This is a genomic window from Kouleothrix sp. 19917, assembly GCF_057073505.1.
Genome location: NZ_CP097099.1, coordinates 5,131,521 through 5,246,863 on the forward strand (window position 1 = coordinate 5,131,521; position 115,343 = coordinate 5,246,863).

Sequence of the window (115,343 nt, forward strand, 5' to 3'; positions counted from 1 at the left end):
CAGCGCGCCCAGCAGCAGCGGCCACACGCTTTCGGCCCACGAAATGCCCACCGCCAGCAGCCCAATTGCAATGATTGTTGGCACGCACCAGCTCATAGTGATCAGCACAAAGCCCAGAAAGTTGCGCCGGTACAGGCTCAGCCCTTCGTCCAGAATCGCAAGGATCGGCTGGATCGCTTCGAGCCAGCGCGCCATCACAGGTCGAATTCCAGGCGCACGCCATCAGCGGCGATGGTGATGGGGCGCGGGCGCAGTGCCAGTGTGGCGGGCGGGTCGCCCGGGATCTCGAAGCTGGCGGGGATCTGCGCCAGCGGGATGCTGCCAATCAGCGCGGTGATCTTCGCCACCAGATCTTTCGCGATGCGTGCGGGCAGGGGCGTGCTGCCAACGCTCACCAGGCCGTCGGTCACCTGCACAAACAGCTGGTTCTGCGCATCGACGCGCAGCGCGGCCAGCACATTCACCTCGATTGGGAAACTCACATTCTGCGATTTCAGGTCGAACTGCATGCCGCCGAGCTTCAAGGCCATGGTGCCCTGCAAGCGCGCCACAATCCGCGCGCGGCCACTTTCCAATGCCAGAGAAATGCTTTCGCCACGCGTGGTTACGTCCATCCAGCTTTGCGCCGGGAACACAAATTCTTTGCCCTGGAAATTGCTTTTCGCATACAGCTGCAAGGCGCGCTGCAAGGTCGGCGCGGCGATCTGGAGCGTCAGCGCGGGCGGGGCGGCGGTTTCGGCTGGCTGTGTGGGCGTGGCAGCCTCGGCCGGCGCAGGAACCGCATCGGGCGGTGGCGGCGTAATAATCACCTGCGGCTGGTCGAGCGTGGTGCGCCCGGCGCGCAGCGCCTGCACGAGCGCCTCGGCCAGCGGCGCATCTTCGCCCGACGAAGGCACCAGCAGCTCGGCCAGAAACTGCGGCATGACGTTCAGCAGCCGAAAAGCGTCGAGCGGGCTGATCATGAGCAGCGCGGCTAACAGCGGGTTTTCGCCCACGCGCTTGAGCAGCGCCTCGATTTCTTTGCGGCCAGGAAAGAGCAGGTCAAACATTCACGCCTCCGGGCGGGGCCAAGAACCACAGAACCACAGAACCACAGAACCACAGAACCGTAACCACCAAGACACCAAGACACCAAGGGCCGAAGAACGGAACCACGAAGGCACGAAGACACGAAGGGCGAGAAGAACCACAGAACCACAGAACCACAGAACCAAGAACTACAGAACCGAGAACCACACGAGGGTTTAGGGTCTGGGGTTTTGGGATTGGGCCTGCCAGCAACCTGCAACCTGCAAACGTGCAAACCTGCAACCTGCAACCTGCAAACCTGCAAACCTTCAACTTACAACCCTCTGCGTCCTTTGCGCTCTTTGCGGTGAATATTTCGGTCGCCATTCCGCCCCTAGCGTCGCGGCGCAATTGCGTCGGCCAGGGTGTCGGCGTCGGCAACCACGCGCACCAGCTCGGCTTCGCCGGGATTTTCGGCGCGCAACCGGCCCAGCAGCGCCAGCACGCCCGCCTCGTCGATCTCGCGGGCGCGGGCCAGCTCGCGCACGAAGTCGGCGTCGCTGAGCTGCGGGTTGATGCCGTCGCGGCGCGCGATCCGGCGCTTAAAGGCGTCGCGGTAGTGATTCAGAACAAAGGCGCGCTTGCCGCCACGCAGGAACAGGCCGGCCATGCTTTCTACATACTCGGCGCTGCTGCGGCGCACCACTTCTTCGCGCAGCGGCACCGGCCGGCCAAAGCGCCGCCCGCCCAGCGCGAAGTACATGCCCAGCACCAGCACGGCGTAGGCCGCCGCCCAGCCCCACGGACTGCCAAACACAATCGTGCGCGTGCTGGGCGGCGTGAAAAAGCCGTGGTGAAATTCATCGAACAGGATGCGCCCGCCCGGTGGCACGCGCCGCAGCATATTCAGCACCAGCGCCGCGTTCGATTCGTCGCGCAGGCCGGCATTGCTGAATGGAACGGTGCTGGTGCTCAGGTAGGCGTAGCCGCTGCCGACCTTGATGCCCGCCACCACCAGCGCGCCGGGCGCGCCCAGCAGCGCCACATAGTCGTCGCGCAGCGGCACCAGCACGCGGCTGGCCTGTACCGGGGCACTTTGCAGCGGCGGCTGATCGAGCGCGGGCTGTGCGGGCGCGGCCTCGGCAATGCTCGCGGTGCCAGTGTACACGGCGGTGTCGAACTGCAATTCGTCCAGCAGCGCGTTTTGCGGGCCAAACAGCGCGTTGCGGTCGAGCGCCATCACCAGCGTGCCGCCGCGTTCGAGCCACTCGCGCACGCCCCGCGCCTGCGTGCGACTGATCGCCTCGTTGGGGTTCAGGATCACCAGCGCCGCGTCCTGCTCATCCAGCCCAAAGTCGCGATATTCCAGCCGCCGCGCATCGTAGCCAAGCGCGCGCGCCCAGGTGTACAGCGCCTGCGCGCCTTCGGGCGCACTGGAGTGCGTGGTTGCGTCGGGCAGGGTGCTGGCGGGCGGGCGGCGCGCCGGCCCAAACGCGATGAACAGGATCAGCGCGAGAAACAGCCCAACAATAATAAGAATGTCGCGGCGATTCTTCATACGAGTGTTGAGTGCTGAATGCTAAGTGCTGAGTTCTATGATCAAATTGGATAAGCGCCAGGCATCAGGTTCGCATACCACTACAAATCTCTTGGTGTCTTGGTGTCTTGGTGGTAAATATTTACAGAGACGTACTAGAAATTTTCCGAGCGCAGCTTTTCCACTTGCCGTTCGTAATTTGCGAAAGTCGCGGCGTCGAGCGGCAGGTGCCCGTACCACACCCGGTCGAAGGTTTCCACCACCGCGCCAAGCTGGGCGCGCAGCGCCGGGTTCTCGCGCACACGCTCAAGATACTCGCGGTTGGTCAGCGCGCGGTCGTAGCGCAGGATGTTGCGCTCATCCAGCCGGAGCAGCGCCGACAGGTACAGGTAGCGCACGGCAGTGCGGTAGTCGCCGCCGCGCGCCAGCCCGCCAGCCTGCTCCAGCGCGGTGCTGGCCGTCAAGTGTGCCTCGGGGTCGTCGCTGGCCTCGGCCGCACGCACAACATTGCGGCGCAGCCCGCGCAGCACGTAGATGATCACCAGCAGCAGCAGAATGCCGCCGCCAATCGCAAATACCCACGCCGTCGGCTCGCCCGCCACCGACACCGCGCGCCCAACCGGGCGGAACAGGGCTTCCAGCACGCGACCCACCCAATTCCAAAATGCCTGCCACCAGCCGTTCTCGCTGCTGGCATTTTCAGCAAAGGGCGGTTTGGCAAGAATATCCTGCAAGCGCGCGCGGGCGTCGGGCGGGGCGGCGCTATCGGGCAGGGCCAGGGCATCGAGCACCGCGCCCAGGCGCGCGCCAATCGCGGCCATGTCGGGCGCGGGAACATCCAGCGCCGCGCGCAGCCAGGAGTTGTCGGCCGGCACGTCGGTGCCGTCGGGCAGGCGCACGCGCACCGCTGCTTCCAGCCGCGCCGCCGCATCTTCCAGCCCCAGCCGGTCGCCGCGCTGTGCGGCCGCGTAGGCTTCGCGCAGCCAGCCCGTGTAGGTCGGCAGGTCGGGCGGGGCGCTTTGGGCGCGGGCGGGAGCAGCACACAGCAGCGCCATGCAGCAGCAGGCAAGCAGCCAGAAGGGCGCATGGTTGCGCGCCCCGATCATACCGTCGCCGCCTGCTGCGCCATCAGCTCAAGGTCGTAGCCTTCTTTGCGCATGCGCAGATCGTAGTACAGAAGCGTAAAGATCACGAATTGCAGCGGGATGACAATCACCTGCCCAAGCACGGTGATGCCCGAGACGATCGCCTGATTGCGCATCACCGCCGTCAGGTCGCCCGCGCTGAGCAATTGCAGCGCAAAGCTGATTACAGTCGCAGGAATGCCAGCGATGATATAGGCCAGAATCGACATCAGCACCAGGATCGCCAGCGCGCGCCAGAACGCGCCTTTCGTCAGCTGCCAGCTGCGCGCCAGCCCGGCCAGTGGGCCCTGGCCTTCGAGCACAATTGCCTGGGTGGTGAGCAGCAGGCGCGTGTAGAAGAACATGCCGGCCAGGAATAGCACACCAAACATCCCAAATGCCACGACCGCGATCAGCGCGCCAGCCAGGATGCCCGCATTCTCATTGCCGCTGCGCAGCAGCAGAAAGCCCGCGCCAAACGCGCAGCCGGCCAGCCCACCCAGCACCACCACGCCCACCAGAAAGGTCGCCAGCGCCGCGCCCACCAGCGCAAAGAAGCGCCGCCAGCCAATGCGGTAGGCGTCGATGATTGAAACCGGCCGGCCAGTGTAGGCGCGCGCCACCGCATTCGCCAGCGCGCCCGTCATCAGGCTTTGCACCAGCAGCACCTGCACAATCCCCAGCACAAAAAGCAGGCCAAAGTACGCGATCATCTGGCCGACCGGGAGGTTTTCGAACGGGTTGCTGCCAGATGAGCCGGGGCGACTGACGACGCGCATCCAGTTTGTGAGGAAACTGCTGCCAACGCTGAGCTGCAGCAGTATCTGCAGAATGGCAATCGGCACCTGCAGCAGCGCCGCGATACCAATAAAGGTGAGGAAATAGCGCCGATACAGCCGAAACGCCGCGTCAAACATATCGCCAAGCGACATGGGGCGCAGCTGCGGAAGCGCCGGGGGTGCTTGTTCCATACGAATATCATTCCTGTTCTGCTGCCGGGCAGCAGCGCGATTATAGCAGGTGCGCGGCGCGGCGGGCAAACTGGCGCGCTATTGCTGGCCTGGTGCAATATCAGGAAAGCGATGCAGAAACGAGGAAGGGATTTTCGCATCGCCCCCAAACCTCTACGCTTCGCGTTCATGCGCACACGTTACAGCACCAGCGCGTCGAGCACGCTTTCCCAGCCGATGCCCGCCACACGCGCCGGCCCGGCCGCGCCCAAACGCGCCGCCAGACCATCATCGCCCCACAGCCGGTCGAGCTGCGCGGCAATTGCGTTGGGTTCGGGCGCGCACACGCAGCCATTCACCCCGTCGTCCACAAACTCCAGCACGCCCCCCGCATCGCTGGTGGTCACAACCGGGCGCGCGGCGGCGAGTGCCTGCACGGTGGTAAAGCCATAATCTTCGTCGAATGGCGCATAATATACGGCGCGCGCCCCGGCGTACAGGTCAATCAGCTCGGCGTCGGGCACAAAGCCGCGCCATTCAACCCGCCCGCCCAGGCCAAGCTCGCCAGCCAGCCGTTCGAGCCGTTCGCGCTCGGGGCCTGTGCTTATACAAACGCAGCGCAGCGGCCGATTGGTGCGCGCCAAAGCGCGAAGAAGCAGATCGAGGCGCTTGGCGGCGTCGAGGCGCGCGTCGGAAAGCAGGTAGTCGCCGTAGGGGCCGGCGCGCAGTTGCCCGGCGTAGCGGCTGGGCGGGTACAGTGGCGCGCTGTCGAGGCCATTGAAGCGCCGCAATCGCTCGCCCACATTGCGCGAGATCGTGAAGCGGCGCTCGGCCTCGCCCAGCATCTGCCGGTCGATCCGCAGCAGCTGCTCGCGCGCGGCGCGATCGTCGGGCGTGTTGGCGAAATCGCTCCACGGCGTGCCATACCAGTCGTAGGCCTGGCGGTGCTGGTGCACCAGCCACACGACTTTGCGCGGGTGGCGCACGGCGTAGGAGGGGAATTTCGTGCAGATCACCTGGTCGACCGGCACGGCGTTCACGTGCGTCAGGTCGAGCAGCCGCCACGCCAGCGCCGACTCGGCAATGCGCTCGTGGGGTTGCCACGCAAACGGCAGGCTCACCACGTCGACGCTGTGGCCGACGGCGCGCAGGGCGTCGCGCAGGCCCTCGACCAGCAGCTCGGCGCCACCGCGCACAAAGGGCACCTGCGTGGCGCAGATCAGGATACGTTTGGGCATAGCGGCCTTTCAACCGGGTTACAGGTTAACAGGTTCGAATCGAAGGTTACAGGTTGCCGGTTAGCAGGTTTGAAGGTTGCAGGTTGGAAGCGCCGACTGCCGACTGCCGACTGCCGACTGCCGACTGCCGACTGCCGACTGCCCACCGCTGCTGCGCGGATCGTGCCACAGAATGCGGCGAGGTGCAAATGTGCGTGCACAGAAACAAAAAGACATGGCGCGTTTGCCATGTCTTCTTGCAGATGCCTTGAGCTACTTTGATCTTTCGCGAAGGCTTCACAAAGCCAGGAATATTCTGACTTCTGAATCCTGACGACTGACTTCTCCGCTAGTAGTCTGACGATCTCACATTCCCATTGCCATTTCCATTCCCATTCCCGTTGCCATTATCATTCCCATTCCCGTTGCCATTATCATTCCCATTCCCGTTACCATTGCCGTTCCCGTTGCCGTTCCCATTCCCATTTCCATTTCCATTATCGTTGCCGTTGCCGTTCGTGTTGCCGTTTGTATTACCATTCGTGTTGCCATTCGTATTGCCGTTCGTATTCGTGTTGCTGTTCCCATTGATCGCAATCACAAACGGCAAATACACTTGCGGCTCGATGGCGGCGAACACCTGAACTGCGCCAATGCCAACCATCAGCGCAACCCACACAATGATTGCGGCGCGCACCCATCCGCGCTTCCGAAGCAGCCCCTTTGGGCGATTGTTGCTGGGCATGGTTTTCTCCCTCCTTCATTTTGTCCCCTGAATTGCGAAGATCACCGCATCATCGTCGCGATACACCTCACGCATCTGCGGGTCGTGCGCAGCGCGGCGCAGGAAGTCGCGATGCTGATGATCTGAAAGAATATACGTAGCACCAAAGTCATTCTGAATCGCTTTTGCGAAATTCTCGCCCCGGCCCTGCGTGAGCGCCACCCATTCGTCGTAGAGCGCCGGGTTCGCAGCCTGCATAAAGGTGGGGTCGAGGCCAACGAGGTAGCGGTTGTGCTGGTTGTAGAAAAACAGGCGCGGGAAGTCGTCCCAGTCGGTCTGGAAGACCATGCTGCCCGGCGGGGAGTGCGCGCCCAGCCACTCGGCAGCCGCGCGGTAGGTGCTGACCGGCACCGATTGCGCCATTGCCTGCCGCGCCGCGCCCAGGCTGCCACCCAGCGGCGCAACCAGCGTGCCAGCCACCAGCAGCGTGGCCCAGCGCCCACCCGGCCAGCGCAGCTCGCGCAGCAGCGCGGCGCAGCTCAGCGCGGCGAAGATCAGCGCAAAGGGTGGGAAGTATTCGACAAAGCGCCGGGCGCGGAACAGCATCAGGCCGAACACAATGCTCAGCAGCAGCGCCACGAGCGTGGCCCGGTCGATGCGCTGCCGCTGCCAGCCCAGCGCCAGCGCACCCAGCAGCCACAGCAGCAGCGCGCCGCCCGCATTTTGTGCCATATCCCAGGTGCTGTACGGGTACCACTCGCTGCCCACCGAGGTGTTGGGCTGGCCGAATTTCGGCGCAAGATGCCCCACAATAAAAACAATGTTTTCGGGGAAGTAGGGGTTGATCACGATCCCCAGCGCGATTCCCGCCAGCGGATAGGCCAATGCGCGCCATTCCAGCCGCCGCTCGGTGGTAAATGTTGCAAGCACCACAATGCTTGCTACTAGAATCAAGAGCGGGAAGGCGTTGTACAGCCAGACATACCCGAATCCAAGCGGCAGCAACAAGGCGTAGCGCCGCCGCAGGAGCCAGTGCAGCGCCAGCACCAGCACCAGCAGCGAGGCCGCCTGCGCACGCGGCATGCTCATGCGGTACAGGAATGCATGCGAGATTGCGCAGGTGCCGATCGCCCACAGCGCCGCGCCCGGCACTTTCTGTGCGGCCAGCAGCCACCAGATCGCCAGCCCGGCCAGCGCGGGCATCAGCACGCTCGCCAGCTTCGCGCCCGCAAGCATCTGCTCGGCTGTGCCATCGCCCACAAACAGCGCCAGGTAGGCGTGGAACAGCATGTGGTGGTCGTAGAATGCGCCGGGCTTGAGGATGGTGAGCGGCAGCCAGAGGAATTCCACCCGCAAGCCTTCGCTGCGCATCAGCGCGGCCATGCGCATGTGGTAGTAGCCGTCGTTGTCGGCCAGGTGGGGCGTGCCAGATTGCACAAAGGCGAAGCACGCCAGCAAAACGCTGAAGACTATTGCGGCAACAAGGGCATGGCGCGCAATGCCCCCTTCACTCCACCACGCTGCCGTGCGCACGCGGGACCGCTCCGTGGCGGGGGAGACTTGCATGAATGTGTTTCTCCATTAGGTTTGCAGGTTGGAATGTTCCAGGTTTGAAAGTTCCAGGTTACAGCCGACTGCCGAAAAGTTCACCACAGAGGCACAGAGGCACGGAGGTTTTGATGGTTGCAGGTTGCAGGTTGCACGTTCCAGCTTACTGCCAACTGCCAACTGTTTAGTTCTGCGGCTCTTGGTTCTGCAGTTCTGTGGTTCTTCTCGCCCTTCGAGTCTTCGTGCCTTCGTGGTTACGGTTCTCGGTTCTTGGTTCTTTGGCCCTTCGTGTCTTGGTGGTTACGGTTCTTTGGTTCCGTGGTTCTGCGGTTCTTCTCGCCCTTCGAGTCTTCGTGCCTTCGTGGTTCCTGGTTCTTCTCGCCCTTCGAGTCTTCGTGCCTTCGTGGTTCCGTTCTTCGGTTCTTGGTGTCTTGGTGTCTTGGTGGTTACGGTTCTTGGTGTCTTGGTGGTCTGGGCATATAGCAATACGCCCTTCGTTGGTCCTGCGGCCTCAACATTCAAACCTGCAACCTGCTACCTCGCTCAATCACCCTGCCGCCAGCGGAACAAACACCTGCCCTGCCGGCGTGTAGCGCAGCCCCGTCACCACAATCTCCACTTCCTTGCCGTCGGTGGGTGGGCTGCCGCCAAACAGCCACAGGTTCAGGTGCAGCGGCACCGGGCGCTGCGGGATGTCCTGCGCGAAGGTGCTGAGGCGGAATTCCCAGCGCGCAAACTCGTTCGCGTCGCCGTCGGTGTGGCCATGCAGGCTTTGAAATATGATCGCGTCGTGCGACCACTGGAAGCGCTGGGTGGTATATGTGCCATTCAATGCGAACTCGAAGGTGTGCGAGGTGCGGTCGCGCCCAAGCTCGGCTGGCCAGACGGTATAGTTGCCATTCGGGTTGGCGGGCGTGCCCCAGCGCGCAAACTCAATATCGATCTCGTTGGTCGTATCCGGCCCCACGTCGTCGGGCGGGTAGGTGAACAAACCCAATACCACATTGGGGTCGAGCTTGTCGATTGCGCCGTCGAGCTGGAACTGGTAGGTGCCGAAGCCCAGTCGCTCGGTGGTTTCGAGCTCGGCGCAGGTCCACGCGCCATTCGCGTGCGCGATCTTCAGGTGCAGCGCGCCATTGCCGTCAACCCAGACGTTGCTGGCGTCCCAGGTGTTCGGCCCAGGCCCGCCGCTGCCCACGCGCACCCGCCAGGTGTAGCCCGCGAACTGCAGCATCGCGGCCGGCGCAGAACCACGCGCGGCCGGCGCGCAGCACGCCAGCGCAAGCAGAAGTAGTGCGAAGAGTGGGCGCAGGAATATAGGTTTCAAGGGCAACAGAATATTACGTTCCAGCTTGGGGAGCGACCTGCACATGAGGGTAGGCGCGAATCTTCTCATCGAGCGTAACCAGAGGGCTACTATACACTCGCGCAGTTGCTACTATCATCTGATCAGCAGGATCACGATGAAACGTTCCAGGCAGCTGCGTCGACTCAACTGCTATCCGGGGGGTGAGTTCAAGCAGTCGCACACCCGGATATAAAAGTGCTTGTTCGAGCCATTCGCCAACGGAAACTGGCAAGCTCAAACGGCCATATTCGACCAACTTGGCAACCTCCCAGCACGATATAGCACTGATGCCAAGCCCCGCACTCTCATTATCTTGAATATATACCATATATTCAGACGGGAGTTTAGCGTCGCCGTGGACCCACCAGACCCAGATATGTGTATCGAGCACAATCATGCTGCTGCATCCCAATCAGTATCTGCAATTGGCTCGGTGGGATCGATATATGTAACTGGCAGGCCACGCAAGGGGTAGTTTTGCTTAGCGCGTTCTGGCGGCGATTGAACAATGACGATCACTTCGACTTTTTCGCCAGCCTGAAGCGGCAGATCGCGCAAGGTAAGCGTGCCATTGTGTAGAATAACTGTTTCCTGGCGATAGGCTTGCATATGCTCTGCCTCCACTTTGACAGGTGCAGCGGCGAACCGAACGCTGATATTGCCATCACTGGCATTGTGATTCGCGCCTACTGTTTATAGAAAGTTTATTATCAGCCGGGATACGGTCAGTTCAACGATACCCAGTATATCACAGCAAATTGAGCTAAGGCAGTGCATCCGGATAACAAGCAAGAAGCTCGTGCAAAGTTGAAGAAGTGAGCATCCTAAACATAGAGGATTCCCCCTGCGCAGCCGCGTATCGAAGGGTACGGAGGTTGGCGCGTACCCTTCGATACGGCCCTTTGGGCCTACTCAGGATGCGCTTCTCGTGCATACGCCCATTCGCGGCGCGCAGAAGCGTGTTAGCGCGGCGTCTTTCGCCCTCCGCAGCGCAGAAACGCCCGTCGCAGCCATGTGGCATACCTGTTGCGCACATGCACCATAGCACCCTGAGTGCGGCGCAGCCGTGTATCGAAGGGTGCGGAGATTTGGCGCGCACCCTTCGATACGGCCCTTTGGGCCTACTCAGGATGCGCTTCTCGTGCATACGCTCATTCGCGGTGCGCAGAAGCGTGTTAGCGCGGCAGCTTTAACCCTCCGCAGCGCGAAAATATCCGCCCTCCGCATATCATACCTTGCTGCGCATATGCACCACGGCACCCTGAGTGCGGCGCCAGCGAAGTTTTCGCTGTTGAGCTTCCAGGAAGCTCAGGCCAGTGCTGCGTCAGCCTGATCACCACATCAGCTTCCTGGAAGCTTGCCCTGGCGTAGCAACGAATAGTGTTGGCACATGGCAGGCTGTGCAGCGGCGTATCTAAGGGTGCGGGGGTTAGAGCTTCTCACTGCGTGCGGCCGCCTGCCCACAACTCCTGAGGTCAGGCCCGTTGTCCGTCGTCGGCGGTCGGCCATCGACCGGCTGTTCGCGCTCAGCCCCGCCCAGCCAGAATAGTACTTTTGCACCGCCCAACCATCAACCAACTGGCCCGGCATTCCTATGCCCCAAACCATACCCCTGCGCTATTGTGCGCAGCAGGCCAGTACGATATCTTGTAGTCGGTTGTGTTGCCCCGGTCGAAACAAGCCCGCGCCCGGCCAGCGCTGGCGCGCAGGGCAAAAAAATGGCAGCACAGCAGGTACATGTCCTTTGGGGAAGCCTCCCCAATGCCCGATCAGCTGCGATCCATGCGCTGGGGAAACATCCCCAATGGTCGATCAGCTGCCCGCACGCACTGGGGAAGCACAAAAAATGCCCGCGCAGCTGCGATCCATGCATTGGGGAAACATCCCCAATGGCAGATCAGGCGCTCGCACGCACTGGGGAAGCGAACAACATGCCCGCGCAGCCGGCGAGCAGCCTGTTGTTTGCAGACGGGAGAGCCTATGACGATCAGCGGTCGCGGCAGGCACGCTGGGCGCGCAGCCGTGTATCAGCAAAACCACAGCATCTGCCCAGCCCGAACCGCCGCTCTGGCGGGCCACACCATTCAAGCAAACATCGCACAAGGAGAACAACTATGCCGCGAGGCGCACCCAGCATCGAAAAACAGCTTGCCGAAGCCCACGTCGTAATCACCAATGTGCGCGCAAGCGCCGAGCTTCAGGCCGCCCTGGCGGCTTTTGGCTATACCCCCGAGCGCATCGCCCAGGCCGAGCAGCTTCGCGACGCCGCCCGCACCCACTACCAGCAGAAGATCGCCGCCTATGGCGGGCTGCGCAGCGCCGCCGACGCGCTGAACGACACCGAAAAGCTGGCCCAGGCCGTGTACAAGCGCCACGTCAAGATCGCCCGCGTCGCGCTGGAAGATGATCGCGGCGCGCTGCAAGCGATGCAGGCGCTGGGGCCACGCAAAAACAGCCTCGCGGAGTGGCTGGCGCAGGCGCAGCAGTTCTACAGCGTCGCCCTCAACGATAGCGCTATTCAGATCAAGCTGGCCGAATTCAGCCTGACTCGCTCTGTGCTGCAACAAGGCGCAGATCAGATCGAGGCCGTCGCTACACGCCACGCCTCCAGCCTGCAGCAGCGCAGCACCGCGCAGGATGCAACCAGCGCCCGCAACAGCTCGCTGGCCGAGCTTGGCACATGGATGCGCGATTTCAAGACCGTGGCGCGCGTTGCGCTGCGTGGCCGCCCGCAACTGCTTGAGCAGATCGGCGTGCGGGCGTAGGCTATTTCAGCGAAACTTCGCTAGCAATGCACCACAGCGGCACCGAGCGCACAGCGTTTTTGACGAACGACGAACGACGAACGACGAAGAGCGAAAGAAAATGTACCACAGAGACACAGAGGCACGGAGGTTTTGTGTACAGGTTGCCGGTTTGAAGGTTTGCAGCTTGCAGCCTCAATCCCAAAACCCCAGACCCTAGACCCTCATGCGGTTGCAAGTTTGAAGGTTCGCAGGTTTGAAGGTTACTGCCGACCGCCAACTGCCTGCTGCTTGTATCACCCCGTCACCCTGTCATCTTGCCGCCCCATCAACCGCTCGGCTCGGGTATTTCTCCCGCCTTCTCCGTGTTCGCTGTGTCTCTGTGGTGCATACACACCCACATCCCTAGCCAAGTGCCTGCAGCGCACGCTCGACGCTCTCGGCCGGGCTAACCTTCACCTGCGCGTCGGCAATGCGGCCCTGCTCGTCGATCACAAAATGGCTGCGCGTCACGCCCATATACGTCTTGCCATACATGGATTTTTCGCCCCACACGCCATAGGCCTCGGCAATTGCGTGGTTCTCATCCACCAGCAGCGTAAAGGGCAGGTCGAATTTCGTTCTGAACTTCTGGTGCGACTTCTGGCCGTCGGGGCTGACGCCCAGCACCACCGCGTTCTTTTCCTCGATCAGCGGGTAATTATCGCGGAACCCACAGGCCTGCGTCGTGCAGCCGGGCGTATCGTCCTTCGGGTAGAAATACAGCACCACGCGCTTGCCCCGAAAATCGGCCAGCCGCACCGTCGCCCCGGTGTCGGTCGTCGTCTCGAATTCTGGCGCAAGATCGCCAATTGCCGGGCTTTCCATGGCCACATGCTCCTTCTCACAGGCAGGCGGCAGGCGCCGCCACGCGCCATGATAGCACATTGCCCGCCACAAACACCGCCTGCGAGTAACTCCCACCCGCCACCAAACGATATCTCTAAGGAGAAAATAGTATGTGACTTTCCTGCCACGCCCGCGTCTTCCCCATAGCCACCGCAGCGAGCGCCCTGGTCGCTGGTCTCAGCCGGCACGTGCTGGCCCTGGGTGCCGGCCCAAACCGGGCGTTGCGGGGGCGGGCGCGGAACCATGAAACGCGCAGGCCAGGTTCGCCTGCGCAACCCGCAACATACCTGCATGCAAACAGAAAACAGGGGAGTGCCGTGCCGCACATTTTGCTTGCTGATCCGGATCTGATGAACGCCAAGCTTACGTCCTTCATCCTCGCAGACGCCGGCCACACGGTTGGCATCGTGAGCAGCAGCAAGCGCGTGCTCGAATACATCGAGCGCGAGCACCCTGATCTCGTGATCCTCGACCGGCACCTGGCTGACGCGGATGGATTCGAGCTGTGCCGTCGCATCCGCTCATTCAGCATGGTTTCCATTATCTTTCTGTGCCGCCCCGGCAGCCTGGCCGAGCGCGTGCTGAGCCTGGAAAGCGGCGCCGACGACTATATCACCAAACCCTACGAGCCAAGCGAACTGCTCGCGCGCATTGCAGCCGTGCTGCGCCGCTACCAGGCTGGCATGAAACAGCACATCGCGCTGACCCGTGGCACGATCACACTCAACCCATCCGAGCGCATGCTCGACATGGGCGGCACACAGATCGAATTCACCCCGATCGAAAGCCAGCTGCTGCACGTCCTGATGCTCAACGCCGGGCGCATCGTCACCGATCAGACCCTGATAACAGCAGGATGGGGCACCAGCGCAAAAGGCCGCAACCTGCTCACGGTCTATATCTACCGCCTGCGCAGTAAACTGAAGCCCGAGCAGCCCGCCACGGCCCCAATTATTACCATTCGGGGGCAGGGCTATATGTTTGTGGAAGAAAATAATGTGGAAAATGCGCGTGAGGTTGGCGATGGCTGCCCGGCCTAGCTGCGCTTTTGATCGCCCAGCAACTGGTCGACCGCTGCCGAAAGCGCATCTACCTGGGCGTGAAGCGCGGTGATCTCGCGCCGGCTGGGGATTTCGTCGGCGGAATCGCCCTGTTCGTGCAGCAAGAGGTTGGCTAAGCGGCTTAGCTCAGCCGCGTCGATCTTGCCCGTGTCGTACAAATGATCGAGCCGCTGGCGGATCGCGAAGTCGGCCAGGTTCGTTCCGCCAAAGGTACTCATCAGCGTGCGCCCCACGCCCGCAATTCGGTCGCCGCCCGCCCGGATCAAACCGGTGAGCACCTGAGTTGGCAGGCGGTCGCTGCTGTTGCGCGCCTGAAGCACCACCTGTGTCAAAATCCCCGCAGTGATATCGTCGCCGGTTTCGTTATCGAGCACCTGCACGGGCTCACCGGCCTGAATAAGCGCGGCGATGCCTTCCAGGGTAATATATTGCTTGCGGTTGGTGTGGTAGAGCTTGCGGTTCGCATATTTCTTGATCGTCTGCATGGATCACTCTCGATCTGGTAGGGTTCTTCGCGCAGGTATTATAACACCCCCGCCCTGCCAGCGCGGCGCAACGCACAGCGCGGGCCGGCAATGCCGGCCCGCGCTGTGTTTCAAAGTCGCGCGCCACCTGGCGCACACACGAATTTCTACTCGTTGGCCTTCTGGCGGGCCTGGCCCTTCAGCTCTTCGGCGCGGCCCTCGGCCTCCATCTGCTCGTTGTCGATCAGATCGCCCGCCGCACCCTTGATCTTGCCCTTCAGCTCTTCGCCCGCGCCGCGCGCGCGCTCCGATGCCTTGGCGGCTTCCTGGCGGGCCTGGCCCTTCAGCTCTTCGGCGCGGCCCTCGGCCTCCATCTGCTCGTTGTCGATCAGATCGCCCGCCGCACCCTTGATCTTGCCTTTAATCTCTTCGGCTTTGCCTTTAATGCGCTCATCAGTCATGGTTCGGGCTCCTCTCTCTATCTATTGCTATCGCCGTTGATTGCCGAGCCCCCACGGTGGGCCGAGCGATGTGCTCGGGAATTGCTCGGGTATGGCAAGAAGTAAAGCACGAAGCGTGCCATGCCCAACAATTGACAAATCGCCCACCTCCGCTATTATTGCCCACGACCACCGCCACCAGAGAATGGAGCATGTCAATGACGAACCTGCCAATTGCCGCACAGCTGTACACCGTGCGCGACCAGATGGCGCAAGACTTCACCGGCACGCTGCGCGCCGTCGCCGGCATGGGCTACGATGGGGTCGAGTTCGCCGGGCTGTACGACCAGCCGGCCAGCGAAGTTCGCGCCCTGCTGGATGAGCTGGGCCTGCGCGTCAGCAGCAGCCACGTTGCGCTGAACCTGCTGGAAAACGCGCTCGACGAGACATTGGAAACCTACAAAACCATCGGCTGCTCGATCATCGTCGTGCCGTGGGTCGCCCCCGAGCGCCGCGACTTCGCCGCGCTGGCGGGGGTGCTTGCCCCGATCGCGGATCGCGTGCACGCCGCTGGCATGCGCCTGGCCTACCACAACCACGACTTCGAGCTGGCGGGTGATGCAGGCAACACCGGGCTGGATGCGCTGAAGAACAGCACCAGCGCCGAGCAGCTTTTGTTCGAGCTCGACTGCGGGTGGGTCTACAAAGCCGGCAAAAGTGTCCAGGCGCAGATCGATGCGCTGGCCGGGCGCTTGCCCCTGCTGCATGTAAAGGATGTGGACGCGCAGGGGAACTGGATCGAAGCGGGCAGCGGCGAGGTTGGCTACGCGCCGATTGTCGCAGCCGCGCCCGCCGCTGGCGTCGAGTGGCTCATCACCGAGCTGGATGTCTGCCCGCGCCCGCCGCTCGACAGCCTGCGCATCAGCCTCGACTGGCTGCGCCAGCAGGCGTAGTGCGCTTTCAGCGCAGGGAATAGGGGATGGGGGATAGGGACTGGTAATACAATGTCATGTCCCTGCCTTCCACATCGCGTTCCTATACGCACCAACAACGAAGGCACGAAGCATTTTGCAGCTTCGTGCCTTCGTGTCTTCGTGGTAAAGTTCGCTTCTCAGGCCGCCCGCTCCGGCACTTCGTACCTCTCGCGCAGTTCGCGCACGCGCACAAACTGCATTGCGCCAGCCTGCCGCACCATACCCTTCAGCTCCATCATCGCCAGCAGCGCCGACACCTCGGCCACGGGCAGGCCAGACGCGCGCCGCAGCTCATCGACGTGCTGCGGCTCGAACGAAAGGTGCGTCAGCAGCGCCGCCTCGGCCGGGTCGTCGGGGAAGGCGGCCTGCACCTCTTGCTGCACTTCCAGCGTGTTCAGGTTCAGCGCGTCCAGCACATCCTGCGCCCCTGTCACCATCGCCGCGCCATTGCGAATGAGCGCGTTGGTGCCCTGGCTCATGCGCGAGAAGATTGTGCCCGGCACGGCCAGCACCTCGCGCCCCTGCTCAAGCGCGAACTCAACCGTAATCAGCGCGCCGCTGCCGTGCGGGGCTTCCACCACCAGCGTGCCAAGCGAGAGGCCACTGATCAGGCGGTTGCGCACCGGGAACATTTGCGGGGTGGGCTTTGCGCCCAGCGGGAACTCGCTCACAATCGCACCCGACTCGCAGATCTCGGCAGCCAGCGCGCGGTTGCGCTCGGGGTAGACCAGATCAACACCGCATGCCTGCACCGCAATCGTGCGCCCGCCCTGCTCCAGCGCGGCGCGGTGCGCAATCGAATCGATGCCAATCGCAAGCCCGCTCACGATTGTCACGCCCGCGCCGGCGAGGTCGCCGGCCAGCCGCTGCGCCGCTTCCTTGCCATACGAGGTTGGCGAGCGCGTGCCCACCACGGCTACGCTCCACGCATCCACGGCGGCGAGCTGGCCGCGCACATACAGCAGCGGCGGCGCGCCCGGGATCTGCGCCAGAAGGGCGGGGTAAGCGTCGTGCTCGCGGGTGAGCAGCTGCACGCCCGCGCGCTCGGCACGCTCCATCGCCGCGTCGATGTCGATCGTGCGCTGGCCGGCGATCAGCGCCTGGGCGCTGCGCGCGTCTATCCCGGCCGCCAGCATATCGCCGGGCGTCGCGCGCCATGCGCCCTCAATCGAGCCGCACCGCTCGATCAGGCGGTCGAGCCGCGCCGGGCCGATGCCAGTCACAAGATTGAACGCCAGGTAAAAGCGGGTGTTGTCTGTCATAGTAGTTGTGGGGTAAAGGACGAACGGCCAGTTTTGAGTGCTGAATGCTAAATATTACATAGACGGCAGATGACCCGAATCACCAATTTCAAACTTCAACCTGCAAACGTGCAACATTCAAACCTGAGAAACTCTGCGTCCAGTATAGGCGTTCGCCGTTACCAGCCCGCCGCCCAACAACGCGCCATGGCACGAGTCTTGCGCGCTAGGAGCAGCAGAACCGCTGGCGTGTGCCAGGTGGACAGATCTGGCTGTGCCGCAGAACGAGAGTTTGGTATACTGAAGGAGACGAGATATGGAGCAGCAGAACCAGCCCATCGAGCAGCGCACCGCGCTGTTTGGCACGCTTGCCGGCGCCGAAGCCGCGCTGCACGCGCTCCAGGATGCCGGCACGCCCTACCCCGCCATTCGTATGGCGAGCTATGCCGCCACCGACCTTGCCGGCACCGCACTGGAAGGCCGCGCCAGCGCAGGCGAGCAGTTCTGGGCGCTCACCGTTACGCTCGACGACGCGTGGCGCGACAAAGCAATGGAAACCCTCAAGGCCAGCGAGCCATTCGCCATTGGCGCGCTGCCGCCCGACGACAACCGCGCCAACGACACTGAGCGCGGCGCAATTGCCTGGCGGCACTACGTGTTCGAGACCGGCGATGCCACCGACGCGGTGGGCGAGTATGCCGGCACCACCGGCAACACAGGCGTAATTAGCAGCGGCGTGTTTAGCGATGGCGCGCTCGCCACTGGCAACCCGCCGGTGCGTTCGCAGCCCGCCGCCGATCAGCGCCCGTCGGATGCGGGCGAAGAGCCGCGCAGCGACACCCTCCAGCAGGAAGAAGTCGGGCAGGGCCGCTCGCGCCCGCAGAATGAGCTAAAATAAGCAGCTGCGCTGCTGGCAGCAGATCGTTTTGGCGCCGGGCAGCGTAGTGTTAAAAAGGGAGAAACTCCAATCCGCGATTGTATGCGGTGATTGGGACGCGGAGAAAGCTACATGCACCGGGCGGCAATGCTCGATTCGGTGCATGTTTTGCGTTTTCTGGGAAGAGGAGGTTATGACGACCGATATAATCCGGGCAGCGACTGACACGGACGTTGACACATTGCAGCTTCCATCGCCACGCTACCCCGCAGCAACCTATCGTTTGCAGTTCAACCGCCAGTTTACGTTCGCCCAGGCGCGACACTGGCTGTATTACCTGGATCAGCTTGGCATCAGCGATTGCTACGCATCGCCCTACCTGAAGGCCCGCCCCGAAAGCACACACGGCTACGATATTGCCGACCACAACTCGCTCAACCCGGCGATTGGCAGCGAGGACGACTACCAGGCTTTTGTTGATGCGCTGCACGCGCGCGGCATGGGCCAGGTGCTCGACATTGTGCCGAACCACATGGGCATTGGCGAAAGCACGAATGAGTGGTGGATGGACGTGCTCGAAAACGGGCCAAGCTCGCTGTACGCGCCATTCTTCGACATCGACTGGCACCCGCTCAAGCGCGAGCTGGAAAACAAAGTGCTGCTGCCGATCCTCGGCCAGCAGTACGGCCGCATCCTTGAGAATCGTGAGCTAGTGCTGCGCTACGCCGAGGGCGCGTTTTTCCTCGACTACTGGGAAACCGCCCTGCCGGTCAACCCGCGCACCTACGCCGACATTCTGGCCGCGACCCTGCCGCAACTGATCGACGCGCTGGGCAACGAGCACGACTCGGTGCTGGAATACCAGAGCATCATCACCGGGCTGACCAACCTGCCGCTGCGCACCGAAACCGACCGCAGCAAAGTGGTTGAGCGCCACCGCGAAAAAGAAATCCTCAAGCGCCGCCTCGACACGCTGGTACACACCGAGCCGGCCGCGCGCGAGGCAATTGATGCGGGAGTCGCGCTGTTCAACGGCACGCCCGGCGACCCGCGCAGCTTCGACCTGCTCGACGCACTGATCGACCGGCAGGCCTACCGCCTGAGCTACTGGCGCGTCGCCGCTGAAGAGATTAACTACCGGCGCTTCTTCGACGTGAACGACCTGGCCGCGATTCGTATGGAGCGCCCCGAGGTCTTCGACGCCACGCACGCGCTGATTATGGAGCTGCTGGCCTCGGGCAAGGTGAACGGCCTGCGGATCGACCACCCCGACGGCCTGTGGGACCCGGCCGGCTACTTCCAGAGCCTGCAGGAGCGCTACGCTGAGCTGGCGGCTGGCACGCCCGAAGCAGCAGAAAATCGCCCGCTCTACGTCGTGGCCGAAAAGATCCTGGCGCATGGCGAGCGCCTGCCCGACGACTGGGCCGTGCATGGCACCAGCGGCTACGACTTCCTGAATGCGCTGAATGGCATTTTTGTCGATGCCAGCGCGGAAAAACGCTTCAACACCATCTATGCCGACTTCAGCGGGCAGCGGCTGCGCTTCGACAACCTGACCTACGACACGCGCAAGCAGATCATGCGCAACGCGCTGGCGAGCGAAATGTATGTGCTGGCGCACCAGCTCAATCGTGTCTCGGAGCACAACCGCTACTACCGCGACTTCACGCTCAACAGCCTGCGCGAGGCGCTGCGCGAGGTGATCGCCTGCTTCCCGGTGTATCGCACCTACATTGTGGCGGAAACCGACACCGTCACTGAGCGCGACCGCGCGGTGATCGAGCAGGCCGTGAGCCGCGCGCGCCGCCGCAACCCAACCATCGACCCGTCGATCTTCGACTTCCTGCGCGACATTCTGCTGCTGCACTACCCCGACACCAGCGACCCGGCGGCGCGCGACGAGCAGCGCACCTTTGTGATGAAGTTCCAGCAGCTCAGCGGCCCGGTGATGGCGAAGGGACTGGAAGATACGGCCTTCTATATCTTCAACCGGCTGACCTCGCTGAACGAGGTTGGTGGCGAGCCGCAGCGCTTTGGCAGCAGTGTGGCCGCCTTTCATCGCCACAACCAGGAGCGCCTGCGCGACTGGCCCGGCGCGATGCTGGCGACCTCGACCCACGACACCAAGCGCAGCGAAGACGTGCGCGCGCGCATCAACGTCCTTTCCGAAATGCCCGACGAGTGGCGCAAGGCGCTGACGCGCTGGAGCCGCCTGAACCGGCGCAAGAAGATCGACGTGGATGGCGAGGCCGCGCCCGACCGCAACGAGGAATACCTGCTCTACCAGACGCTGCTGGGCGTGTGGCCCTTCGAGCCGATGGATGCCACGACACACGCGACCTTTATCGAGCGCGTGCAGGGCTATATGATCAAGGCCATCCGCGAGGCCAAGATCAACACGAGCTGGCTGAACCCAAACAATCAGTACGACGAGGCCGTGCGCGCCTTTGTGGCGGCCATTCTCGAAGATTCGCCCAACAATCGCTTTCTGGCCGATTTCCGGGCGCTGGCGGGGCGGGTCGCGCATTTCGGCGCGTGGAATTCGCTGTCGCAAACGCTGCTGAAGCTGGCCGCGCCGGGCGTTCCCGACATCTACCAGGGCACCGAACTGTGGGATTTGAGTCTGGTCGACCCCGACAACCGCCGCCCAGTGAATTTCGACCTGCGGGCGTGGTGGCTGGGCGAAATGGCCGACTTGCAGGGTAGCCGCGTGGAGCTGGCGCGCGCGCTGGTGGAAAACAAGGCCGATGGGCGCATCAAGCTCTACCTGACGCACCGGGCCTTGCAGTTCCGTCGCGCCCACCTGCCACTGTTTCAGGAAGGCAGCTACACCCCGCTGGAAGCGAGCGCGGGCGCAGCCGAGCACATTGTGGCATTTGCGCGCGCCGATGGCGAGGGCGAGGCGCTGACGATTGCGCCGCGTCTGCCCGCCCGCCTGACTGGCGGCGATGGCGCGCCGCTGGGCGTGGCCTGGGGCGATGCCCGGCTGCTGCTGCCCGCCGCATCGCTGGGTGTGCGCTACCGCAACATCTTCACCGATGAGGTGTACACTGTGGGCGAGCACGAGGGCGCGGCTGGCCTGCCGCTGGTGCAGGTGCTGGCGAACTTCCCGGTGGCGCTGCTTGAGCGCATGGATGCGCGGCCCGCGCTGGTGCTGCCACGCGCAGCGCGCAATGGGCGAACCAATAGCTGAGAAGAAAACGGTTGAGCCACAGAGCGAACGGAGTCCGTTGAGGAGAAAACCAAAAACTCTGCGTTCTCCGTGTGCTCTGTGGCCCAATATTCCTGCTCCTTTGGCGCGAAGATGCGAAGGCAGTTGCCGAAATTGTGCTGCTTGCCGTGCTCCTACAGCTTGTCGGAGCACGGCGCACAGCGCGCGGGAATGGCGCACGGGCGCATTCGAAAAATCTCATGGCGGGCAAACGCACTGCGAATTTGGCGCAAACAATCGTTGTTCAACACAGAACCATGACAGCACATTGCGCCAGGAGAATCGAAAAATGTCACTTGTTTGGCTTGGAAAACCGTACCCGCTCGGGGCAACCTGGGATGGGCAGGGCGTCAATTTTGCCCTGTTCTCGCAGCACGCCACCGGCGTTGAACTCTGCCTGTTCGACAGCGCCGACGACGAAAAAGAGCGCGAGCGCATCCTGATGCCCGAGCAGACCGATAATGTCTGGCACGCCTACCTGCCGGAAGCGCGGCCCGGCCAGGTCTATGGCTACCGCGTCTACGGGCCCTACGACCCCGAGGCCGGCCATCGCTTCACGCCCGCCAAGCTGCTCGTCGACCCGTATGCCAAAGCTATCACCGGCGCGCTGCGCTACGACGATGCCGTGTATGGCTACACCGTGGGCAATGCCTACGAAGACCTGACGCCCGACACGCGCAACAGCGCCGCCTGCATGCCGCGCAGCGTGGTGGTCGATGCGTCGTTTGAGTGGGGCGAAGATCGCCTGCTTGGCACGCCGCTGCACGAATCGATTATTTACGAGATGCACGTCAAGGGCTTTACCAAGCTGCATCCCGAGGTTCCCGAAAATCTGCGCGGCAGCTACGCCGGCCTGGCGATGCCGCAGGTGATCGACTACCTCAAAACGCTGGGCGTGACGGCGATCGAGCTGCTGCCGATTCACCACCACGTCGACGAGCGCTTTCTGGTGGACATGGGCAAGGTCAACTACTGGGGCTACAATACCCTCGGCTACTTCGCGCCCGACTCGCGCTACAGCAGCTCGGGCACGGCCGGCGAGCAAGTGCGCGAGTTTAAGTCGATGGTGAAGGCCTACCACGCCGCCGGCATCGAAGTGATTCTCGACGTGGTGTACAACCACACCTGCGAAGCTGGCCGCCTCGGCCCAACGCTCTCGTTCCGCGGGATCGACAATCTGGTGTACTACCGCCAGCCGCCCGGCCACCTGCGCGAATATATCGACTACACCGGCTGCGGCAATAGCCTGAGCATGCTGCACCCGCGCACGCTCCAGCTGATCATGGACAGCCTGCGCTACTGGGTCACCGAGATGCACGTCGACGGCTTCCGCTTCGACCTGGCGGCAACGCTGGCGCGCGGCCTGCATGCCGACTCGCAGCTCACCACCTTCTTCGACATGATTCACCAGGACCCGGTGCTCTCGCAGGTGAAGCTGATTGCCGAGCCGTGGGACATTGGCCCGGGCGGCTACCAGGTTGGCAACTTCCCGGTGCTGTGGGCCGAGTGGAATGGCAAATATCGCGACGCAATCCGCCGCTACTGGAAGGGCGACGAGGTTTCGACACCCGAGCTGGCCTACCGCCTGACGGGTTCGAGCGACCTGTACAAGCATAACGGCCGCCGGCCCTACGCCAGCATCAACTTCATCACCGCGCACGACGGCTTTACTATGCGCGATCTGGTCAGCTACAACCACAAGCACAACGAGGCGAATGGCGAAGACAACCGCGACGGCGAGAACCACAACAACTCGTGGAACCACGGCGCGGAGGGCGCAACCAACGACCCGAAGATCAACGCGCTGCGTGCGCGCCAGCAGCGCAACCTGATGGCGTCGCTGCTGCTTTCGCAGGGCGTGCCCATGCTGCTGGCGGGCGACGAGCGCAGCCGCACGCAGCAGGGCAACAACAACACCTATTGCCAGGATAACGAGCTGAACTGGATCGACTGGCGGCTCGACGACGCCGGGCGCAGCATGCTGGCCTTTACGCAGAAGCTCATTCGTCTGCGCAACGAGCACCCGGCCCTGCACCGCCGCAAGTTCTTCCAGGGGCGCAGCATCCACGGCAGCAGTGTGCACGACATCGAGTGGTTCCGCCCCGACGGCCAGGAAATGACCGACGCCGAGTGGGGCGCGTCGCATGCACGCTGCCTGGGCATGCGCCTGAACGGCCCGGCTATGGCCGAGCGCGACGAGCGCGGCAATGTCGTTAACGACGACGTGCTGCTGTTGCTGGTCAACTCGCACGACAGCACGGTGCCGTTCCGCCTGCCCGGCGGCCCCAAAACGAAATGGGAAGTGCTGCTCGACACCGCCCAGCCCGACGCGAAGGGGCCAGGCGCTGCAACCGGGCGCGCCTACAAGCTTGTCGCCCGCTCGCTGGTGCTGCTGCGGCAAAAGCCGAGCTAAATACGCAATTCACCACCAAGGCACCAAGGCACCAAGAGCCGTTAGAGATGTCGATGATTTTAATTCCTGGTGTCTTCGTGTCTTGGTGGTTCCGTAGCTTTTCTGACTTCTGAATCCTAACTTCTGACTCCTGCATGAACACCCGCCGTTCCTACATCCTCGCCGCCCTGCTGGTGATCGCCGCTGGCGTGCTCTCGCGCGTGGCGCGCACTGGGATCGCCCTGCTCGACAAATATGCGGGCGACGCGCTCTACGCCGTGCTGCTCTACCTGCTGCTGCGGGCAGCCTGGCCGCGCTGGCGGGCGCAGCACAGCGCGCTGATTTCGCTTATACTCATGGCCGGGATCGAAACATTTCAGCTGACCGGCATCCCGGCGGCGATGGCGCGCAGCGGCAAGCTGCTGCTGAAACTCGCCGCAATTGTGCTCGGCACCGGCTTCGCCTGGCGCGACATGCTGGCCTACGCAGTGGGCATTGGCGCGGTCTGGCTGCTTGACGTGGCGCTCGCGCGCCGCCGGGCGGGGTGGAAAGAGGAATAACTGTATGGAAACACAAAAACCGTGGAAACTACAGATCGGCGCGCAGCCAGCCGACGGCGGAATCTACTTCCGCGTCTGGGCGGCAAATGCCCGCCATGTGGAAGTTGTGCTGTATGACGACGAGTATGAAAGCGGCATGGTGCCGCTCGAACCGCAGGGCGAGGGCTATTTCGCCAGCTTTGTGCCGCACATCGCCCCCGACACGCGCTACATGTACCGCATCGACGGCGGCGCGCCCCGCCCCGACCCGGCCTCGCGCTACCAGCCCGACGGCGTCCACGGCGCGTCGCAGGCGGTCGACCCGGGCGCGTTCGCGTGGCACGACGCGGCATGGCGTGGCCGCCCGCTCGACGACATGGTTATTTATGAAGTGCATGTTGGCACCGCCACCGACGCTGGCACCTTTGCGGCGCTGATTGGGCGGCTGCCCGAGCTGCGCGCGCTGGGCGTCATCGCCATCGAAATTATGCCGGTGGCCGATTTCCCTGGTGAGCGCAACTGGGGCTACGACGGCGTGAACCTGTTCGCGCCCGCGCGCGCCTATGGCGGGCCGGAAGGGCTGCGCGCGCTGGTCGATGCTGCGCACGCGCAGGGCCTGGCCGTGCTGATCGACGTGGTGTACAACCACCTCGGGCCGGATGGCAACTACCTGCGCGAGTTCAGCCGCGATTATTTCACCAGCCGCTACAGCACACCGTGGGGCGATGCGCTCAACCTCGACGGGCCGAACAGTGCGCCAGTGCGCGCCTTCTTCATCGCCAACGCCTGCCACTGGGCGCACGAATACCATGCCGACGGCCTGCGCTTCGACGCGACCCACGCGCTGCAAGACAGCAGCACCGTGCACATTCTGGCCGAGCTGACCGAAACCCTGCGCGCCACGCTGCCGCCCGACCGCCACTTCGTGCTGATCGCCGAGGACGACCGCAACGAGCCGCAGCTGCTGCTGCCCCGCGCCGAGGGTGGCGCAAATATCGACGCGGTGTGGGCCGACGATTTCCACCACCAGCTGCGCGTGGCGCTCACCGGCGAGCGCGAAGGCTACTACGCCGACTATAGCGGCAGCACCGAAGATCTGGCGAAAACGCTGCGCCAGGGCTGGTTCTACACCGGCCAGCTTTCGGCCTACGCCGGCCACACGCGCGGCAGCCTGCCCGACCGGCTCGCTCCGGGGCAGTTCGTCCACTGCATCCAGAACCACGACCAGATCGGCAACCGCGCGCTGGGCGACCGGCTGAACCACCTGATCGGGATGGATGCCTACCGCGCTGCGTCGTCGGTGCTGCTGCTTGGGCCGTACACACCGCTGCTGTTTATGGGGCAGGAATGGGCCGCCAGCGCGCCATTTCAGTATTTCACCGACCACCAGGAAGAGCTGGGGCGGCTGGTGACCGAAGGGCGGCGGGCCGAATTTGCGCGTTTCACCGCCTTCGCGGGCGCGGAAGTGCCCGACCCGCAGGCGCGCGAAACGTTTCTGCGCTCGAAGATTGATTGGGACGAGCGGGCCAATGCGCCGCACGCGGGTGTGCTTGCGCTCTACCGCAACGCGCTGGCGCTGCGCCACAGCCGGCCCGCGCTCCGTGCGCGCGACCGCGCCGGCATCGACGCCCAGCCGCTGGGCGCAGACGCGATCGCATTGCGGCGCGATGGCCCTTCCCCCGCCGACGCGCTCGTGCTCATCGTAAACCTGCGCGGCGAAACCCAGGTGAGTTTGGCGACACGATCCGTCACCACCGCGCCGGGCGGGCAGGCATGGGCAGTTCTGCTCGACAGCGAAGACACGCGCTATGGCGGGCGCGGCCCGGCTGCATTCGACCCGGCGGCGGGCACGCTGCGCTTCGCTGGGCCGGGCGCGGTGCTGCTGGCGGCAATGTAACGCGCACAACAGGCAACATGAAACAACCAACGACGAAGGACGAACCAGCGAGTGGTTCGTCCTTCGTCGTTCGCCTACGCAGATTGGGCGGCAACATCAATTATGGCGTCATATCAAGTTGAAGCTTCACAATGCGTTCGACCTGAAGCATATCGGTTGCAGTCAGCTTTCCAATACGATTATTCAGGCGTAGCTTGCTCACGGTTGTCAGTTGATCCGCCATTGCTTTGTGTGGCTTGCCATTAAGCGTGACAACAACCTCACTGGGATACAAACGATCGACACGGCTTGAAAGTGGAACGGCTTGCACCCGATTGAGATATTTGTTTGAAGCATCATTACTGAGAATGAGTGCCGGGCGCTGCTTTTGGATTTCACCGCCGACCGAGGGATCAAAATTGACCCACCATACTTCACCGCGCAGCATCGGCCATGTCTCCCAGCATTGCTTCCGACCATTCCATGGCTTCCTGCTCGCGTTCTTCATCGGAGGCCATTGCGCGATACCCAGCTTCGAGATCAGTTCCGATGACGTGAGGGCGCACCAGATCTTCGATGAAATGGCTAATATGTCGCCGGCCGATGACCTTGTGCAAGCCCTCATATACCGCTTCATCGACCGTGATAGTAAGTTTCTTCTGCATGGCGCACCTCTTTATACGTATAGTACACGTATAATACCAGTGATTTGAGAGAATGCAATATACTACGGCAACGCTCAAATCAAGATATGCAACTACTCAAGCCAGGCCGCACAACCCTACTTCTGCGCTACCGGTGCGTACAGAATGTTCCCCGGCATCACGCGCGCAAGCTGCATCGCATCGCCCAGCAGCCCGTAGGTAGCAATTGTATCCTGGCAGCAGGTGCCGTTGGTGAACAGCTCGGTGTAGCCAGCCAGCGCCAAATTCCCCACACGCGCGCTCAGCGGCGGCGAACCCCACAGCTTCTGGTAGAACCCGCGCTGCAGCATATCGTGGCCGTGCGCGACCGCCTGGCCGGTTGGCGCCCACACCGCAATCGCGCCGCCGCTCGGGTTCAGCAGCCACCGCTCGTCAATTGTGCCGCCGTAGGAAGGTGTTTGGAACGCGCCGGTCAGGCAGGTCATTTCCAGCACAATCGGCTGGCGCGCGCCATTGCCCAGGTCGTCGGGGTCATACTGGCCAAGCAGGTAGGGCGGCGTGGCGTTGTAATCGGTCACGGCCCACTGGAACTGGCTGCCATGCCCCACGTAGTTCGCCAGCCCCGCGCCCGCGCCAAGCAGCGCGCGTGTGCGCTGGTAGGCGATCTCAGCGCTCGGCTCGCGCCAGGGCTGCGCGGGCGCGCTGGGCGACGGATCGTAGTAGATGCGCTCGACACGAATGCCGGCGGGCTGAAGCGCCGCGCTGGCGTCGGCAAAGGCGGCAAAATCGCCCGCGCTGTCGGTGTTATTCTGCGCGTCGCGGAAGTTGTCGGCCACATACACATTGCGCGAGCGCCAGAACAGGTTGAGCGGGCTGGTTTCGTAGGCCACCAGCTTGTTCACCAGCGCGGCCATCGCGTCGGCGCTACGCGCGGGCAGCCGCCCCAGCGCGAGGTCGGGCAGCGCGTCGAGCGTGGGGTCGTCGCCGTCGAGGCGCACAAAACACTGCTCACAGGCAGTTTCGCCAATCCACGGGTCAACATTCGCGGCAAAGGGCGGCACGTCGTTGCGGTTGGTGCGCCCGGTGTAGTTCAGCGGGTCGATTGTGCCGTCGCCCACCAGCGTCACGGCCGCCGGCGGTGTTGCCCAGGTTGCGGCGGCATAGCGCAGGAAGTTGCGAATCGCAAGCGGCGAAACCTGGCCGTAGCTCCAGCGGTCGTAGAGCGCCTGCGTGTCGATCACGCGCACGCTCAGGCCCTGGGCGCGACGGTGATTCACCAGCGGCGCAATGGCAGCGTGCAGGGCGGCCGGGCCGATATAGAGCACACGCGCGGGCGTGGCAATGTCATACGCCGGGCTGCGCGCGATGCTTGGCGTGAAAAGCGTGCCCGCGCCCGCCAGCACATACAAGTGCGCCGCCGGCCCATCCTGAAAGATGTTCGTCGCCTGCCAGCCGCTCAGCTGCGCAGGCACAAGCGGGCTGCTCACATCGTAGAGCGCGCCGCCCGCTGGCGCATTTGCGAGCTGGTAGCGCCATGTGCCGGCCCGCCCGGCAAAGGCCGCGCCGCGCCCACCCAGGTTCAGCGACACCGGCAGTTGCCACGCCACGCCGTCGATCTCATAGCCATCGGGCTGGGCGGGGGTTGGCAGCCTCAGGGTGATGATCTTGCCCGGCGCGGGAAATGTGAGCACATGCGCCCAATCGCCGGTGCCGCTCCACGTCGCAGTGCGCGTTGTGGCGGCCAGCGTCGCCTGGAGCGTATGCGCGCTTTTCAGGTAGCTGCTGCCCGTCACCGTGAGCGTGGCGGTGCTGCTCACGAGTGGCAGCGTCGGCGTGATCTGGGCAGTGGTGACGGCGGCTGGCGAACCCGGGCCGCTGCGCATGTCTGCGCTGAACCAGTGGTCGGCGTCCGGCCCGGCCAGCAGCGAGTCGTAGAGGTGCGGGTCCTGCCATTTTCCGCGCTCAAAGGCAAAGCCGCTCAGCGCCGCTCCGCCCGGCGCAACCGAGCGCGAGGCCATGCGCAGGCCGGGCGTGCTGCCCAGCGTGAGCCAGTAGGCGCTGGTGCGATTCCAGCGGTCGCCGGGCGCAGGGGCGTAGAAACGCAGCTCAAGGCTGTTGCCGCTGCCGCGCTGTTCGAGCGCGACTGGCGCGCCATTGAAGCGCAGTTGCAGCAGGTTTGGGCTGCCCAGCGGCACGCCCGCCGCCGCAAGCGCGCTGGCCGTCAGGCGCTGGATGCCGCCCGCGCTAACCTGGATTTTCCAGCCACTGCCAGCGGCGGGGTTGGGCGCAGGCGCGCTCGCCAGAAACGGCCCGCTCTGCGTTTCCAGCAGCGCGGTGGGATCGTCTGGCAGCGGCGTGGCGTTCGGAACAGTGAGCGCCAGCTCGCGCAGCGCCTGTGGCCCGCTGGCTGCGCTGAAAAACGGGCTGAGCGCCAGCACCGCAATGCGCGCCCCGCGCAATCGGGCCTCGCGCAGCAGCACCACCGGCGAATCGGGCAGGGCGGCGCTGGCGGGCGCGGCGAGGTCGGGGCGCGCTGTGTCGCCGGGCTGCTGCGGCACAATTGGCTCGGCCAGCGCCGGACTGCCGGCCCACGCCTCGCTCACCACCCGCTCGATCTGCGGCAGCAGCGGGGCATCGCCCGCCATACGGAGCGCCACTAGCCGGGCCGGCAGCCGCACCCCACCAATTGTCACCAGCGGCGCGGCGCCGCTCGCCTGCGCGGGCACGTCGCGCCACTCGATATGCAGGCCGCCGCCCTGCTGGGCAAGCTGAAATGCGGGCGCGGCACCCCGTGCACCAGGAGCGATGCCCAGCAGCAGAACGGCACACATCGCAACAACAAAAAATTTCATGCTTGTTTGTGTATAGGCGCCGCAGCCCAACGCGCGGCGAACCGCCTGAGTATAGCATCTGCCGGCGGCGCGTGGCATAACAATCGTGTGACATGCGGATTTACGATTGACGATTTACGATTTTCGATTGGGAGCGGACGACGGCCGTAGTATTCACCGCAAAGAGCGCAAAGGGCGCGGAGGTTTTGCGGTTCTCGGTTCTTCATTCGTTAATCTCAGCCAACTTAAGACTCAGCACTCAAAATTCAACACTCCCACACCGCGAACATATGAGCGAATTTAGTCTTGATCGGGCGCGTGGCGCGTGGTAGAGTCGAGGCACCGCGGGTTACACAAAGAAGGAGAAAGCCATGCAGAATCGTTCAATGCCACCCGGCACGCTTATTCCCGAACTGCTCTACGACGACATGCCCGCCGCGGTGGCGTGGCTGTGCGCCACTTTTGGCTTCACCGAGCGCCTGCGGATTGGCGCGCACCGCACACAGAGATGCTGATCGGCGCGGGGACGGCGTTTGTGGCTGTGCAGCGCCCGGGTGGCGGTCCCGCCGAGCGCGCCGCGCCGGGCTGCTCGCTGATGGTGTGCGTGGACGATGCCGACGGGCACCACGCCCGTGCGGCCGAACGCGGCGCGCGCATCATCGCCCCGCCCGCCAACTACCCCTACGGCGAGCGGCAGTACACCGCCGAAGATCCAGGCAGCTTCCGCTGGACCTTCTCGCAGGCGATTGACGACATCGACCCGGCGACGTGGGGTGGCGTGCTGGTGGGTGGATAGAATAACGTCTAGCCAGATTTCGCACGTCTAAAACGAGGGTAAAAACAGAGAGCAGCAAAGCCCTGGCCGCATATTGCCGCCTGCTCGCTGCTCGTCGCGTGAGGAAAGGGAAAAAGGTGGTGCCGGTGACGGGACTTGAACCTGTGACCTAGCGATTATGAGTCGCTCGCTCTAACCACTGAGCTACACCGGCATTTGGCATAAAGAAGCGCAACTCCGTCAATTGCGCGATTGCTATGCTACCACGATCGGGGCCTGCTGTCAAACGGGCAAAAGTTCTGCTGCGGGACGCAGACGAACACAGATGAGCGCGGAAAGAGGTTACGTATCCGCGTTCATCTGTGTTCGTCTGCGTCCTAACATCCAAATGTGAAACGTTACTGCGCGCACACTTCCAGCAGCTCGATCAGCAGCTGCCCGTGGCGCACCAGGTCGATCAGCGCGATGCACTCGTTGGGGGCGGCTGTGGCGCTGGCCGGGCGGGCGCAGCCAACTGCAGCCACGGGCGCGTTCAGCGCGGCGGCCAGCAGGCTCAGCGGCTGGGCGAATGGCCCCTGCGGCAGCAGCGGCAGCGGCGCGCTGTACAGCTCTTCGGCGGCGGCGTTGAGCTGCTGAATGAACGGGTGCTCGAAGGCGGTATGCACGCCCGCGTAGCCACCCGGCAGCAGTTCAACCGCAATATCTGCCAGGCCCTTGGCGGCGAGGTGATCGCGCAGCAGCTCGGCAATCGCGTCGGGCTGCTGGTTTGGTACGAGCTGGAAGTCGAGCCGCGCCGCCGCCGAGGTGGGAATGAGCGGAATGTCGCTCGCCGGCTCGACCACCAGGCTGGTAATGTTGCAGGTCGGCAGGGTGGCCTCGGTTCGCACCAGCGAGGCATTCTCAAGGTCGAACAGGAAGCGCGGCAGCTGCCAGGCGCGCTTGCGCGTCGCTTCGTCCATGAGCAGCTGGCGCATCGACTGGTTCTCGGTGCGGCTCGGCCCTTCGACATCGTCGTAGAAGCCTTCGATCAGCACTTCTTCCTGGTCGCTTTTGATCTGGCCGAGCGCCCACAGCAGCTGCCACAGCGGGTTGGCAACGCTGGTGGCCAGGCCGGGCGGCAGCGCCTGGTTCGCGCCGCCGACGTGCAGGCGCAGTTGCAGCAAGCCCTTCGCGCCGGTGTAGCAAAACGGGCGGTCTTCGGTGTCGCGCTCGCCGCCCGTGGCGAGGCATGCGTCGGCAGCCAGCGTGCCACCCGCGGCGGCCAGCGCGGCCGTCAGGTTTGGGCTGCCCACCAGCGCCTCGCCCTCGGCTACTATCACGACACCGCAGGGCAGCTCGCCCTCGGTTTCGAGCAGCGCGGCAATCGCGCTCAGGTGCGCGGCCAGCGGGCCTTTGCCCTCGGCCACGCCGCGCCCAAACAGCAGCCCTTCGCGCTCGGCAAGCTGGAATGGCTCGTGGTGCCAGGCCCGCCACGGCCCGGCTGGCGCGGTGTCGTAGTGGTGGTAGAGCAGCAGGGTGAAGGGCGCGCGGCCAGCCCGCCGGCCGATCACAACCGGCGCGCCATCGGTGGGTATAGTCGTTACGTCAAGCCCGTGGGCGCGCATCAGCGCAGCCACCTGTGCGGCTGCCTCGGCGAGCGCATCGGCCTGGCCGGGGCTGGCAGGCACGCCAAGCAGCTGGGAAAGATCGCTCAGCAGGCGCTCGGTCGAGATCAGGGCGGGTTCGGTCACGGGCCGCTCCAGTATGGCGCGAATTACGGGCATTATAGCACAGCCGCGCCGCGCGCCGTTGCCGCATTTGCCTAACGAATCGCGCGCGCCGCCGCGCAGGCGCACGCAGCCTACTACTGGCACCGAGGAAAGTGCGCCGCCGCATCCCAAGCGCGCAAAGCTGCCAGTGCACCGCGCCCGCAAGCGTGTAGCCTCGTGCTGCACACAATGGACAAAATAGTTAATATACGGTAGACTCGGGCGACTTTGAGCCGATCATTGAATAAACGAGACCTGCACACAATCATGGATTCAGCACGAACCCCACGCCGTCGCCCCACCTTCGCCCGCCTGCTCCATCGTCTGGCGCTTGGCATCGCCGCCCTGCTGGTTAGTGGCTGCGCGATTGAAGGCGGCGTACCCAATATTGCAGCCACGCCCAGCCCCGCGCCGATCGGCCTGCCGCCAACCGCCGCCGCCGCGCTCACGCCCACGCCCGCGCCAAGCAGCTTGGCAGTTGGCCTGCTCGATCAGCCGCGCACGTTGCTGCCCTACCAGTCGACGCCAGGAAATGCGCGCGCCGCCGCGCCGATCAGCGAGATTCTTTTTCCTTCGCCGGTGCTGTCGTTCAACTATGGCTACACCGGCACGGGCGTGCTCGAGCGCATCCCATCGCTGGAAAACGGCGACGCAATCATCAATAAATCGGATGTGTATCTCGACGACGCCGGCAACATCACCACCACTGTCACACAGATCATCACGCAGGTCGATCAGCTGGTCGTCACCTTCCACTGGAACCCGCGCCTGAGCTGGTCGGATGGGCAGGCGCTCACCGCCGACGACTCGGTTTTCGCCTACGAGGCTGCCAAAGCCGCGCCGCCCAGCACCGACGTGCGCGACCGGCTGGCGCAAATTGTGAAGTACGAGCGCGTCGACGATCACACCACCCGCGCGACGCTGCGGCCCGATTTCACCAGCCCGACCTACTTTCTGAGCTACTGGACGCCATTGCCGCGCCACCTGCTCGCCAGCACCCCGCCCGACCAGGTCTTTGGCGGCGATTTTGCGCGCAAGCCGGTGGGCTATGGCCCGTATATGATCGAAAGCCGCAACGACCGCGAGATCGTGCTGGCGCGCAACCCGCACTACTTTGGCGACGCACCGGGCGCCGAGCGCGTCACAGTCGCGTTTCTGCCCAACCCCGAGCTGCTGCGCGCCGGCCTGCTGAATGGCAACCTCGACATTGCCAGCGCCGACCGGCCAAACGACGCGCTGCTGGCCGCGCTGGCGAAAGACCCCAGCAGCGACATCGTCACCAGCTATGTGCCAAGCCCGAACTGGGAGCATATCGACTTCAACCTCGATGTGTCGCTGCTGCAAGATGTGCGCGTGCGTCACGCCATCGCGCTTGGCACCAACCGCCAGGCGATGACACAGACGATTTTCGGCGGCAAAGTGCCGGTGCTCGATAGCTGGGTGCTGCCCGGCCAGGCCGAAACCGCGCCGCCCGACCAGATTACGCGCTACGATTTCAACCCCGACGAAGCGCGCAAACAGCTCGACGACGCTGGCTACCTCGCCAACGACACGGGGGTGCGCGCTAACGCCGACGGTATTTCGCTCACGCTCACACTGCTAACAACCGAAAACACGCCGGTGCGCCAGCAGATCACGCAGATGTTCGAGCAGAATATGCGCGACATCGGCATCGAGGTGCAGACACAGGCGCTGCCCGCCGAGGATTTGTTCAACCCCGACGGGCCGCTGTTCCAGCGCCAGTTCGATATGGCCCTGTTCGGCTGGAGCGCCAGCTCCGACCCGGGCGGCCTGCTGCTGTGGAGCTGCGCGGCCATCCCCAGCCCTGATAATAATTTCAGCGGCGATAATTTTGCGGGCTGGTGTGTGCGCGACGGCAACCGCGCCATTCGCGAGGCTGTGACCGCGCTCGATCCCGAGCAGCGTTTCGCCGCCTATGTGCGCCAGCAGCAGCTCTGGACGGATGCCCTGCCGGTGCTGCCCTTGTTCCAGCGCCTGAGCGTGGTGCTGGCAGCACCTGGCCTGCGCGGCCCCGAGCCCGACGCGCTCGCGCCGATCACCTGGAACATCGGCAGCTGGCAGCGCGCCCGCCCGTAACCTGGCGCGGAGAGTGTCTCACGACCGGTGCTCAGCGGTATCCAGGCAGGCCCGCGCGTGGGCTTGCCCGAACCGCAGCATTGAACGAGGACACTATGAACGCAACACTTCACCCGCGCCTGCCCCTCTGGCTCGACAGCCGCTGGGCGCGCTGGCTCTTGCTTCTCGGCTGGATGGCGCTGATCTTCGCGCTGTCCTCACAATCCAAGCTGCCCTCACCCGACGACCCCTGGCTCGATTTTCTGTTCAAGAAAAGCGCGCACTTCTCGGTGTATGGCGTGCTGGCAATTCTGTGGTGGCGCGTGCTGCCGGCGCGGCCCGCCAGCTGGCGCTGGGCCTGGCTGCTCACGGTGCTCTACGCCATCAGCGACGAATTCCACCAGTCGTATGTGGCGCTGCGCCACCCGGCCGCGCGCGACGTGATTATCGATGCGTGTGGCGCAGCGACGGCGCTGGCGCTGGTGTGGTGGTGGCTGCGCAGGAATGACGACCAACTGACGACCGGCGACGGGAAGATTCACCACGGAGACACAGAGGCACGGAGTTAGAAGGTTTCAGGTTAGAAGGTTGCAGGTTAGAAGGTTCTTAACACTCAGCTTTCAGAACTCAGAGCTGCCGACTGCCAAGTGCCAACTTAAAACTCAGCACTCAGCATTCAAAACTGCCCTGTCACCTCGTCGCCCGCTCACGCACCGTCTTGTGGTATCATAGGCGCTTCAACACGTATTGTGCGAATGGGAGCCCTATGTCGCTGTCGGCGTATATCGCGGCCATGCCAAAAGCCGAGCTGCATGTCCATCTTGAAGGGTCGATCCGCCCGGAAACGCTGCTGGCGCTTGCCGAGCGGCACGGCGTGGCCCTGCCCGCGCGCACATTGCCCGAGCTGCAGGAATGGTACACTTTCACCGGCTTCCCGCACTTTGTGCAGATCTACTACACCATCGCCAGCTGCCTGCGCACGCCCGACGACATCGAGCTGATCGCGCGCGAATTTCTGATCGGCCAGGCCGCGCAGAACATTCGCTACAGCGAAGTGACCTACACGCCCTACACGCATTTCGCGCAGAAGGGCATGCCCTTCGCTGAGCAGCTGGCCGCGCTCAACCGGGCGCGCGCCTGGGCTGTGCAGGCGCTGGGCGTGCATATGGGCATTGTGCTCGATATCGACCGCTCGATGCCCGGCGAAGATAGCCCGCAGGTGGCTGAGTGGGCGATCGGCGCGCGGAATGATGGCGTGGTGGCGCTGGGCCTCGGCGGCGACGAGCAGGGCAACCCGCCCGAAAAGCATCGCGCCGCATTCGAGCGCGCCCGCGCCGCCGGGCTGCCCGCCGTGCCGCACGCGGGCGAAACGGAGGGGCCAGCCAGCATCTGGGGGGCACTGCGCGACCTGCATGCCGTTCGCATCGGGCATGGCGTGCGCTGTGTGGAAGACCCGGCCCTGGTACGCGAATTGCACGCCCGCCAGACGCCGCTGGAAGTCTGCCCAAGCAGCAACGTGTGCCTGGGCGTCGCGCCAAGCCTGCCCGGCCACCAGCTCCCCGCCATGCTCGACGCTGGCCTGCTGGTCACGCTCGGCTCCGACGACCCGCCCATGTTCAACACCACGCTTACGCGCGAGTATCAGCTTGTGGCAGAACAATTCGGCCTCGGCGCCGACCAGATCGAGCACATCGCGCTGAACGGCGTGCGCGCCAGCCTCCTGCCTCCCGCCGAGCGCGCCGCGCTGGAAGCCAGCTTCGCCGCCGACTTCGCCCGCCTGCGCGCCGAGCACGGCCTGGCCTGAAGTACGCGATCGCTGCCCGCCCTGCCGCACCTTACCGATTTTTTGCCACACAGAGCACAAGCGCACCGAGTTGTGTTCATACTCCGTGCGCTCTGTGCGCTCCGTGGCTCAATTCCATATATGGGTGTAGAAAAGGAACAAACCAATGGATAGCGCACTCCAAAGCTACCTGAACGCCAACGCCGGCGAGGCGCAGGCGCTGCTCGAACGGCTCTGCCGCCAGCCCAGTATCGCCGCGCAGGGCGTGGGCATCGACGCCATGGCTGGCCTGACCGAGGGCTTGCTGCAAGAAGCCGGCTTCACCACCCGCCGCCTGCTGGCCGAGGGCGCGCCGCCCGCGATTTTCGCCGAGCAGAAGGGCCGCAGCCCCTACACGCTGCTGCTCTACAACCACTACGACGTCCAGCCCGCCGAGCCGCTCGACCTGTGGCACTCGCCGGCCTTCGAGCCGACCGTGCGCGACGGCAAGCTCTTTGCGCGCGGCTCCTCCGACAACAAGGGCGAGATCGCGGCACGCCTGGCCGCCATTCGCGCCTTGCGCGCCACCTATGGCGAATTGCCAATCAGCATCCGCTGGATCATCGAGGGCGAGGAAGAAGTGGGCAGCCCGCACTTCCCGGCGATTGCTGAGCCCTATGCCGACCTGCTCAAGGCCGATGGCTGCCTGTGGGAAGGTTCGAGCTTCACCGTCGATGGCCGGCCCGAGCTGATCCTCGGCACCAAAGGGCTGCTGTATGTCCAGCTCGACATCACCTGCCTGGGCGGCGACGCGCACTCGGGCAACGCGCCTATGCTGCCCAGCGCGGCGTGGCGGCTGGTGCAGGCGCTCGCCACCCTGCGCTCGCCCGAGGGTCGCGTGCAGCTGCCCGGCTTCTACGAGTCGGTGATTGCGCCGACGGCGGCACAGCTTGCCGCGCTGGCCGACCAGCCCGACGACGAAGCCGAACTGCGCGCCGCCTTTGGTGTCGAGCGCTTTGCCGACAGCCTGACCGGCCTGGCACTGCGCGAGCGGCAGGCGTTCAGCCCAACATGCAATATCGCCGGCCTGGTGAGCGGCTACACCGGCGAAGGCTCGAAAACCGTGCTGCCCGCCAAGGCCATGGCCAAGATCGACTTCCGCCTGGTGCCCGGGCAAGACCCCGACGCAATTCTGGCCTCGCTGCGCAGCCACCTCGACGCGCACGGCTACAAGGACATTGCGGTGAGCACCTTTGGCAGCTGCGCCGCCGTCGTCACGCCAATCGACGAGCCGTTTGTGCAGCGCATGGCGACTGTCGCGCAAGGCTACAACGGCAAGCCCGCCGCAATCACGCCAATTATTGGCGGCACGCTGCCGCTGCTTGGCGCGCTGGAGCGCTACGTGGGCCTGCCCGGCCTGTGCGCGCCCGGCAACCCAACCTACTGGGCCAATGGCATGCACGCGCCCGACGAGCACATCCGCCTGAGCGACCTCGACGAGGCGGTGAAGTTCAACTGCCATATGTTCCAGGCGCTGGCCGATTAGAACCACCAAAGCAGCAAAATTCATCCACAGATGACGCAGATGACGCAGATGAGAGACCTCAAATCTGTGTCATCTGCGTCATCTGTGGATATCTCTCGTTCCCGTTCCAACGTTGACATGGCTCAGGAAGCATACGGAATACTGCTACACTTCTGTCCCCGACCACTGCCTTGACGCCCCTGCGCCCCTCGGCTACAATACCCGATTGTAGAGAGGAAAACGAGCTATTTTAACCGGAATGTGCGCTGGAACAGCGTTGTTCTTGCGCGCCGCAAGGAGGCCCCTGTGACTGCACCAACCGACACAAACACAACCATTTCTGAGGCCATGGCGCTGCCTGGGCCAAAGGCACGCGCGCTGGTCGAGCGCGATACGCGGGTGTATGCGCCCTGCGCCGGGCGTGTCTACCCCTTTGTCATCGAGCGCGGCGAGGGCTGCTACGTCTGGGACGTCGATGGCAACCGCTACCTGGATCTGAACGCCGGCATCGCGGTGGTGTCGGCCGGGCACTCGCACCCGCGCGTGGTGCGCGCCGTGCAAGAGCAGGCCAGCAAGTTCATTCACATGGCTGGCACCGACTTCTACAGCGAGCCAATGGTCAAGTTTGGCGAGAAACTGACCAGCCTGATGCCCGCCGAGCACGAGTGGCAGGTCTTCCCCTGCAACTCCGGCACCGAAGCCGTCGAGGCGTCGATCAAGCTGGCGCGCTATGTCACCGGCCGGCAGGGCATTATCGCCTTTCTGGGCGCGTTCCACGGGCGTTCGTATGGCTCGCTCTCGCTTACCGCGTCCAAGCCGGTGCAGCGGCGCGGCTACTACCCGCTGGTGCCGGGCACCTTCCACGCCTTCTACGCCAACCCCTACCGCCCGCCCTTCGATGTTGAGCCCGAGCGCACCACCGAGGTCTGCCTCAACTACATCGAGCAAACGCTTTTCCACACCATTGCGCCGCCGCGCGACGTGGCCGCAATCATTGTCGAGCCCATCCAGGGCGAGGGCGGCTACCTGGTGCCCGCGCCCGGCTTTATGCAGGGCCTGCGCAAGATCTGCGACCAGTATGGCATCCTGCTGATCGCCGACGAAGTGCAGAGCGGCGTGGGCCGCACCGGCACGATGTGGGCCTTCGAGCAGGAAGGCATTGTGCCCGACATTGTCGCCTCGGCCAAGGGCCTGGGCGGTGGCGTGCCGATTGGCGCGATGATTGCGCGGCGCGAGCTGACTGAGCGCTGGGAGCCGGGTTCGCACGGCAACACCTACGGCGGCAACGCGCTGGCCTGCGCCGCCGCCTATGAAGTGCTGTCGCTGGTGGAAGAAGAGCTGGCCGGCAACGCCGCGCGCGTGGGCAGCTACTTCATGCAGGGCCTGAAGGAAATGGCTGGTCGCTACGAGCAGATCGGGCAGGTGCGCGGGCGCGGCCTGATGATCGGCCTGGAGTTTGTGAAGGACCGCGACACCCGCGAGCCGGCGCGCAAGCTGGCCCACGATGTCATGGAAGAAGCCTTCCGGCGCGGCCTGCTGCTGCTGACCTGCGGCGCGTCGACTATTCGCTTCTGCCCGCCGCTGGTGCTCACCGAGGCGCAGGCCGATGAAGGGCTGGCCTTGTTCGAGGAAACGCTGAACGCAGTGCTGCACAAGAGCTAGCGCCGCGAATTACCCGCCAACGCAACGAGGGTCGCCACTGGCGACCCTCGTGCTGTGCATACCAGCGGCAGCGGGAAGGAATGAATGAGTGCAGAGCTGCCGGCCTGGCTCACCCGAAGAATTAGACGCCGATCGGGCCGACGCCACCGTACACAACGCACACGGCGGCCTCTTCGACCAACTCCTCCTCGGTGTAGGTCTCCAGGACTTCTGGGCGAACGTATTGCATTACCTATCACCTCCTCTCATGATAAGAATGTGGTGGTGGAATGGACATTGCCACTGTATCAAATAAAGTGCCACGGCGTTTGACATTTTGTTCACGCAAAGCCGATAGTACTATACAAATACGTCATCTCGCCAATCATTGACACACCTATACGCATCGCCTAGAATACCCTGACGCTTGCGCCAGAAGACCGCGAGAAACCCGATGCCCATTGCTGAAATTGCTGACCTGCGCCTGTATTACGAGCTGCACGGCCCGCCCGACGCGCCGCCGCTGGTGCTGCTCAATGGCGCGCTCGACACCATTGAGTCGGATTGGGCGGGCGTGCTGCCGGCCTTTGCCGAGCGATACCGCGTGCTGGCCTACGACCATCGCGGCCACGGCCGCACCAGCGCGGCAGCAACGTTCACCGGCTACGCGCAGCTCACGGCCGACCTGCTGGCCCTGCTCGGCACGCTGGGCATCGCGCAGGCGCACTTCTGCGGCTTCAGCGACGGCGGCATCACGCTGCTGTATTTCGCGCAGCAGCACCCCGAGCGCGTCCTTTCGCTGATCCTGGCCGGCGCGCAATACACCAACGACGAGCGCACCCTGGCCATGCTGGCGAAAATGAACCCTGAGCGGATTGCCACGCGCCTGCCGGACTGGGCCGCAGAGATGAAAACGCTGCACGACGCCCACCACGCGCCGGGCTACTGGCAAACGCTGATGCGTCAGATGATGCAGTTCTGGCCCAATCAGCCCGACCTGACGCTGGAGCAGCTTGCCAGCATCGCCGCGCCCACGCTGCTTGTTGCCGGCGAGCGCGACCAGTTTGGGCATATCGATCAGCAGGTTGCCATGCGCCGGGCCATGCCGCGCGCCGAGCTGTGCATCCTCCCCGCCGCCAACCACCCGGTGATGAATGAGCAGCCCGATTTATTCCGCATTGCCGCGCTGGGCTTCCTGGCGCGCAACAGTTGAGACTATATGACATTCCCTTCACGCACGACCCTGGGCGGGGAGTGGCAGCTCCTGCCGATTGACGCATTTCGCCAGGGCTTCTACCCGCTCGACAACGACGCCTGGCTCACCCAGGAACTGCCGGCCCACTGGCAGCAGCACCCGCTGCTCGAACGCTACGCCGGCAAACTCGTGTACCGCAAGCGATTCACTCATGAAAGGTCTGAGGTCTCAGATTTAAATGTTGAATCTGCGGAGCATCATGCGCAATTTAACACTCAACACTCAACACTCAACACTCGTTACTGGCTCCGCCTGAACGGCATATTCTACTGGTCGCAGCCCTACTTCAACGGCGTGGACCTGGGCCGCCACGAAGGCTACTTCATCCCGCAGGAATACGACGTGACCGAATGGGTTGCCGCCGAAAACACCCTGGTCTTGGAGGTTGACTGCCCCGACGAGCACAACAAGCTCGGCAAGCGCATGATCACGGGCGTGTTCTCGCACTGGGATTGCATCGACCCAACGACTAACCCGGGCGGTGTGTGGCTGCCAGTCGAGCTGATCAGCACCGGGCCGACGCGCATCCAGCAGGTGCGTTTGCAAACCGACACGTTGGGCGAAACTGCTGCCGGTCTGCGCTTCCGCGCCACGCTCGACGCCGCTGCCGCCGCCGATGTCACCCTGCGCTGGACGATTGCGCCCAAGAACTTCGCGGGCGAGGTGCAGGTGATTGAGCAGCGGCGCGCACTGGCCGCCGGCCCACAAACCATTGCCGGCGCGCTGGAAGTGCGCGACCCGCAAGCCTGGTGGACGCACGACCTCGGCCACCCGAGCTGCTACACCATCACGCTCGAAGTTGTGTATGGCGGCACAGTTTCCGATGCGCACAGCTTCACCTACGGCCTGCGCCGCTTCGAAATGCGCAACTGGATCGCCTACCTCAACGGCAAGCGCGTGTTCATCAAGGGCAACAACTACGCCCCGGGCGACACGCGCATCGCCACCATGACGCCCGAGCGCTACGCCCACGATGTGCAGCTCGCCGTTGAGTGCCACATGAACATGCTGCGCATACACGCCCACGTCGAGCATCCCGCCTTCTACGAAGCCGCCGACCTGGCCGGCGTGCTGCTGTGGCAGGATTTCCCGCTCCAGTGGCTGTACCGGCGCGAAATACTGCCCGAGGCACTGCGACAGGTGCGCGAAATGCTGGCCCTGCTCGGCAACCACCCCGCAGTGGCGATGTGGTGCATGCACAACGAGCCGCTCTACGCGCTCGATACCAAGGACGAGTCGCTCTACGCGATGGTGCGCGCCTATATTTCAGTGTTCATCTGGAACTGGAATCGCGACGTGATGGACGTGCAGCTCAAGGAAGCCGCGCTGAAGGACGACAGCACCCGCCCGGTCGTGCGCGCTTCCGGCGAGTATGCCGTGCCCTTCTTCCGCAAAGGCACCGACGCGCATTTCTATTTTGGCTGGTATGGCGGCGTATACGGGCAGCTGCGCACCTTCGAGCGCGTGCAACGCTTTGCGCCCGCCAACCTGCGTTTCATCACCGAGTTTGGCGCGCAGAGCTTCCCGAACATCGAAAGCTGCGCCAAGTTCCTCGATCCCGAAATCTCCAAGATCGACTGGGAGCAGGTGGCCGCGCGCCACCATATGCAGCCGAATATGTTCGACTACTGGCTGGCCTGGCGCACTGCCGCCTCACTCAGCGACCTGGTGACCATGACGCAGGACTACCAGAGCGCGATCAACCGCTTCTATATCGACCGGCTGCGCTTCCACAAATACCGGCCCACTGGCGGCATCCTGCCTTTTGTGTTCAACGATTCGAACCCAGCTGTGCAGTGGTCGATTATTGACTACTGGCGGGTGCCCAAGCGCTCCTACTACGCCATGCAGGCCGCGTTCAGCCCGCAGTACGCCTTTACGCTGCTCCATCGCGACCGCTACCCGCTTGGCCAGGCCATCGATCTGCCCATCTATATGGTGAACGACGAGCACCGGCCAGTTCCGCTAACGCTGCGCGCAGTGCTGCACGGCCCGCATGGCGAAGTTGCCCGCGCCGAGCGCGCGCTGACGCTGCCGCCCGACAGCATGGCAATTGAAATCGACCGCCTGCGGCTCACGCCCGAGGCGCCCGGTGACTACCGGCTGGAGCTGACGCTGGCAAATACGGCTGGCGTGCTGCTCGAAAACAACTACACCATCACGGTTGGGCTCGCATAAGCCCCTGAAGAGGAAGGACGACCCTATGCTGCACAAAGCCCAGGCGCTTGCCGACGAGCTGGTTCGGCTGCGCCGCGATATTCACCGCCACCCCGAGCTGGCCTTTCAGGAAGTGCGCACCGCCGCGCTGGTGGCTGATACCCTGCGCGAAATTGGTGGCATCGACGTGCGCACCGGCGTTGGCATTACCGGCGTGGTCGGTGACCTGGGCACCGGCGACGGGCCAACCATCGCGATTCGCGCCGATATGGACGCGCTGCCAATTTTGGAGGCGAACCCGAGCGACTACCGCTCGACCGCCGACGGCCAGATGCACGCCTGCGGCCACGACGGCCACACCGCCATGCTGCTGGGCGTGGCGCACCTGCTCAAGCAGGAATTCGCCGCTGGTGGCCTGCGCGGCCGCGTGCGCCTGCTGTTCCAGCCCGCCGAAGAAGACGAAGGCGGCCAGCCAATGAGTGGCGCGCCCATGATGCTGCGCGACGGCGCGCTCGATGGCGTGGACGCGGTGATCGCCCTGCATGTCGACTCAATGCAGCCGTTCGGGAAAGTGACCATGCGCGACGGCTGGGACTCAGCCGCGGCCGACCAGTTCAAGGCTTGGATCACCGGCAGCGGCGGGCATGGCGCCTACCCGCACGAGGCCACCGACCCACTGTGGATGCTTGGCCCGGTGCTTCAGGCACTCCACGGCATTGTGGCGCGTCGCGTCGACCCGCAGCAGCCGGCAGTGCTGACGGTCGGGCAGGTTCACGCCGGCACCGCCTCAAACGTCATTCCGCCCGAGGTCTTCCTGCATGGCACGCTGCGCAGCTACGACGAAGATGTGCGCAACCTGCTGGCTGAGCAGGTCGAGCGTGCGCTGAGCATTGTGCGCCCGCTCGGCGGCGACTACCGGCTGGAAATTTCGCGTGGCTACCCGGCCGGCAAGAATAGCGCAGTAGTCAGCGGCTGGCTGGCGCGCACCGCTACGGACATGCTTGGCGCCGACGCACTCGACCCGACGCCTCCCGGCATGGGCGCGGAAGATTTCGCCTACATGACTGACAAAGTGCCGGGCGCAATGTTCCACCTCGGCGCGGCCGTGGGCGACATGCCCCGCGCGCACCACACGCCCGTCTTCGATATCGACGAGCGCTGCCTGCCCGTGGGCGCAGCCATCCTGGCCGAAACGGCGCGGCGCTTCCTGAATGGCGAGGTTGTGCTGAAGTAGCGCGCCCGTTCTGAGGCTGGGCGTATTGCTATACGCCCGTTCTGAGGCTGGGCGTATTGCTATACGCCCGTTCTGCGATTCTCGGTTCTTCTCGCCCTTCGTGTCTTCGTGCCTTCGTGGTTATGGTTCTCGGTTCTCGGTTCCCTGGCATTGTGGCACGCTATATGCAAGTCTTGGGGTAAGAACCTTTGCCAGCGCGCCGATGGTGCGCATTGATATTTTTGCAACAAGGAGCATACCCTAATGGCCGACCAGAACGTAAGCCGCGAGCAGCTCATCCAGGGGCTTCAGGAAGACCTGGCGCGTGAATACAAAGCGATTATTCAATACGTCGTCTACAGCCAGGTGATCAACGAAGCGCAGTACATGAATATTGCCGCCGAGCTTGAGAAGCACGCCCACGAAGAGCTCGACCACGCGATTCGCATCGCCAAGCAGCTCGACTACTATGGCGTGTACCCGACCACAACGCCCAAAAGCATCGACACCTCGGAAGACTCGAAGGAAATGCTCCAGTTCGATCTTGCTGGCGAAGACGAAACAGTGGCGAACTATCGTGTTCGCATCCGGCAGGCCAACGCACTGGGCGAGTTCGCGCTTGCTGAGGAATTGCAGGAGATTATTCGCCAGGAACAGGAGCATCAGATCGACCTTGCTTCTGCCCTGGGCATTGTCGCTGACCCGAGCCAGCGCGGCGGCAAAACCAAACCGTAGGCTTGCTCATAGCAACAAAAACCGCCGCCGAGATATCTCGGCGGCGGTTCTGTTTTTGCGTTTGTAATCGGCTAGCGCCCGGCAATCAGCGTTGCCTGGCTGAGAATGTTCCACACGACATTTGGGAACAAGCCCAGCAGCAGCACCAGCACCGTCGAAACGATCAGCGTCGCGTTCATCGCGGGCGGGGTCGTCACCGGCTCGGTGGACGTGGGCGGGTTCATCCACATCGCCTTCAGGAAGCCCAGGTAGTAGTACAGGCTCACGACGGTCATCGCGACCGAGATCGAAACGACCAGCAGCGCGCCCGACTGGTAGCCCGCCATAAAGACGAAGAACTTCGCCCAGAAGCCCGACAGCGGCGGCACGCCCGCCAGCGAGAGCACCAGCACCGTCAGCATCAGCGTCAGGCCGATGTTGCGCCGCCACAAACCGTTCAGGTCGCTCATGTCATCGCCGCCCACAGCATCGCGAATAACGGCCAGCGCGCCAAACGCGCCCAGGTTTGTCACGGTATAGGCGATCAGGTAGTAAATCAGCGAAGCGGTGCCGAACGTTCGGTCGCTCACCGACGACGAAGTCCACAGCAGGATCGCCAGCAGCAGGAAGCCCGCGTGGCCAATGCTGGAATAGGCCAGCAGGCGCTTGGCGTTCTTCTGCGGCAGCGCCGACAGGTTGCCAAACACAACCGTCACCAGCGCAATAATCGCCAGCAGGCTCGTCCAGCCGCCAAAGCCGCTTTCAAAGCCCGGCTTGCCAGCCAGCGCCGGGAAGGCCGTTACGAGCACGCGATACAGCAGCAGAAATCCCGCTGTCTTCGAGGCTGTCGAGATAAATGCGGTAATCGGGGTTGGCGCGCCCTGGTACACGTCGGGCGACCAGCTGTGGAATGGCACCACCGCGACTTTGTAGCCAATACCAGCAATGATGAAGATCACCGACAGCGTCAGCAGCGAGCCATTCGGGCTGGTTGCGCCGGCCTTGGCGATCTCGGAGAATAGCGTAGCAATAATTGGCTGGCCGCCGGCCGCGAGGTTCGCGCTGGCCGTGAAGCCATAGGCCAGGCTCATGCCATACAGCAGAATGCCCGATGACAGCGCGCCAAACAGGAAGTACTTAATTCCCGCTTCGGCCGAGGTACGCTCGTTGCGGAAGTAGCCCGCCAGAATATAGAGCGAAATCGACGACAGCTCCAGCGCGATATAGGCCAGAATGAGTTCCGACGAGGCCGCCATAAAGTTCATGCCGGCGGTCGAGAACAGGATGAGCGCATAGAACTCGCCCGGGTTGCCCGATGGCCGGTAGTCGAGCGCCAGCAGCGTCGTCAGAAACGCCGCGCCAATAAAGGTCAGGCGCGCAATCATCGTCAGGTTGTCGGTGGCAAATGCGCCCAGAATGGGCGAGCCGCCCGGCCCGCCGGCCTGCAAGTTGCGGCCCAACGCCATCAGGTACGCTACCAGGCCGTTGGTATCGGCGGTTGGCTCGGGAATAGTGAACAGATACTTGCTCTGCACCAGCCCGACCAGGAACACAAAGCCCAGGCCAATCGCCGTAAGCTGGCCAGCCGCCTTGCCGCGCTCCAGCTGCGACTGCGCATCAGTGCCCCAGCGCTCCAGCACGTCGGTGCCCAGCACCAGCAGGGCCAGCGCGAACAGCATCAGTTCGGGCAGCAGCCGCGGGATATCGGTGATTTGAAACGTCACGTAACACTCCTAGAACTCAGGAGTCAGGTGTCAGAACTCAGCATGAAGCGACGCAGGTGTTGCAATCCACAAAGGGCAAGCCCGGCTTCTGGCCCTGAATTCTGAAACCCGAATTCTACCTATGGTTATCGCCCCAGTGTCAGCGTCCCCGCCTGCTGGATGGCCTGGGCAATTGGCTGCACGCCGCTGCCAATCATTTCGGTCAGGATGCTTGGGTACAGGCCCGTAATCAGGATCACCGCCGCCAGGATCGACGCGCCAGTGTATTCCTGCCAGGTGAGCTTCGGCAGCGAAAAGAAGCTCGGGTCTTTCACTTCGCCAAAAAACACGGTGTACACCGCGCGCAGAATATAGGCCGCCGTGATAGGAATCGAGATCGCCGCCAGAACCGAGATCAGCGGGAAGCGATCCCACATGCCCATAAAGATGTTGAACTCGGCCCAGAAGCCGGCGAAACCCGGCATGCCCATCGACGACAGACCCGCGAGGATGAACACAAACGCCGCAAAGGGCATGATTTTCGCCATGCCACCGAGCTCGGGGAACTGGCGCGTGTGTGTGCGCTCGTAGATCATGCGCCCAACCACCGCAAAGAACAGCGCCGTCATCACGCCGTGTGCAAACATCTGCAGCACCGCGCCAATCAGGCCGATCTCATTGCCAGTTGCCAGACCCATCACCACCAGGCCCATATGGCTCACCGACGAGTAGCCGATCATAAACTTGAAGTCGCGCTGCGTCATGGCAATGGTCGCGCCATACACCGCGTTGATCAGCGTCGCAATCGCAATCGGCAGCAGCCAGTAGTGCGCGCCATCGGGCATCAGCCACATCGCGGCGCGCAAGCAGCCGTATGCGCCAAGCTTCATCAGCACGCCGGCATGCAGCATCGACACAGCGGTGGGCGCGGCCACGTGGCCAGTCGGGCTCCAAGTGTGGAAGGGGAACATGCCAGCCAGCACCGCAAAGCCCAGAAACAGCGGCGGGAAGAAGGCGATCTGGAAGTTGCGCGAGAACAGCGCCGACTGCGCCAGCAAGCGCATGTCGAAGGTTCGCAGGCCGCTACCGAAGTACAGCGCGATCATCCCAATAATGATCATCGCTGAGCCAGCCATCAGGTACAGCGTCAGCTTCATCGCGCCATATTCTTTGCGCGTGCTGCCCCAGATGCCGATCAGCAGATACATCGGCAGCACGGCCAGCTCGTAAAACACAAAGAACAGGAACAGATCGACCGACACGAACACGCCGTACACGCCAGCCGTCAGCAACAGCAGCAAAATCCAGTACTCGCGGGCGCGGTTTTCGATGTTCCAGCTCATCAGCGCGCCTGTGAAGATCACAAAGCCATTTAGAATGAGCATGGGCATGCTGATGCCGTCGACCGCCAGGATGTAGTTGATACCAACCTGCGGCAGCCAGGGTAATTCTTCCACAAACTGAAGCTTCTGCGCGCTGGTGTAGTCGTAGCCGAAGAACAGCAGCAGCGACAGCGCCAGCGAAATAAAAGCGAAGATCGTGCCAACCATCCGGATGGCATACGTCTGCTCGGGCTTCAGGAACATCATGATCACCGCAGGGATGAGCATGCTGAGCCAGATCAGGCTGAGCCAGGGCACACCGGGCAGGATCGCGTTAAGATCATACAGATACATAGGTCATCCCTAATCGATAGTCCCAAACCTCGATTGAGTGCTCGGTTGTGCGCGCCAGAACGCTTTCGCACGCCGGCGCAAACCGCACGCCTTTACGACAGAACCCTGGTAAACACATTCACCAGCGCGGTCGCCGTCTGGTTCGCAAGGTCCATAATTGGCGCCGGGTAGACGCCCAGGATCAGCAGCAGCACCAGCAGCGGCGCGGCCGCCAGGAATTCGCGGCTCGCCACGCGCATGTCGGGCAGCGCCTGACCGCCGTGGCCGGCATCCCAGCGCGGGTTGAGCGGGCCATTGAAGATGCGCGCATACATCTGCAGCAGCGCCAGCGCCGACACCACCAGGCCAATTGTGGCCAGCAGGGTGAAGAACGGCAGCGACGCCCAGGTGCCACGGAAGATAAAGAACTCGCCGACAAAGCCCGCCAGACCCGGTAAGCCCAGGTTGGCGAACATTGCCACACCCATCACGCCCGAGAACATCGGCATGACCTTGCGCAGCCCGCCCCAGTCGCGCAGGTTGTAGGTGCCGGTGCGCTGGTACAGGTAGCCCACCAGCAGGAACAGCGCGCCGGTCGAAAGGCCGTGCGCTACCATCTGCATCACCGCGCCATTGATCGCAATCGAGCGGCTTTGCGCATCAGCGGCGCTGTTCAGGGTCGCGGCGGCGGCAATTGCCAGCGCCACATAGCCCATGTGGTTGATTGAAGTGTAGCCAATCAGGCGCTTGATGTCGCCGCCAGTGTAGGAAAGCGCGCCAAACGCGCCCGCCACAATACCAATCAGCGCCAGCGCGCCAATCACCGGGCCGAAGAACTGCGCGGCATCGGGCACGAGCGGCAGCATAATGCGCAGCATGCCATACGCGCCCATCTTCGACATCACCGCCGAAAGCAGGATCGAGCCAGCCGTTGGCGCTTCGGAGTAAGCGTCGGGCAGCCAGGTGTGGAACGGCCACACCGCCAGCTTGATTGCAAAGGCAATGAAGATCGCCCAGAACGCAATCGAGGTATAGACGAGTGGGAAATTGCCCAGGTAGCTCGTGATGCCGACGCTCTCGACGTAACGGTAGATAATGTCTTGTAGCGTGCCGCTCGCCCCATCGACCGGCAGGCCCTGGCCGAGCCGGCCCAGCGTCACCAGATCGAAGGTTGCAATGCCAGCCGCGCGCGTCGCCACATAGAAGAACTGAAACAGCAGCAGCATGCCGACCGAGCCGCCCATGGTGTAGACGAAGAACTTAAAGGCGGCATAGCGCCGGCGCGCTTCGGGGTCGCGGCCCCAGTTCTGGATGATGAAGAAGGCCGGCACCAGGCTGAATTCCCAGAAGATAAAGAAGAAGAAGAAATTCAGCGCCACGAAGTAGCCGAGCATCGCCGCTTCCAGCAGAAACAGCAGCGCATAGTGCATCTTCACGCGCGCATCGACACTGAACGAAGCCAGCATCGCGATGGGCGTCATTGCAGTGGTAAGCAACACCAGCGGCAGGCTGATGCCATCCACGCCCAGGAAGTAATCAACCTTGATCGCGTCGATCCAGGGAATCTTCTCAACAAACTGGATCACGCCCTGGCCGTCGGCAACCAGGCTGGGGTTAAAGCCCGCCCACAGGAAGATCGCCAGCCCCAGCGACGTGAGCGACCACGCGGTCGCGCCGATTTTGACGATCCGATCGTCCATGCGCAGCGCGCCGCTGAGTGCCACCAGCAGCATGCCGACGAGCGGCGAAAGCACCAGAAAGGTCAGCCAGGGACCGTCACTAAATTGCAGATAGTTCATATGGTACTTTTCCATTGACCTGCCGCTTGCCCGCGCATAGCCGGCGGGAGCAAGCCGCAAAAGCTGATCGAGTACCGCCCCGCCCGAGGCAGAACGCGCGCGCAGCCCAGATTAGCTGCGTACGCCATACAGGTAAATAATGCCCAGGATAACCACGCCACCAAAAATCAGCGAGACATAGTCCTGAATCTTACCCGTCTCGGTGTGGCGGGCGGCATCGCCAACGGTATTCGTGCCGTCGGAAACCGCGTCAACGCCATCATTCAGCAACGTGTCGTCGATAATAAAGTTTAACCGGCCCAAGAACATTGTCAGCAGGCCCGTGCCGTTGATGACACCGTCGAGGATGGTGCGGTCGATCCAGTTCCATGCCACCGCCAGGCCATACGAAAGCCGGCCAAAGGTGCTGGCATAGATCTCGTCGAAGTAGAGCTTGCGGTTCAGCGCCCGGAAGACGCCCGGCATCATCCGCTCAAGCGGATCGGCATCTTCGGCACCAGCATAGGCGTTGCGGTACAGCGCATAGCCCAGGCCAATACCTGCAACCGCCAACAGCGTTGCAATGCCCGCCGTCAGCACATTGAACTCAGCCGCTTCCTGGCCAAAGAAGGTGCTCAGCCAGTGAAAGCCAGGCAAGTTCGCAAAGCCAGCGATTACCGCAAACACCGCCAGAATAATTAGCGGCACAGTCATGTTCCACGGGCTTTCGTGCGGGTCGTGCCCACCGTGGCCGTGGTCGTCGTGGCTGCCATGGCCGTGGTCGGCGCTGGCGTGATCAACCGCTTTCGGTTCGCTCGGTGCAGTCGCGACGCGCGGGTTATGGCCACGGAATTTCCCGAAGAACACTACCATAATCTGGCGCGTCATATAGAAAGCGGTCAGGAATGCCGCGATCGACAGGACGATCCAGACCACGAGATGGCCGTGGCCAAACGCGTCGGCCAGAATTTCGTCCTTGCTCCAGAAGCCGGCAAAGGGCGGAATACCCGCCAGCGCCAGGTAGCCAGCCATATAGGTCAGGAAGGTGATCGGCATGAACTTGCGCAGATTGCCCATGTTACGGATATCCTGCGCCGTATTCGAGTCGTGCCCGACCGTCGCTTCCATGCCGTGGATCACCGAGCCCGAGCCAAGGAACAGCAGCGCCTTGAAGAAGGCGTGTGTCAGCAGGTGGAAGATACCTGCCACCCAGCCGCCAATGCCCAGCGCCGCCACCATAAAGCCTAGCTGCGAAAGGGTCGAGTAGGCCAGAATGCGCTTGATGTCGAACTGTCCCACCGCAATCAGCGCCGCAAATAGCGCGGTGAATGCGCCAATGATCGACACAATCAGCAGCGCCGGGCCGCCGTCAGCCTGGAAGATCGGGTAGGTACGACCCACCAGAAAGACGCCCGCCGCCACCATCGTGGCCGCGTGAATCAGCGCCGACACAGGCGTGGGGCCTTCCATCGCGTCAGGCAGCCAGACATGCAGCGGGAACTGCGCCGACTTGCCAACCGTGCCGCAGAACAGCAGCAGCGCAATGCCGGTCGCAATGCTTATGCCCAGCACATTCGTCTCGCCGCCAATGCGCGCCAGGAACTCGGGGTTGAAAATCTGCCCCTCGCCCGTGCCGAAATCAAGCGAGCCAGCCTGGGTCCACAGGTAGACCATGCCCACCATAAACAGCACATCGCCCACGCGCGTGGTGATGAAGGCCTTCATCGCGGCCTGGCGCGGTGTAATCTGGTTCGGGTTCGCGTAGACCTTGTCGTACCAGAAGCCAATCAGCAGGTACGAGCACAGGCCCATCAGCTCCCACGCCATGAAGAACAGCAGCAGATTGCTCGACAGCAGCATCAGCAGCATCGAGGCGGTGAACAGCGAGATAAACGAGAAAAAGCGCGATTGCCGTGCGTCGTGGGCCATATAGCCCAGCGAGAACAGGTGAATACAGGTCGACGCAATCGTGACCATCATCAGCATCGCCGCCACTGCCGCGTCGATGTAGTAGCCCATGGTAAAGGCTGCATCGCCGCCAGCAGGCGCCCAGCGGAAGGTGCGCACGATATTCGCCTCAGGGAAGGCAAAGCCGTGTTCGCCACCCTCGCCCTCGGCAGCCGGAGCCTCGCCCTCGGCGTGTGCTTCGCCCGCCATTACCGCAGCCGTGCCATCGGGCGCAACATGCACGCCTTGCAGCACCTCCGCACCAACGCCCAGCGCCACAACTGTCGCGGCCACCATCAGGCCAATCGCCAGCCAGCCGCTCAGCGTCTTGCTCGCGCGTACCGGGGTCAGCGTAATAATCGCAAACCCAAGCAGCGGGAAGAGGGGGATCAGCCAGGCAGATTGAAGAAATACACCCATAGATAATGCCTCGCCACAGAATTCAGGAGTCAGGAGCCAGAATTCAGAACAAGCCCAAAGAACCGCAACTGCGCTTCTGACTTCTGAATTCTGATCCCTGAATTCTTACCCTTTCAACGTGTCGACTTCATCGGCGTTCACCGTCAGCCGCGAGCGATAGATCGCGATGATCATCGCCAGGCCCACCGCCGCTTCGGCCGCCGCCACCGTGATGATAAACAGCGCAAACACCTGGCCCGCAACCACATTTGGCTCCAGGTAGCGCCAGAACGCAACCAGGTTCAGGTTCACCGCGTTCAGCATAAGCTCAACACCCAGCAGGATGCCGACAGTGTTTCGCCGCGAGAGCGAGCCAAACAGCCCAATGCAGAACAGAGCGGCTGCCACCGCCAGCACCCAGGGCAACGGCACAGCGTCAACCATATTCATAGAAAACCTCTGATGTGTGAGCAAGCATTGGCGGTGCAGGCACCAGCCAGCGTGTTATTCCTGAACCTCGGGCGTTTGCGTGGTTGCGGCCAGGCGCAACGATTCGCCGCGCTTGCGCCGCACTTCGAGCTCTTCGGCCAGCGTCAGCACCCTGCGGCGCGCCGAGCGCTCCTCAAAGGCGATCACAATCGCGCCGATCAGCGCCACCAGCAGCAGCACCGAGGCTACCTCAAACGGCAGCAGGTACTCGCTCATAAAGGCTTTGCCGATCTCAACCGTCGAGGCAATCGCCGTTGGCGTAGCGCTCGGCTGCACCGCCCATTCATGATTGAACACCGCCGGCACAATCAGCAGACCAAACAGCGCCGCCGCCACGATCAGGGCGATCCACCAGCGCTGGTAGAGCTGGCGCACACCTTCACCGGTGACATGCCGCGTCAACATGATCGCGAACAGCACCAGGATCGAGATCGCGCCGACATACACAAGCACCTGCACGATCGCGATGAACTCGGCTTCCATCAGCAGGTACAGCGCGGCAACGGTGAAAAACGAGGCGATCAGCCACAGCGCAGCGTGAATAATATTCTTGACGGTCACCACCATCACCCCGGCGGCCAGCGTAAATGCTGACAGCACAAAGAAGATGACCATAATCAGAATATTCATTGTTCTATCCTTGCTTCCGACAACTTCATTTCGGCAGTGTATTGTATGGTATTTGGTCGCGCGCTATGGGAGCGACGCCGTGCCAAACACCTGATCCTGAGCCAGTTCAGCCGGCGTTTCGCCCGCTGGTCGGCGGTTCACATTCAACAGCCAGAAGAACGCGCCAACATTGATCGCGCCGGTAATCACCAATGCCACCAACTGCCGCAGCCACGCCTCGGTGCCAAGCCAGCCCAGCGGATTCACGCCACCAATCGTAATCGCCCATGGGCTTTGCGTGCACTCGCCAGTGCACCACAACATCACTGTCAGCCACAGCGCGGCGCTCAGGATGTTGATCAGTGCCAGCGGCAGCAGGAATTTCCAGGCGAAATTCATAAGCTGATCCATGCGCAGGCGCGGGAATGCGCCACGCAGCCAGACCATCACAAAAAACAGGAACCATGCTTTCGCGCCCAGCACAAAGGCCGAAACCAGCCCGCCCAGCGCCGGCACATAGTAGATCAGCTGCGGCACGCCCGGGAAGTTCCAGCCACCCAGGAAGATGATCGAGGCAACCACAGAGAGCGCATAGTTGAACAGGAACTGGCCCATATAGAACACGGCGAACTTCATGCCGCTGTATTCAGTCATATAGCCCGCGACAATCTCGGAATCTGCTTCGGGAATGTCGAACGGTGTGCGCTCGCCCTCGGACAGAATGCAGATGAAGAAGATCGCGAAGCCTACCAGGCCCACTGGCGTGAAAATAAACCAGCCCAGGCCAAGGTCGGGGATGTAGTTGCTCAGAGTTTTGCCAAGCAGCGGGATGCCGCCCTGCAGATCGGTGTAGCTGTTCAGGTTCATGGTGCCAGTGAATAGCACCATTGAGAGGAGCGCAATCACGGCAGGGATTTCGTACGACACCATCTGGGCCACTGCGCGCATCGCGCCCAGCAGCGCAAACTTGTTGTTCGAACCCCAGCCGCCCATCATCAGGCCCACCGCCGAGATCGACGAAATGGCGACCACAAACAGCACGCTGACATTGATATCGACCGGCGTGAGGCCGTAGCCCCACGGGATCACCGCAAACAGAAAGATCACTGGCGCGGTGGCGACAATCGGAGCAATCAGGTGCACCCATTTGTCGGCGGCGCGCGGCGTGATGTTTTCTTTGGTGAACATCTTCACGCCGTCGGCCACTGCCTGCAGCAAACCCGCCGGGCCGACGCGGTTCGGCCCCAGCCGGTCCTGCATGCGCGCCACAATCCGCCGCTCAAACCAGGTCATCATCATAAACGTCACCGGGGCGACGATCAGGATGAGCGTGGTGTTGATGATAAAGGTGATGACGTAAATCAGCCAGCTTGGCAAAATGCCATCAAAAATGGAAAGTAAGATGTCGATCATTCTCAAACCTCGTAATGCGCAGAACGCAGCGAGCGCGATGCCAGGCGCTACACACTACGTTTTAGCCGCGCTTGGCCAGATTGCCGGAGCGGATCGATTTCAAGCGCTCGACTTTATCTTCGGCCATTGCGGTGTTGGCCGGCACGCCACCCAGCAGGTTCTCGGCGGTGAAGGGAATGCCACCCGTGCTTACGGGGCGCGCGGCTACCGCAGTTGCGGGTGCTTCCACCTCGGCACCGGTATCGGTATCTACCGCCACGTCCTCGGCAACGTCGGCCGGGGCCGCGCCGCCAGCCTTGGCAGCATTGGCCGCGCGAATCGCCATCAGGCGCGCCAGTTTGTCTTCCGACATATTCTTGCCAACCGCAGCCATTGGCACGGCGGGCTTGGCAGCGGCGGGCTTGGCAGCACCGGCAGCTGGTTTCGCCGCAGCCGGGGCAGCCTTCTTCGGCGCAGCGGCGGCGCGTGGCGAAATGCCGATCGTGCCCGAGCGGCGCTTCATGTTGCCTTGCAGCTTCTTGTATGCGCCGTCTTTGACCTCGGCCCAGCGCGTCGGCGCCAGCGTCTCGTAGTAGGAAACCGGCCGGTCAAGACCAGCCTTATTCACCGTCATGCTGGAATGGTCGTCGGTCGCCAGCTCGAAATCGTGATCCATCTTGATCGCATCGAACGGGCAGACCTCGGCGCACAGGCCGCAGCTCATGCAGGCGTCGTATTCGATCATAAACTCCGACACCGCTGGCACCGGCTTGCCGGTGGTTGGGTCGGTCGCCTGGGTCATGTGAATGACCTGCGGCGGGCAGATGCGCTCGCACTGGAAGCACGAAGTACACAGCTCGTGGCCAGTGGCATCATCAAATAGCAAAATCGGGAAGTTACGAAACGCTTCGGGCAGCTGGAGGCGCTCTTCAGGGTACTGCACGGTAAACACGCCTGAGGTATCGGCGGGCGTGTCAACCTTTTTCGTAAATGCGCTAAAGAAGTGGCGGATCACCACGTCAAGGCCGGCAAGCATGCCCTGGCCGGCGCGCAGCTTGGGCTGGCCCCGATCGACAACATAGGCCTTGCCGCGTGCAAACTCAACGGTCATCGATCCACCTCGCCTAGCACAATATCAATACTTCCGAGGATCACCACCACGTCGGCGACTTTATGCCCGCGGCACATATCGCCCAGCGGCGTGAGGTTGATGAAGGAAGGCGCGCGCACTTTGTAGCGATACGGGCGTGCCGAGCCGTCGCTCACCAGGTAGAAGCCAAGCTCGCCTTTCGGGCTTTCGACGCGGCCATAGGCGTCGCCCGCCGGTGGCTTCAGCGCTTTCTGCCGGCCAATGCTCGCCATCGCCGAGTTGATATGCCCGCCAGTGGTGTCGGGCAGGCGTTCGATCACCTGCTGCACAATCCGGTAGCTCTGGCGCATCTCTTCGATCCGCACCAGGAAGCGGTCGTAGATATCGCCCACCGAGCCAATCGGCACGTCGAAATCCAGCTCGTTGTAGACGCTGTACGGCTCGGCCTTGCGAATGTCGTAGGCAATGCCGGAAGCGCGCAGCACCGGGCCAGTGACGCTGTACGATGCGGCCAGTTCCTTAGGCAGAATGCCCACGCCTTCCGAGCGCAGCATCAGGATTTCGTTTTCGCGCAGCAGCTTCTCGGTCTCGTCGAAGAAGGTCGGCAGACCCTTCATCAGGTCGTTCAGCAGCGGCATAAACTCGGGCGGCAGGTCGCGCACAATCCCGCCAAAGCGGAAGTAGTTGCACATCATGCGCGCGCCGCTCGCCATCTCGAACAGGTCGAGAATCTTTTCGCGCTCGCGCATACCGAAGGCCAGCGGCGTCTGCCACGCGCCCATGTCGTTGATCATAAACGCCACGGCTGCGGCGTGATTCAGGATCCTCGTCAGCTCGGCCATCAGCACGCGCAGGTAATTGGCGCGCTGCGGCACTTCAATGCCGGCCAGCTTCTCAACCGCCAGCGCCAGACCGAAGTTGTTCGCCATCGAGTTGAAGTAGTCGAGCCGGTCGGTGAAGGGCATCGACTGGATGTAGGTCGATACCTCGGCCAGCTGCTCGTGGTTGCGATGCAGGTAGCCAAACACCGGCTTCAGGTCGACAATCGTCTCGCCGTCGACGGTGACAATCAGCCGGAACACGCCGTGCGTGGAAGGGTGCTGCGGGCCGATATTAATCTGGAGCTCTTGTGTTTTTAGCATAGTTTTGCAGTTCTAGGGTTTTGATTTCTGAGCTGAAGAATTCCATTGAGCCGAAAACTCAGCATTCAAAACTAAACTTCGTCTCCGTCGCCCAGGTATTTGTCGCCCTGCTTCGGGAAGTCCTTGCGCATCGGGAAGCCTTCGAACTCGTCCCACATATACACGCGCGTCAGGTTCGGGTGGCCGGGGAAATCCACGCCATACAGGTCGAACGCTTCGCGCTCCTGTAAATCGGCACCGGGCCAGAAAGGCGTGATTGAGGGCACCATTGCGCGCTCGCGCGGCACTCGCGTTTTGATCACCAGCGGCGCGCCGCCCTCAAGGTGCAGGAAGTGGTACACAAGCTCAATTACGCCGTCACTGAAGTAGTCGACAGCGGTGAGGTTGGACAGGAACTCGTAGCCCAGCGTGTCGCGCACATAGGCCGCCACAGCGGGGATACGCTCGGCAAGCACCACAACGTCCTTGGTCGCCAGCAGGTCGGGCGGGCCTTCTTCGCCTTTTTTGCCCTTGGCGGGCGGCTCGGCGGCGTGACCGTTCGTGGGTTCCGGCTTCACTCGCTCCGGGGCCAGCGCGCCCGGCAGGTCACGCGTAAAACGCTCTTTCAGCTCGGCCGTGCTCATATCAGGCATTGCTCACCTCGGCCTTGCGCTTCAAGTCGTCGGCGGCAATTTCGGGGGCAACACCCACAGCCTTGTTCGGCCCTTCAAGGTCAACGCTGTCGTCCATAATCGGGAACGAGCGCGCCATCTCGGGGTGCTCAATCGTGCCGGTGCGCACTTCGCCCTGCAATGGCGAGCTAAACGGGCTCACCAGTGGCAGACCGCCCACCGGATCGATCAGCTTGCCATCGACTTCCAGGCCCTGCTTGCCAAAGGTCGGCACCGGGAAGTCGCGCGCTTCGCGTTTGCCATACCAGCGCACGCGGTTCAGCTTCTGGTCGTCGATCTGGGTTTGCAGCGTCATAATAGCGTGCAGCAGCGCCTCGGGGCGCGGCGGGCAGCCAGGAATGTACACATCCACCGGCACAAACAGGTCGATGCCGCGCAGCACATTGTAGCCATCGCGGAACGGCCCGCCCGAGGTTGCGCACGCGCCCATCGAGATCACATAGCGCGGCTCGGGCATCTGGTTGTACAGGCGCACCACCTGCGGGGCCATTTTCTTCGTCACCGTGCCAGCGACAATCATCAGATCGGCCTGGCGAGGCGAGGCGCGAAACATCTCAGCGCCAAAGCGCGCCAGATCGTAGCGCGAAAGGCCCGTCGCCATCATCTCAATCGCGCAGCACGCCAGGCCAAATGCCATCGGCCATACCGACGAGCGACGCCCCCAGTTGTAGAAGCGATTAATTGTGGATAAAAACACGCCCTGCTTTTCAAGCTCGAGCTGTGCATCAGTATCGTTCGCCATTGCTTGCACCTTGTACGGTTAGAACGGTTGCAGGTTCGCAGGTTTAAAGGCTGCGCGCCAATAAAGTTACGGCCGTGCAATCGCGGTTAAACCCACTCCAATGCGCCTTTGCGCCAGGCGTACACCAGGCCGCCGATCAGGATAAAAAGAAAAATCGCCATTTCAACCAGGGCAAACAAGCCCAATTGATTGAAGGCGACCGCCCAGGGGTAGAGAAACACAACCTCGATATCGAAGACCACAAAGGCCAGTGCGTACAGGTAGTACTGTACTTTAAACTGCACCCAGATGTCGCCAATCGCTTCCAGGCCACACTCGTACGTATCCAGCTTGATCTCGGTGGGGCGCGAAGGACGCAGGAAATACGCGCCTACCAGGGGAAGAATCGGGAACGAGGCAGCTGCAATGAAGAAGAGGCCGATGAACGCATAGTTTGCAAGCACGGCTGCGCTCCTTTGGTGATGAATAGTGCGCTCCCCACAGAGCGCATTGCCTTTCGTTGGAGGCCAGACCGCTCATTCCAAGCAGCACTGGCAATTGAGCGTCGGGCACCAAAACGTTTGCCCCAGCGGGCAAACGCTTATTTCAGATCGCGAATTATGGAATTGCGGCGTGCGCAGCCATAATAGTTGCGAAATGGTTAGGACCAAACGACTTTGATAAGTATATCACAGATGAATTGGGCGTGCAAACGTGGAGGGGAAGCCAAGCGCATTGCAATCGCGCGCAGCTAGCGAATGATGCGCATCTCAACTCGCCCGACGCGAATGATGTCGCCTTCTTCGACGCTTGCCGCATCGCGCACCTCGATTTCGTTCACGAAGGTGCCGTTGGTGCTGTTCAGATCTTCCAGCACCCAGGTGTTGCCCTGAAGTTCAAGCCGGGCATGTTGCGAGGAAAGAAAGGAGTCGTTCAGGGCGATTTCGCAGTTTTCCATGCTGCGCCCAATGATGTTGCTGGGGCCAAGCGGGAAATGCTTGCCAGCCGGCACGCCAGTGGTGCCCGCGTGCAGTACCATAAGCTGGCCGTAGGGGCTGGCACTTGCCGCGCTGGCTGGCTGCCCACCCGTACGCAGATCGCGCATAACAAAGCGCAAAACCTGCCATAAGAAGAAGTAAAGCAGCAGCACCACCGCCACGCGCAGCAGCAGCACCAGAATATCAATCGAGAAGTTGGTAGCGTCAAACATAGGTTGTTGAAGCCCACGGGGGGCTGCTAGCTTTCTTTAAACGTCAGCTCCAGGCCGCCCAGCGAAATCGTGTCGCCATCGCGCAGGGCTTTTTCCTCAATCTGCTCGCCATTCACAAAGGTGCCATTGGTCGAGCCCATGTCGTTGATCCAGAAGCGCCGCGCCCGGTAGCGCAGCTGCGCATGGTGGCGCGACACCCGTGTATCTTCCAGAATAATGTCGTTGTTCAGGCCGCGCCCAACCGTGAGCTGCGTGCTTTCCAGCGGAATGACATGGCGACCGCTCGGGGTATTCAGCAGCAGGCGCGTGCGCGATTGCGCGGGTTGGGCCTGGGCCGGCTGGAAAACCTGGGTGTGATCGGCAGCGGCCGGCGCGGGCGCAGCACTTGTTTCTGCCACCACCTGAATCGTGTGACGGCCCACTCCTGCGTCGGCGCTTAGTTCCACGCGCGGGTGCTCAAGCATCGCAAAGCCACGCTCCTGCGCCAGTTCGGCCAGGTAGGTCGCCATCTCACGCTCCATCTCGGCGCGAATGGGCTGGAAGGCGGTGAAATCCTGCGGGTTGAGAAAGGCGCGGTAGAAGTTGGGCACAATCACCCGGCGCACGCTGATGGTTTGCTGGGTCTCCATCGCGCGCTCAAGGCGCTTCGCGATTTCCGCCGGTTGAATCGGGCTGCGAAACAAGCGCGCAACCGACCCTTCGACCATGTTTTCCATGAAGGATTCGAAACGAGCCAGCGCGGACATCGCCACTCCTGTTTGCGTTGATTGTGCTATCGCAATGACACCGATATTGTACCATGAACACTCGCTGTGCAAGGCAGGATCATACCCTACTGCGCCGCTTCCGCCCGGCGTGCATGCGCCCGCCCGTAGTCGCAGTGTTCGCGCAGGCTGCATTTCGCGCAGCGCGGGCGCTCCCACACGCAGATACGCTGGCCGTGGTGCAGCATGTTCAGGTGGAAGTTCCACAGCACGTCGGCATCAGGCGGCAGCTGCGCAGCCAGCAATTCGTGCGCCTGCTCGGCATTCACTTTTGGCCCAATCAGGCCAATCCGCCCGCTGACGCGATGCACATGCGTGTCAACTGGCAGCACTGGCCTGTGGAAGCAGAACAGCAGCACCAGCGAGGCCGTTTTCGGCCCAACGCCCGGCAAGCTTTCCAGCCATGCCATACTTTCTTCTACCGGCAGTTCGGCCAGGAAATCAATCGACGGCGTGCCACGCTCGGCAATGATCTGGTTGAGTACCGCCTTGATGCGCGGGGCTTTGGCCTCGGCAAAGTTCGCGGGCGCAATTGCCTGCGCAATGGCGGCGGGCTCGGCGGCGGCAATCGCTTCCCAGCTACCGAAACGCGCCCACATCTGCTCGAATGCCCTGGCCTCGTTCGCCTCGGTGGTGCGGTGCGAGAGCATGGTCGAAATCAGCTCGTGGAGCGGCTCGCGGCGCGGCGTCCATGCCCGAATGCCATAGGTTTCGGCCAGCAGCCGGTAGATCAGCATGGCGCGCCCATCGTCTGCCAGCGACTGTGCTTCTGCCATAATTTCCCGCTCGGTCATATCGCGCTCCTTCCCTTTGCCCTGAGCAGAGCAGGGCAACATGTATGCCATTGCGCCCAACAAAAAAGCGGCGCGCCAGGAGTATTCCAAGCACGCCGCATACATGTTCGCCCAGGCAAGAATTAGCTGCCGCCCAGCAGGTTGCCAATGTCGATACCCGAGCCGCCGCTCGAGCTGGAGGGACGCGGCAGGTATTCGGCAATCGCCTTGGCCAGGTTCATCGTCGGCATGGTTTGCAGCCACACGCGCCCCGGGCCTTGCAGCGTCGCCAGGAACAAACCTTCGCCGCCAAACAGGATGTTGCGGAAGCCGCGCATCATCTCGATATCGAACGTGACCGTCGGCTCGTACATCGCAACGTGCCCGGTATCGACTTTCAGCATCTGGCCCGGCGCGAGGGTATATTCCACAATCTCGCCGTCGAGGCACACAAACGCCACACCCGGGCCGGTCAACTTCTGCATCACAAAGCCTTCGCCGCCGAAGAAGCCAGCGCCGAGTTTTTTGCGAAAGTGAATATCGAGCTGCACGGTTTTTTCGGCGCAGAGGAAGGCCTGCCGTTGCGCAATCATTTGCTGCCCGCCGGCAAGATTGACAGGCACGATCTTGCCTGGGAAATCCGAGGCGAACGACACAATTCCCTTGCCGCCCTGGCTGGTATATTCCACCAGAAACATCGACTCGCCCGAGATTGCGCGCTTGAACATTCCGCCAAGCCCGCCGCCCCGGCCAGTGGTCTGCATGGCGATATTGCCGCTCATCCAGGCCATGCCGCCACTTTCGGAATACACGGTCTCACCCGGATCAAGCTCCATAATCACCGCTTGCAGGGTTGTGCCAATGATCTGGTATTCCATGCCGGTGGTGCCGCGCCCGCGCATCGCGACTGTTGGCTCGGGCAGATCGAGGCGCTGGCCGGGCTGGTTGGTATACTCGCTCGCGCCACTTGAAAAGCTGCTCGCGGCTGCCGGCGCACTGGGGGGCGGGGCAGCGATTGGGGTGCCACACGTTGTGCAGAAACGAGCATTTGGGGCAAGCTCAGCGTCACAGGTTGGACAACGCACGTCGAAACTCCTTTCTGGACGAATACACCGAGGGTTAGCGCAGCAGAAAGCTACGCACAGAAAATTATATGCCTTGTAAAGCTATACGTTGGGGGAGCAGGCCAGGTTGCACAAAACAGAAAGATCCGCAAAAGCGGCGATTGCTGAGTGCCAGGCACCCTGCCGCGCTTTTGCGGATCATTCGGGGGAAACGAGCTAGTTGCCTTTGGTCAGCGTGGCCAGGAACTCAGGGTTGTTGCGCGTCTTCGACATACGCGTCAACACCAGCTCAGTGCCTTCATTCTCGCCAAGCATGCTCACCATGCGCCGCAATGTCCACACCTGGCGCAGGCTATCGCCCAGCAGCAGCTCCTCGCGGCGCGTGCCCGAGCGGGTGATGTCGATGGCGGGGAATACGCGCTTCTCGGCCAGCTTACGGTCGAGGTGCAATTCCATGTTGCCGGTACCCTTGAATTCCTCGTAGATCACATCATCCATGCGGCTGCCGGTATCAACCAGACAGGTCGCGATAATGGTGAGCGATCCGCCGTTCTCGATATTACGCGCTGCGCCAAAGAAGCGCTTGGGCGGGTACAGCGCCACCGGGTCGATACCGCCCGACAGTGTGCGGCCGCTGGGTGGCATATCGAGGTTGTACGCGCGCGCCAGGCGGGTGATTGAGTCCATCAGGATGACGACATCCTGCCCGCCTTCAACCAGGCGCTTCGCCCGGTCGAGCGTCATCTCGGCAACCTTGGTATGGTCTTCCACCGGCTCGTCAAAGGTCGACGAAATAACTTCGCCCTTGACCGAGCGCTTCATGTCGGTGACTTCCTCAGGGCGCTCACCAATCAGCAGCACCATCAGGTGAACATCGGCATGATTCGCGGTGATGCCGTTCGCAATCGACTTCAGCAGCAGCGTCTTGCCGGCCTTGGGCGGCGACACAATCAAGCCGCGCTGGCCGCGACCAATCGGCGCAATCAGATCGACCAAACGTGTCGCTAAGATATTTGGCTCGGTTTCGAGGTGCAGCTGTTCATTCGGGAAAATCGGCGTCAGCTGATCGAACGAGGGGCGTTTGCGCGCCGTCTCAGGGTCCATGTTATTAACAAGCTCAACGCGCAGCAGCGAGAAATAGCGCTCGCTCTCCTTTGGCGGCCGAATCTGGCCCCATACGCGGTCGCCCGTCCGCAGGCCAAAGCGGCGAATCTGTGATTGCGAAACATAGACATCGTCGGGGCCGGGCAGCAGGCGCGGGCCGCGCAAAAAGCCAAACCCATCCGACACAATGTCCAGCACGCCATCGCTCAGGCTGTGGCCGGCTTCTTCGGTTTGGGCCTGCAGCAGTTTGAAAATCAAATCCTGCTTTTTCAGGCCACTTACCCCGCTGATGCCGCTGACGCGCGCCATTTCGCGCAAATCATTTAATGTTTTCGTTTCCAGCTCAGCGACATTCACTACCGGTGTGCGATCGCGTGTTTCGATCAGCTCAGCCGGCGCCTCGTGATTATTCTTCATCCGTATACGTGGCACACGTAACTCCCATCACCGGTGATACAGCCCACCGGTACATAGAACCCGCGCCCTTATCCTGCCGGGAAAAACTGTAGTGAAGGAATGGCAGGGAACTGCCGCGCCGTTGCCTGCATGCCGTTCGAAAAGGCACGCGCTATGACACGACCAGGGTAAACAATTGTAAACAGGGCAACCAGCAATAGTGACAGCAGCTACCGCCGCTTCACTGCACCCATATCGTTGATTAGCGCTTCCATAGCACCTACCGCGCCAACGACATATGAAATTCTGATCTGAGTTCGCAACGCATTCATGAGGATGATTGCAGACGTACAGGACTCACTTGTTGTTATTGAGGTTTGCGCCGGGCTGCATCACAGCATGCAACTGCGCATATGCGGCAGAAATCTGAACACAGCCTGGGGGATACAACCGAAATATGATAGAGCGGGGTAGCGCTATCCAGGTAATAGAGGATGCTTATGCAACGCTTTAACCTGTAGGCACCATTATAGCATAGTTGTCAAGCATACGCCAACAGCCAAAATAAACGACCCTTGCGCTTTTGGGATTTTCCGGTCCGAAGGAACATGATAACACCGCAAAACCCTTTGCATGATTTATGACATTAGCATCTCAGTCGTCGAAAAATTTGTCTTTGGAAAGCCCAGGACATGCGATCGCCCTTGACACCGACCTGGCAAACGCGTATAATCATTAGGGTTTTTTAGGCCATTGCAATGGTTCAGAACAAGTGGTCTAACGCATTTAAGCGACGTAAAAGTTGTATAGTATTATAAAGTGTAAGAGGTTCTCGCACTGCTAGCAGTTTCTTTTAGCCGTTCGCACTGCTGCATATAATGCAATGGCGCTGTGAATAAAAGCACGAACAGCGCGGCTGTAAAGGATTGAAAAGAGAAACTCTGGCGGGGAAATCGTTGACAACCGATTGCCTGCATAGTATAATTTTAGAACAAATTTTCTATAGCGTGAGATGTAGTTGCACGTCCGCTGGTTGCTCTTGAGTCTGTTTCTGTTGATAGGGTGTGGGCAACCACTCCAGATCAACCAGCCTTCGGCGCAAGCACCAGCTGCTTCCTCGCCAGCGGTGCCAGCTGCGCCAACAGTGGAAGTTGAACAACCAAGCGCAACAAGCATACCATCCGCGCCGGTCACCGAGCTGCCAGCAGCGGCGCCGACACAGATCAGCGCCCCTGCGGTGGGCGCAACCGAATCGCCAGTGACTTTATCGCCGACCTCGCCGTCAATTGTTGTGGTGCCGCGCACAGCGGTTCCACTGGACAATTTGCAGCGCTGGCGGGCGCACGAACTAAGTCGCGAGGCATTTGCCGAGCCGCGTACTTACAGAGCAAATCAGCCGACAGCACTGTTCTGGTTCGACCCGGCTAACGAGCAGATCGTGGAAATCGGCACCATTATCGGGGCGTTTCCAGCTCAGGCACAATTTACGTTACGCGATACAAATCAGCCCGCGCTGGAAGTGATCTACCGCATTAATAGCGACTTTGGGCTGACATCAATCTCAGAAGCATTACGCGCACGGATGCGGGCCGCAAACTCGGGCGAATCGGTTGAAGCCTACGTTCTTGTATCTGAGGCGGTAACTATCCAGCAATAAACGCTCAGCAGGAGTTGCTGAATTGCATAACGACAATTTTGCTCCTACAACTTGTGCTCTTTCATCCAACCGCAGCTCAACGGACGAATGAATCTCTATGATTATCGTCCGCGGGGCTCTTTCTCTTTAAAAAGGATTATGAATACTCAATTTCATAAACTATACAATGTATCATCTGTGCATTGCGCCTGTTCGTCATCGCGCATCACTGCAAGGAGGCATTAATGAGCAGCCGGTACCTTGATATGATGCGTAGCCAACGCCGGCGAGGAAATGGTTTTCAGTTCACCTCAAAAACCTTGCTTGCCATCCTCGCAATTATTGCGATGGTTGGCTCAGCTGTGTACTGGTGGGGCGTACAATCAACCCTCATCCCAAATAATAAAATTGTGGCGATTGCATTCACCGCGATTCTCGTCCTAGCGCCGCCAAGTCTGGTGAGTTTCCTTATTCCCTGGAGCCCGGGCGGTATGCTGCTTCAGAAAGTGAATGCAAAAACATGGGGCTATGCGGTGGTCATCGCCTGTTCGATCTATCTGCTTTACTACTCATTTCAGATCCAGTGGAGCTGGTGGGCCGCGCAGCAGGTTGTTGCCGAAAGCGGCTTGATCTATCAGCAGGTCTTTGTGGGGATGATTGGCTTTATCATCATTCCCGCGTTGCTGTGGACGCCAGTTTCTTCTGACGAGCTGGTTGAGCAGGTTCGGCAGGCGCATCTTGTGAAGCGCTACGAGTTGCAAACCCAGGCCGATATCGCTATTCTCCGCGCCACGCTGCTGCGCGCGCAGGAAAAAGCGCTGGTGGGTTTCGCGAACCTGACGGTAGATGAGCGCGAAGAGCTTGCCGCCGTGATGCGCAGCCTGGTAGGTGGCATCGACCGGACGCTGCGCGAAGTTGGCCAGACGGTGAAAACCGTGAGCGGCGTGGCAATGCCATTTGACGGCATGCTCGACGACAATGAAGATATTCGCGATGTGCTCGAATATATTAGCGAAAGCCTGACACGCTCCACGCTCACCACCCGCGCCGATGCAGAGCGCCACGAAATGGCACTTCAGGCACCGCAAGAAGCTGAGTACGAAGAGCGCCGGCCCACCAGCCCACGCATCGACCCACGCGAGGCCCGCTATTACCAGAATGAAGCGCGCCGCCGTGGCCAACGCAACGACGACTACGAGGGGTAGCTATGCGCGGACGGCAATACGCAACCGGTGGCGCGCTTCCTGAGCGCGACCTGCAAGAATTGAGTGATATGCTGGCGATGCGCCTGTATCAGAAAATGGGGCGGCGCGCTTACCGGCTCACGCGGCAGGATGTGGCCGAGCTGATTGAGCCATACACCGCTGATCTCATTATGGAAGATCGCTCGATGGTGCCGTGGATGGTGTGGGATCTCCTGCAAGAAGGCATGGAGATCGAATACCAGATGCGTTAAGCCGAGGCGCAGTTGCAAGAAGGCGGGGCCAGCAGTGGCGCCCGCCTTTTTCTATGGATATATAAAGCTATGAACAAGCGCGTTGGCTTATTTGGCGGCTCGTTCGACCCCATTCACTATGGGCATCTGGCGATTGCGGAAGATGCGCACCTGGCGCTTGGCCTTGAGCGCGTCATTTTCATGCCCGCAGCCCATCAGCCCCTTAAGCAAGGCCAGCATGGCGCTGCGCCGGAAGCGCGCCTGGCGATGGTTCGGCTTGCCTGCGCCGCAAACCCGGCATTCGAAGTGTCGCCGCTGGAGATCGAGCGCGCCGGCCCTTCGTATACGATCACGACGCTGGAAACGCTTGTTGCCGAGCGCGGCGAGCTGGTGCTGCTGCTGGGGGCCGACGCCGCCGCCGACCTGCCACGCTGGCGCGCAGCCGAGCGCATTACGGCGCTGGCGCAGCTTGCGGTGATTGAGCGCCCCGGCCAGCATTTCGACGCGAGCAAACTCCTGGCAGCCCTGCCCCAACTCACGGATCGCCTCGCCGTCCTCGCGGGTCCGCAGATCGACATTTCCAGCACAATGCTGCGCCAGCGCGCCACCACCGGCCGTTCATTGCGCTACCTCACCCCCGACCCGGTGGCAGAATATATTCAAACTCATCAGCCCTATGGCATGCCTACCGAGAAAGCTTAGGGGCAAAGTCTTTGCCGCCCTGCCAGCTTTTCAGGTAGGAATATGGCGCGATTTCGCCCCGGCGCGTGGCCCAGTCGTCGGGCGTGGTGGGGTGGGAAATACCGAAATGCAGATGTGGCTCGGTGGCAGCAGCATCGCCACTTTTGCCACTCAGGCCGAGCAACTGGCCCATTTCGATCCGCACACCCGGCGCGATGCCATCGGCGATTGCCGAAAGATGCGAGCCGTAGTAGCGCACGCCGTCGTCGCCAATGATCGCGACCGACAGGCCGCCGCGCGTTGCACCATCATTCACCTTCGGGTCCCACACATCCTCGCGGCTCACAAAATCAACGACGCCGTTTGTGACCGCCACAAACTCGCTGCCAACCGGGCAGAAAATGTCGGCGGCGGGGTAATCGTGGTGAAAGCGCCCGTAGCTGATTTTGCCTTTGCTGCGCACAGGAAACGTATGCTGAATGGCAGCCGGCGCTGGCGTGGCAGGCATGGGTGTGGAAGAGGGTTTTGCGGTTGGCGTGGCGCTTGGGCTCGGCGTGGCGCTTGGGGTTTGTGATGGGCTCGGGGTGGGCGTAGAGCTTGCTTGCGGCGTTGCAGTAGCGTTAGGCAGTGGCGTATTCGTTAGCAGGGGCGCGGTGGGCGAAACCGGCCGCAGCGTTGGCGCGGGAACGGAGATGGGCGCTTTAGCGGCGGGGCGAGCGCAACCAGCAAGCGCAAACAGCGCCAGGACGAGCAAGCAGCGTGGCAGGCGGGTGTTCATGCCCGCATTCTACCACACGGCGCCGCCAGGCGTGCTTACGCTTCCTGAATCGCATAGCCGCGCTTTTGGAGCGCGTATTCGATGCCGGCCTGCAAGTTCGAGCGCGTGACGATATTGCGCAATTCAACGCCAAGCTGCACAATCGTCTGGGCGATTTCGGCGCCAATGCCCACCAGCACCACCTGCGCACCAAGCAAATTCACCGCTCGCGCCATCTGAATCAGGTAATTCGCCACTCCCGTATCAACCACCGGCACGCCAGTAATGTCAAGAATTAGCACGTCGGCCTGGTTGCCAACGATCTGCTCAAGTGCCGCTTCCATGATTTGCGTAGCGCGCCGCGAATCGACTGCGCCAGTGAGTGGCAGCACCAGCACCCCTTCGAAGACCGGGACGATTGGCGTTGACAGCTCCTGAATGAGCTGGCCCTGGTAGGCCAGCGCTTCTTCGCGCTCAGCAAGCATATTCTGCGCATTCACCATAATTGAGTTGTAGGCCGTAGCAATGGCGAGGACAATCTCGTGAATAGCCGTTTCCACCTCTTTGACGAGTGCAGTATCCCCGCCACCAGCGCTGAACACTCGCTCCATCACCGCCCAGATTTGCTGGCGCGTAATCTGCGCTGCCACAACCACATCTTTCAATTCGACTTTGGCACTTGCGCGCTGCTGGCCAAGCTCGCCAGCAAATGCTTGCAATCCTTCAAAATTTCCTGTTTCCACCGCTTGAGCGAGACTATTGATCAGGCCTGAACCCATCGCAAGAATCGAAGCGCGTGGCACCTGGCTATACGACTCCGACGATTTTGCCGAAATGCCATCAGCGATGTGCTCGGCAATAGACTGCTGTTCGGCTCGCAGTGCGTCGATTAATTGCTGTTTCAGTGGCTGCATATCAACTCATTCCTTCGCACAAACGCAATGAATGTTTTACAACAATTGCCAACATATATGGCCAGCCCTAGCTATAAGTAGCTATGACTGGCCACGATTGCTTGGTGGGTACTACGCCAATCTATTGTGCTACGATTGCGCCTTCATTATATAGGCGCTGCGTGCATAAAATCTTGCAGCATGGTAGCAGTTATTTGCCGAACGTTTGATATGAGCCGCGCTAGTAGGCGCGCGCGAACAGAACCTGCTGCGTGGCGGGCTTGCCGGTGTACACGCAAGTGCCGCCGCTGCCGGGCTGATCGAGCGGGATGCAGCGAATGGTGGCGCGAATTTCGTCCTGGATGCGCTGCTCGTCTTCGGTGGTGCCGGCCCAGTAGGCGCGCGCGAAGCCCTTTTCGATCTGGGCTTTTAGCTCGTCGTAGTTGCTGACGTCGGCGGTGCGCTCTTCGCGGAAGCGCAGCGCGCGATCGTAAAGGGCGGTTTGAATCTCGGCCAGCAGTGCTTCGAGGTGCTCGGTCAGGCCGGCCTGCGGCACAAACGACTTGCCGGCGCGGCCAGGCGCATCGCGCCGCGCAACCGCCACGCTGCCCTTCTCAACGTCTTTCGGGCCAACTTCGACGCGCACCGGCACGCCTTTCATCTCCCACTCGTTGTACTTAAAGCCGGGTGTCAGGTTGTCGCGGTCGTCGATTTTGAAGCGCAGCCGGCCCTTCCACGAGGCCGTGATTGTATCGACAGCGCCCATCACTGCGCTGCGCTCGGCGTCGTTCTTGTAGATCGGCACCAGCACGACCTGAATGGGCGCGAGGCGCGGCGGCACAATCAGCCCTTCGTCGTCGGAATGGCTCATGATCAGCGCGCCGATCAGGCGCGTGCTCACGCCCCAACTGGTCGTCCAGGCCGTCTGCACCGTGTTATTGTGGTCGGTGTAGGTGATGTTGAAGGCGCGCGCGAAGTTCTGGCCGAGGTTGTGCGAAGTGCCGGCCTGCAAGGCACGGCCATCCTGCATCATCGCCTCGATGCAGTACGAGCGCAGCGCGCCGGGGAACTTTTCTTTCTCGGTCTTCAGGCCCTTGATCACCGGCACGGCCATTTCTTTTTCCACGAAATCGGCATAAACGTCGTGCAGGATCATAAGCGTTTCGCGCTCGGCGTCGGCTTCGTCGACGTGGACAGTATGCCCTTCCTGCCAGAGAAACTCGGCGGTGCGCAGGAACGGGCGCGTACGCATTTCGGCGCGCATCACGTTGGCCCACTGGTTGATCAGCAGCGGCAGGTCGCGGTAGCTGCGGATCCATTTCGCATAAAAGTAGCCGATAATCGTTTCGGAGGTTGGGCGCACCACCAGCGGCTCAGCCAGCTTGTCGGTGCCGATCTGCGTGACTTCGAACAGCTCGGGCGCGAAGCCTTCAACATGCTCGGCTTCTTTCATGATGAAGCTTTTGGGAATGAGCAGCGGGAAGTAGGCATTGACGTGGCCGGTCGCTTTGATGCGGTCGTCCAGGCCGCGCTGGATCGCTTCCCAGAGCGCATAGCCGGTTGGCTTGAACACTATGCAGCCGCGCACAACCTCGGCGTAGTCGGCCAGGTCGGCGTTGCGCACAATATCCAGGTACCACTGCGAGTAATCTTGCGCGCGAGGCGTTATTCCTTCTTTGGGCATGGGTTCCTCTCATATATTAAGGGATGCTTTTGTTTGACGTCGTTATGCGCGTTGGGCGTAGGGCTTGGCCGCCGCGACTTCGATCCGCGCCAGTTCGAGCCGGAAGGCCCACTGCGCCGGGTCGGCGTCGAGCTGGTCGAGCCATTGTTCGCGCCCGCCAGCCGCCGCAATTTCTTCAGGGAAGCGGTCAGCAGTTTCGAATTCCAGCCCCTCGGTTTCGCAATAGTTGACCGATAGCTCGCCGCCTTTGAGCAGAAACAAGGGCCATGCCATATCGGTGCCGATGCTTGCCTCGGGGCAGCCGGCCAGAATGGCCTCGGCCGCCCGGCGCGAGATACCGCGCGCCGCTGCCGTAATGTCCCACGTTTCGCCACTGCAGCGCGCAAATACGTTGTTGATAATCAGCTCGGTGTGGCACTGCACGGCCGGGTGCGACGCGAAGGCGCGCGCGCTGCGGCCCAGCACCGTGAAGTCGTGCGCGGCGAGGTCGGACACGACAGCGCGCAGTTCATCGGCGTGATATTCGGCCCAGTGCAGGGCGCGATCAAAATCGCAAAAAAATATGGTGTCGGCGGGCAGCTGCAAGCCCAGGTGAACAACTTCGCGGCGCGCCCCGCCAAGCTCGGCCAGACCATTGAAGCGGGCAGTTTCTTCTTGCTGCACGGTTGCGCCCGCTGCGCGCAGCATGTCGAGCGCGGCGGGCGGGCTGGCGTGTGCCGCCTGAATCGCCAGATCATCGAATATATCGGTCAGCACGGGCAGCATTCGCCCGATCTGGTCGTTCATGCGCCCGTCGGGGTCGTAGTGCGTGGCGGCAAGCGTGCAGGGCAAGCTTGGGCTCCTTTTAGCGCTCGCGCAGCGCGGCGCGCATAAGCTCGACGGTTTCGGCGACGGGGCGCTGTGGCGTGAAAATGGCCGAACCAGCGACAATATTGTTTGCGCCAGCGGCAGCGATTTCGGCCACATTGCGCGCACTTATGCCGCCATCGACCTGAATGTGCATGTCGGGGTAGCCGCGCGCGTCGAGCAGCTGGCGCAGGCGGGCAATCTTGCCGGTGCTGGTGGGAATGTATTCCTGGCCGCCAAAGCCCGGGTTGACGCTCATAATCAGCACGAGGTCGATATACGGCAGAATTTCGTCGAGCGCGCCCAGTGGCGTGGCCGGGTTCAGCGCGACGCCCGCCGTCAGGCCAAGCTGCTTGATCTGCTGCACGGTGCGGTGCAGGTGCGGCGTCGACTCGGCGTGCACGGTGATATTGTTTGCGCCAGCCTTGGCGAAATCGGCTACGTAGCGCTCGGGCTGGGTAATCATCAGGTGGCAGTCGAGCGTGATGCTCACTGCCTTGCGCAACGACGCCACGACCGGCAGGCCAACGCTGATATTTGGCACAAACATGCCGTCCATCACGTCGATCTGCAACCAGTCGGCGCCGGCTGCCACGGCGGCACTTGCGTCGCGGCCCAGGTTGGCGAAATCGGCCGACAAGATCGACGGCGCGAGTAGTACGTCGCGATTGTTGATCGTACCGATTGGCATCACATTCCTCGCTCGCTACACCCTTCTGGCCGCCAATTATAGCATAGCGGGAAGCTGGCGGTAGTACAGCACGGTGGCATCCAGCCCGCCGTCGCCGTTGCGCGCATAGGCCGGGATGACGCCGGCCATGGTGTAGCCGCATTTCTGGTACAGCTGCTCGGAAGGGTCGCCCTGGCGCGTGTCGAGCACCAGCAGCGTGCGGCCGTGCTGCTGCGCCAGCGCGTCGAGCGCGTGCATCAGCGCGAAGGCCAGGCCCTGCCGGCGCGCGGCGGTGTGCACCATCACCTTCTGCACCTCGGCGCGGTGACGGGCGTTGGCCTTGCTTGCCAGCGCAAGCTGCGCGCTGCCCACCAGCCTGCCGGCGTCGTTGCGCGCCACCAGCAGGAATTTCTCGCCCGCGCGCACCTCGGCGGCAACACCCGCCCAGTACGCAGTCGCTTCTTCCGCGCTCAGCGGCGGCAAGAAGCCAATCGACGCGCCGTTGTCGACGCTATCAACCAGCAGTGCGTTCAGCTCCTCGATTCCGGCCAGCGCCTGCTCGGGCGACCATTGTTCGATCTTCACGCGCAACCCCTCCAACTAGGCCAGCTCGGCCAGCGCCGCCCGCGTGGCCTCAAGCGTTTCTTCAATATCGCTCGCGTCGATGCCGTAGTGCGTCACCGCGCGAATCGCGCCGCGCCCGACTTCGCCCACCAGCACGCCGCGCGCGCCCAGCGCCTGCACCAGCGCGGCAGGGCTGCCCGCGCGCAGCTGGAAGATCACAATGTCGCTCTGCACGGTCGCGAGGTCGAGCGCGACCTGCGGGAAGCTGGCCAGACCCTCGGCCAGCATGCGGGCGTTGGCGTGGTCTTCGGCCATGCGCTCGACCATTTCTTCGAGCGCGACAATGCCCGCCGCCGCAAGAATGCCGGCCTGGCGCATGCCGCCGCCGACCAGCTTGCGAATGCGCCGCGCCCGCGCCACAAACGCCGCATCGCCCGCCACAATCGAGCCAACCGGCGCGGCCAGCCCTTTGGAAAGGCAGAACTGCACGCTATCGACGTGTTGCGTGATGCTGGCGGCATCGGTGCGCTGGGCCACCGCCGCATTGAACAGGCGCGCGCCGTCGAGATGCACGGCCAGCCCGCGATCGCGCGCAAAGACCTGCACGTCGCGCATATAGTCGGGCGCGAGCGCCACGCCGCCGCAGCGGTTGTGGGTGTTTTCCAGGCAGACCAGCCGCGTGATCGCCTCGTGCGAATCGCCGGGATCGCGCATGGCGGCGGCCAGTTCGGCAAGCGGCAGCTCGCCATTGGGCAGCGTCGGCACAACATGAAAGGCGACGCCGCCGAGCACAGCAGCGCCGCCGGCCTCGTAGTTGTAAATGTGCGACTGATCGCCCACGATCACTTCTTCGCCGCGTGCGCAGTGGGCCAGCAGCGCGCACAGGTTGCCCATGGTGCCGCTCACCACCAGCAGCGCGGCTTCTTTGCCCACGCGCTCGGCCGCCAGCGCCTCCAGCCGGTTGACCGTCGGGTCTTCGCCATAGACATCATCGCCCACCGGCGCTTCGGCCATTGCGCGGCGCATGGCCGGCGAGGGCAGGGTGACGGTGTCGCTGCGCAAGTCAATCGTTCGCATCGGAGCCTCCTTCGGAGCGTGTTGCAAGGCGCGGCCGGCGTTGCGTATCGTGCATCAGACCGCCACCGGGGTCGCGCCGGCCCATTGTATAATATTTCTAAATTCTCGCGAAAAGGAACACGCCATGCCTGCGACAATTCTCGATGGCCGCGCGCTAGCCAGGACGCTGCGCGAAGAGCTGCGCTCAGGGGTTCAAACGTTTATTGCTTCGCGCGGCACGCCGCCCGCGCTGGCGGTGGTGCAGGTGGCGGGCGACGCCGCTTCCGACAGCTATGTGCGCAGCATTGGCAAGGCCTGCGACGGCATAGGCATTCGCTTTCTTCACCAGCTGCTGCCCGCCGACACCAGCCAGGAAACGCTCGACAATGCGCTGCAAGCGCTCAGCGCCGACACGAGCGTGCATGGCATTCTGCTGCAACTGCCGCTGCCCAAGCGCCTCGACGCGAACCAGGCGGTGGCGCAGATCGACCCGCGCAAGGATGTGGATGGCGTGACGCCAACCAGCGCCGGGCTGCTGGCGCAGGGGCTGCCCAGCCTGCTGCCGAACACGCCAGCGGGCGGCATGGAAATGCTTCATCGCGCCAACCTTCCGCTGGCGGGCAAGCGCGCCGTGGTGGTTGGGCGCAGCAACATTGTGGGCAAGCCCATGGCGCTGCTGCTGCTGCACGAGCACGCCACCGTCACCATCGCGCATTCGCGCACGCCCGACCTGGCGGCAACGCTGCGCGAGGCCGACATTGTGGTGGCGGCGGTTGGTCGCGCAGGGCTGATCACCGGCGAGATGCTGAAGCCGGGCGCGGTGGTGATCGATTTTGGCATCAATGTGCGCGACGATGGCACCATGGTGGGGGATGTCGATTTCGCCAGCGCGGAAGCCGTGGCGGGGGCGATCACGCCAGTGCCGGGCGGCACCGGGCCAGTGACGAATATGATGCTGCTGCGGAATGTGCTTACGGCTGCGGATCGCGGCGCATGACCGCCAGCGCATAGCGTTCGCTGCGGGTCAGGCGGCCCAGCACCGCGCCCATCAGCGCGAAGGGACGAAAATAGCCAGGCATCTGCGCGCCGCTTATTTTGTGAAAGCCAAAACGCTCGTAGAACACGCGCGTTGGCCGGGCGCACATCAGGTGGATGGGGCCGGTTTCACGCGAAAGCAGCGCCCGCACGATTGCGGCGCCAACGCCATTGCCCTGCCACTCAGGCACGACGGCGATCGAGGCCAGCTCGCGCATGCCGCCACGGTGCGGCTTGACCTGGCCGATGCCAATCAGGCCGCCGCTTTCTTCCACCACCACAAAGCGCTGCCAGTCCAGCCCGAGCGGGTTGAGCATGGATGCGCGGATGATCATGCGAATGGCGTCCTGGTCGTCGGCGACGGCCGGGCGCATTGTTACCGCCATAGTTCGTGTTCTTTCGTTATGTACGGGGTTTACGCAGCCACCCGCGTGATATGGCCGTTAGCCTGCGGCAGCAAGGTAGCAACGATTCTTTTTGTATGCACTTTTTCGCGCTGCGCGCGAAAAAGTGCATACAAAATCAAGAACCGCTCTGCTGAATGCTAAAACGCTGACTGCATACGTCCTGTCATATGCGGGCACATTATAAACGCAACGACACGAAGGCCGTCGATCAGCTGATCGTGCAAACCTTCGTGCCGCTGCGGTGTATCTCATTCGTCTATGCCGAATGCAGGCGCAGAGAAGTTTCAGACGATGGGTTTCCGAAGCCTAAACCCCCATCTCCCATTCTCCACCTCCCGCGTCAACGGCGCACTAGTGGCCGAAGCGCTTGGCAACCTCTTCCCAGTTGACCGTGTTCCACCACGCCTCAAGGTACTTGGCGCGCAGGTTCTGGTACTTCAGGTAGTAGGCGTGCTCCCACACATCGACGCCCAGCAGCGGCGTGTGGCCGTCCATCAGCGGGCTGTCCTGGTTGGCGGTGCTGATCACCTGCAGCTTGCCGTCGCTGCCCATCACCAGCCACGACCAGCCGCTGCCGAAGCGCTTCACGCCAGCGTCGTTGACCTTGGCCTTGAAGTCGGCAAAGCTGCCAAACGCCTGGCTGATCGCGTCGCCCAGCGCGCCACTCGGCTCGCCGCCACCGTTCGGCCCCATGATCTCCCAGAACATGGTGTGGTTGACGTGGCCGCCGACGTTGTTGCGCACTGCCGTGCGGATCGACTCGGGCACATCGTTGATGTTCTTCAGCAGGTCTTCGGCGCTGTAGCTCGCCAGGTCGGGCGCGCTCTCAAGCGCAGTGTTGGCGTTGGTGACATACGCAGCGTGGTGCTTGTCGTGGTGAATCTGCATTGTCTGGGTATCGATGTGCGGCTCAAGTGCGCTGTAGTCGTACGGCAATGGCGGTAATGTAAAGGCCATGAAATCCTCCTTATTGTGTTCGACTAGGTGCGGGCGCTCCGCACGTGAATCGCATAAACCGGGCCACGGTTCGTGGCGAAAGAACGCGCCGCCAGCGCAAACCGGCGGCACGCAGATAAATTCGGTGAGTTGCTGCGCTGGGTTATGAATGTGCGGGAGCGTTATTCGGCGGCGATGCGGTAGCGGCAGCAGTTTGCGCCCTGCGCAATCACGTCCTCGCGGGTGACAGGCGCGTGGAGCACGTCTTCATAGAGCTTCAGCTCGTGCGCGCAGGCCTGCGGGTAATCGCGGGCCACGCAATCGACCGGGCAGTTGTGCTCGGTCAGCTCGAAGCTGCCATCGGCAAGCTGGCGGAATTCACACATATAGCCCTGTTCGGTCAGCGCCGCCGCCAGCTCGGCAACCTGCGCCGCCCGTGGCTTGCCAGCCAGGCGCGGGGCCAGTTGCTCGAATAGCTGCAAGCGGCGTGCCGCAAACAGTTGGTCGAGCGCGGGCGCGCCACCCTGCTGTTCGACAAAGGCCAGCGCGTCAAGCAGCAGCCGGTCGTAGCGCTTGGGGAACAGCGTTTCGGCCTCCGTGGTGAGCGCGTACAGGTGGCTGGGCCGGCCGACGCCGCGCCGCACGCCAGCCGTGTGCACCAGGCCGTCGCGATCGAGCAGCGCCAGATGCTGGCGCACGCCAACCGCGCCGATGTTCAGCGCCTCGCTCAGCTCGGCAGCCGTCATCTGGCCGTTGCGGCGCAGCAGCTGCAAAATCTCCGCGCGAGTTTCGCCTTGTTCCCAGTGCTCCAGGGCCATGCGCAATTCCACCGATACTAATGCGACATTCCGTGTGAATGGCATGAGTATAGCACCCGCGTTTTGACTTTGTCAAGCAAATACTATCGAAACTGGCCTTTTGTCCAGCCCCAGCGCGAGATGTCAGTGCCGCGTGGCGCCCATGCCAATGTTGGAACAGGAGCGCGATCAATCCACAGATTACGCAGATTACACAGATAGTACCAAGTTCGGGCCAACACTTGCACTTTGTCATTCTGAGCGAAGCGCGAGCGTAGTGAAGAATCTCCTATTCATAGCCTAAAGAGATGCTTCGCTTCGCTCAGCATGACAATTCAGAAGGCATTATCGGTATTCGGTATGAGAGGTCTATCATCTGCGTAATCTGCGCAATCTGCGGATAAATTTTGCGACTTTGGCATGGCCCTGATTGGCACGGCTTGTCACTTGACAGTGTTTGGCGATAACCGTAGACTTGCGCCTACGCAGAAGCCTTTTCAGCAGCGGATGGGCATGGGCACACTTTTTCTCGTGAGCACGCCAATCGGCAATGCCGAGGATATTACCCTGCGCGCCCTGCGGGTGCTGCGCGAGGCCAGCCTGATCGCCGCCGAAGATGTGCGGCAAATCCAGCGCTTGCTGGCACGCCACCAGATCGACGTTCCCTGCATTTCGTACCACGAGCACAACAAGCTCGCGAAAGTCGACGAACTGCTGACGGCGCTGGCGAATGGCGACGTGGCGCTGGTGGCCGACTCGGGCACGCCGGGCATGTCGGCCCCCGGCTTCGAGCTGGTAAGCGCGTGCATCACCGCCGGCTTCCAGGTTACGCCCATCCCCGGCCCAAGCGCGCCAGTCGCGGCGCTGGTGTCGTCGGGCCTGCCAACCGACCAGTTCAGCTACCTGGGCGCACTGCCGCGCCGGGGCGCTGAGCGCCGCGCCCTGCTGAACAGCCTGGCCGACGCGCCCCAGACACTGGTGTGCTTTGAAGCGCCCCATCGCGTCGTCGATACCCTGGCCGACATGCTGAGCATTTTGGGCGACCGGCGCATGGCCGTGGCGCGCGAGCTGACGCGCCCGCAGGAAGAATTTCGCCGCCAGCGCATCAGCCAGGTGCTGGCCTACTACAGCCGCCACCGGCCGCGCGGCGACTTCACGCTGGTGGTGGAAGGGCGGCGCTGGGCCACGGCCCGCAAGGCGCAGCTTGCTGACGAACCGGGCGAAAGCGAGCTGCGCATCGCGCCCGAAGAACAACTGCCCAGCGAGGCCGAAGTGGCCGCGCGCCTGCGCGAGCTGCGCGACCTGGGCAAGAGCGGCAGCGCGGCGGCGCGGCAGGTTGCGCGCGAGTTGAAGATCAACAAAAGCCTGGTCTACCAGATCTGGGTTGGGCTTGACGAGAACGAGGGCGCGTGAACCTGCACAACAAAGCGATTGTGATCACCGGCGCGTCGAGTGGCTTTGGCGAGCAGATTGCGCGGCGTTGCGCGGCAGGGGGGGCGCGCGTGGTGCTGGCGGCGCGCTCGGCTGAGCGGCTGGCGGCGCTGGCGAACGAGCTGGATGCGAGCGGCGAGCGCGCGCTGGCCGTGCCAACCGATGTGGCACGCGAAGCCGCGCTGGCAGAACTGGCCGCCACCACGCGCGCGCGCTTCGGGCACGCCGATGTGCTGGTGGTCAACGCGGGCTTTGGCGTGCTTGACCGGCTGGCCGACGCGCCGCTGGCCGATTTGCAGGAAATGATCGACGTGAATGTGTACGGCGCGGTACGCAGCATCCAGGCCTTTCTGCCCGACATGCTGGCGCGGCGCGGCGGCCAGATTGTGATTATGGCCTCGCTGGCCGGGCTGGTGGCGACCCAGAACATGGGCTTCTACAACACCAGCAAGCACGCGCTGGTTGGGCTGGCGCGCACGCTCATGGTCGAGCTAGCCGGAACGGGCGTGCGCTGCGCGCTGGTTTGCCCGGGCGTCGCCAGCACCGGCTTCCAGCAGCGCGCCGACGCGGCCAAGTACCCGCGCATCACGCGCCTGACCAGCTGCACCAGCGCGCAGGTGGCCGACGCCACGGTGCGCGCCATTGCGCGGCGCACCCACGGCGAGGTGTACGTGCCCTGGTACGGGCGCGCGCTTTCGATTATTGCGCAGCCCATTCCCGGCCTGACGCGCCTGGTGCTGCGGCTGGTTGGGTAAGAAACGGTAAAAATGGGACCTGCGCCGGGAAGAAAATAGTACTACGGTCATCCACAGGCGTCTAGCCGCACACGGCGCGCTATGCTACTATACGCCCGCAACGCGGTTGCCTGTGGTCATGAAACAACAGCCGGCCTCGCCGGCAAGAAGGAGCCCAGGAATGACCCAGGAACGAATTGCGGAGCGCGTCGCGCTGGTGCCGCCGTCGGGGATCCGGCGGTTTTTCGATATCGCCGCGCAAATGCCCGATGTCATTTCGCTTGGCATTGGCGAGCCCGATTTTGTCACACCCGACCAGATTCGCAACGCCGGCATCCAATCGTTGCAGCAAGGCTACACCGCCTACACCTCGAACTCGGGCCTGCTCGAACTGCGCGTGGCGCTGTCTGAGCATATGAAACAGCTCTACGGCATTGAGTACGACCCCGAAACCGAGCTGCTGATCACCGTAGGCGTGAGCGAGGCGCTGCAAAACGCGATGCTCGCCACCATCAATCCCGGCGACGAGGTGATCATCCCCGAGCCGAGCTTTGTGGCCTACCCGGCCAGCGTGGTCTTTGCCGGTGGCGTGCCAGTGCCGGTGAGCACATCGGTGGAAAACTCGTTTCAGGTGACGGGCGACGCCATCGAGGAAGCGATCACGCCGCGCACGCGCGCCATTCTGATCGGCTACCCGAATAACCCGACCGGCGCGGTGATGCCACGCGAGCGCCTGCTGGAGATCGCCGCGATTGCCGAGAAGTACGACCTGCTGGTGTTCTCCGATGAGATTTACGACCGGCTGGTGTATGGCGTCGAGCATACATGCTTCGCATCGCTGCCGGGCATGCGCAACCGCACCGTGCTGCTGGGCGGCTTTTCGAAGGCCTATGCCATGACGGGCTGGCGGCTGGGCTGGCTGGCCGGGCCAGTGGATGTGACCGCAGCGACGCGCAAAATCCACCAGTACGCGATTATGTCCGCCCCGACGGTGGCGCAATATGCCGGCCTTGAGGCGCTGCGCAGCGGCGAAAAGGATGTGCGCCAGATGGTGGCCGAGTACGACCGTCGGCGGCGCGTGATCGTCGACGGCCTGAACCAGATCGGCCTGCCGACCTTCGAGGCGCAGGGCGCGTTCTATGTCTTCCCGCAGGTGAGCCACCTGGGCCTCTCCAGCGAGCAATTTGCCGAGCAACTGCTCCACGACCAGCAGGTGGCTGTGATCCCGGGCGACGCGTTTGGGCCGAGCGGCGCGGGCTTTGTGCGCGCCTGCTACGCCTCGTCGCTCGACAAGATCGAGGCCGCGCTTGACCGGATCGAGCGCTTTGTGAAGCCATATCTCTAGGCTTCAAAACAGCAACCTAGCTTCAACACACACGAGGAGGATTCGCACCATGGCTATCGACTACGCCAACAAGCTCTCGCTGAACCAGCCCGCCAACGACGCCGAGCCGCTGCGCTGCGCCCTCACCGGCGTGCCCATCAGCGCCGAAACTGCCTACTGGGCGCCGCCACTGGTGACGGCTGGCGAGCTGGTGCGGGCAATTACCAGCGGGCTGCTGCATTCGCCCGGCACGCTCAGCCGCATTTTGTTCGACGAACAGCCCACGGTTCCCTACGACCCGGCCGTTCGTGAGCAACTGGCCGCGCGGCGCAGCGCCGAGCAGCTCAAGCTACTGGTGGGCTTGCTGGTTCTGGTGGCGCTTGTTGTTGTGCCGATAGTTTTACTGGCATTACGGTGATATATGGTTCTTTCGGTGATCATGCCGTGCTACAACGAAGCGGCAACTATTTCGTCGATTTTGCAAAAAGTCCGCGCGATCAAGATGGATATGCAGATCATCGCGGTGGACGACAATTCTTCCGATAATACCTTTGCGATCCTGCAGCGCGAGGCCGCCAGCGACCCGAATATGATCGTCGTGCGCCACCCAACCAATCGCGGCAAGGGCGCGGCGGTGCGCAGTGGGCTGGCACGCGCCACCGGCGAGATCGTGATCATTCAGGATGCCGACCTGGAGTACGACCCTGAGGATTACTACGAGCTGGTGCGGCCGATTGCCGAGGGCCGCGTGAATGTGGTGTTTGGCTCGCGCTTTTCGGGGCGGCATACGGGTATGTACTTCTGGAATGCGCTGGGGAATAAAGGGCTGACTTTCCTGACGAATTTCCTGTTCAACTGCTGGATTTCGGACATGGAAACGTGCTACAAGGTGATGCGCACCGAGATCATGCGCGACCTGGCCCTGAAGAGCAACGACTTTCGGCTGGAGCCGGAGATTGCCGCCAAGGTGCTGAAGCGCGGCCATCGGGTCTACGAGGTGCCGGTGAGCTACCTGGGCCGCACCTACGAAGAAGGCAAGAAGATGAAGCCGAGCCAGGGTTTTTATGCCATTCTCGCGCTGCTGAAGTATCGCTTTCTAGATTAGCGCGCGTTTTCGGCCTGCGCACATTCGTGGCAGCGAAAAGGGTTCGGGGCGTCGAATGCGCCCCGAACCCTTTTCGCTGCCCGCGCTACTCGTGCATGTTGCGGATGTACAGATACAGCGCCGTCAGCTCGTCATCGTCCATCTGGCCGATCATCTTCCAGGGCATCGGCGGCTGGATTGGGTGGCCGCCCGGATCGACGCCGGTGCGCATGGTCTGGATGAACTGCTCGGCGGTCCAGTTCTTCAGGAAGGCGCGGACGCTTGGCGCAGCCGGTCCCAGGCCGCCGGGCGAGCCGTTGAGGTCCGGGCCGTGGCACGATTGGCAGTCCTGGTAGCTCAGAATGTACCCGCCATACTCCACAGTCGGTGCCTTGGCCGGCGCGACCACTGGCTCCACCACCGGCTTCTCGCCCACTGGGGCCAGGCCCGCGCCCACAAACATTGCCAGCACCGGCGAGACGTAGATGGGCTGGGTTTCGTTTGCGACGGTGGGCTGGCTGCGCAGGAACACCACCAGCGACGCAATATCTTCATCACTCAGGTTGCGCAGCACCTCGGTGGGCATCAGCAGCACGCGCCCGTTCTGATGCAGCCCATTGCGGATGGCCTGAACGATCTCCTCGTCGCTCCAATCCTTGAGCGGGCCGCCCGGCGTCAGGTTTGGCGGCGTCAGGCTGCCGATTGGCAAGGGCGAGTCGACGCTCAGGTCGATGCCGCCGCTGAGCGGCAGTTCGCCGCCCGTGGTGTGGCAGGCAACGCAGGTGCTGCGCGCCAGGTGCTCGCCACGCGCAAGCCGTGCCGGCGAGGCGCTGGTGTCGAGCTGAATGGCCGGCGCGCTGCGGGGCCGGTAGAGCGAGTAGTAGCCGTAGGAAATCAGCCCGGTGATGAGAACGAGCAGCAGCGCCGGCAGCGCGGCCACAACCGCGAGCGACCAGCGGGCGAACGGATTGCGCAGCCGCAAGGCACGCCGCGCCAGCCAGACAAACAAGCCAGCGACGGCCAGCAGCCCGAGGCAGATCAGAATATTTATAAACATCGCTCCCTCACATCGATAGGTGTTGCTATCGGTAGCATAGTGGGAGCGGGCTGGATGTGGAATAGCTCGGGCGAACTATTTGCCGACCTATTGCGGCTGGCGTGGCTGCACACCCAGGATGCGGCCCTGTAAAGCGGCCTGCGTGCGTGTTGCCACGCCCAGTTTCTGCAAAATATTGGCGACATGGTTTTTCGCCGTGTGCAGGCTGATCACCAGCGTGTCGGCAACGCGCTGATTGCTCGCACCAGCGACGAGCAGGCGCAGCACATCGACTTCGCGCGGGCTGAGCGTTTCGCCCGTTTCGGGGATGAACAAGCCGCCAGGAGCCACAGCCTGTGCGCTGGGAATGGCAGCGGCGGGCGGGGCGTCGAACTGCCGTTCCAGGGTATCCATGAAGGCTTGCTGCGCGGCTGGATCGAGCGGGCCAAGGCGCGGCGCGGGCTGTGGGCGCGGCACAAGTTCGTCAATCAGCTGCCCTGTGCCCGGCTCGCCAGCAACGCCCACAAGCTGGCCGAGAATCGCCTGAGCGTCATTCACGCGGCCTTCGGCGCGCAGCACCAGCGCCACCGCATACGCTGCGTCGAGCAGCAAGAGCGCCTCGCCCGAATTCACAAGCTGGATCAGCTCCTTGCAGCCGCGCCGCGCATTCGGCAGGTCGCCGCGCCGCACCTCCACCCACGCCAGCGGCGCGCGGCTGCGGCCATACAGCCAGCGTTCCCCAGCGGCGCGCATGCCTTCGGAGCTTTCGCTCAGCAGGTAGCGCGCCTCGTTCAAATCGCCCTGTTCATACGCCACCATGCCAAGCTCGCGCAGCGCCCATGCGACAATCATGGGATCGAGCCCTTCGATACCGAGGTGCAGCGCTTCGCGGGCATAGCGCTCGGCTTCGCTGTGTCGCCCGAGCAGGCGCACAATTTCGCTCAGTGCCGTAAGCGACGAGGTAATGCCGCGATTGAGTTTGAGCTGCCGCCAGCGGGCCAGGCAGGCCAGCACTTCGGTTTCGGCAGCCGCATACTGGCCCAGGAAGGTTTCGGCCACACTCTTCATAAGCGTGGCCCACAGCTCGATAAACACGTCGCCGGAGGCGATTGCAACGCGCTCGGCACGCGCCCATTGCGCGCGCGCGGCAACGATGTTTCCGGCAAAGAAATCGAACCAGGCCAGGTTGTGCAGCAAATCGCCCAGGCCAATCGCGCTTTCGTCGTCCTGCATCAGCGCCATGCCCTGCTGCACGCGCGCGGCACCTTCTTCTTTTCGGCTGGCGCGAAACAGCAGGTAGCCAAGCCAGCCAAGGATGCGGCCACGCGCGCCGGCCGCCGCAGCATCTGTGCTCAGCGCTTCAGCGGCGCGTTCGAGCAGCACAATGCCTTCCTGGCCTACACCCTGCGCGTCAAATAAGGTCATCAGCCCACGGGCCATGGATTGAAGCGTGGCGACGTTGCGGGTAGCGACGGCGTGCGACCACGCGGCGTGCAGATTATCAATATCGGTCTGCACTCGCCGCCAGGGTGCCGTGCTCGTGTCGGCATTCGGCAGAAATGCGCTTTGCAGATAGTTGGCATAAAACGCCATATGCCGCTGTTCGGTCGCGTTTTGGTCGATTGGGTCGCGGGCGAGCTTTTCGGCGGCAAACTGCCGAACCAACTCATGAAGCGTGTAGCGCGTTGCGCCGCCAGATTCTTCGCGCCGCAGCAGCGATTTGTCGAGCAGTTCCGTCAGCGTCACCAGGCTCGTTTGCGCCACGTGCGTAACCGCCTGCCGGTCGCCGCCGCCACGAAACACCGACATCCGGGCGAGAGCGTGCTGCTCTTCGGGCGGCAGAAACGCCCACGATTGCTCGAACACGACGCGCATGGAGCGATGGCGCGGGTCGGCATCGCGGTCGGTGCGGCTCAAGAGATCCAGTCCGCGAGTGAGGTCGGCCGCGATCTCGTTGGGCGAAAGCGCGCGGCACCAGCTGGCCGCCAGCTCGATGCCCAGTGGCGAGCCGCCAAGCTGGCGGCAGATATGCGCCACTGCCTGCAGGTTATTGCCGCTCAGCGCTGGCTCGGCCGCAAGCTGGCGCACGCGCTCTGCGAAAAGATGCACCGCATCGGAGCGGTCGATCGCAGCGCGGCTGTCGTTGCGGGGCAGGCTCAAGCCCTTGAGCTCAAACACCCACTCGCTGGTCAGGCGCAGCCGCTCGCGCGATGTTGCCAGCAGGCGCACACTGGGTGCCTCACGCATAATCGCTGCCAGCAGCGGCGCAGAATCCAGCAGGTGCTCCATGTTATCGAGAATCAGCAGCAGCGCGCGGTCGCGCAGCATGAACAGCAGCCCGGCGTCGGGCGCAAGACGGGGCGGGAGCGTTATTCCGAGGGCTTCGGCAACGGCGGGCGCAAGCTGATCGGCCACGCCAACATGCGCGAGCAGCACCATTGCGACGTCGCGGGCTTCGGCTTTCTGCCACTCAAGCGCCGCTTGCAGTGCCAGCCGCGTTTTGCCAATGCCGCCCGGCCCAACGATCGTCAGCAGCCGACACGCCGGGTCGCGCAAACGTGCCATAACGGCAGCAAGCTCGGCGTCGCGGCCAATAAACGCGGTTGGCGGCGCGGCGATCCGGGGGAGTTGCGGCGCGGGCGCAGCGGCAGGAGCCGCCTCGGGCAGGGGCGCGGGCGCAGTGGCAGGCGCATGCTCGGCAAACGAGCGCGCAAGGCGTAAAAACGCCGCGCGTTGTTCGGAAGGCAGCAGAAGAACGTCGGCAAGGCGCTCGGCCATGGCGCGCGAGGGGCGGCGGCGCTCGGCCTCAAAGGCGCGAATTGTTTCGACAGAGCAGCCAACGCGCTCGGCCAGCGCCTCCTGCGTCAGATCCTGCTCGGCGCGGATGTGCCGCATCCAACTGCGAAAATCATGTGCTGCGTACATGGTATCTCTGTTGGTGCTGTAACGGATGGTGTACCGGTTGATGTACAGATAGCTCAGGTACGAGACACGAGGCGCGAGACAAACACGGGCAATCTCACGGTCAATGTCTGCTGGCTCGTGCCTCGTATCTTCCTGCCTCCCTGCCTGCCGAGCTATTTCTGGATCGGCTTGGCGTTCCCGAACACGGGCTTGGGGCCAGCCACAGGCGCGGCCCAGCGCGCGGCATTTGCCAGCACCAGGCGAATTTCGGGGTTGAAGTAGGTTGGGTAGCTTTCGTGGCCGGGGCGGAAGTAGAAGATCTTGCCGCGCCCACGCGTGTAGCAGCAGCCGCTGCGAAACACCTCGCCGCCCTTGAACCAGCTCATAAACACCAGCGTTTCGGGCGCGGGGATGTCGAAGCGCTCGCCATACATTTCTTCTTCTTCCAGCTCGATCGTCTCGCCCAGGCCAGCCGCGATCGGGTGGCCCGGTTCGAGCACCCAGATGCGCTCGTTGTCGTCGGCCTCGCGCCACTTCAGGTCGCAGGTCGTGCCCATCAGCTTCTTGAAGATTTTCGAGAAGTGGCCGGAGTGCAGCACCACCAGGCCCATGCCATCCAGCACGCGCGCATGCACGCGGTTGACGATCGCATCATCCACCGCGCCGTGCGCCATGTGGCCCCACCAGAACAGCACATCCGTCTCGGCCAGCACTGCCTCGGTCAGGCCGTGCTCGGGCTCGTCGAGCGTGGCGGTGCGCACGGAAAAATCACTGTGCGCGCTCAGGCCCTCGGCAATTGCGCCATGGATACCATCGGCGTAGATCGTGCTGGCGGGGTGCGTCGTGTCCTTTTCGTGGCGAAATTCGTTCCAGACCGTAATGCGGGTGGGCGTCGTCATGCAACGTTCCTTTCATAGCAAGCGGGAATTGCGCTGCGCAAGTATATGCGAGCGCCCCGCCCGCGTCAAAACGGCATGGTATGGCTCTACAGCAAGGAGCGCACCCCGGCGTGGATCGCATTGGAATGCAAAAATACAGTAAAAGCTCACACTTCTCCTACGAGGTGGTATACTCGCAGCCATGACGCTTGAGGAAGAGAACGCCCGCCTGCGGGCCGAGAATACCGAACTCCGCGCCTTGGTTGCCCAGTTGCAGGAGCACCTCGCGGTCGCACTTGCGCGGATTGCGGAGTTGGAGCAGCAGCGGCGTGACCCGCCGCCCTTCCTCAAGCCAAACAAGCCCGCCCATACCGAGCCCAAGCCGCCGCGCAAGAAGCGTGACACCCGCCATAACCAGGCCCGGAGGCGCGAGACGCCCACGCATACGGTTGATCACGCGCTTGAGCGCTGCCCCGACTGTGACTACCACCTGCGCGGCGAGAGCATCGACTATACGCGCCAGGTGATCGAGCTCCCTCCCCCGCTGCCGGTCGAGATTATTGCGCATCGGGTGATCAAACGCTGGTGCCCGGTCTGCCGGCGGTGGCACCATCCGCACCTCGACCTCAGCGGCCAGGTGCTGGGGCGGGGCCGTATCGGGGTGCGCCTGGCCAGCTTGATCAGCTTTCTGCGCACCACGATGCGCCTGCCGCTGGCGGCCATTCGGAGCTATCTGCGCAGTGTTCACCAGCTGACCCTCAGTGTCGGCGGCATCCAGGAAGTCCTCCACGACGTGCGCCAGGCGGTGCAGCCAGCGGTGGAGACGCTCAAACAGCAGGCCCGGCGCAGCCGCATCCTGCACGGCGATGAGACCGGATGGCGCGAAAACGGCCAGAACGGCTATGTCTGGAGCTTCAGCACGCCCGGCGACGATGCGGTGCGCTACTACGAGTACGACCGCTCGCGTGCGCAGGCCGTGGTGAAGCGGATCCTAAACGGCCAGTTTACCGGCCATCTGGTGAGTGACTTCTATGTCGGCTATAACGACTACCCTGGCAAACACCAGCGCTGTTGGGTGCATCTGCTGCGCGATCTGCACGCGCTGAAGGAGGCGCATCCCCAGGACGCCGATGTCCAGGGCTGGGCGCAGGAGGTGCGGGCAGCATACGACGCGGCCAAGGCATGGGTTGGTGCTCCTGCCTTGGCGCCGCCGCAGGAGCGCGAGGCGCAGTATGTGACCCTGACCAGCCAGACGCACACGCTGGGGCTGCGCTATGCCCGCGTGAAGGCGCATCCTTGCCAGGCGGTGGCCAAGCGACTGCTGCGCCATGAGGACGAGCTCTTCCAGTTCGTGCTCGTGCCAGGCTTGAGCGCGGACAATAATCTGGCCGAGCGGGCCATTCGCCCAGTGGTGGTGATCCGCAAGGTCAGCGGCGGCTCACGCAGCGCGGCGGGCACGAAGACCCGTATGGCTCTGGCCAGCCTCTTCCACACCTGGCAGGCGCGCGGGCTCAATCCGTTTGAGCAATGCCTCGCCCTCCTCAGCCTGCCAGCCACCCCAGCCGCCTAAAGTCTTTTACCCCGATCGTGAACAGTTACAAAATACAGTCGATTTGCATGTTCGGGGAAAGTATGCTATACTCCCGGGCGTGGTGATGCGGGAGTGGCTCAGTTGGTAGAGCGGCACCTTGCCAAGGTGCAGGTCGCCGGTTCGAACCCGGTCTCCCGCTCCAAACGAACAAGCGCGTGGCGAAAGCCGCGCGCTTGTTTTTTACTGAAACAGGCGTATGCGATACGCCCCGCCGCCGGCAAACCTGCAAGGCGTATGCGATACGCCCCGCCGCCTGCAAAGCGTATGTGATACGCCCCGCCGCCTGCAAAGCGTATGTGATACGCCCCGCCGCCTGCAAGGCGTATGCGATACGCCCCGCCGGCCGCAAACCTGCCCCGCCGGCAAACCACTTCACGCCGGGTCGCGCACAAGCACCACAAACTCGCGGCCATCGGCTGCCCGCGTGAAACGCTGAGCAGGCTGAAATCCCGCCCGGCCAACCACCGTGAGCGCCCGCCTGTTGAACGCCGCAACTGTGACACGAAACGCGCGCGGGGCAAACAGCCGCCGGCCAAGCGCCAAGCCTGCCAGCAGCACCGGCAAACCCAGCCCCCGCCCGGTCAGGTCGGGGCGCATGCCGCCGCCGGTGTCCAGCGCGCTGGGCGGGTAATCGCCGCCAGGCACCTGCGCATCCGCGCCGAAGCAGCGGAACGCTACCAGATCGCCCTGCGCGCCGAGCCCGGCATAGTAGGCGTTGGCGGGGTCAGCGAAGAACTCAAGCGCTTCCGCCGCATCATCAGCCGCGACATTGTACAGCGTATATGGCGCGGAATACTGCCAGCCAACGAGGGTCTGGGCATCGGCCAGGGTCATGGGGCGGAATGAAATGTCCATAGACTCGACTTCCATGTGACGCACCGACGGCACGCAGACGCGGCATTGTCCGTGCCGGGCCAAGCTCACAGCGCGAGCCGCTCGCCGCTTGCAAACCGCGTGCGAGTGCGTGCGCGCCGCAGCTCCACGCCGCCGCGGCCCAGCACCTGCCACGCCTCACCATCCTGCACCAGCGCCGTGTCCTCGTCGATGCCGAGCACCGTGCGATCTGCCGGCAGGATGCGCAGAACCAAAGCGCGCAAGAAAGTGGGCAGCGCGTCGTAGTGCGGGATAACCATAGAAATCGGCACAAGGCCAAACGCCGAACGTGCCTTCCTGCGCGAGCGAGAAAATGCGAGCTGGGGCGGGCCAAGCAGCGATTCGCCCAGCACCATCGCGCCCGCGCTGCAGCCCGCAAGTACGCCGCCGCGCGCATACACGGCCAGCACCGCCGCCCAGGCGGCAGTTCCCTGCAGCGCGTTGAGCAGAAAGCGCGGCTTGCCGCCCGACATATACACCAGGTCTGCTGCTGCGATCCGCTGCGCCACGGCGGGGTCGCTGGCCTGGGCGGCGGCACCGATCACAACGACATCGACGGTGGCGCCAAGCGCCGCGAAATGCGCGCGGCCCATGCTCGCCCAGCGCTCGACGACATGCGGGCCGTCGGGAATAGCTGCGGTGGGAATGACGACGACATGAGCGCGGCCTTCTGGTTTAGCGCGCTCCAGCAGCAGCGCGTCGATCGGTCGCATGGTTTCCAGAAATTCGCCCGAGCCAACCAGCGCCAGCGTTCCGCTCACAATGTCTCCTTGCCCCATAAAGCCATGAAATATCGATAGCTTCTGTTTCAAATTGCCATGCGCGGGCAGCCTATGATTCAGCGTTCTGTTGCTGCTGCTATGGAAAAACGCGCGCGATCCAGTCGTGCAGCGGCAGCGATGGGTCGTAGAGAATGAGCCCTTCGTCGCTGCCCGGCGGCTCGAAATGATCGATCACATAGTTGAAATTGTCGTCGCGCACGTCGCCGCGCTGCGGGTTCTGCCGATTTTCTTGCCAGCGCCGCCACACGTCTTCGGCTGTCGTTGCAACATACAGCACACAGGCGCGTGCCTGCTGGCGCGCCGCAATGCCGCGCAGCTGGTCGCGCTGCGCGCGCAGCATATTGGTTTCGTCGTACACGAGCGAGTGCCCGCCGCGCAGGCAATCCTCAACCCGCCGATAGGCCTGGGCATAGGTTTCTTCCCATTCGTGGGGAAGGATTTCCTGATTATTCAGGCCAACGCCACGCTCGGTGTTGATCGCATCCAGGCTGAGGTAGGGCCAGCCATGGTGCGCAGCAAGCGCCCGCGCAATGGTGGTTTTTCCGGCAAAGGAAAGGCCGCACATCAGAACAAGCAGTGGTGTGTTGGGCATATGGGCTCCAAGCTCATACCGAGTGCGCTTTCAGCGCAGGGTTTAGGGAATGGGGGATAGGGTTTAGTGATTATAATGCAGAAACTCTTCCAAGATTTCCGCATCGCTTTCTTGATAATACACTAGTTCGGGTAAACAGCTGCAGTTTATCATTCGTCGCTCCGCTAGCGCTTCGTTCAGCATAACAAAGTAAAAGTGTTTACCCGAACTTGGTATGACACAGACATGCAATCGCTCATCTGCGTCATCTGTGGAGAACTTTTGGGCTATTACATAGCCTTGTGGCTCAGGCACGCTACACTCCGTTGGTGAGATGCATATGCGACTGAATCGTAGCGAGCAGGCCGCGCAGGTTGACCGGCTTGGCCAGGTAGTCGTCGGCACCCGCCTGAAGGCAGCGCTCGCGATCGCCAGGCATGGCGAGAGCGGTGAGGGCGATGATGGGAATGGCTTGCAGCGATTCGTGCGCGCGAATACGGCGAATTGCTTCCAGGCCGTCCATGCCGGGCATTTGAATGTCCATCAGGATGAGAGCGGGCGCGGACTCGTTTGCACGGAGGAGCGCCTCGCCGCCGTTGCGCGCTATCACCATCGCGTAGCCTTTGGTGTGCAAGTGGTCCTGCATCATCGTGATAGTCGCCTGGTTATCTTCGACCAGCAGGATACGTGGCGATGGTGTGCGTGCCTGCTCAATTGCGCTGGGTGAGTCTTCGATCAGCAGGGCGCGCTCGATGATGGCGCTGGCTTGTGTGGCCGTGATAGGCTTTGGTTCAGCCTGGTCGGCATGTTGCTCGGGCACCCACGGCAGGGTGACGCTGAAGCGGCTGCCCTGGCCGGGCGCACTCGTCAAGGCCACACCACCACCGTGCGCCTGCGCTAGGCGCAGCACCAGCGCTAAACCCAGCCCGGTGCCTTCATACTGGCGGTTCAGCTGGCTGTCGATCTGCACAAAGGGCTTGAACAAGCGCTCCTGATCTTCCTCTCCAATACCGATGCCAGTATCCCAAACAGTGAAGGTGAGCGACTGCCGCTCAGCGTCGGCCTGCACGTTGAGGCCAACTTTGCCACCTGCGGGGGTGAACTTGATGGCGTTTGAGAGCAGGTTGACCAGGATTTGCTTGAGGCGGCGCTCGTCGGCAGGTATTGTCTCGATTGTGTTGTCGAGCATGAAGGAAAGCGTGACGCGCTTCTGGATGGCAAGCTGCGTAACCATTTGCAGCGCGCTCAGGCAGAGGAGATCGAGCGCGACGGGTTCGATCTGTAATTCGAGCTTATCCGCTTCGATCTTGGAGAGGTCGAGGATGTCGTTGATTAGGGCGAGCAGGTGGCGGCCACTGGTTTCGATCGCATCCAGCGCTTTGCTCTGCTCAGATACGATCGGGCCGTAGATTTCTTCCTGGAGCGCCTGGGAGCGACCCAGGATGGAGTTGAGCGGCGTGCGCAGCTCGTGCGACATGTTGGCAAGGAATTCGTCTTTGAGACGGGCGGCGCGGGCTAGCTCGGCGTTGGCGATGCTCAGGTCGGCGGTGCGTTCTTCAACGCGCCGCGCCAGGGTGGCGCGTTCGGCTTCGAGCGCGGCTTCGACGAGCTGGCGCTCGGCCAGCTCCTGGCGCACCTGTATAAACAGGCGCGCATTGCTGATGGCAAGGGCGGTGCGGTCGGCGAGATCCTGCACAAGGCCAAGGTCGGCAGTGGTGAACGGCGGGCGCGTGGCGACACGCCGGTAGATGAGCAGCACGCCTGCTACCTGATGCTGCATATGCAGCGGCACCGCCAGAATGCTGTGAATCTCAAGCTGGTGCAGCAGTTCGACGAATGCCGGCCGTATGGCGCCTTGAAATTGTTGGGACTGCATACGCGGAAGCAGCAAGGGCTGGCCAGTGCTAACGACGCGCCCAACCAGCGAAGCCTGGTCGATTGCTTGTATGCCGCCGAGAGCCGCCTGGAGCAGATGGGTGTTTGCGGCATTGGTATCACGAAAAACAGAGAATCGTATATGTGCGCCGTCGTCGGCGAGCAAGCCTACTGCGCAGCCATCGCCAAGATCAGTGAGCACCATATGTGCCAGGTGATCGAGCAGCGCCGGTTCGTTGGTGCCCAGCTCGGCAATGGCGCGCGAGGCGTCGGCCAGCATTTGCAAGCGCAGGAGTGCGTTTTCGCGCTCTTGCTCGGCCTGGCGGCGCGTGGTGATGTCGGACATGACAACCACAGCGTGCCAATCGGGGAAATCGACCGGCACTGCGCTGGAGTTTACCCACACCGCTGCGCCATCTTCCATCAGAATACCGATTTCAAGATTTTCGACCGGCTGGTTTGCGTTGAGCGCCCGAGCGCTGGCGAACTCATTTGGGGAGAGCGGGCGGCCCTTGGTGTCGATGTACGCGCGCTGGATATAGGATTGTGCTTCTACCTCGGCGGGGGAGAGTTTGGCGATGCTGTAAAAGGCGGGGTTGGAAAACAAGACTTTGCGCTCGCCATCGAGGATACTGATGCCAACGGGCAGAATATCGAGCAGGGTGCTGAGCTTGCGTTCACGTTCGCGGATTTCGGCCTCGGCGTGGATGCGCTCGGTGATGTCGGTGAGCACAACGACGGCAACCGGCTCGGCGCAGTATATGCTGGTTTTCAGCCGCGCCTCGTAGTGGCGCATCGCGCCCGACTCGGCCGGCACATCGAGTGGCTCGGTGACATATTCGCCGCCAAGTGCGCGCTCGAGGCGCTGGCGCAGCAACTGATCGTAGAGCGGGCCAAGCACATCGGCGACGCGCCGGCCGGCCAGGTCGTCGTTCGGCAGGCGCAGAAACTCTTTGTAGGTTTCGTTTGCGTAGCGGTAGCGATGCTCAGCATCGACCAGTGCCAGACCTATGCCAGCCGTTTCGGTGACGATGCGCAGGTTTTCTTCGCTGGCGCGCAGGGCGGCGTCAGCACGCGTACGCTCGTCCAGCTCGGCCTGCACCTGCTGAAGCAGGCGCATATTGCTGATCGCCAGCCCGGCCCGGTCGGCGAGATCCTGGGCCAATGCAAGGTCTTCTTCGCCGAATGGCGGCTGATGAGGATGATAGCGCATGAGCGAGAGCGCACCAAATGCCTGCCCGTGCGCCTGGAGTGGCACGATAATCGAGCTATGCGGGTGAAGCTTCTCGAAGATTGCCCGTTGGTCTTCCGTGACGGTGGCGCGGATAGCGGCAGGATCGATATGCGGAGTGAGCAGTGGCAGTTTTTGGCGAACAACTGTGGCGATGGCAGCGGGCGCCTGGATGGAAAGGCGGAGCTGGCCGAAGAGCTGCTGAATCATCGCCCGCACCGCCGTGTCGGGGTCGTAATGTGTGCTTGCCTGCAACCACGCGCCATCATCGCTGAGCATAGTGATTCATGGTGCCGGTGTCGAGCTGTTCGGAGGTGACGCAGGCGATCAGCGTGAGAATGCTTTGATATTCCTGGCCAGCTTCGGCAAAGGCGCGTGATGCTTCGGCCAGGATGTGCAGGCGGTCGGCGGCCCGCCGCTGGGCTTGCTCGGCGTGCTTGCGCTCGGTGATGTCGGTGAGCAGGCCGTACCAGATTGTGCTGCCGTCGGCCTCGCGTTGTGGGATGGCGCTGCCCCCGATCCAGAGCTCGCCACGGATTGGGTGACGTACACGAAACTCGATGCTCCACGGCGTCAGTTGTTGCTGCGACGCTTCAATGCTGTCACGCAGGCGAGCAACGTCGTCGGGGTGCCAGAGATTGATGATGCCTGAGGCATCGTTCGCGAGCGCTTCGGGCGAAAGGCCGTAGATCTCGGTGATGCGCGGGCTGGCATACGGGAAGCTGACCGTGCCGTCGGGGCGCTGGCGGTAGGCGCAGACGACTCCGGGAACGGTTTCGACAAGAGTGACAAAGCGGTCGCGTTCGCTTTGCAGGGCATTCTTCGATTGAAGAAGGAGCGCATTGCTGGCGTCGAGTTCGCGCTGCAAGTGCGCACGCTCGATGGCAGCGACAACCGCGCGCCCGAGCTGGTGCTGTAAATGCAGACCTTTCACCAGGTAGTCGTGCGCGCCGAGCTTCATGGCCTGCACAGCGAGCTGCTCGTTACCTGCGCCAGTGAGCAAGAGCATGGCAAAGGCGTTGCGGCCATGCTCGTTGATTAACGTGCTGAGCAGTGCGAGCCCTTCATCATCCGGCAGGTGATAGTCGAGCAGCACCGCATCGGGCAGCAATTCGCGGCAGCGCGCCAGGCCTTCGGCGGCGCTTGCGGCTTCGTAGCAGATGAACGATTGTTCCGGATCCTGCTCAAGAAAGCGGCGAAAGGCATAGCGGTCTTCAGGGCTGTCGTCGATCAGAAGTACCGCCCACGGTTGCGGTGACATAGTCGTACCCCGTTTGCTTTGCTGATGTGCCTGTGCCCGAATAGTGCCTGTGGCTCGGGTTCAGTTGTGGTGGAACAAACAACGTTTGGCACTGTGCAGTTTTGAGCTTTTGAGATTCACAGCCGCGCGCTTGCAAGCGCCCTGAGGCCCGGCATGAGCGCCTGCCAGGGTGTGACGGTTCGGTAGCCGGGCGCGAGACATTGCTGATTGAACGCTGGAGGCGCACACGAATGCCCCGAAAGCCCGCACGAAATAAGGCTGTGATGATATTGTAATGCTTCTGGATCGGATTTTCAATACAGACCGACTTATGGAAGATAAAAGCGTATAAACTATCTATATTTAGTTGTGATGTATGCCATAAGCCGTAGATCGCGCTGATGAACGCGCATTTTTCACGAAAACGTGTTATTTTTCTCTGGATTAATCGCATAATCGCCGTGATTACTATCATCTGTCTTGGAGAAAAGTGCCGATACTGTGACAAAATTTCCCGCGCGCACGTTTTAATCCACAGAAGCACTCTATCATCGCAGCAATCGTGCCGTATAATCCATAGACTCACAGTGTTCGCGCACCGGCGAATGCTGCTGGCCATGAATAAGTAGCCAGCGAGCAAGCCTATGAATAAGCCAAAACCCTCCTTCTCTCAACCGACTCCCCCGCCCATCCGTCGCTTTGTCTTTCATCGGGCCTGGCGGCCTGACGGCTGGCTTCGGCAGTGGTTGCTTCCGGATTCGCGGGCAGGGGATGGAGAAAGTAGTGCTGCCGCGCGCCAGCCGCACCTGCACAGCGTGCGCGAACGAATTCTGATTGGCTTGCTGCGCATTGGCTCCGTGTTCGGCACGCTGACACTGCTGGTTGCGGCCCTGCCCTGGCTGAACGACACACCACAACAGATTTACGTGATCGACTTCTCGGTGCTGGGGCTAGCGTGGCTGGCGGCCTACCTGCCCCGGCTGCCCTACACGGTGCGCGCCTGTGCGTTGCTGCTGGTTGTGTATGCTGTGAGCTGTACCGAGCTGCTGTGGTATGGTTTTAGCCAGGATGCGACGATACTGTTCGGCTTTTTTGCGCTGCTGACGCTGCTGCTGTTTAACCTGCGCACTGGTGGCGCGGCGCTGGCCCTGGCCCTGGCCACCCTCAGCAGCGTTGGGCTGCTGATTGCACGCGGAACGTTTGTGCCGCTGGCCCGCCCGTTGGCTACGCTCTCCGTATCAACCGCGATCACGACAAGCATGATTTTCCTGATGGTGGTTGGCTGTGTGCAGGTTGGCATTGCGGTGCTGTTTGCAAACCTTGCGGCGGCGTGGCAACAGGAGCGGGAGGCGCGCGCGCTGGTGGAAGCCGAGCAGCGCCTGCTGGAACAGCGCGTTGCCGAGCGCACGCGGGAGCTGGCGCTGGCGCACACCCGCGCCGAGGCGGCCCGGCAGGCCGAACGGGCACAAAAAGAATACCTGAGTGCGCTGTATGACCTGACGCTTGATCTGCTGCACCGCCACGATATTGCCGACGTGCTGCGCGTGGTGGTCGAGCGCGGGGCAATAATTCTGGGCGCGCCGTATGCTGAGCTGATGCTCCATGAGGGTGAGGAGCTCGTGGTATGGGCTTTTACGCCGAATCAGCCGTTTCTGCTGGGCGACCGGGTGACGCGCGAGCAGGCGGTGTTGTCGTGGCAGGCGTTCGATACACTGCGGCCAGTGGTGATTGACGATTACAATGCCTGGACCGCGCGGCGGAATCGTTATGCGGGTATTCCGCTCCATGCCACTGCCGATTTCCCAATTGTGGTTGGCGATGGCTGCATTGGCGTGCTGGCCTTTGGGCGGGCGCAGCCAGGGCTGGTGTTTACGCCCGAGGATGTGCAGCGCGGGACGCTGCTGGCACAACTGGCCGGGCTGCTGGTTGAAAACGCGCGCTTGTACGATACGGCAGTGCGCGAGATCGGCGAGCGTGCCAGGGCGGAGCAGGCACTGCGCGAGCAAACCCTTGAGCTGCAAGGCCAGAATGCCGAGCTGGATGCCTTCACGCATACGGTGGCGCACGACCTGAAAACGCCGCTGACCGGCCTGATTGGTCACGCGCAGCTTCTGCTGGAGATTGGGCCGCACCTGGCTGAGGAGGATGTGGCGACCAGCCTGGGGGCGATCGCTCGCAGTGGGCAAAAGATGTCGGCGATTATTAGCGACCTGTTGCTGCTGGCGCATGTGCGAACCGTGAGCACGGTGCCGTTTACCAGGCTGCGCATGGGCGAAATTGTTGCCGAGGCCGCAGCACGGCTGGATGACGCGCTCGACGCTGCCAGCGCCACGCTGAGCTACCCGCCGATCTGGCCGGATGTGTATGGCTATGCGCCGTGGGTGGAAGAAGTGTGGGTGAACTATATCAGCAATGCGGTGAAGTACGGTGGTGATCCGCCGCGCATCGAGCTGGGGGCCGAGCCGGCCGGCGCAGGCTTTGTGCGCTTGTGGGTGCACGATAATGGTACCGGCCTGAGCACCGAACAGCAGGGCAAACTGTTTACACGGTTTACGCGCCTGCAAACAGAGCGCGCTTCTGGCCATGGGCTGGGCCTGTCGATCGTGCAGCGCATTGTGGCGCAGCTTGGCGGCGAAGTTGGGGTTGAAAGCCAGATTGGTGCGGGTTGCCGCTTTTTCTTTACGCTGCCTGCCGGGCCGGCGACGACGGATGACTGACGACCGACGACCGAGAACCGCAGAACCGAGAACCGAGAACCGCAAAACCGCAAAACCTCAGAACCGCAGAACCAGGAACCGCAAAACCTCAGAACCGCAGAACCAGGAACCAGGAACCAGGAACCAGGAACCAGGAACCAGGAACCAGGAACTAGGAACCGAAAAGCAAGAACCAAGCGCCATAGCTATATGCGCGGCGAAGCAGGATCAGCGCCAAGCGCACGCGCGACCGCGCGATACAGGTCGTCGAGGTCGAATGGCTTGACCAGAACAGTGTAGGTTTGTTCGCGCAGGTGCGGGGTGTTAGAAGGGGCGTTTTGGTGGTTGGTTGTGGTATAGATGATGGGAATATTGGCCGCTTCTTGGTCGTTCATGAATACTGATATGGGCGGCGGAGCTGTCATTGGCTGATTGAAACGATGTTCCGCAATGATGAGCCGGGGCCGGTGCCGACGAACGAATGCGCCGAGGTCGGCAAAGGTATGGCATACGAGCACTGTGTATCCTTCAAAAACCAATGCTTCTTCGATCAGCAAAAGACTAGCCGTATCGGAATCAAACACGACGATATCAGGGCGCTTCATAATTTTCACCGGCAAACAAGGCTGGCTACTATAGCAGTTTGCAGTCGGCAGGATGCAGAAGGCAGCTGCATTTTCCGCGCTCCAACGCGTTTCTTGCCGGTGCGTACGTGGTCAATTGTTCTGCAAACCGCTATATTATTTGGTATCGGGCAAGCGAATGCGTCGATTGCATCCGTAAGAAACAGCAGTTGAAGGCAGCCGGGCACATAGGACATAGAACGCTGGGCAGAATTCTTACGTATCGAACGCCTGGGACACAACTGTGCGGAGTTGCTCGAAACGGAAGGGCTTCTGGATAAAGCCGGCCAGTCCTCTGCCAGAAAAACGGCTTGCCGCGGTTTGCTCGCTGTGCCCGCTCATCAAAATCACGGGCAGATCGGTACGGATGCGCCGCAGTTCACGGAAGGTAGCCCGGCCATCCATGTGTGGCATGGTCAGGTCGAGCAAGATCAGGCAGATCTGTGCGGCGTTTGCGCGAAAAAAGTTCACGGCCTCGCGCCCATTGGCGGCTTCCTGCACCATAAAACCCATGCGCTCCAGCATCTGCTGCGCCAGACCGCGCACGCTTTCCTCGTCGTCAATCAGCAGCACCGTACCCTTGCCGCGCCACTCGGCTGCGCTTGGTTCGGGCGCGGCGGTGCCGTTTGGTACGGGGCCAGCGGCAGGAAAGAGCAGCCGAAAGGTTGTGCCGGTGCCAAGCTCGCTCTCGACCTTGATTGCGCCTTTGTGGCTGCGCACAATGCCCAGCAAGGCCGCCAACCCAAGCCCGCGCCCGGTGAATTTGGTGGTAAAGAAGGGCTCGAAGATGCGCGCGCGTGTCGCCGCCGACATGCCTGCGCCATTGTCGGAAACGCACAGACTTACATACAGCCCTTCGGGCAAATCCTCGTCGAGGTAGGTATCGGCCAGGTAAGCGCGATCGCAGTTCACAACACCCATGCTCACCAGGATCACGCCGCTGTGGCTGCCAATCGCCTCGGATGCGTTGATCACCAGATTCATAATCACCTGGCTCATCTGCGCGGCATCGGCAACAATACTCGGCAGGTTGGGCAAAAGCTCGTACTTCAGCACGCAACTCTTGGAAATTGAAATCTCGAGCAGACGGGTGACGTCGCTCACGAGCTGCGATAGATCAAGCGGCTCGATGTGTACATGGCCCTTGCCAGCATAGGCCAGCATCTGGGCGGTGAGCTCAGCGGCGCGGCGCGCGCCCTGGATTGCGTTGTTGAGCAGCGGCTCGGCGGGCGACTGAGGCGGCAATTCGAGCAGCGCCAGGTCGGTGTAGCCCATCACACTGGCCAGCAGGTTGTTGAAATCGTGGGCAATGCCGCCGGCCAGCACGCCCAGGCTTTCGAGCTTTTGCGTTTGCTGGAGCTTGGCGTCGAGCTGGCGCTGCGCCGCTGCAGCCTGCTTCTGCGCTGTAATATCTTGCATGATCTTAATATAGTGCGGCTGGTCGCCAATGCTGAGAAGATCGGCATTGATCAGAAAGCTGCAGTGCTGGCCTAGGCTGGTGAGTAGCCTTGCTTCGATGCTGCGCGCGTGGCCGTGCGCTTGCAATGCCAGCAGGAGCTGCTGATGGAGCTCTGGGCCGGCGGAAATACCAAGTTCGCGCAGGGTCTTGCCATGCGCTTCTGCTGCTGTGCGGCCAAATGTTTGCACGAACGCCCGGTTTACCGCCACAATGCGCCCATCGGCAAGGGTGCACAAGCTTGCGGCCACCGGGGTGAGATCGAACAAGCTGGCAAACTTTTCGTTGCTGTCGTGCAGCGCGGCTTCGGCCTGCTTTTGCGGCGTGGTATCCTCCGTCACCGTCACAACAGCATCGTGCGAGGCCAGCGGCACCGCGCTTACATTGGTCCAGATTACGGTACCATCTTCTTTTTCGATGCCAATCTCTACTGCGTCGATAGGGCGCTGTTCTTTTAGCGCGCGCTGGCTCGGGAATTCGTCGGGCGACATCGGGGTCTTATCGGAGCGGAAATAGCGGCGCTGGGCGTGTTCGCCCTGGAGCAGTTGCTCGCGCGAAAGGCCCACAATGCGGGATAGCGAGGTGTTGAGCTCAACGACCCTGCTCTGTTCGGTGACGAGGGACACGCCCACGGGCAGCAGCGCGAAGAGGTTGCGCCAGTTTTCTTCCTGGGTGCGCAGCGCAGTTTCGGCGCGCTTGCGCTCGGTGATGTCGATAATCGTTGCCAGAACGAATGCCTCGTCGGGCGTGCTGACCGGTACCAGACCAATTTCGACCGGGAACTCGCTGCCGTCTTTGCGGCGCGCGCGCAGATCGCGGCCCACACCCATGTCCCGCATGTGCGCTTGCCTGGCAAAATTGGCGCGGTGGGTGGCGTGATGTTTGGCTTGGAGTTCGGGCACAAGCTGTTCGACGTTGGCACCAAGCAGCTCGCTGGAGGCATAGCCAAAATAGTTCTCGGTTTGCGCATTGAGCAGCACAATCTCGCCAGCCTGGTTGACCATGAGGATGGCGTTGGGCGCTGCTTCAACAGCCAGGCGAAAACGCTCTTCGACCGGGCTGTGGTCGTTGATGGGCAGGCTGGCGACAAAAATGCCTTCGGCGACCGGCTGAACGTGAAACGCATAGCTCTCGTTAGTGCCAGGTGGGAAGGGCAGCGGGGCGGTGAACTCCTGCGGGTGGCGCTGTTCCATGCACTGGCGGTAGCGGGCAAACAGCTCGGATCGCTCGATGCCGGGGTGTGCCTCCTGCAGCGTGCAGCCGATCAGATCGCTGCGCGCGATCTGCGCTGCCTGCGCGGCGGCTTCGTTGACATACAGGTACACCCACTCGAAACTGATCAGCGCGCAGCCTTCAAGCAGATGCTCCCACGCCTCGGTGAGATACAGGGCTGGCCCAGGGTTGGAGCGACTGCCTTGGGAGGGCTGCATTTGCGAAGAGTCAAACGCATCTGACGACATAGGGATACCCTCAAATTTCCACCTTGCTTTTAGGGTATCACACGGGCTTGTGAGTTGAGAACCGTAGGGCTACGGTATTTGAAGGAGCAATAGCGAGAACTGAGAACCGAGAACTGAGAACCGTGAATGTCTAGGTACGCTAGTTCACCAGGCCACGACGCAGCGCATAGTAGACGATATCAGTCTGCGTTTTCAGGTTGAGCTTTTTGAGCATGTTGGAACGGTGCATCTCGACGGTGCGAACGCTGAGCGAAAGCCGTTCGGCAATGTCGGCATTCTTCAAGCCCTGCGCGCCCAGGTGCAAGACCTGGCGCTCACGCTCGGTGAGGCTATCGTAGACATCTGCTTCGGGCATGCCCGAAACGCGGCGTATGTAGTCGTTGAGGATGTGCTCGTTCAGGGGTGGGCTGAGGTAGGTGCCGCCCAGCAGCACCACGCGAATAGCGGCTATCAGATCGGTGGCGGTGGATTGCTTGAGCACATAGGCCGAAGCACCGGCCTGCAATGCCGCGATGACATAGGCCTCGTTGGTGTACATCGACAGCGCAATAACCTTGATGTTGGCGCGCTGGCTTCTGGCGGTGCGCGCAACGTCGATGCCGCTCAGGTTGGGCATGACGACATCTACCACATACACATCGACATCGGGGCGCAGCGCTGCCTCGGCGGCCGCACGCCCTTCACTGGCTTCGCCCACCACCTCGAAATCGGCTTCCTGCTCAAGCAGCAGGCGCAGCCCTTCGCGCACCAGGTGGTGATCTTCGGCAAGAAAAATTCGTGTTTTCATGGTTCTGACCTCATGCTTTCTCGGCACGTGGGATGCTGATGAAAATGCTTGTGCCGTTGCCCGGGGCAGTGTGAATCGTGAGTTTGCCATTCAACAAGTTGACGCGCTCAATCATGCCAAGCAAGCCGCTGGTGCGGCGGGCGCGCACGGCCTCGAAATCAAAGCCTGCGCCCATATCTTCGATCTGCAGGTCGAGGCCAGTGGGCGTGGCACTCAGGCGTATGCTGGCCTGCTGCACCGCCGCATGGCGCGAAATGTTTGTCAGCGCTTCCTGCGCCAGCCGGTAGATCGCCGTCTCGATTGCGGGGGCGAAGCGCTGGTTGTGCACGCCGCTATGGGCAAAATTGATCTGCACGTTAGTTTGGGCGCTGATGTTCTGGGTGAGCCACAGCAGCGCGGGCACCACGCCCATATCGTCGAGCATGGGTGGGCGCAGATCGAGCGACAGGCGGCTGGTGCGCGCGAGCAGATCGTTCACGACCGCCAAGGCCGCCGTTTGTTTGGCGCGCGCTTCTTCGGGCGGCAAGGTCAGCGCGATCTCAAGCAGGAGCTTGAGGCCGGTGAGGTTCTGGCCGATCTCGTCGTGCAGCTCGCGCCCGATTGCGCGGCTTTCGTTTTCGCGGGTTTCGATGAGCTGGCGCGACAAGCTGCGCAACTGCTCGTGCGATTTTTCCAGCTCGCGCTGCATCTGTTTCTGCTCAGTAACGTCGATGGCGATGCCGATCTTCTGCTTGAGTGTGCCGTCGGGGTTGCGCAAGAAGGGGCTTTCGTAGTTGCGCAGCACGCGCCAGCTGCCATCGTGGTGTTTGGCGCGGCTTTCGCTTTCCAGCACATCGAAATCGGCTGCGGCCATGACTGTATGCTGGAAGGCCTGCACACCCGCAAGGTCGTCGGGATGAATGATTTGCGGAAAGATCGTATCGCCCATTGCTTGAATCTGTTTGGCTGTATACCCTAATAATCGCGTCAGACCGCCATTGGCAAAAACATTGCTCTGAGTTTCCAAGTCGTATACGTACATGATGGCCGGGGCAGTTTTAAGCACCGACGTAATAAAGTGCTCACGTTCGCGCAAGAGTCGATCGGCATGTTTCTGCTTGGAAACGTCGATAATTTGACTGAGCAGGTATTGTACATTGCTGATTTCAACGATCTGCGATGAAATCAGTGTATCGATGATCCGACCCGATCTATGACAATTCTGCGTTTCGAAGTTCGAAACGAACCCATCGGCTTGCAGTTGCTTAAGGAAGCGCTGGCGCACTGCTGCGTCGGGCCACACACCTATTTCATGTGGGGTATGCCCAATGATGTCTTCACGCGAGTAGCCGAACAGCTCGAGCAGGGCGCTGTTCGCATTAACATAGCGGTCATCGCTCAGTCGCAATACGCCCATGGGTATGGGGCTTTTTGCAAAGAAGATGGCGAAGCGCTGCTTGCTTTCGCGCAGCGCGGCAGTGCGCTCGGCCACGCGCTGCTCAAGCAGGGCTTCGGCACGTTTTTGCTCGGTGACGTCGAGTGCGCTTGTTATCAGGCAGCGCTGGCCCTGCCACTCAAGCAGCTTGACAGAGCCGAGGATGGAGTGTAGCTCGCCCGAACGTGTGCGCATCTCGGTCGATACCCAGGAGGCAAAATCGTCGCGCTCCAGCTGCTGCAGCACCTGATCACGATGTGTAGACGATAGGGTGAGGTGTAGTTCATGCGCCGTTTTGCCGATCAGCTCGGCCCGCGAATAGCCGACCATATGACAGTATGCGCTGTTAGCATCGAAGAATCTGCCTGTTTCGTAGTTTGTGATGGCTTGCGGTGCTGGGCTGGAATGAAACATGATGCGAAAGCGTTCTTCGCTGGCGCGCAATTGTTCATCGGCGTGCTTGCGTGCGGTAATATCTTCGATGATAAAGCTGAACTGCGGGTTGCCGGCCGCGCCCAGGCCAATATAGGTAACCGTGGCCGCAAGCCACTGCGAACGGCCGGGACGCGGATTGGGGAATTCGGCGCGAACGGGCAGGCCGGTGTGCTGCGCGCGCAGGTAGTGCTCAATGCGCAGGTGCTCTAACTCTGCCGAACCGCTCAGCTCGGCGATTGATCCACCAATAAGATCCTCGGGCTCGCGCCCGACAAACTGCCCCAGGGGCTGGTTGCCCGAAACAACAACGACTTTTCCGTCGCGCAGTTCGGCCACGCCCATCATAAAGGGCACACTGTCGTAGAAACGTTGCAGGAGGGTATCGGTCGTGTGCGCGGCGGGGACTGGCTGGTCGGGCTGGCGCGGCTGTTCGTCCATGGTTCGCCTTACCTTTGCGCTGCGCCTGCGTGGGCGCCTGGGAATTTTGGACGCTTGCTTGGGCGGTTATTGTAGATCGTTTTGGGGCGGGTGCGGCGGGGCCTGGCTGACCCTTTGGGCGCTGCGCCCTCAGCAGGTGCCGCGTGTTTGTGGAGGTCGTCGCGCTACAGCATTCGTCACAATGGATGAGCCGCCAATCTTGTACGCGATAGCTTTCTGATGCCTTAGTGCTGCTGCCGACTGGCTTCTGCTGACTGCCGACTGCGCTAGGGAGTGCCGCACTGGACTCGAGATTGCTATACGCGTATTCGTTCAATATCTGGATTTGCTTTACCAGGCAGCCCTGTACATGAAAGCCGCTGTGCGAGTAAGGAGTGAGATAGTATCGTGATTGATCATGTAAATGCGTTTGTTCTTGTGGTGGGCGATGTTGAGCAGTGTGCCCTGTTTTACCGTGACATACTGGGATTTGATCTGAGACAGCTGGATCGCGACGAAGCCTACCTGCGCATCGGGTCGGGCAGCGGAATTGTCCTGGCTATCAAGTCAGTGGAGCTGGCAGCAAAAGAAATTTCTGAAGAGCGGATACGACCAGCGCAGGCGGGTTTCGAGCGCAACCATTTTGTGGTTTTTGTCGCAGATGTTGAAGCCGAATACCGCGAGCTGCTTGCGAAGGGTGTTCATTTCGTCGACGCACCGAAATCGCTGGAGGGCGGATGGCGAAGTGCACACTTTGAGGATCCGGCTGGCACCCTTTGGGAAATTGCTCAACCCCCCAGTGATTGAAACTGCCTGACCCACGCTGCGGGTTTGGGCATTCGCGGCGCAGAAACCAGCGGGCTGCGTTTCCGCTCCTGCGTGCGGCTCCGAGGCAGAAGCTGGGCAGCGAACGCGGCATGAGCTTCAAGGGTTTCGCCCGCCCGGCGACACGCAGGCCGGCCCGGGCGGGGACATTATACGGCTTGGGATATTTGGCGCATGTGGTGCCAGGTTGCAAGTGCTAAGGGCGCAATACCGAGCCATAAAATAATGGCACACCCAAGACCCACAACGGCGGTACGCAATGCGAGGGTTTCACTGCCCGTTTGCCAGGTGATCGCTGGCGGGAGCAACAGGCTGCTGAGCCCAAGCAGGATCATTGCGCCGCCTACAGCGGCGAATCGCCAGGATTGAAAGACGGGGATAAGAGCAAAGAAGTGCAGACCCACGATGATCGCAACGACCGAGATAATTGCATCGGCGTAGCCGAGCGCGGTGAGAAGCCGGGCCGCCAGGAAAATCGCGACAAACTGCGCCCCGACCGCCACGTTGTACAGGCGGCTCCGAAATGGATTGGAAGTGCGCGGTTGTGCGTTGGTTTCCGGCAGGTGACTGGCAGCACGAACGAAGCGGAATACGATACCGAGCAAGAATGTTGAAATCAGCAGCACTGTAAGAAGGCACAGAATGCGGAGAATCCCGGGGATGGCGAAACTTCCGCTGAGCCCCCACACTGCTGCAAAGAGCGCTGTGATCGTGGTGCTGGATGCGACAGCATGAAGATAGCCTGCATTTATTGGAGTGTAGGTCATGAGAAGCGAGAACCTCTTTCACTGATATAGCATGTCTCCATGGATCTGTCTGCAATAAGCAGGCCAGTGATTAATGGTTCCGCCCAAGCACCGCAGACACGCAGTTCAGGGGCGGGCACTTTTGGCTACGCCTTTCGATAAGATTAGGGGAGTCTCAGGGCAAGCTCCAGTTCGCCGAGATGGTGGTGGGGGGCGTATGCACTAAGCGCAGCACCTATCGGGAGATGGTCTTCTGCCAGTACCATTTCCGCTCGGTTGCGCGAAACCCCAGCGACTCATAGAGCGCGTTCGCTGCCTCGTTCCGCCCGCTTGTGGCCACCAGGGCACGGGTCGCTCCGCGCTGCTGTAAACGCCGCAGGCCCTCGCGCATCATCGCCGTCGCGAGACCCTTGCGCTGGTGGGCGGGATGGCACGCGACCGGCTCGAAGACCCCCGCACGGTTGACCTCGTCGTACCACAGGATGCAAAACGCGGCAAACGTGGCATCTGGCGCACAGACAATCAGATTCAGCTCGCGTCGGTAGGTCGGGGCGCCCATAATTGCACGGTAGGTGGCTGGCGTCAGCTCTGGCCCTGGCCGTGCCAGATTATTCAGCGCCGCCAGGGGCGCACTGTCCTCGGTTCCTTCCACATGGCGGATGGTGTAGCCGGCAGGCAGCACCCCAGCGGGAACGAAGCTGGCCAAAGACTGTTCCCGGTACTGATGAGAGCTGTCTGTGCGGGCCCATCCGCGTGCCGTGAGCACGGCGATCAACGCGGCGTTGTGTTCGAGCGCGGACGTAGTCACATCGAGACGGGCGGTGGCAGCGGGCATGGCCTGGTGCAGCCATGCTTCAGACCAGATGAGCATGGGCTCCAGGAGTTCGGCGTAATCAGGATGTACGCTCAGATCGATGATGCCGGTGCCATTGTGCTCAAGGCCCGGCCAGGCAAAGCCGAGAAGTGTCGCGTTGCTGCCTTGCCAGAGGCCGCAGGATTGTATGGAGGCGGCAGGGTCGGGCTGCTGAAAGCGCCAGTAGTCTAAATCGCCAATGGTGATACGCGGACACGGTCCCTGCAAGGCGAATGTCGATTGCAGAAACGCCCGCATTCGCTGATAATCCGCCTCACCCGCGTAGGGCCGATGGGTCATTGGTGGCTGCATGGCTGCTCACCCTTCCGAGGCTTTTTCGCCAGAAGCGTCTGCCACAAACGCTGAACAGGATCTGCTATACTGAGGGCAGAAAAGGCGACACCCACCCCTGCTCTGGCTGGCAAGGTGGGTGCGCTGATATCCGTGTGATGCTGCGCCTATTGTAGCACTGCCAGCCCGACGCTGGCAATCCCCCAAGATCGGCGCGGCCGGAAAGGCCAATTCCCTCCCCTGTTCCTCGTGCAACGAGCACACGTTTCCGCGCGTCGCTGCTGCCTGGCCCATGGCGTACTTGTCCCCGCTTCCGCGCAAGTGCCTACAACGTTCGGCGTTGTGATGCGCTTTGTTGTTTCTGCGACTATGCTTTTCTGTTCGCCGTAGTGCAGGCCTACTGCTCTCTCTGGAGGCACCAATGGAAGACCTTCCCCACGCACACACCAACGGCGCGCCCATTGATCCTGCCGGGCTGGAGCGCCTGCTGCACCAGAGCTTGCTTGCCCCAACCGCCTGGCTCGACATGGTGAGCGATGCGGTGATTGTGACCGATACGGAGTGGAACATCCGCGCGTGGAATGCGGCGGCCGAGCGGATCTATGGCTGGTCGCGCAGCGATGCGCTGGGGCGGCCCGCCCACGAGGTGCTGGGGGTGCTGCGCTACGAGGGCGGCGTGAGCGATGATGCGGTGCGCGATACCTTGCTGCGCGACGGCGAGTGGCGCGGCGTGGTGGTGCAGCGCGCCCGCGATGGCCGCGAGCTGGTGCTCGAAAGCGCGCTGCGCGTGCTGCGCGACGAGAACGGCGCGATTGCCGCGACGATTGGCATCAACCGCGATGTGACGGCGCAGTGGGCGGCTATGCAGGCGCAAAACCGCATGGAGCAGCAGCTGAGCGTGCTGCTCCATCAGCTGCCGGTGGGGATCAGCATCCTGAACGAGCAGCGCCAGATCGTCTACACGAACCCGGCCATGAGCGAGATCTTGCGCCTGAGCACAGACAAGCTGCAGACCGGCGCGTATCGCGCGCGCACCTACCTGCGCCCCGATGGCAGCACAATGCCGCTGAGCGAGGTAGCCAGCGCGCGGGCAGTGGCCGAGCAGCGCCCGGTGCAGCAGGAGATTGGCGTGATGCTGGAAGACGGCAGCACGCGCTGGGTCGATGTGCATGCCGTGCCGCTGGCTGTGCCGGGCTGGCAGGTGGCGACAATCGTGGCCGATGCCACGGCGCGGGTGCAGGCCGAGCAGGCGCTGCGGGCGAGTGAAGAACGCTGGCACGCAGTTGTGGACAATGGCGCGGATGGCGTGCTGCTGCTCGACCGCACCGGGAAGATCAGCTATATGAGCAGCACCGTGACGGCGCTGCTGGGGTACGACGAAGCCACGTTTCGCGGGCAATCGTACGACATGCTGACCCACCCCGACGACCTGGCGGCGCTCCATGCGATGCGCGCGCGCGTGCTTGCTACGCCGGGCGCACGCGGGCAGGTCGTTTCCCGCACGCGCCACCGCGACGGCAGCTGGCGCTGGATCGAGCGCAGCACCGTGAATGCGCTTGAGGTGCCAGCGGTTGGCGGCATCATCGTGAGCTTCCGCGATGTGACGGAACGCGTGGAAGCCGAGCAGGCGCTGCGGGCGAGCGAGGTGCGCTACCGCACCCTGGCCGAAAACTTCCCGAATGGCGCGGTGCTGCTGTTCGACCGCGAGCTGCGCTACATCCTGGCCGATGGGCAGGGCCTGGCCGCGGCCGGGCTGGACAAAACCGCCTTCCCTGGCGCAACGCTGTGGGAGATGCTGCCGCCCGAGGTCGCGCAGCAGATGGAGCCACTCTATCGCGCCGCGCTGGCCGGCATGCCCCGTGTGGCCGATGTGCCGGTGGGCGACATGACCTACCGCACCTATGTGCTGCCGATTGCCAACGCTGCGGGAGTAGTTGAGGCCGGCATGGTCATGTCGCAGGATATTACGGCGCAGGTGCGCACCGAGGGGGCGCTGAAGCGCGCCAATGCGCGGCTGCACGTGCTGGCCGATGCCTCGCGCATATTTGCGGCGGTGGGGAATGATGAGCCCGCAGTGCTGGAGGCGGTGGCGCGCACAATAGGCCAGTACATGCAGGCCAGCAGCTTCGTTCGCATGCTTTCCGATGACGGCGAATGGCTGCTGACCGAAAGCATCTATGACCGCGACCCCGCAACACGTGCGCTGTTGCAGGCAAACTTTCTGGACTCACGCGTCCACCGGGACAGTGTGCACCCGGCCGCGCAAATGCTGCGCAGCGGCCAGGCGCTGCTAATTCCGCAGGTGGATCTGGAAGAACTGCGCACAACAGTTGAGCCTGCTGCACAGGCAATCTTCGACATGTTTCGGCCAAAGAGCATTCTTGTGACGCCACTGCGTAAAGACGGCGTGATCGTTGGCACGCTGGCATTCTGGCGGCACGACCCGCTGCTGCCCGCCTTCACGCCCGACGACCTGCGCCTGGCCGAAGACCTGGCCGACCGCGCCGGGCTGGCCTTGCACATCGCCCGCCTGATCGTCTCGCTGCGCGACGAGGTGGATGCGCGCGTGCGCGCCGAGGCCGCCCTCACCGCCGAGCACCAGCGCGTCATCCAGCTCAAGGACGAATTTCTTGCCACTGTGTCGCACGAGCTGCGCACGCCAATGGTGACGGTGCTGGGGCAGGCGGAATTGCTGCTGTATGGCGTGTATGGCGAGCAGCCCACCGCGCAGGCGCAGGCGGTGCAGATGATCGAGCGCCGTGGCCGCCAGCTGCTGGCGCTGATCAACGATATTCTCGACTACACCAAATTCGAAGCCGGGCGCGTAGAGCTGGAAAAGCAGCTTGCCCAGATCGCCACGCTGTGCCAGGATTGTTTGGGCACGGTAATGCCAACTGCCAGGGCAAAGCGGATCGCGCTTTCGATGACGCTCGACCCGGCGGCGACGACCGTGTGGGCCGACGAGCGGCGGCTGCGGCAGATCCTGAACAACCTGCTTTCGAATGCGGTGAAGTTTACGCCAGCCGATGGCCGCATCACGCTTGCGGTGCAGGGCGATGCGGCGGGGCGGCAGGTGACGTTTGCGGTGCAGGACAGTGGGATCGGGATTGCAGAACACGATTTTGGGCGGCTGTTCCGGCCATTTGGGCAGCTCGACAGCCGGCTCAACCGTTCGTACGACGGCACGGGCCTGGGGCTGGCGCTGGTGCGGCAGCTGGCCGAGGCGCACGGCGGCAGCGTCACGGTAGAAAGCGTGCTGGGGCAGGGCAGCCGCTTCAGCGTGACGCTGCCGTGGGTGCCGGTGGCGGTGCTGGGCGGTGAGGCGATTGAGGAGCCGCACATCGCGCTGCCACTGCCCAGCGCGCGGCGCATTCCTGCACCGCTGGTTCTGGTGGCCGAAGATAGCGAGCCGACGATCGATGTATTGCAGACGGCACTGCTGGCGGCGGGCTACCGGGTGGCGGTGGCGCGTGATGGCAACGAGGCGCTGGAAGAAGCGCGGCGGCAGCGGCCAGCCCTGGTGCTGCTCGACATTCAGCTGCCGGGCAAAAGCGGGCTGGAAGTGCTGGCGCAGCTCGGCGCGGAAGGGCAGCTGGCGCAGATGCGGGTGATTGCGCTGACGGCGATGGTGATGCCGGGCGACCGCGAGCGCTGCCTGGCGGCTGGCGCGCACGCCTACCTGCCCAAGCCGGTGCCGCTGGGGCAGCTGCTGGCTATTGTTGCGAAACAGGTGGGCACGGCGGACGCATAGGTTCGCCGCCAGAAAACGCGCCACACTCCAGCAGGGCAGAGCCAGCCCGCCCTGGCGCGCTACCTGGGGGCTGGAACAAACTCAATCGATGGGCGGGGCCGCTTTGGCACAAACGGCGCATACTTATAGAGCGGCACCTGCACAGAAAATGTTGTGCCCTGCCCAGCCTCACTCGCCACACTGATCACTCCGCCCAGCAGTTCGATCACCCGCTTGCTGATCGCAAGCCCCATGGCTGTGCCACCGGGCCGCCGCGCACCATAGCCATGCTCGCGCTGGAACGGCTGAAAAAGCTGGGCTTGCTGATCGGCCGTCAGCACATGACCCGCGTCGCGTATCTGGAAGCATAGCCGTTGCTCTTCGGCCGGCCCTGCGATCAGCTCAGCAGCGATCGCAACTGTTCCCTGGGCGCACGATGCAATGGCATAATCCATCAGCGTACGCATCACAAGCTGCAGGCGCGCCATATCGCCTTTCACAACCGTTGCCAGCCGCGGGTCGATGGTAAGGTCAAGCGTACAACCGCTGGCCTGCGCAACCGGGCGAACAGCCCCAACCACGGCCCCAATTGCGGCAGCAGGATCGAATGCCGACATCACAAATGCGTAATTCCCATCTTCCAGCGAAGTGTAATCGACCATGGTATCGATAGTGGCAAGCAGTTTGGCGCTTGATTCAAGTACTGAATTCACGAACTCACGCTGTCCTTTATCTAATAACGTGGTAATTAACAGTTCACTCATGCCAATAACATTGGTTAGCGGGGTATATAATTCATTGCTCATATTGGTAATAATTGCAGTCTTTCGCTGCGATATTTGCTGCGCTGCGTCGCGGGCCAGGGTAAGCGCCACAATGGCCTCATCACGCTCCTTTATTGCCTTGCGGCATTGATCGAGCCGCGCAAACATTTGCACCCACACCAGCAATTCACGCACATTCAGTGGCTTGGCGAGCCACTCGTCGGCCCCGGCCCTGATGCCCCTGAGGCGCGCATCGTGGCTGTCTTCGGCGGTAATCATCACAATGGGCACTTCGGCAGTGTGCGGCGCGGCGCGCAGCTGGGTGCACACATCGAAGCCATCCATTTCGGGCATAACTGCGTCGAGCAGAATAAGATCGGGCTGGTGCACACTGGCCTGGCGCAATCCTTCCGCGCCCGAATCGGCGGCAAGGATGGTGTGGCCCTGGGGTGTCAGCACGTCGGCTAGGATCGCTTGCGCCTCATCATCATCGTCGATGATCAGAATTTGCATGGCATGTGGTGTGTGCATACGAACATTCCCTTTACACAGCTAAAACTGGTGGCACCAGATGCGGCACTATGCTGCGGAAGGCATTGCAAACAATGCGCGGTCGTGCTTTCACGAAGAAAGGCGGTGAAGAAGCAGGAGGCGAAAGCATCAGCAATCACTGATTTGCTGGCAAAGCTGTTGTTTGCTCAGGCCAGGGCACAGCCAGCCGCCTGGAGCGTTACGGCCCTGGATTAACACGCAGCGAGCCGCTGGATAATCGGCAGCAGGCCGGTTTTCAGCGACCATTTAGGAAGAAAGGCGTCGGCACCAGCGGCAAGGGCAGCTTGCTGATAGCCGTCGATATCGCTGTTCCCCATCACAACAATCGCGGCCCGTGGTGCCAGTGCGCGCAATTCCCGAACCATGCTCTGGCCGGAAGGCGTCCAACCACTCACGCCGAGCAAGATCAGCTGTGGCTGGAGTTCCAACGAAAGTGCCAGCGCCTCCTGATCGCTTGATGCCAGGCCAGAAATCGTAAGATCGCTGGCAAACTGCTCGCCTAAAAAGCGCGCTGTTATTTTCAGCAGTGTGGCATTTGTCTCGGCTATCAGCACAGAAAGCGGCTGCATTCATACCCTCGCTACTCATTGAGCAGAGTATAGTTGCCGCTTCCTTCCCTGTCGCCTCGTACAGCTACAGTATTGTGGGTGTGAAACACACTGTAATTGCCGCAACAACGATATACGCGCCAGGCCGAATATCTACGGGCTCGCGCAATTGCCTACGTAGGTGCCTGCGCACGATATACGCAGAGGAACAGGGCAAAAAGTACCGAGGGGTTTAGCAGGAGGGAGGGGCAGGGGCGGCTCTATTTCCGCTTTACAATGCGTTTCTGAGGGGGGCTATTCGTTGGGGATGATGCCGCGGCGAAGTGCGTAGCGCACAAGCTCGGTCTGATTGCGCAGGCCCAGCTTGCGCATCATATTCGCGCGGTACGACTCAGCAGTGCGGGGGCTGATCGAGAGGTGGGCCGCGATTTCGGCGGCGCTGAGGCCGGTGGCAGAAAGATACAGCATATCGCGTTCGCGCTCGGTCAGGAGTTCATAGTGATCCTGCGCGCCGGCATCGGCCTGGTTGATATAGGCGCTGATAGCGCGCTCGGAAAGCGCCGCGCTGAGGTAGCGCCTGCCGGCAGCAGCTTCGCTCACGGCTTGCGTAAACTCGGCAGCTTTCGCTTCTTTCAGCACATAGGCCAGCGCGCCCGCCCGCAGCGCCTCGCGCACATACGACTCTTCGGCGTGCATCGAAAGCACCACAATCTGCGTTTGTGGCACGCGCTGCCGAACGCGCCGAATGACCTCCAGCCCGGGTAAGCCCGGCATCATCATGTCTACCACCAGCACATCGGGCCGCAGCCGCTCGGCAAGTTCAACTGCGGCCACGCCATCGGCAGTATCGCCGATCACCATCCAGCCGGGCTGTGCTTCAAGCAGCGCCTTCAGGCCCTGGCGCACGACATTGTGATCATCGGCCAGCACAATTGTGAGTGTGCTCATTATCTGTACCTCCCCTGCGCCAATTATACCAGCAGGGTGCCACATTGGCAGCGCGTAGCCGCAGCGGCTTCGCCTGTGCTGGCAGCGGGCGGCCCGGCTATGGGGTGAGTGGCAGGCTGGCAAATATGGCCGTGCCCGCGCCGGGCGCTGTTTCGATGATCAGATCGCCGCCCAGCAGCCGCGCGCGCTCGCGCATGCCGGCAATGCCACTGGATATGTATTGCTCGTGCAGGCCCGCAAGCGTAAAGCCAGCACCATGATCTTCGATCTGCACACCCAGCAACTCCTCCGTCGACCAGACATAGACGCTTGCTTCGTGCACGCGGGCATAGCGCGCAATATTCGTCAGGGCTTCCTGAACGATGCGATAGGCCGCAATTTCAATATTTGCAGCAAAGCGCCGTTCCATGCTGGCGTGCCTGAAGGCAACTTCCACCTGAGTCTGGGCTGTGTAGCGCGTAAACAGCCACAGCAATGCCGGCACAAGCCCAAGATCATCGAGCATCAGCGGGCGCAGATCGAGCGAAAGCTGGCGCACACGGCCCGTAAGCTCGTTGACCATCGCCTGCGCCTCGCTGAGCCGCTCGACAAGCAGGCTGTGGGAGATATGCGGGCCTGCTTCGAGGATCATGTTGAGGCCGGTAAGCAACTGGCCGATTTCGTCGTGCAGTTCGCGGGCAACCGAACGGCGCTCGGCTTCCTGCACTTCAACCAGGCGGCGCGACAAAGCGCGCAAGCGTTCGCGCGCGGCACTCACCTCTTCAAAAAGGCGTGCATTCTGAAGCGCGGTAGCGGCGCGATTCACCAGTTCCTGCGCCAGCTGCAAATCGTCTTCATCAAATGGCGGCTGCTCGGGGCGGAATCGCCACACGGTCATCAGGCCGCTCGAATGGCCCTGGTAGCGAATAGCGACCATGAGCAGGCTATGGAGTTTTACCTGCACAAACGCTTCCCAAAGCGGCGGGGCTAATTCCTGCCGGAGAGCCTCCAGATCGACCGTGGGCATCAGCACAGCACTGCCGCTATGAAACGTTTGGGCATGCAGGCCGCCCTGATCAAGTGCAATAGCGAGGCTGGCTGTCATGCTTTCGAGGTAGCTGGCCATGTGGTAATCGGCTGGGTCGTAGTAGGCGCGGGCGGCCACATCCAGCGAGTTGGCGTCATCGGAAAGAACACGGATCAGGCAGAAATCGCCAAGCGACCCAACCACCTGGCGCGCGATCAGTTCGAGCAGGGATTGTGAATGAATGCCAGCTTCGGTAAACGCGCGCGATGCGTCGGCCAGCAGTTGCAGGCGGGCAACCGAGCGACGCAGAGCGCTTTCGGCGCGCGCCCGCTCGGTGACATCGACCATGGTGCCAAGCAGGCAGGCCTCGCCGTCGATCTCAATATGTTCGAGCGAGCAAAGCACATTGCGCAGGTCGCCCGATCTGGTGCGCAGCACCATCTCAAAATCGCGCAGCCGGCCCTGCTCGCGCAGCAGCCGCACGGTTTCGGCGCGCTGATCGGCATTGACATAGATGCCCAGCGCAGTGCCGGTTTGCCCAAGCAGCTCGTCGCGGGTGAAGCCAAACAGCTGCTGGTAGCTCGCATTTACGTCGATAAACGTTCCGTCGCTGGCACGCGTGATCAGCATGGCGGCTGGGCTGGAATGAAACGCAGTGGCGAAGCGCTGTTCGAATTGGCGCAGCACCATTTCGGCACGGCGGCGCTGGGTGAAATCGCGGTTGACGGCCACCAGGCCAGCCGCCTGGCCGCCGCCATTGCGCAGCACGCGCACGCTGCTGAGGATGGTGCGCGCTTCGCCATTGCGGTGGCGCTGCACCACTTCGCCTTCCCACGCGCCGCGCTCGGTCACGTCGGCAAACGAGCGCTGGGCGTCGCTGTCGAGGTATTCGGTTGGCACCAGGGCAGGGAGCAGCTGGCCAATCGCTGCGCTGGCGGGCCAGCCATACAGCGCCTCGGCGGCGGCGTTCCAGCTTTTTATCACAAAGCTCGGGTCAACAGAAATAATCGCATCGGACACCTGGCCGAGCAGGCTGGCCTGTTCGCGAAGCTGGGCTTCGTCGCGCCGCCGCCCGCTGAGATCCGAAATCACCGTAACAACATTCCAATCGGGGAAGTCAACCGGGATGGCGCTGACATCGAGCCAGATGATGCTGCCGTCGGCGCGCACAATGCCAGTGGTTTCGTGCAGAATGGGGCGCTGTTCGCGAATGGCGCGCACGCTGGCGAAGGAGTCGGTTTGCAGGGCTTCGCCAGCGGCGTTGACAAAGTGAATGGAAAGATACCGGTCATCCAGCAGGTTGGCCGAGGTCTGTTCAACCAGCCGCTCCTGCGCCGGGTTCACATACAGGGCCGCGCGGCTGTCGTTGAGGATGGCAACCCCCACCGGCAGCAGATCGAGCACGGTGGCGAGCTTGCGCTGGTGTTCGC

At 62.4% G+C, this 115,343-nt stretch carries 98 protein-coding genes and 2 tRNA genes (2 of these 100 cut by a window edge); 35 read left to right on the top strand and 65 right to left on the bottom strand.

Annotation, left to right across the window (positions count from 1 at the left end; all coding sequences use genetic code 11):
- From M1P90_RS20760 to M1P90_RS20810, 11 genes are all read right to left on the bottom strand, one after another.
- A protein-coding gene (locus M1P90_RS20760) for a hypothetical protein (RefSeq protein WP_483697204.1) crosses the window boundary here: on the bottom strand, positions 1-195 show its start. Its footprint begins 774 nt before the window's first position; 195 of the gene's 969 nt are visible here — the first part of the coding sequence; it begins with the start codon at positions 193-195; the stop codon falls past the left edge of the window.
- The gene (locus M1P90_RS20765; protein ID WP_483697205.1) at positions 195-1,049 is read right to left on the bottom strand and encodes a hypothetical protein; all 855 of its coding nucleotides are present in this window, start codon (positions 1,047-1,049) and stop codon (positions 195-197) included. The genes M1P90_RS20760 and M1P90_RS20765 overlap by 1 nt, the downstream gene beginning before the upstream one ends.
- A 353-nt stretch (positions 1,050-1,402) precedes the next feature.
- Positions 1,403-2,566, bottom strand: coding sequence for a DUF4350 domain-containing protein (locus tag M1P90_RS20770; RefSeq protein ID WP_483697206.1), 1,164 nt, complete (start codon positions 2,564-2,566; stop codon positions 1,403-1,405).
- A gap of 134 nt (positions 2,567-2,700) precedes the next feature.
- Positions 2,701-3,651: a DUF4129 domain-containing protein gene (locus tag M1P90_RS20775; RefSeq protein WP_483697208.1), complete on the bottom strand. Its 951-nt coding sequence runs from the start codon at positions 3,649-3,651 to the stop codon at positions 2,701-2,703.
- Positions 3,648-4,640, bottom strand: a complete 993-nt coding sequence (locus M1P90_RS20780) for a DUF7847 domain-containing protein (protein WP_483697209.1) — start codon at positions 4,638-4,640, stop codon at positions 3,648-3,650. The genes M1P90_RS20775 and M1P90_RS20780 overlap by 4 nt, the downstream gene beginning before the upstream one ends.
- A gap of 179 nt (positions 4,641-4,819) precedes the next feature.
- Positions 4,820-5,857 carry a glycosyltransferase family 4 protein gene (locus tag M1P90_RS20785; protein ID WP_483697210.1) on the bottom strand — a complete coding sequence of 346 codons (1,038 nt, stop codon included), beginning with the start codon at positions 5,855-5,857 and terminating at the stop codon, positions 4,820-4,822.
- A gap of 328 nt (positions 5,858-6,185) precedes the next feature.
- Positions 6,186-6,581 (bottom strand): hypothetical protein, encoded by a 396-nt coding sequence (locus M1P90_RS20790; RefSeq protein ID WP_483697212.1) that lies wholly within the window; start codon positions 6,579-6,581, stop codon positions 6,186-6,188.
- A 15-nt stretch (positions 6,582-6,596) separates the two neighbouring features.
- Positions 6,597-8,126: a hypothetical protein gene (locus M1P90_RS20795; RefSeq protein WP_483697214.1), complete on the bottom strand. Its 1,530-nt coding sequence runs from the start codon at positions 8,124-8,126 to the stop codon at positions 6,597-6,599.
- 529 nt (positions 8,127-8,655) lie between these two features.
- Complete coding sequence (locus tag M1P90_RS20800) at positions 8,656-9,342, bottom strand: glycoside hydrolase family 16 protein (RefSeq protein WP_483697215.1); 687 nt, start codon at positions 9,340-9,342, stop codon at positions 8,656-8,658.
- Positions 9,343-9,448: 106 nt separating this feature from the next.
- A complete protein-coding gene (locus M1P90_RS20805; RefSeq protein ID WP_483697216.1) occupies positions 9,449-9,853 on the bottom strand; it encodes a type II toxin-antitoxin system VapC family toxin in 405 nt (134 codons plus the stop codon).
- Positions 9,850-10,065, bottom strand: coding sequence for a hypothetical protein (locus M1P90_RS20810; protein ID WP_483697217.1), 216 nt, complete (start codon positions 10,063-10,065; stop codon positions 9,850-9,852). Before M1P90_RS20810 ends, M1P90_RS20805 begins: the two co-directional genes overlap by 4 nt.
- 1,505 nt (positions 10,066-11,570) lie before the next feature.
- Between M1P90_RS20810 and M1P90_RS20815 the strand changes: the two genes are divergently transcribed.
- Positions 11,571-12,221, top strand: coding sequence for a PQLLE family protein (locus M1P90_RS20815; RefSeq protein ID WP_483697219.1), 651 nt, complete (start codon positions 11,571-11,573; stop codon positions 12,219-12,221).
- Between the two features lie 384 nt (positions 12,222-12,605).
- Here M1P90_RS20815 and bcp read toward each other — a convergent pair whose 3' ends face one another.
- Positions 12,606-13,067, bottom strand: coding sequence for a thioredoxin-dependent thiol peroxidase (gene bcp / locus M1P90_RS20820; RefSeq protein ID WP_483697221.1), 462 nt, complete (start codon positions 13,065-13,067; stop codon positions 12,606-12,608).
- Positions 13,068-13,405: 338 nt separating this feature from the next.
- Between bcp and M1P90_RS20825 the strand changes: the two genes are divergently transcribed.
- Complete coding sequence (locus M1P90_RS20825) at positions 13,406-14,128, top strand: response regulator transcription factor (RefSeq protein ID WP_483697222.1); 723 nt, start codon at positions 13,406-13,408, stop codon at positions 14,126-14,128.
- Here the strand turns inward: M1P90_RS20825 and M1P90_RS20830 are convergent.
- Positions 14,125-14,634: a polyhydroxyalkanoate synthesis regulator DNA-binding domain-containing protein gene (locus M1P90_RS20830; protein WP_483697224.1), complete on the bottom strand. Its 510-nt coding sequence runs from the start codon at positions 14,632-14,634 to the stop codon at positions 14,125-14,127. The two genes, M1P90_RS20825 and M1P90_RS20830, sit on opposite strands and share 4 nt — an antisense overlap.
- 146 nt (positions 14,635-14,780) lie before the next feature.
- Complete coding sequence (locus M1P90_RS20835; protein WP_483697226.1) at positions 14,781-15,074, bottom strand: CsbD family protein; 294 nt, start codon at positions 15,072-15,074, stop codon at positions 14,781-14,783.
- Between the two features lie 197 nt (positions 15,075-15,271).
- Between M1P90_RS20835 and M1P90_RS20840 the strand changes: the two genes are divergently transcribed.
- Positions 15,272-16,006: a sugar phosphate isomerase/epimerase family protein gene (locus M1P90_RS20840; RefSeq protein WP_483697228.1), complete on the top strand. Its 735-nt coding sequence runs from the start codon at positions 15,272-15,274 to the stop codon at positions 16,004-16,006.
- 158 nt (positions 16,007-16,164) lie between these two features.
- Here M1P90_RS20840 and dprA read toward each other — a convergent pair whose 3' ends face one another.
- Positions 16,165-17,289, bottom strand: a complete 1,125-nt coding sequence (gene dprA, locus M1P90_RS20845; RefSeq protein WP_483697230.1) for a DNA-processing protein DprA — start codon at positions 17,287-17,289, stop codon at positions 16,165-16,167.
- Positions 17,290-17,584: 295 nt separating this feature from the next.
- On the opposite strand from dprA, the gene M1P90_RS20850 reads away from it, so the two are divergent.
- The 5 genes from M1P90_RS20850 (at position 17,585) to treZ (ending at position 26,184) form a co-directional block, all read left to right on the top strand.
- Positions 17,585-18,166 (top strand): hypothetical protein, encoded by a 582-nt coding sequence (locus M1P90_RS20850; RefSeq protein ID WP_483697232.1) that lies wholly within the window; start codon positions 17,585-17,587, stop codon positions 18,164-18,166.
- Between the two features lie 172 nt (positions 18,167-18,338).
- On the top strand, positions 18,339-21,338 hold the full coding sequence (gene treY, locus M1P90_RS20855) for a malto-oligosyltrehalose synthase (RefSeq protein WP_483697233.1): 3,000 nt from the start codon (positions 18,339-18,341) through the stop codon (positions 21,336-21,338).
- Positions 21,339-21,645: 307 nt separating this feature from the next.
- Positions 21,646-23,769 (top strand): glycogen debranching protein GlgX, encoded by a 2,124-nt coding sequence (gene glgX / locus M1P90_RS20860; protein WP_483697234.1) that lies wholly within the window; start codon positions 21,646-21,648, stop codon positions 23,767-23,769.
- Positions 23,770-23,903: 134 nt separating this feature from the next.
- Positions 23,904-24,308, top strand: a complete 405-nt coding sequence (locus M1P90_RS20865) for a DUF2809 domain-containing protein (protein ID WP_483697236.1) — start codon at positions 23,904-23,906, stop codon at positions 24,306-24,308.
- A 4-nt stretch (positions 24,309-24,312) separates the two neighbouring features.
- The gene (treZ, locus tag M1P90_RS20870; protein ID WP_483697237.1) at positions 24,313-26,184 is read left to right on the top strand and encodes a malto-oligosyltrehalose trehalohydrolase; all 1,872 of its coding nucleotides are present in this window, start codon (positions 24,313-24,315) and stop codon (positions 26,182-26,184) included.
- Positions 26,185-26,284: 100 nt separating this feature from the next.
- Here the strand turns inward: treZ and M1P90_RS20875 are convergent, their stop codons facing one another.
- The 3 genes from M1P90_RS20875 to M1P90_RS20885 form a co-directional block, all read right to left on the bottom strand.
- Entirely contained in the window at positions 26,285-26,611 is a 327-nt protein-coding gene (locus M1P90_RS20875) for a type II toxin-antitoxin system PemK/MazF family toxin (protein ID WP_483697239.1), read from the bottom strand.
- Positions 26,598-26,828 carry a hypothetical protein gene (locus tag M1P90_RS20880; protein ID WP_483697240.1) on the bottom strand — a complete coding sequence of 77 codons (231 nt, stop codon included), beginning with the start codon at positions 26,826-26,828 and terminating at the stop codon, positions 26,598-26,600. Before M1P90_RS20880 ends, M1P90_RS20875 begins: the two co-directional genes overlap by 14 nt.
- Before the next feature lie 116 nt (positions 26,829-26,944).
- Positions 26,945-29,659 (bottom strand): C25 family cysteine peptidase, encoded by a 2,715-nt coding sequence (locus M1P90_RS20885; RefSeq protein ID WP_483697241.1) that lies wholly within the window; start codon positions 29,657-29,659, stop codon positions 26,945-26,947.
- Between the two features lie 350 nt (positions 29,660-30,009).
- Here M1P90_RS20885 and M1P90_RS20890 point away from each other — a divergent pair, with 350 nt between their 5' ends.
- A complete protein-coding gene (locus M1P90_RS20890; protein ID WP_483697242.1) occupies positions 30,010-30,153 on the top strand; it encodes a hypothetical protein in 144 nt (47 codons plus the stop codon).
- Positions 30,147-30,434, top strand: a complete 288-nt coding sequence (locus M1P90_RS20895; RefSeq protein ID WP_483697243.1) for a VOC family protein — start codon at positions 30,147-30,149, stop codon at positions 30,432-30,434. Before M1P90_RS20890 ends, M1P90_RS20895 begins: the two co-directional genes overlap by 7 nt.
- Positions 30,435-30,551: 117 nt before the next feature.
- Here the strand turns inward: M1P90_RS20895 and M1P90_RS20900 are convergent.
- Positions 30,552-30,627, bottom strand: a tRNA-Met gene (locus tag M1P90_RS20900).
- 184 nt (positions 30,628-30,811) lie between these two features.
- Entirely contained in the window at positions 30,812-32,143 is a 1,332-nt protein-coding gene (locus M1P90_RS20905) for a M20/M25/M40 family metallo-hydrolase (RefSeq protein WP_483697245.1), read from the bottom strand.
- Positions 32,144-32,428: 285 nt separating this feature from the next.
- Between M1P90_RS20905 and M1P90_RS20910 the strand changes: the two genes are divergently transcribed.
- The 9 genes from M1P90_RS20910 (at position 32,429) to M1P90_RS20950 (ending at position 44,525) form a co-directional block, all read left to right on the top strand.
- The gene (locus tag M1P90_RS20910) at positions 32,429-34,258 is read left to right on the top strand and encodes a peptide ABC transporter substrate-binding protein (protein ID WP_483697246.1); all 1,830 of its coding nucleotides are present in this window, start codon (positions 32,429-32,431) and stop codon (positions 34,256-34,258) included.
- 95 nt (positions 34,259-34,353) lie between these two features.
- Positions 34,354-34,806 carry a VanZ family protein gene (locus M1P90_RS20915; protein ID WP_483697247.1) on the top strand — a complete coding sequence of 151 codons (453 nt, stop codon included), beginning with the start codon at positions 34,354-34,356 and terminating at the stop codon, positions 34,804-34,806.
- 197 nt (positions 34,807-35,003) lie between these two features.
- Entirely contained in the window at positions 35,004-36,041 is a 1,038-nt protein-coding gene (gene add, locus M1P90_RS20920; RefSeq protein WP_483697248.1) for an adenosine deaminase, read from the top strand.
- 145 nt (positions 36,042-36,186) lie between these two features.
- The gene (locus M1P90_RS20925) at positions 36,187-37,545 is read left to right on the top strand and encodes a M20/M25/M40 family metallo-hydrolase (protein WP_483697249.1); all 1,359 of its coding nucleotides are present in this window, start codon (positions 36,187-36,189) and stop codon (positions 37,543-37,545) included.
- Positions 37,546-37,830: 285 nt separating this feature from the next.
- A complete protein-coding gene (locus tag M1P90_RS20930) occupies positions 37,831-39,186 on the top strand; it encodes an acetyl ornithine aminotransferase family protein (protein ID WP_483697250.1) in 1,356 nt (451 codons plus the stop codon).
- Between the two features lie 433 nt (positions 39,187-39,619).
- The gene (locus M1P90_RS20935) at positions 39,620-40,378 is read left to right on the top strand and encodes an alpha/beta fold hydrolase (protein WP_483697252.1); all 759 of its coding nucleotides are present in this window, start codon (positions 39,620-39,622) and stop codon (positions 40,376-40,378) included.
- A 6-nt stretch (positions 40,379-40,384) separates the two neighbouring features.
- On the top strand, positions 40,385-42,598 hold the full coding sequence (locus tag M1P90_RS20940; protein ID WP_483697253.1) for a glycoside hydrolase family 2 protein: 2,214 nt from the start codon (positions 40,385-40,387) through the stop codon (positions 42,596-42,598).
- A 25-nt stretch (positions 42,599-42,623) separates the two neighbouring features.
- Positions 42,624-43,811: a M20 metallopeptidase family protein gene (locus M1P90_RS20945; protein ID WP_483697255.1), complete on the top strand. Its 1,188-nt coding sequence runs from the start codon at positions 42,624-42,626 to the stop codon at positions 43,809-43,811.
- A 243-nt stretch (positions 43,812-44,054) separates the two neighbouring features.
- Entirely contained in the window at positions 44,055-44,525 is a 471-nt protein-coding gene (locus M1P90_RS20950) for a ferritin-like domain-containing protein (RefSeq protein WP_483697256.1), read from the top strand.
- Between the two features lie 71 nt (positions 44,526-44,596).
- On the opposite strand, the gene M1P90_RS20955 is transcribed toward M1P90_RS20950, so the two are convergent.
- The 17 genes from M1P90_RS20955 to rho all read right to left on the bottom strand — a co-directional run bounded on the left by M1P90_RS20955 (position 44,597) and on the right by rho (position 63,372).
- Positions 44,597-46,183: an NADH-quinone oxidoreductase subunit N gene (locus M1P90_RS20955; RefSeq protein ID WP_483704663.1), complete on the bottom strand. Its 1,587-nt coding sequence runs from the start codon at positions 46,181-46,183 to the stop codon at positions 44,597-44,599.
- A gap of 170 nt (positions 46,184-46,353) precedes the next feature.
- Positions 46,354-47,883 carry a complex I subunit 4 family protein gene (locus tag M1P90_RS20960; RefSeq protein WP_483697257.1) on the bottom strand — a complete coding sequence of 510 codons (1,530 nt, stop codon included), beginning with the start codon at positions 47,881-47,883 and terminating at the stop codon, positions 46,354-46,356.
- Positions 47,884-47,975: 92 nt separating this feature from the next.
- The gene (locus M1P90_RS20965; protein ID WP_483697258.1) at positions 47,976-49,661 is read right to left on the bottom strand and encodes a complex I subunit 4 family protein; all 1,686 of its coding nucleotides are present in this window, start codon (positions 49,659-49,661) and stop codon (positions 47,976-47,978) included.
- A 111-nt stretch (positions 49,662-49,772) separates the two neighbouring features.
- Positions 49,773-52,007, bottom strand: a complete 2,235-nt coding sequence (gene nuoL / locus M1P90_RS20970) for an NADH-quinone oxidoreductase subunit L (RefSeq protein WP_483697259.1) — start codon at positions 52,005-52,007, stop codon at positions 49,773-49,775.
- 105 nt (positions 52,008-52,112) lie between these two features.
- The gene (gene nuoK, locus M1P90_RS20975) at positions 52,113-52,430 is read right to left on the bottom strand and encodes an NADH-quinone oxidoreductase subunit NuoK (protein ID WP_483704665.1); all 318 of its coding nucleotides are present in this window, start codon (positions 52,428-52,430) and stop codon (positions 52,113-52,115) included.
- 60 nt (positions 52,431-52,490) lie between these two features.
- Entirely contained in the window at positions 52,491-53,105 is a 615-nt protein-coding gene (locus M1P90_RS20980; protein ID WP_483697260.1) for an NADH-quinone oxidoreductase subunit J family protein, read from the bottom strand.
- 63 nt (positions 53,106-53,168) lie between these two features.
- Positions 53,169-54,497 carry an NADH-quinone oxidoreductase subunit NuoH gene (gene nuoH, locus M1P90_RS20985; RefSeq protein WP_483697261.1) on the bottom strand — a complete coding sequence of 443 codons (1,329 nt, stop codon included), beginning with the start codon at positions 54,495-54,497 and terminating at the stop codon, positions 53,169-53,171.
- Between the two features lie 61 nt (positions 54,498-54,558).
- Positions 54,559-55,587, bottom strand: coding sequence for a 4Fe-4S dicluster domain-containing protein (locus tag M1P90_RS20990; RefSeq protein WP_483697262.1), 1,029 nt, complete (start codon positions 55,585-55,587; stop codon positions 54,559-54,561).
- The gene (locus M1P90_RS20995; RefSeq protein WP_483697263.1) at positions 55,584-56,708 is read right to left on the bottom strand and encodes an NADH-quinone oxidoreductase subunit D; all 1,125 of its coding nucleotides are present in this window, start codon (positions 56,706-56,708) and stop codon (positions 55,584-55,586) included. The genes M1P90_RS20990 and M1P90_RS20995 overlap by 4 nt, the downstream gene beginning before the upstream one ends.
- Before the next feature lie 71 nt (positions 56,709-56,779).
- The gene (locus tag M1P90_RS21000; protein ID WP_483697265.1) at positions 56,780-57,340 is read right to left on the bottom strand and encodes an NADH-quinone oxidoreductase subunit C; all 561 of its coding nucleotides are present in this window, start codon (positions 57,338-57,340) and stop codon (positions 56,780-56,782) included.
- Positions 57,333-58,121, bottom strand: a complete 789-nt coding sequence (locus M1P90_RS21005; RefSeq protein ID WP_483697266.1) for an NADH-quinone oxidoreductase subunit B — start codon at positions 58,119-58,121, stop codon at positions 57,333-57,335. The genes M1P90_RS21000 and M1P90_RS21005 overlap by 8 nt, the downstream gene beginning before the upstream one ends.
- 86 nt (positions 58,122-58,207) lie before the next feature.
- A complete protein-coding gene (locus tag M1P90_RS21010) occupies positions 58,208-58,564 on the bottom strand; it encodes an NADH-quinone oxidoreductase subunit A (RefSeq protein ID WP_483697267.1) in 357 nt (118 codons plus the stop codon).
- 287 nt (positions 58,565-58,851) lie between these two features.
- Positions 58,852-59,310: an FHA domain-containing protein gene (locus tag M1P90_RS21015; protein ID WP_483697268.1), complete on the bottom strand. Its 459-nt coding sequence runs from the start codon at positions 59,308-59,310 to the stop codon at positions 58,852-58,854.
- Between the two features lie 26 nt (positions 59,311-59,336).
- Positions 59,337-60,056: an FhaA domain-containing protein gene (locus M1P90_RS21020; RefSeq protein ID WP_483697269.1), complete on the bottom strand. Its 720-nt coding sequence runs from the start codon at positions 60,054-60,056 to the stop codon at positions 59,337-59,339.
- Between the two features lie 86 nt (positions 60,057-60,142).
- Positions 60,143-60,868 (bottom strand): endonuclease III domain-containing protein, encoded by a 726-nt coding sequence (locus M1P90_RS21025; protein ID WP_483697271.1) that lies wholly within the window; start codon positions 60,866-60,868, stop codon positions 60,143-60,145.
- Positions 60,869-60,990: 122 nt separating this feature from the next.
- Entirely contained in the window at positions 60,991-61,932 is a 942-nt protein-coding gene (locus M1P90_RS21030; protein ID WP_483697272.1) for a TIGR00266 family protein, read from the bottom strand.
- A gap of 195 nt (positions 61,933-62,127) precedes the next feature.
- Positions 62,128-63,372, bottom strand: coding sequence for a transcription termination factor Rho (rho, locus tag M1P90_RS21035; protein ID WP_483704667.1), 1,245 nt, complete (start codon positions 63,370-63,372; stop codon positions 62,128-62,130).
- A 1,183-nt stretch (positions 63,373-64,555) separates the two neighbouring features.
- Between rho and M1P90_RS21040 the strand changes: the two genes are divergently transcribed.
- The 4 genes from M1P90_RS21040 (at position 64,556) to nadD (ending at position 67,184) form a co-directional block, all read left to right on the top strand.
- Positions 64,556-65,068 carry a hypothetical protein gene (locus tag M1P90_RS21040; RefSeq protein WP_483697273.1) on the top strand — a complete coding sequence of 171 codons (513 nt, stop codon included), beginning with the start codon at positions 64,556-64,558 and terminating at the stop codon, positions 65,066-65,068.
- Positions 65,069-65,292: 224 nt separating this feature from the next.
- Positions 65,293-66,252, top strand: a complete 960-nt coding sequence (locus M1P90_RS21045; RefSeq protein WP_483697274.1) for a hypothetical protein — start codon at positions 65,293-65,295, stop codon at positions 66,250-66,252.
- A gap of 2 nt (positions 66,253-66,254) precedes the next feature.
- Positions 66,255-66,503, top strand: a complete 249-nt coding sequence (locus tag M1P90_RS21050; RefSeq protein WP_483697275.1) for a hypothetical protein — start codon at positions 66,255-66,257, stop codon at positions 66,501-66,503.
- Positions 66,504-66,572: 69 nt separating this feature from the next.
- The gene (gene nadD / locus M1P90_RS21055; protein ID WP_483697276.1) at positions 66,573-67,184 is read left to right on the top strand and encodes a nicotinate-nucleotide adenylyltransferase; all 612 of its coding nucleotides are present in this window, start codon (positions 66,573-66,575) and stop codon (positions 67,182-67,184) included.
- On the opposite strand, the gene M1P90_RS21060 is transcribed toward nadD, so the two are convergent.
- The 7 genes from M1P90_RS21060 to ltaE form a co-directional block, all read right to left on the bottom strand.
- Positions 67,168-67,941, bottom strand: coding sequence for a M23 family metallopeptidase (locus M1P90_RS21060; protein WP_483697277.1), 774 nt, complete (start codon positions 67,939-67,941; stop codon positions 67,168-67,170). The genes nadD and M1P90_RS21060 overlap by 17 nt on opposite strands.
- Before the next feature lie 35 nt (positions 67,942-67,976).
- The gene (locus M1P90_RS21065) at positions 67,977-68,834 is read right to left on the bottom strand and encodes an STAS domain-containing protein (protein ID WP_483697278.1); all 858 of its coding nucleotides are present in this window, start codon (positions 68,832-68,834) and stop codon (positions 67,977-67,979) included.
- A gap of 220 nt (positions 68,835-69,054) precedes the next feature.
- A complete protein-coding gene (gene proS / locus M1P90_RS21070; protein WP_483697279.1) occupies positions 69,055-70,497 on the bottom strand; it encodes a proline--tRNA ligase in 1,443 nt (480 codons plus the stop codon).
- A 42-nt stretch (positions 70,498-70,539) separates the two neighbouring features.
- Positions 70,540-71,328 (bottom strand): hypothetical protein, encoded by a 789-nt coding sequence (locus tag M1P90_RS21075; RefSeq protein WP_483697280.1) that lies wholly within the window; start codon positions 71,326-71,328, stop codon positions 70,540-70,542.
- A gap of 13 nt (positions 71,329-71,341) precedes the next feature.
- Positions 71,342-72,034 carry a ribulose-phosphate 3-epimerase gene (gene rpe / locus M1P90_RS21080; protein ID WP_483697281.1) on the bottom strand — a complete coding sequence of 231 codons (693 nt, stop codon included), beginning with the start codon at positions 72,032-72,034 and terminating at the stop codon, positions 71,342-71,344.
- A 36-nt stretch (positions 72,035-72,070) separates the two neighbouring features.
- Complete coding sequence (locus tag M1P90_RS21085) at positions 72,071-72,598, bottom strand: N-acetyltransferase family protein (protein WP_483697282.1); 528 nt, start codon at positions 72,596-72,598, stop codon at positions 72,071-72,073.
- A 15-nt stretch (positions 72,599-72,613) separates the two neighbouring features.
- A complete protein-coding gene (gene ltaE, locus M1P90_RS21090) occupies positions 72,614-73,654 on the bottom strand; it encodes a low-specificity L-threonine aldolase (protein WP_483697283.1) in 1,041 nt (346 codons plus the stop codon).
- Positions 73,655-73,778: 124 nt separating this feature from the next.
- Between ltaE and M1P90_RS21095 the strand changes: the two genes are divergently transcribed.
- Positions 73,779-74,630 (top strand): bifunctional 5,10-methylenetetrahydrofolate dehydrogenase/5,10-methenyltetrahydrofolate cyclohydrolase, encoded by an 852-nt coding sequence (locus tag M1P90_RS21095; protein ID WP_483697285.1) that lies wholly within the window; start codon positions 73,779-73,781, stop codon positions 74,628-74,630.
- Here the strand turns inward: M1P90_RS21095 and M1P90_RS21100 are convergent.
- The 3 genes from M1P90_RS21100 to M1P90_RS21110 form a co-directional block, all read right to left on the bottom strand.
- Positions 74,605-75,054, bottom strand: coding sequence for a GNAT family N-acetyltransferase (locus tag M1P90_RS21100; RefSeq protein ID WP_483697286.1), 450 nt, complete (start codon positions 75,052-75,054; stop codon positions 74,605-74,607). The genes M1P90_RS21095 and M1P90_RS21100 overlap by 26 nt on opposite strands.
- 372 nt (positions 75,055-75,426) lie before the next feature.
- Entirely contained in the window at positions 75,427-76,032 is a 606-nt protein-coding gene (locus M1P90_RS21105; protein ID WP_483697287.1) for a superoxide dismutase, read from the bottom strand.
- A gap of 161 nt (positions 76,033-76,193) precedes the next feature.
- Positions 76,194-76,874, bottom strand: a complete 681-nt coding sequence (locus M1P90_RS21110; RefSeq protein ID WP_483697288.1) for a helix-turn-helix transcriptional regulator — start codon at positions 76,872-76,874, stop codon at positions 76,194-76,196.
- A 447-nt stretch (positions 76,875-77,321) separates the two neighbouring features.
- Here M1P90_RS21110 and rsmI point away from each other — a divergent pair, with 447 nt between their 5' ends.
- The 5 genes from rsmI (at position 77,322) to M1P90_RS21135 (ending at position 81,402) form a co-directional block, all read left to right on the top strand.
- Positions 77,322-78,221 (top strand): 16S rRNA (cytidine(1402)-2'-O)-methyltransferase, encoded by a 900-nt coding sequence (gene rsmI, locus M1P90_RS21115; protein ID WP_483697289.1) that lies wholly within the window; start codon positions 77,322-77,324, stop codon positions 78,219-78,221.
- Complete coding sequence (locus M1P90_RS21120; protein WP_483697290.1) at positions 78,218-78,994, top strand: SDR family NAD(P)-dependent oxidoreductase; 777 nt, start codon at positions 78,218-78,220, stop codon at positions 78,992-78,994. Before rsmI ends, M1P90_RS21120 begins: the two co-directional genes overlap by 4 nt.
- 160 nt (positions 78,995-79,154) lie before the next feature.
- The gene (locus tag M1P90_RS21125) at positions 79,155-80,318 is read left to right on the top strand and encodes an aminotransferase class I/II-fold pyridoxal phosphate-dependent enzyme (RefSeq protein WP_483697291.1); all 1,164 of its coding nucleotides are present in this window, start codon (positions 79,155-79,157) and stop codon (positions 80,316-80,318) included.
- A gap of 49 nt (positions 80,319-80,367) precedes the next feature.
- Positions 80,368-80,715 carry a hypothetical protein gene (locus tag M1P90_RS21130; RefSeq protein ID WP_483697293.1) on the top strand — a complete coding sequence of 116 codons (348 nt, stop codon included), beginning with the start codon at positions 80,368-80,370 and terminating at the stop codon, positions 80,713-80,715.
- A 3-nt stretch (positions 80,716-80,718) separates the two neighbouring features.
- Complete coding sequence (locus M1P90_RS21135; RefSeq protein ID WP_483697294.1) at positions 80,719-81,402, top strand: glycosyltransferase family 2 protein; 684 nt, start codon at positions 80,719-80,721, stop codon at positions 81,400-81,402.
- Between the two features lie 85 nt (positions 81,403-81,487).
- On the opposite strand, the gene M1P90_RS21140 is transcribed toward M1P90_RS21135, so the two are convergent.
- From M1P90_RS21140 to M1P90_RS21150, 3 genes are all read right to left on the bottom strand, one after another.
- Positions 81,488-82,438 carry a c-type cytochrome gene (locus tag M1P90_RS21140; RefSeq protein ID WP_483697295.1) on the bottom strand — a complete coding sequence of 317 codons (951 nt, stop codon included), beginning with the start codon at positions 82,436-82,438 and terminating at the stop codon, positions 81,488-81,490.
- Positions 82,439-82,525: 87 nt separating this feature from the next.
- Entirely contained in the window at positions 82,526-85,342 is a 2,817-nt protein-coding gene (locus tag M1P90_RS21145) for a LuxR C-terminal-related transcriptional regulator (RefSeq protein ID WP_483697296.1), read from the bottom strand.
- A gap of 152 nt (positions 85,343-85,494) precedes the next feature.
- Positions 85,495-86,220 (bottom strand): ThuA domain-containing protein, encoded by a 726-nt coding sequence (locus tag M1P90_RS21150; protein ID WP_483697297.1) that lies wholly within the window; start codon positions 86,218-86,220, stop codon positions 85,495-85,497.
- Between the two features lie 181 nt (positions 86,221-86,401).
- Between M1P90_RS21150 and tnpC the strand changes: the two genes are divergently transcribed.
- Positions 86,402-87,769 (top strand): IS66 family transposase, encoded by a 1,368-nt coding sequence (tnpC, locus tag M1P90_RS21155; RefSeq protein WP_483697298.1) that lies wholly within the window; start codon positions 86,402-86,404, stop codon positions 87,767-87,769.
- 87 nt (positions 87,770-87,856) lie between these two features.
- Positions 87,857-87,932 (top strand) — tRNA-Gly (locus tag M1P90_RS21160).
- Between the two features lie 230 nt (positions 87,933-88,162).
- Here the strand turns inward: M1P90_RS21160 and M1P90_RS21165 are convergent.
- The 5 genes from M1P90_RS21165 to M1P90_RS21185 all read right to left on the bottom strand — a co-directional run bounded on the left by M1P90_RS21165 (position 88,163) and on the right by M1P90_RS21185 (position 94,383).
- Positions 88,163-88,645 carry a hypothetical protein gene (locus M1P90_RS21165; protein ID WP_483697299.1) on the bottom strand — a complete coding sequence of 161 codons (483 nt, stop codon included), beginning with the start codon at positions 88,643-88,645 and terminating at the stop codon, positions 88,163-88,165.
- 65 nt (positions 88,646-88,710) lie between these two features.
- Positions 88,711-89,424 carry a Type 1 glutamine amidotransferase-like domain-containing protein gene (locus M1P90_RS21170; RefSeq protein WP_483697300.1) on the bottom strand — a complete coding sequence of 238 codons (714 nt, stop codon included), beginning with the start codon at positions 89,422-89,424 and terminating at the stop codon, positions 88,711-88,713.
- Positions 89,425-89,521: 97 nt separating this feature from the next.
- Positions 89,522-90,037, bottom strand: a complete 516-nt coding sequence (locus M1P90_RS21175) for a P-loop nucleotide/nucleoside kinase family protein (protein ID WP_483697301.1) — start codon at positions 90,035-90,037, stop codon at positions 89,522-89,524.
- Positions 90,038-90,332: 295 nt separating this feature from the next.
- Positions 90,333-93,401, bottom strand: coding sequence for an ATP-binding protein (locus M1P90_RS21180; protein ID WP_483697302.1), 3,069 nt, complete (start codon positions 93,399-93,401; stop codon positions 90,333-90,335).
- Entirely contained in the window at positions 93,388-94,383 is a 996-nt protein-coding gene (locus M1P90_RS21185) for a PAS domain-containing protein (protein ID WP_483697303.1), read from the bottom strand. Before M1P90_RS21185 ends, M1P90_RS21180 begins: the two co-directional genes overlap by 14 nt.
- Before the next feature lie 794 nt (positions 94,384-95,177).
- On the opposite strand from M1P90_RS21185, the gene M1P90_RS21190 reads away from it, so the two are divergent.
- Complete coding sequence (locus M1P90_RS21190) at positions 95,178-97,079, top strand: sensor histidine kinase (RefSeq protein ID WP_483697304.1); 1,902 nt, start codon at positions 95,178-95,180, stop codon at positions 97,077-97,079.
- A gap of 185 nt (positions 97,080-97,264) precedes the next feature.
- On the opposite strand, the gene M1P90_RS21195 is transcribed toward M1P90_RS21190, so the two are convergent.
- The 4 genes from M1P90_RS21195 to M1P90_RS21210 form a co-directional block, all read right to left on the bottom strand.
- Complete coding sequence (locus tag M1P90_RS21195) at positions 97,265-97,663, bottom strand: hypothetical protein (RefSeq protein ID WP_483697305.1); 399 nt, start codon at positions 97,661-97,663, stop codon at positions 97,265-97,267.
- Between the two features lie 234 nt (positions 97,664-97,897).
- The gene (locus M1P90_RS21200; protein WP_483697306.1) at positions 97,898-100,567 is read right to left on the bottom strand and encodes a hybrid sensor histidine kinase/response regulator; all 2,670 of its coding nucleotides are present in this window, start codon (positions 100,565-100,567) and stop codon (positions 97,898-97,900) included.
- 169 nt (positions 100,568-100,736) lie between these two features.
- Entirely contained in the window at positions 100,737-101,384 is a 648-nt protein-coding gene (locus tag M1P90_RS21205) for a response regulator (protein WP_483697307.1), read from the bottom strand.
- Positions 101,385-101,394: 10 nt separating this feature from the next.
- Positions 101,395-103,671: a PAS domain S-box protein gene (locus tag M1P90_RS21210; protein WP_483697309.1), complete on the bottom strand. Its 2,277-nt coding sequence runs from the start codon at positions 103,669-103,671 to the stop codon at positions 101,395-101,397.
- 387 nt (positions 103,672-104,058) lie between these two features.
- Between M1P90_RS21210 and M1P90_RS21215 the strand changes: the two genes are divergently transcribed.
- Positions 104,059-104,457, top strand: a complete 399-nt coding sequence (locus tag M1P90_RS21215; protein WP_483697310.1) for a VOC family protein — start codon at positions 104,059-104,061, stop codon at positions 104,455-104,457.
- Between the two features lie 167 nt (positions 104,458-104,624).
- Here M1P90_RS21215 and M1P90_RS21220 read toward each other — a convergent pair whose 3' ends face one another.
- Both M1P90_RS21220 and M1P90_RS21225 read right to left on the bottom strand, forming a co-directional pair.
- On the bottom strand, positions 104,625-105,242 hold the full coding sequence (locus M1P90_RS21220; protein ID WP_483697312.1) for a hypothetical protein: 618 nt from the start codon (positions 105,240-105,242) through the stop codon (positions 104,625-104,627).
- A gap of 214 nt (positions 105,243-105,456) precedes the next feature.
- A complete protein-coding gene (locus tag M1P90_RS21225; RefSeq protein WP_483697313.1) occupies positions 105,457-106,374 on the bottom strand; it encodes a GNAT family N-acetyltransferase in 918 nt (305 codons plus the stop codon).
- 412 nt (positions 106,375-106,786) lie between these two features.
- On the opposite strand from M1P90_RS21225, the gene M1P90_RS21230 reads away from it, so the two are divergent.
- Positions 106,787-110,116: a PAS domain S-box protein gene (locus M1P90_RS21230; protein WP_483697314.1), complete on the top strand. Its 3,330-nt coding sequence runs from the start codon at positions 106,787-106,789 to the stop codon at positions 110,114-110,116.
- A gap of 59 nt (positions 110,117-110,175) precedes the next feature.
- Here M1P90_RS21230 and M1P90_RS21235 read toward each other — a convergent pair whose 3' ends face one another.
- Positions 110,176-111,390: a hybrid sensor histidine kinase/response regulator gene (locus M1P90_RS21235; protein ID WP_483697316.1), complete on the bottom strand. Its 1,215-nt coding sequence runs from the start codon at positions 111,388-111,390 to the stop codon at positions 110,176-110,178.
- Between M1P90_RS21235 and M1P90_RS21240 the strand changes: the two genes are divergently transcribed.
- The gene (locus M1P90_RS21240; RefSeq protein WP_483704743.1) at positions 111,334-111,606 is read left to right on the top strand and encodes a hypothetical protein; all 273 of its coding nucleotides are present in this window, start codon (positions 111,334-111,336) and stop codon (positions 111,604-111,606) included. The two genes, M1P90_RS21235 and M1P90_RS21240, sit on opposite strands and share 57 nt — an antisense overlap.
- On the opposite strand, the gene M1P90_RS21245 is transcribed toward M1P90_RS21240, so the two are convergent.
- The 3 genes from M1P90_RS21245 to M1P90_RS21255 form a co-directional block, all read right to left on the bottom strand.
- Positions 111,603-111,980 (bottom strand): response regulator, encoded by a 378-nt coding sequence (locus M1P90_RS21245; protein WP_483697317.1) that lies wholly within the window; start codon positions 111,978-111,980, stop codon positions 111,603-111,605. The two genes, M1P90_RS21240 and M1P90_RS21245, sit on opposite strands and share 4 nt — an antisense overlap.
- 273 nt (positions 111,981-112,253) lie before the next feature.
- Entirely contained in the window at positions 112,254-112,907 is a 654-nt protein-coding gene (locus tag M1P90_RS21250; protein ID WP_483697319.1) for a response regulator, read from the bottom strand.
- 97 nt (positions 112,908-113,004) lie between these two features.
- Positions 113,005-115,343, bottom strand: the 3' portion of a protein-coding gene (locus M1P90_RS21255) for a PAS domain S-box protein (RefSeq protein WP_483697320.1). 256 nt of this gene lie beyond the right edge of the window; the window shows 2,339 of its 2,595 coding nt (coding positions 257-2,595); its start codon lies beyond the right edge, outside the window; the stop codon is at positions 113,005-113,007.

What these genes read in the sequence shown, in the direction of transcription:
- M1P90_RS21220 (WP_483697312.1), bottom strand. Translation starts at nt 105,242, where the DNA reads ATGACCTACACTCCAATAAATGCAGGCTATCTTCATGCTGTCGCATCC.
- M1P90_RS21195 (WP_483697305.1), bottom strand. Translation starts at nt 97,663, where the DNA reads ATGAAGCGCCCTGATATCGTCGTGTTTGATTCCGATACGGCTAGTCTT.
- M1P90_RS21065 (WP_483697278.1), bottom strand. Translation starts at nt 68,834, where the DNA reads ATGCAGCCACTGAAACAGCAATTAATCGACGCACTGCGAGCCGAACAG.
- M1P90_RS21235 (WP_483697316.1), bottom strand. Translation starts at nt 111,390, where the DNA reads ATGCACACACCACATGCCATGCAAATTCTGATCATCGACGATGATGAT.
- M1P90_RS20785 (WP_483697210.1), bottom strand. Translation starts at nt 5,857, where the DNA reads ATGCCCAAACGTATCCTGATCTGCGCCACGCAGGTGCCCTTTGTGCGC.
- M1P90_RS21245 (WP_483697317.1), bottom strand. Translation starts at nt 111,980, where the DNA reads ATGCAGCCGCTTTCTGTGCTGATAGCCGAGACAAATGCCACACTGCTG.
- M1P90_RS21125 (WP_483697291.1), top strand. Translation starts at nt 79,155, where the DNA reads ATGACCCAGGAACGAATTGCGGAGCGCGTCGCGCTGGTGCCGCCGTCG.
- M1P90_RS21145 (WP_483697296.1), bottom strand. Translation starts at nt 85,342, where the DNA reads ATGTACGCAGCACATGATTTTCGCAGTTGGATGCGGCACATCCGCGCC.
- M1P90_RS20895 (WP_483697243.1), top strand. Translation starts at nt 30,147, where the DNA reads ATGCTGATCGGCGCGGGGACGGCGTTTGTGGCTGTGCAGCGCCCGGGT.
- M1P90_RS20950 (WP_483697256.1), top strand. Translation starts at nt 44,055, where the DNA reads ATGGCCGACCAGAACGTAAGCCGCGAGCAGCTCATCCAGGGGCTTCAG.
- tnpC (WP_483697298.1), top strand. Translation starts at nt 86,402, where the DNA reads ATGACGCTTGAGGAAGAGAACGCCCGCCTGCGGGCCGAGAATACCGAA.
- M1P90_RS20835 (WP_483697226.1), bottom strand. Translation starts at nt 15,074, where the DNA reads ATGACTGATGAGCGCATTAAAGGCAAAGCCGAAGAGATTAAAGGCAAG.
- M1P90_RS21205 (WP_483697307.1), bottom strand. Translation starts at nt 101,384, where the DNA reads ATGAAAACACGAATTTTTCTTGCCGAAGATCACCACCTGGTGCGCGAA.
- M1P90_RS20775 (WP_483697208.1), bottom strand. Translation starts at nt 3,651, where the DNA reads ATGATCGGGGCGCGCAACCATGCGCCCTTCTGGCTGCTTGCCTGCTGC.
- M1P90_RS21165 (WP_483697299.1), bottom strand. Translation starts at nt 88,645, where the DNA reads ATGGACATTTCATTCCGCCCCATGACCCTGGCCGATGCCCAGACCCTC.
- M1P90_RS21015 (WP_483697268.1), bottom strand. Translation starts at nt 59,310, where the DNA reads ATGTTTGACGCTACCAACTTCTCGATTGATATTCTGGTGCTGCTGCTG.
- M1P90_RS20910 (WP_483697246.1), top strand. Translation starts at nt 32,429, where the DNA reads ATGGATTCAGCACGAACCCCACGCCGTCGCCCCACCTTCGCCCGCCTG.
- M1P90_RS20880 (WP_483697240.1), bottom strand. Translation starts at nt 26,828, where the DNA reads ATGCAGAAGAAACTTACTATCACGGTCGATGAAGCGGTATATGAGGGC.
- M1P90_RS20815 (WP_483697219.1), top strand. Translation starts at nt 11,571, where the DNA reads ATGCCGCGAGGCGCACCCAGCATCGAAAAACAGCTTGCCGAAGCCCAC.
- rsmI (WP_483697289.1), top strand. Translation starts at nt 77,322, where the DNA reads ATGGGCACACTTTTTCTCGTGAGCACGCCAATCGGCAATGCCGAGGAT.
- M1P90_RS21225 (WP_483697313.1), bottom strand. Translation starts at nt 106,374, where the DNA reads ATGACCCATCGGCCCTACGCGGGTGAGGCGGATTATCAGCGAATGCGG.
- M1P90_RS20980 (WP_483697260.1), bottom strand. Translation starts at nt 53,105, where the DNA reads ATGAATATTCTGATTATGGTCATCTTCTTTGTGCTGTCAGCATTTACG.
- M1P90_RS20770 (WP_483697206.1), bottom strand. Translation starts at nt 2,566, where the DNA reads ATGAAGAATCGCCGCGACATTCTTATTATTGTTGGGCTGTTTCTCGCG.
- M1P90_RS20995 (WP_483697263.1), bottom strand. Translation starts at nt 56,708, where the DNA reads ATGCTAAAAACACAAGAGCTCCAGATTAATATCGGCCCGCAGCACCCT.
- treZ (WP_483697237.1), top strand. Translation starts at nt 24,313, where the DNA reads ATGGAAACACAAAAACCGTGGAAACTACAGATCGGCGCGCAGCCAGCC.
- M1P90_RS21175 (WP_483697301.1), bottom strand. Translation starts at nt 90,037, where the DNA reads ATGCCCAACACACCACTGCTTGTTCTGATGTGCGGCCTTTCCTTTGCC.
- nadD (WP_483697276.1), top strand. Translation starts at nt 66,573, where the DNA reads ATGAACAAGCGCGTTGGCTTATTTGGCGGCTCGTTCGACCCCATTCAC.
- M1P90_RS20850 (WP_483697232.1), top strand. Translation starts at nt 17,585, where the DNA reads ATGGAGCAGCAGAACCAGCCCATCGAGCAGCGCACCGCGCTGTTTGGC.
- M1P90_RS21105 (WP_483697287.1), bottom strand. Translation starts at nt 76,032, where the DNA reads ATGGCCTTTACATTACCGCCATTGCCGTACGACTACAGCGCACTTGAG.
- M1P90_RS20935 (WP_483697252.1), top strand. Translation starts at nt 39,620, where the DNA reads ATGCCCATTGCTGAAATTGCTGACCTGCGCCTGTATTACGAGCTGCAC.
- nuoK (WP_483704665.1), bottom strand. Translation starts at nt 52,430, where the DNA reads ATGGTTGACGCTGTGCCGTTGCCCTGGGTGCTGGCGGTGGCAGCCGCT.
- M1P90_RS20940 (WP_483697253.1), top strand. Translation starts at nt 40,385, where the DNA reads ATGACATTCCCTTCACGCACGACCCTGGGCGGGGAGTGGCAGCTCCTG.
- M1P90_RS21135 (WP_483697294.1), top strand. Translation starts at nt 80,719, where the DNA reads ATGGTTCTTTCGGTGATCATGCCGTGCTACAACGAAGCGGCAACTATT.
- M1P90_RS21210 (WP_483697309.1), bottom strand. Translation starts at nt 103,671, where the DNA reads ATGGACGAACAGCCGCGCCAGCCCGACCAGCCAGTCCCCGCCGCGCAC.
- M1P90_RS21050 (WP_483697275.1), top strand. Translation starts at nt 66,255, where the DNA reads ATGCGCGGACGGCAATACGCAACCGGTGGCGCGCTTCCTGAGCGCGAC.
- M1P90_RS21150 (WP_483697297.1), bottom strand. Translation starts at nt 86,220, where the DNA reads ATGACGACGCCCACCCGCATTACGGTCTGGAACGAATTTCGCCACGAA.
- M1P90_RS21095 (WP_483697285.1), top strand. Translation starts at nt 73,779, where the DNA reads ATGCCTGCGACAATTCTCGATGGCCGCGCGCTAGCCAGGACGCTGCGC.
- glgX (WP_483697234.1), top strand. Translation starts at nt 21,646, where the DNA reads ATGTCACTTGTTTGGCTTGGAAAACCGTACCCGCTCGGGGCAACCTGG.
- dprA (WP_483697230.1), bottom strand. Translation starts at nt 17,289, where the DNA reads ATGACAGACAACACCCGCTTTTACCTGGCGTTCAATCTTGTGACTGGC.
- M1P90_RS20830 (WP_483697224.1), bottom strand. Translation starts at nt 14,634, where the DNA reads ATGCAGACGATCAAGAAATATGCGAACCGCAAGCTCTACCACACCAAC.
- M1P90_RS21005 (WP_483697266.1), bottom strand. Translation starts at nt 58,121, where the DNA reads ATGGCGAACGATACTGATGCACAGCTCGAGCTTGAAAAGCAGGGCGTG.
- M1P90_RS21185 (WP_483697303.1), bottom strand. Translation starts at nt 94,383, where the DNA reads ATGTCACCGCAACCGTGGGCGGTACTTCTGATCGACGACAGCCCTGAA.
- M1P90_RS21060 (WP_483697277.1), bottom strand. Translation starts at nt 67,941, where the DNA reads ATGAACACCCGCCTGCCACGCTGCTTGCTCGTCCTGGCGCTGTTTGCG.
- M1P90_RS20915 (WP_483697247.1), top strand. Translation starts at nt 34,354, where the DNA reads ATGAACGCAACACTTCACCCGCGCCTGCCCCTCTGGCTCGACAGCCGC.
- M1P90_RS20800 (WP_483697215.1), bottom strand. Translation starts at nt 9,342, where the DNA reads ATGCTGCAGTTCGCGGGCTACACCTGGCGGGTGCGCGTGGGCAGCGGC.
- M1P90_RS21140 (WP_483697295.1), bottom strand. Translation starts at nt 82,438, where the DNA reads ATGTTTATAAATATTCTGATCTGCCTCGGGCTGCTGGCCGTCGCTGGC.
- proS (WP_483697279.1), bottom strand. Translation starts at nt 70,497, where the DNA reads ATGCCCAAAGAAGGAATAACGCCTCGCGCGCAAGATTACTCGCAGTGG.
- M1P90_RS21180 (WP_483697302.1), bottom strand. Translation starts at nt 93,401, where the DNA reads ATGCTCAGCGATGATGGCGCGTGGTTGCAGGCAAGCACACATTACGAC.
- M1P90_RS20955 (WP_483704663.1), bottom strand. Translation starts at nt 46,183, where the DNA reads ATGCTGTTCGCGCTGGCCCTGCTGGTGCTGGGCACCGACGTGCTGGAG.
- M1P90_RS21000 (WP_483697265.1), bottom strand. Translation starts at nt 57,340, where the DNA reads ATGCCTGATATGAGCACGGCCGAGCTGAAAGAGCGTTTTACGCGTGAC.
- M1P90_RS20885 (WP_483697241.1), bottom strand. Translation starts at nt 29,659, where the DNA reads ATGAAATTTTTTGTTGTTGCGATGTGTGCCGTTCTGCTGCTGGGCATC.
- M1P90_RS21110 (WP_483697288.1), bottom strand. Translation starts at nt 76,874, where the DNA reads ATGCCATTCACACGGAATGTCGCATTAGTATCGGTGGAATTGCGCATG.
- M1P90_RS20790 (WP_483697212.1), bottom strand. Translation starts at nt 6,581, where the DNA reads ATGCCCAGCAACAATCGCCCAAAGGGGCTGCTTCGGAAGCGCGGATGG.
- add (WP_483697248.1), top strand. Translation starts at nt 35,004, where the DNA reads ATGTCGCTGTCGGCGTATATCGCGGCCATGCCAAAAGCCGAGCTGCAT.
- M1P90_RS21200 (WP_483697306.1), bottom strand. Translation starts at nt 100,567, where the DNA reads ATGCAGCCCTCCCAAGGCAGTCGCTCCAACCCTGGGCCAGCCCTGTAT.
- M1P90_RS20840 (WP_483697228.1), top strand. Translation starts at nt 15,272, where the DNA reads ATGACGAACCTGCCAATTGCCGCACAGCTGTACACCGTGCGCGACCAG.
- M1P90_RS21025 (WP_483697271.1), bottom strand. Translation starts at nt 60,868, where the DNA reads ATGACCGAGCGGGAAATTATGGCAGAAGCACAGTCGCTGGCAGACGAT.
- M1P90_RS21130 (WP_483697293.1), top strand. Translation starts at nt 80,368, where the DNA reads ATGGCTATCGACTACGCCAACAAGCTCTCGCTGAACCAGCCCGCCAAC.
- M1P90_RS20780 (WP_483697209.1), bottom strand. Translation starts at nt 4,640, where the DNA reads ATGGAACAAGCACCCCCGGCGCTTCCGCAGCTGCGCCCCATGTCGCTT.
- M1P90_RS20810 (WP_483697217.1), bottom strand. Translation starts at nt 10,065, where the DNA reads ATGCAAGCCTATCGCCAGGAAACAGTTATTCTACACAATGGCACGCTT.
- rpe (WP_483697281.1), bottom strand. Translation starts at nt 72,034, where the DNA reads ATGCCAATCGGTACGATCAACAATCGCGACGTACTACTCGCGCCGTCG.
- M1P90_RS20890 (WP_483697242.1), top strand. Translation starts at nt 30,010, where the DNA reads ATGCAGAATCGTTCAATGCCACCCGGCACGCTTATTCCCGAACTGCTC.
- M1P90_RS20865 (WP_483697236.1), top strand. Translation starts at nt 23,904, where the DNA reads ATGAACACCCGCCGTTCCTACATCCTCGCCGCCCTGCTGGTGATCGCC.
- M1P90_RS20805 (WP_483697216.1), bottom strand. Translation starts at nt 9,853, where the DNA reads ATGATTGTGCTCGATACACATATCTGGGTCTGGTGGGTCCACGGCGAC.
- ltaE (WP_483697283.1), bottom strand. Translation starts at nt 73,654, where the DNA reads ATGCGAACGATTGACTTGCGCAGCGACACCGTCACCCTGCCCTCGCCG.
- M1P90_RS20965 (WP_483697258.1), bottom strand. Translation starts at nt 49,661, where the DNA reads ATGAACTATCTGCAATTTAGTGACGGTCCCTGGCTGACCTTTCTGGTG.
- M1P90_RS21250 (WP_483697319.1), bottom strand. Translation starts at nt 112,907, where the DNA reads ATGAGCACACTCACAATTGTGCTGGCCGATGATCACAATGTCGTGCGC.
- M1P90_RS20990 (WP_483697262.1), bottom strand. Translation starts at nt 55,587, where the DNA reads ATGACCGTTGAGTTTGCACGCGGCAAGGCCTATGTTGTCGATCGGGGC.
- M1P90_RS21100 (WP_483697286.1), bottom strand. Translation starts at nt 75,054, where the DNA reads ATGGCGGTAACAATGCGCCCGGCCGTCGCCGACGACCAGGACGCCATT.
- M1P90_RS20765 (WP_483697205.1), bottom strand. Translation starts at nt 1,049, where the DNA reads ATGTTTGACCTGCTCTTTCCTGGCCGCAAAGAAATCGAGGCGCTGCTC.
- M1P90_RS20960 (WP_483697257.1), bottom strand. Translation starts at nt 47,883, where the DNA reads ATGTATCTGTATGATCTTAACGCGATCCTGCCCGGTGTGCCCTGGCTC.
- M1P90_RS20945 (WP_483697255.1), top strand. Translation starts at nt 42,624, where the DNA reads ATGCTGCACAAAGCCCAGGCGCTTGCCGACGAGCTGGTTCGGCTGCGC.
- M1P90_RS20875 (WP_483697239.1), bottom strand. Translation starts at nt 26,611, where the DNA reads ATGCTGCGCGGTGAAGTATGGTGGGTCAATTTTGATCCCTCGGTCGGC.
- M1P90_RS21020 (WP_483697269.1), bottom strand. Translation starts at nt 60,056, where the DNA reads ATGTCCGCGCTGGCTCGTTTCGAATCCTTCATGGAAAACATGGTCGAA.
- treY (WP_483697233.1), top strand. Translation starts at nt 18,339, where the DNA reads ATGACGACCGATATAATCCGGGCAGCGACTGACACGGACGTTGACACA.
- M1P90_RS20795 (WP_483697214.1), bottom strand. Translation starts at nt 8,126, where the DNA reads ATGCAAGTCTCCCCCGCCACGGAGCGGTCCCGCGTGCGCACGGCAGCG.
- M1P90_RS21045 (WP_483697274.1), top strand. Translation starts at nt 65,293, where the DNA reads ATGAGCAGCCGGTACCTTGATATGATGCGTAGCCAACGCCGGCGAGGA.
- M1P90_RS20925 (WP_483697249.1), top strand. Translation starts at nt 36,187, where the DNA reads ATGGATAGCGCACTCCAAAGCTACCTGAACGCCAACGCCGGCGAGGCG.
- M1P90_RS21230 (WP_483697314.1), top strand. Translation starts at nt 106,787, where the DNA reads ATGGAAGACCTTCCCCACGCACACACCAACGGCGCGCCCATTGATCCT.
- bcp (WP_483697221.1), bottom strand. Translation starts at nt 13,067, where the DNA reads ATGGAAAGCCCGGCAATTGGCGATCTTGCGCCAGAATTCGAGACGACG.
- nuoH (WP_483697261.1), bottom strand. Translation starts at nt 54,497, where the DNA reads ATGATCGACATCTTACTTTCCATTTTTGATGGCATTTTGCCAAGCTGG.
- nuoL (WP_483697259.1), bottom strand. Translation starts at nt 52,007, where the DNA reads ATGGGTGTATTTCTTCAATCTGCCTGGCTGATCCCCCTCTTCCCGCTG.